Source organism: Agromyces sp. NPDC057679, from assembly GCF_042799635.1.
GTDB lineage: Bacteria > Actinomycetota > Actinomycetes > Actinomycetales > Microbacteriaceae > Agromyces.
Genome location: NZ_JBHVIK010000003.1, coordinates 1 through 112,263, shown reverse-complemented (window position 1 = coordinate 112,263; position 112,263 = coordinate 1). Strand labels below are relative to the sequence as shown.

113 protein-coding genes, 1 tRNA gene and 1 pseudogene (1 of these 115 only partly in view) are annotated in these 112,263 nt (G+C 71.5%); 34 read left to right on the top strand and 81 right to left on the bottom strand.

Annotated features, from left to right (window positions below):
• From pabB to ACFVAJ_RS13390, 5 genes are all read right to left on the bottom strand, one after another.
• On the bottom strand, position 1 holds a 1-nt sliver of the coding sequence (gene pabB, locus ACFVAJ_RS13410; RefSeq protein WP_376944863.1) for an aminodeoxychorismate synthase component I. 1,469 nt of this gene lie to the left of the window's left edge; only 1 of the gene's 1,470 nt is visible here; its start codon straddles the left edge of the window (only 1 of its three bases is visible, at position 1); its stop codon lies off the left edge, out of view.
• A gap of 174 nt (positions 2-175) precedes the next feature.
• Positions 176-1,894, bottom strand: a complete 1,719-nt coding sequence (gene cydC / locus ACFVAJ_RS13405; RefSeq protein ID WP_376944861.1) for a thiol reductant ABC exporter subunit CydC — start codon at positions 1,892-1,894, stop codon at positions 176-178.
• Positions 1,887-3,536, bottom strand: a complete 1,650-nt coding sequence (gene cydD, locus ACFVAJ_RS13400) for a thiol reductant ABC exporter subunit CydD (protein WP_376944859.1) — start codon at positions 3,534-3,536, stop codon at positions 1,887-1,889. Before cydD ends, cydC begins: the two co-directional genes overlap by 8 nt.
• A gap of 10 nt (positions 3,537-3,546) precedes the next feature.
• Positions 3,547-4,551: a cytochrome d ubiquinol oxidase subunit II gene (gene cydB / locus ACFVAJ_RS13395; RefSeq protein WP_376944857.1), complete on the bottom strand. Its 1,005-nt coding sequence runs from the start codon at positions 4,549-4,551 to the stop codon at positions 3,547-3,549.
• Positions 4,552-4,565: 14 nt separating this feature from the next.
• Positions 4,566-5,978, bottom strand: coding sequence for a cytochrome ubiquinol oxidase subunit I (locus tag ACFVAJ_RS13390; protein ID WP_376944855.1), 1,413 nt, complete (start codon positions 5,976-5,978; stop codon positions 4,566-4,568).
• Positions 5,979-6,068: 90 nt separating this feature from the next.
• On the opposite strand from ACFVAJ_RS13390, the gene ACFVAJ_RS13385 reads away from it, so the two are divergent.
• The 3 genes and pseudogenes from ACFVAJ_RS13385 to ACFVAJ_RS13375 form a co-directional block, all read left to right on the top strand.
• Positions 6,069-6,443 (top strand): BlaI/MecI/CopY family transcriptional regulator, encoded by a 375-nt coding sequence (locus ACFVAJ_RS13385; RefSeq protein ID WP_022890145.1) that lies wholly within the window; start codon positions 6,069-6,071, stop codon positions 6,441-6,443.
• A gap of 2 nt (positions 6,444-6,445) precedes the next feature.
• Positions 6,446-7,387, top strand: a complete 942-nt coding sequence (locus ACFVAJ_RS13380; RefSeq protein ID WP_376944853.1) for a M56 family metallopeptidase — start codon at positions 6,446-6,448, stop codon at positions 7,385-7,387.
• A 34-nt stretch (positions 7,388-7,421) separates the two neighbouring features.
• Positions 7,422-8,072 (top strand): annotated as a pseudogene (locus ACFVAJ_RS13375) (DedA family protein); the annotation flags it as partial.
• A 166-nt stretch (positions 8,073-8,238) separates the two neighbouring features.
• Here the strand turns inward: ACFVAJ_RS13375 and ACFVAJ_RS13370 are convergent.
• The 5 genes from ACFVAJ_RS13370 to ACFVAJ_RS13350 form a co-directional block, all read right to left on the bottom strand.
• Positions 8,239-9,165: an ABC transporter substrate-binding protein gene (locus tag ACFVAJ_RS13370; RefSeq protein WP_376944851.1), complete on the bottom strand. Its 927-nt coding sequence runs from the start codon at positions 9,163-9,165 to the stop codon at positions 8,239-8,241.
• Complete coding sequence (locus ACFVAJ_RS13365; protein WP_376944849.1) at positions 9,162-9,905, bottom strand: ABC transporter permease; 744 nt, start codon at positions 9,903-9,905, stop codon at positions 9,162-9,164. The genes ACFVAJ_RS13370 and ACFVAJ_RS13365 overlap by 4 nt, the downstream gene beginning before the upstream one ends.
• Positions 9,902-10,597, bottom strand: a complete 696-nt coding sequence (locus ACFVAJ_RS13360) for an ABC transporter permease (RefSeq protein WP_376944847.1) — start codon at positions 10,595-10,597, stop codon at positions 9,902-9,904. Before ACFVAJ_RS13360 ends, ACFVAJ_RS13365 begins: the two co-directional genes overlap by 4 nt.
• Positions 10,594-11,406 (bottom strand): ABC transporter ATP-binding protein, encoded by an 813-nt coding sequence (locus ACFVAJ_RS13355; protein WP_376944845.1) that lies wholly within the window; start codon positions 11,404-11,406, stop codon positions 10,594-10,596. The genes ACFVAJ_RS13360 and ACFVAJ_RS13355 overlap by 4 nt, the downstream gene beginning before the upstream one ends.
• A 103-nt stretch (positions 11,407-11,509) precedes the next feature.
• Positions 11,510-12,172, bottom strand: coding sequence for a TetR family transcriptional regulator (locus ACFVAJ_RS13350; RefSeq protein ID WP_376944843.1), 663 nt, complete (start codon positions 12,170-12,172; stop codon positions 11,510-11,512).
• 105 nt (positions 12,173-12,277) lie between these two features.
• Here ACFVAJ_RS13350 and ACFVAJ_RS13345 point away from each other — a divergent pair, with 105 nt between their 5' ends.
• Complete coding sequence (locus tag ACFVAJ_RS13345) at positions 12,278-13,333, top strand: App1 family protein (RefSeq protein ID WP_376944841.1); 1,056 nt, start codon at positions 12,278-12,280, stop codon at positions 13,331-13,333.
• Positions 13,334-13,399: 66 nt separating this feature from the next.
• Here ACFVAJ_RS13345 and ACFVAJ_RS13340 read toward each other — a convergent pair whose 3' ends face one another.
• The 24 genes from ACFVAJ_RS13340 to ACFVAJ_RS13225 all read right to left on the bottom strand — a co-directional run bounded on the left by ACFVAJ_RS13340 (position 13,400) and on the right by ACFVAJ_RS13225 (position 40,389).
• Positions 13,400-14,455 carry a quinone-dependent dihydroorotate dehydrogenase gene (locus tag ACFVAJ_RS13340; RefSeq protein WP_376944839.1) on the bottom strand — a complete coding sequence of 352 codons (1,056 nt, stop codon included), beginning with the start codon at positions 14,453-14,455 and terminating at the stop codon, positions 13,400-13,402.
• A 37-nt stretch (positions 14,456-14,492) separates the two neighbouring features.
• On the bottom strand, positions 14,493-14,966 hold the full coding sequence (nrdR, locus tag ACFVAJ_RS13335; protein ID WP_376944837.1) for a transcriptional regulator NrdR: 474 nt from the start codon (positions 14,964-14,966) through the stop codon (positions 14,493-14,495).
• Between the two features lie 78 nt (positions 14,967-15,044).
• Positions 15,045-16,352, bottom strand: coding sequence for a histidinol dehydrogenase (gene hisD, locus ACFVAJ_RS13330; protein ID WP_376944835.1), 1,308 nt, complete (start codon positions 16,350-16,352; stop codon positions 15,045-15,047).
• 47 nt (positions 16,353-16,399) lie between these two features.
• On the bottom strand, positions 16,400-19,867 hold the full coding sequence (gene dnaE, locus ACFVAJ_RS13325) for a DNA polymerase III subunit alpha (RefSeq protein ID WP_376945831.1): 3,468 nt from the start codon (positions 19,865-19,867) through the stop codon (positions 16,400-16,402).
• Positions 19,868-20,019: 152 nt separating this feature from the next.
• On the bottom strand, positions 20,020-20,940 hold the full coding sequence (locus ACFVAJ_RS13320) for an RluA family pseudouridine synthase (RefSeq protein ID WP_376944833.1): 921 nt from the start codon (positions 20,938-20,940) through the stop codon (positions 20,020-20,022).
• Positions 20,940-21,566, bottom strand: a complete 627-nt coding sequence (lspA, locus tag ACFVAJ_RS13315; RefSeq protein ID WP_376944831.1) for a signal peptidase II — start codon at positions 21,564-21,566, stop codon at positions 20,940-20,942. The genes ACFVAJ_RS13320 and lspA overlap by 1 nt, the downstream gene beginning before the upstream one ends.
• Positions 21,556-22,227 (bottom strand): DivIVA domain-containing protein, encoded by a 672-nt coding sequence (locus ACFVAJ_RS13310; protein ID WP_376944829.1) that lies wholly within the window; start codon positions 22,225-22,227, stop codon positions 21,556-21,558. Before ACFVAJ_RS13310 ends, lspA begins: the two co-directional genes overlap by 11 nt.
• 117 nt (positions 22,228-22,344) lie before the next feature.
• The gene (locus ACFVAJ_RS13305; RefSeq protein WP_376944827.1) at positions 22,345-22,659 is read right to left on the bottom strand and encodes a YggT family protein; all 315 of its coding nucleotides are present in this window, start codon (positions 22,657-22,659) and stop codon (positions 22,345-22,347) included.
• Between the two features lie 6 nt (positions 22,660-22,665).
• On the bottom strand, positions 22,666-23,154 hold the full coding sequence (locus ACFVAJ_RS13300; protein WP_376944825.1) for a cell division protein SepF: 489 nt from the start codon (positions 23,152-23,154) through the stop codon (positions 22,666-22,668).
• 33 nt (positions 23,155-23,187) lie between these two features.
• Positions 23,188-23,859: a YggS family pyridoxal phosphate-dependent enzyme gene (locus tag ACFVAJ_RS13295; RefSeq protein ID WP_376944823.1), complete on the bottom strand. Its 672-nt coding sequence runs from the start codon at positions 23,857-23,859 to the stop codon at positions 23,188-23,190.
• Positions 23,856-25,070 carry a cell division protein FtsZ gene (ftsZ, locus tag ACFVAJ_RS13290; protein ID WP_157424338.1) on the bottom strand — a complete coding sequence of 405 codons (1,215 nt, stop codon included), beginning with the start codon at positions 25,068-25,070 and terminating at the stop codon, positions 23,856-23,858. Before ftsZ ends, ACFVAJ_RS13295 begins: the two co-directional genes overlap by 4 nt.
• Before the next feature lie 181 nt (positions 25,071-25,251).
• A complete protein-coding gene (locus ACFVAJ_RS13285) occupies positions 25,252-26,337 on the bottom strand; it encodes an FtsQ-type POTRA domain-containing protein (protein WP_376944821.1) in 1,086 nt (361 codons plus the stop codon).
• A gap of 13 nt (positions 26,338-26,350) precedes the next feature.
• A complete protein-coding gene (gene murC, locus ACFVAJ_RS13280; RefSeq protein WP_376944819.1) occupies positions 26,351-27,751 on the bottom strand; it encodes a UDP-N-acetylmuramate--L-alanine ligase in 1,401 nt (466 codons plus the stop codon).
• A 109-nt stretch (positions 27,752-27,860) separates the two neighbouring features.
• Positions 27,861-28,952, bottom strand: coding sequence for an undecaprenyldiphospho-muramoylpentapeptide beta-N-acetylglucosaminyltransferase (gene murG / locus ACFVAJ_RS13275; RefSeq protein ID WP_376944817.1), 1,092 nt, complete (start codon positions 28,950-28,952; stop codon positions 27,861-27,863).
• Complete coding sequence (gene ftsW / locus ACFVAJ_RS13270; protein WP_376944815.1) at positions 28,949-30,208, bottom strand: putative lipid II flippase FtsW; 1,260 nt, start codon at positions 30,206-30,208, stop codon at positions 28,949-28,951. Before ftsW ends, murG begins: the two co-directional genes overlap by 4 nt.
• Entirely contained in the window at positions 30,168-31,724 is a 1,557-nt protein-coding gene (murD, locus tag ACFVAJ_RS13265) for a UDP-N-acetylmuramoyl-L-alanine--D-glutamate ligase (protein ID WP_376944813.1), read from the bottom strand. Before murD ends, ftsW begins: the two co-directional genes overlap by 41 nt.
• On the bottom strand, positions 31,709-32,806 hold the full coding sequence (gene mraY, locus ACFVAJ_RS13260) for a phospho-N-acetylmuramoyl-pentapeptide-transferase (RefSeq protein WP_376944811.1): 1,098 nt from the start codon (positions 32,804-32,806) through the stop codon (positions 31,709-31,711). Before mraY ends, murD begins: the two co-directional genes overlap by 16 nt.
• Complete coding sequence (gene murF / locus ACFVAJ_RS13255; protein ID WP_376944809.1) at positions 32,803-34,215, bottom strand: UDP-N-acetylmuramoyl-tripeptide--D-alanyl-D-alanine ligase; 1,413 nt, start codon at positions 34,213-34,215, stop codon at positions 32,803-32,805. Before murF ends, mraY begins: the two co-directional genes overlap by 4 nt.
• Entirely contained in the window at positions 34,212-35,759 is a 1,548-nt protein-coding gene (locus ACFVAJ_RS13250; RefSeq protein WP_376944807.1) for a Mur ligase family protein, read from the bottom strand. Before ACFVAJ_RS13250 ends, murF begins: the two co-directional genes overlap by 4 nt.
• 13 nt (positions 35,760-35,772) lie before the next feature.
• Complete coding sequence (locus ACFVAJ_RS13245; RefSeq protein ID WP_376944805.1) at positions 35,773-37,566, bottom strand: peptidoglycan D,D-transpeptidase FtsI family protein; 1,794 nt, start codon at positions 37,564-37,566, stop codon at positions 35,773-35,775.
• Between the two features lie 60 nt (positions 37,567-37,626).
• Positions 37,627-38,220, bottom strand: coding sequence for a hypothetical protein (locus tag ACFVAJ_RS13240; RefSeq protein WP_376944803.1), 594 nt, complete (start codon positions 38,218-38,220; stop codon positions 37,627-37,629).
• Positions 38,217-39,170: a 16S rRNA (cytosine(1402)-N(4))-methyltransferase RsmH gene (gene rsmH / locus ACFVAJ_RS13235; RefSeq protein WP_376944801.1), complete on the bottom strand. Its 954-nt coding sequence runs from the start codon at positions 39,168-39,170 to the stop codon at positions 38,217-38,219. The genes ACFVAJ_RS13240 and rsmH overlap by 4 nt, the downstream gene beginning before the upstream one ends.
• 104 nt (positions 39,171-39,274) lie before the next feature.
• On the bottom strand, positions 39,275-39,706 hold the full coding sequence (mraZ, locus tag ACFVAJ_RS13230) for a division/cell wall cluster transcriptional repressor MraZ (protein WP_026378744.1): 432 nt from the start codon (positions 39,704-39,706) through the stop codon (positions 39,275-39,277).
• Between the two features lie 299 nt (positions 39,707-40,005).
• Positions 40,006-40,389 carry a DUF3040 domain-containing protein gene (locus tag ACFVAJ_RS13225; protein ID WP_376944799.1) on the bottom strand — a complete coding sequence of 128 codons (384 nt, stop codon included), beginning with the start codon at positions 40,387-40,389 and terminating at the stop codon, positions 40,006-40,008.
• Positions 40,390-40,463: 74 nt separating this feature from the next.
• On the opposite strand from ACFVAJ_RS13225, the gene ACFVAJ_RS13220 reads away from it, so the two are divergent.
• Positions 40,464-41,576 carry a polyprenyl synthetase family protein gene (locus ACFVAJ_RS13220; RefSeq protein WP_376944797.1) on the top strand — a complete coding sequence of 371 codons (1,113 nt, stop codon included), beginning with the start codon at positions 40,464-40,466 and terminating at the stop codon, positions 41,574-41,576.
• Positions 41,577-41,602: 26 nt separating this feature from the next.
• Here the strand turns inward: ACFVAJ_RS13220 and ACFVAJ_RS13215 are convergent, their stop codons facing one another.
• Positions 41,603-41,941: an Rv2175c family DNA-binding protein gene (locus ACFVAJ_RS13215; protein WP_376944795.1), complete on the bottom strand. Its 339-nt coding sequence runs from the start codon at positions 41,939-41,941 to the stop codon at positions 41,603-41,605.
• 199 nt (positions 41,942-42,140) lie between these two features.
• On the opposite strand from ACFVAJ_RS13215, the gene ACFVAJ_RS13210 reads away from it, so the two are divergent.
• Together ACFVAJ_RS13210 and pknB are read left to right on the top strand one after the other, a co-directional pair.
• The gene (locus ACFVAJ_RS13210; protein WP_376944793.1) at positions 42,141-43,367 is read left to right on the top strand and encodes a LysM peptidoglycan-binding domain-containing protein; all 1,227 of its coding nucleotides are present in this window, start codon (positions 42,141-42,143) and stop codon (positions 43,365-43,367) included.
• An 82-nt stretch (positions 43,368-43,449) separates the two neighbouring features.
• Positions 43,450-45,372, top strand: coding sequence for a Stk1 family PASTA domain-containing Ser/Thr kinase (pknB, locus tag ACFVAJ_RS13205; protein WP_376944791.1), 1,923 nt, complete (start codon positions 43,450-43,452; stop codon positions 45,370-45,372).
• A gap of 161 nt (positions 45,373-45,533) precedes the next feature.
• Here the strand turns inward: pknB and ACFVAJ_RS13200 are convergent, their stop codons facing one another.
• From ACFVAJ_RS13200 to ACFVAJ_RS13190, 3 genes are all read right to left on the bottom strand, one after another.
• The gene (locus ACFVAJ_RS13200; protein ID WP_376945830.1) at positions 45,534-46,862 is read right to left on the bottom strand and encodes a class II 3-deoxy-7-phosphoheptulonate synthase; all 1,329 of its coding nucleotides are present in this window, start codon (positions 46,860-46,862) and stop codon (positions 45,534-45,536) included.
• 122 nt (positions 46,863-46,984) lie between these two features.
• Positions 46,985-47,674: a lysophospholipid acyltransferase family protein gene (locus ACFVAJ_RS13195; RefSeq protein ID WP_376944789.1), complete on the bottom strand. Its 690-nt coding sequence runs from the start codon at positions 47,672-47,674 to the stop codon at positions 46,985-46,987.
• Between the two features lie 48 nt (positions 47,675-47,722).
• A complete protein-coding gene (locus tag ACFVAJ_RS13190) occupies positions 47,723-48,670 on the bottom strand; it encodes an ROK family glucokinase (protein WP_376944787.1) in 948 nt (315 codons plus the stop codon).
• 154 nt (positions 48,671-48,824) lie between these two features.
• On the opposite strand from ACFVAJ_RS13190, the gene ACFVAJ_RS13185 reads away from it, so the two are divergent.
• Positions 48,825-50,657: an AMP-dependent synthetase/ligase gene (locus ACFVAJ_RS13185; protein ID WP_376944785.1), complete on the top strand. Its 1,833-nt coding sequence runs from the start codon at positions 48,825-48,827 to the stop codon at positions 50,655-50,657.
• Between the two features lie 96 nt (positions 50,658-50,753).
• Here ACFVAJ_RS13185 and def read toward each other — a convergent pair whose 3' ends face one another.
• The 3 genes from def to ACFVAJ_RS13170 are packed head-to-tail and all read right to left on the bottom strand — an operon-like array spanning position 50,754 to position 56,101.
• Entirely contained in the window at positions 50,754-51,245 is a 492-nt protein-coding gene (gene def, locus ACFVAJ_RS13180; protein WP_376944783.1) for a peptide deformylase, read from the bottom strand.
• Positions 51,246-51,255: 10 nt separating this feature from the next.
• Positions 51,256-52,659, bottom strand: coding sequence for a MinD/ParA family protein (locus ACFVAJ_RS13175; protein WP_376944781.1), 1,404 nt, complete (start codon positions 52,657-52,659; stop codon positions 51,256-51,258).
• A 37-nt stretch (positions 52,660-52,696) separates the two neighbouring features.
• Positions 52,697-56,101, bottom strand: a complete 3,405-nt coding sequence (locus ACFVAJ_RS13170; RefSeq protein WP_376944779.1) for a pyruvate carboxylase — start codon at positions 56,099-56,101, stop codon at positions 52,697-52,699.
• Positions 56,102-56,175: 74 nt separating this feature from the next.
• Here ACFVAJ_RS13170 and ACFVAJ_RS13165 point away from each other — a divergent pair, with 74 nt between their 5' ends.
• Positions 56,176-57,009, top strand: a complete 834-nt coding sequence (locus ACFVAJ_RS13165) for a ParA family protein (RefSeq protein WP_376944777.1) — start codon at positions 56,176-56,178, stop codon at positions 57,007-57,009.
• Positions 57,010-57,091: 82 nt separating this feature from the next.
• On the opposite strand, the gene ACFVAJ_RS13160 is transcribed toward ACFVAJ_RS13165, so the two are convergent.
• The 5 genes from ACFVAJ_RS13160 to ACFVAJ_RS13140 all read right to left on the bottom strand — a co-directional run bounded on the left by ACFVAJ_RS13160 (position 57,092) and on the right by ACFVAJ_RS13140 (position 60,067).
• Positions 57,092-57,637: a MerR family transcriptional regulator gene (locus tag ACFVAJ_RS13160; protein ID WP_157424316.1), complete on the bottom strand. Its 546-nt coding sequence runs from the start codon at positions 57,635-57,637 to the stop codon at positions 57,092-57,094.
• A 109-nt stretch (positions 57,638-57,746) separates the two neighbouring features.
• Positions 57,747-58,439 carry a MerR family transcriptional regulator gene (locus ACFVAJ_RS13155; protein ID WP_376944775.1) on the bottom strand — a complete coding sequence of 231 codons (693 nt, stop codon included), beginning with the start codon at positions 58,437-58,439 and terminating at the stop codon, positions 57,747-57,749.
• Complete coding sequence (locus ACFVAJ_RS13150; protein ID WP_376944773.1) at positions 58,439-58,954, bottom strand: FHA domain-containing protein; 516 nt, start codon at positions 58,952-58,954, stop codon at positions 58,439-58,441. Before ACFVAJ_RS13150 ends, ACFVAJ_RS13155 begins: the two co-directional genes overlap by 1 nt.
• 2 nt (positions 58,955-58,956) lie before the next feature.
• Positions 58,957-59,580, bottom strand: coding sequence for a CDP-alcohol phosphatidyltransferase family protein (locus ACFVAJ_RS13145; protein ID WP_376944771.1), 624 nt, complete (start codon positions 59,578-59,580; stop codon positions 58,957-58,959).
• A gap of 10 nt (positions 59,581-59,590) precedes the next feature.
• Positions 59,591-60,067, bottom strand: coding sequence for an NUDIX domain-containing protein (locus tag ACFVAJ_RS13140; protein ID WP_376944770.1), 477 nt, complete (start codon positions 60,065-60,067; stop codon positions 59,591-59,593).
• 55 nt (positions 60,068-60,122) lie between these two features.
• Between ACFVAJ_RS13140 and ACFVAJ_RS13135 the strand changes: the two genes are divergently transcribed.
• On the top strand, positions 60,123-60,494 hold the full coding sequence (locus tag ACFVAJ_RS13135; protein ID WP_376944769.1) for an RNA-binding S4 domain-containing protein: 372 nt from the start codon (positions 60,123-60,125) through the stop codon (positions 60,492-60,494).
• Positions 60,495-60,562: 68 nt separating this feature from the next.
• Positions 60,563-60,856 carry a GNAT family N-acetyltransferase gene (locus tag ACFVAJ_RS13130; protein WP_376944767.1) on the top strand — a complete coding sequence of 98 codons (294 nt, stop codon included), beginning with the start codon at positions 60,563-60,565 and terminating at the stop codon, positions 60,854-60,856.
• A 97-nt stretch (positions 60,857-60,953) separates the two neighbouring features.
• Here ACFVAJ_RS13130 and ACFVAJ_RS13125 read toward each other — a convergent pair whose 3' ends face one another.
• Positions 60,954-61,790 (bottom strand): hypothetical protein, encoded by an 837-nt coding sequence (locus tag ACFVAJ_RS13125; RefSeq protein ID WP_376944765.1) that lies wholly within the window; start codon positions 61,788-61,790, stop codon positions 60,954-60,956.
• 119 nt (positions 61,791-61,909) lie between these two features.
• Here ACFVAJ_RS13125 and ACFVAJ_RS13120 point away from each other — a divergent pair, with 119 nt between their 5' ends.
• Positions 61,910-62,374 (top strand): YchJ family protein, encoded by a 465-nt coding sequence (locus ACFVAJ_RS13120; RefSeq protein ID WP_376944763.1) that lies wholly within the window; start codon positions 61,910-61,912, stop codon positions 62,372-62,374.
• A gap of 187 nt (positions 62,375-62,561) precedes the next feature.
• Positions 62,562-63,206, top strand: coding sequence for a GTP pyrophosphokinase family protein (locus ACFVAJ_RS13115; protein WP_376945829.1), 645 nt, complete (start codon positions 62,562-62,564; stop codon positions 63,204-63,206).
• A gap of 63 nt (positions 63,207-63,269) precedes the next feature.
• On the opposite strand, the gene ACFVAJ_RS13110 is transcribed toward ACFVAJ_RS13115, so the two are convergent.
• A complete protein-coding gene (locus ACFVAJ_RS13110; protein WP_376944761.1) occupies positions 63,270-63,941 on the bottom strand; it encodes an ArsR/SmtB family transcription factor in 672 nt (223 codons plus the stop codon).
• Between the two features lie 64 nt (positions 63,942-64,005).
• Here ACFVAJ_RS13110 and ACFVAJ_RS13105 point away from each other — a divergent pair, with 64 nt between their 5' ends.
• Both ACFVAJ_RS13105 and ACFVAJ_RS13100 read left to right on the top strand, forming a co-directional pair.
• Entirely contained in the window at positions 64,006-64,818 is an 813-nt protein-coding gene (locus ACFVAJ_RS13105) for a hypothetical protein (protein WP_376944759.1), read from the top strand.
• The gene (locus tag ACFVAJ_RS13100; protein WP_376944757.1) at positions 64,812-65,642 is read left to right on the top strand and encodes an isocitrate lyase/phosphoenolpyruvate mutase family protein; all 831 of its coding nucleotides are present in this window, start codon (positions 64,812-64,814) and stop codon (positions 65,640-65,642) included. The genes ACFVAJ_RS13105 and ACFVAJ_RS13100 overlap by 7 nt, the downstream gene beginning before the upstream one ends.
• Here the strand turns inward: ACFVAJ_RS13100 and ligD are convergent.
• From ligD to ACFVAJ_RS13080, 4 genes are all read right to left on the bottom strand, one after another.
• Positions 65,631-66,668, bottom strand: coding sequence for a non-homologous end-joining DNA ligase (gene ligD, locus ACFVAJ_RS13095; protein ID WP_376944755.1), 1,038 nt, complete (start codon positions 66,666-66,668; stop codon positions 65,631-65,633). The two genes, ACFVAJ_RS13100 and ligD, sit on opposite strands and share 12 nt — an antisense overlap.
• Positions 66,669-66,720: 52 nt before the next feature.
• Entirely contained in the window at positions 66,721-66,999 is a 279-nt protein-coding gene (locus ACFVAJ_RS13090; RefSeq protein WP_376944753.1) for a DUF2277 domain-containing protein, read from the bottom strand.
• Between the two features lie 33 nt (positions 67,000-67,032).
• Positions 67,033-67,530, bottom strand: coding sequence for a nitroreductase family deazaflavin-dependent oxidoreductase (locus ACFVAJ_RS13085; RefSeq protein WP_376944751.1), 498 nt, complete (start codon positions 67,528-67,530; stop codon positions 67,033-67,035).
• Positions 67,531-67,596: 66 nt separating this feature from the next.
• Complete coding sequence (locus ACFVAJ_RS13080; RefSeq protein WP_376944749.1) at positions 67,597-68,514, bottom strand: YihY/virulence factor BrkB family protein; 918 nt, start codon at positions 68,512-68,514, stop codon at positions 67,597-67,599.
• Positions 68,515-68,610: 96 nt separating this feature from the next.
• Here ACFVAJ_RS13080 and msrA point away from each other — a divergent pair, with 96 nt between their 5' ends.
• Positions 68,611-69,132, top strand: coding sequence for a peptide-methionine (S)-S-oxide reductase MsrA (msrA, locus tag ACFVAJ_RS13075; protein ID WP_376944747.1), 522 nt, complete (start codon positions 68,611-68,613; stop codon positions 69,130-69,132).
• An 81-nt stretch (positions 69,133-69,213) separates the two neighbouring features.
• Here the strand turns inward: msrA and ACFVAJ_RS13070 are convergent, their stop codons facing one another.
• Entirely contained in the window at positions 69,214-70,137 is a 924-nt protein-coding gene (locus tag ACFVAJ_RS13070) for a lytic transglycosylase domain-containing protein (protein ID WP_376944745.1), read from the bottom strand.
• A 334-nt stretch (positions 70,138-70,471) separates the two neighbouring features.
• Here ACFVAJ_RS13070 and ACFVAJ_RS13065 point away from each other — a divergent pair, with 334 nt between their 5' ends.
• Genes ACFVAJ_RS13065 through ACFVAJ_RS13040 form a run of 6 tightly spaced genes read left to right on the top strand, consistent with a single transcriptional unit; the run spans position 70,472 to position 78,166 of the window.
• Positions 70,472-71,809 carry a purine-cytosine permease family protein gene (locus ACFVAJ_RS13065; protein ID WP_376944743.1) on the top strand — a complete coding sequence of 446 codons (1,338 nt, stop codon included), beginning with the start codon at positions 70,472-70,474 and terminating at the stop codon, positions 71,807-71,809.
• 49 nt (positions 71,810-71,858) lie between these two features.
• The gene (locus ACFVAJ_RS13060) at positions 71,859-73,406 is read left to right on the top strand and encodes a hydantoinase/oxoprolinase N-terminal domain-containing protein (protein ID WP_376944741.1); all 1,548 of its coding nucleotides are present in this window, start codon (positions 71,859-71,861) and stop codon (positions 73,404-73,406) included.
• A 1-nt stretch (position 73,407) separates the two neighbouring features.
• Positions 73,408-74,499 carry a DUF917 domain-containing protein gene (locus ACFVAJ_RS13055; protein WP_376944739.1) on the top strand — a complete coding sequence of 364 codons (1,092 nt, stop codon included), beginning with the start codon at positions 73,408-73,410 and terminating at the stop codon, positions 74,497-74,499.
• The gene (locus ACFVAJ_RS13050; RefSeq protein WP_376944737.1) at positions 74,496-75,611 is read left to right on the top strand and encodes a DUF917 domain-containing protein; all 1,116 of its coding nucleotides are present in this window, start codon (positions 74,496-74,498) and stop codon (positions 75,609-75,611) included. The genes ACFVAJ_RS13055 and ACFVAJ_RS13050 overlap by 4 nt, the downstream gene beginning before the upstream one ends.
• A gap of 9 nt (positions 75,612-75,620) precedes the next feature.
• Positions 75,621-76,658 (top strand): DUF917 family protein, encoded by a 1,038-nt coding sequence (locus tag ACFVAJ_RS13045; RefSeq protein ID WP_376944735.1) that lies wholly within the window; start codon positions 75,621-75,623, stop codon positions 76,656-76,658.
• Positions 76,655-78,166, top strand: a complete 1,512-nt coding sequence (locus ACFVAJ_RS13040; protein WP_376944733.1) for a PucR family transcriptional regulator — start codon at positions 76,655-76,657, stop codon at positions 78,164-78,166. The genes ACFVAJ_RS13045 and ACFVAJ_RS13040 overlap by 4 nt, the downstream gene beginning before the upstream one ends.
• 4 nt (positions 78,167-78,170) lie before the next feature.
• Here the strand turns inward: ACFVAJ_RS13040 and soxR are convergent, their stop codons facing one another.
• Positions 78,171-78,734 carry a redox-sensitive transcriptional activator SoxR gene (soxR, locus tag ACFVAJ_RS13035; protein WP_376944731.1) on the bottom strand — a complete coding sequence of 188 codons (564 nt, stop codon included), beginning with the start codon at positions 78,732-78,734 and terminating at the stop codon, positions 78,171-78,173.
• Between the two features lie 82 nt (positions 78,735-78,816).
• On the opposite strand from soxR, the gene fdxA reads away from it, so the two are divergent.
• The 6 genes from fdxA to ACFVAJ_RS13005 all read left to right on the top strand — a co-directional run bounded on the left by fdxA (position 78,817) and on the right by ACFVAJ_RS13005 (position 82,727).
• Complete coding sequence (gene fdxA / locus ACFVAJ_RS13030) at positions 78,817-79,164, top strand: ferredoxin (RefSeq protein ID WP_376944729.1); 348 nt, start codon at positions 78,817-78,819, stop codon at positions 79,162-79,164.
• A 44-nt stretch (positions 79,165-79,208) separates the two neighbouring features.
• On the top strand, positions 79,209-79,703 hold the full coding sequence (locus ACFVAJ_RS13025) for a flavin reductase family protein (protein ID WP_376945828.1): 495 nt from the start codon (positions 79,209-79,211) through the stop codon (positions 79,701-79,703).
• Between the two features lie 54 nt (positions 79,704-79,757).
• Positions 79,758-80,390 (top strand): superoxide dismutase, encoded by a 633-nt coding sequence (locus ACFVAJ_RS13020; protein ID WP_376944727.1) that lies wholly within the window; start codon positions 79,758-79,760, stop codon positions 80,388-80,390.
• A gap of 2 nt (positions 80,391-80,392) precedes the next feature.
• Complete coding sequence (locus ACFVAJ_RS13015) at positions 80,393-80,539, top strand: hypothetical protein (protein WP_376944725.1); 147 nt, start codon at positions 80,393-80,395, stop codon at positions 80,537-80,539.
• A 68-nt stretch (positions 80,540-80,607) separates the two neighbouring features.
• Positions 80,608-81,903, top strand: coding sequence for a molybdopterin molybdotransferase MoeA (locus ACFVAJ_RS13010; protein WP_376944723.1), 1,296 nt, complete (start codon positions 80,608-80,610; stop codon positions 81,901-81,903).
• The gene (locus ACFVAJ_RS13005; protein ID WP_376944721.1) at positions 81,900-82,727 is read left to right on the top strand and encodes an NTP transferase domain-containing protein; all 828 of its coding nucleotides are present in this window, start codon (positions 81,900-81,902) and stop codon (positions 82,725-82,727) included. Before ACFVAJ_RS13010 ends, ACFVAJ_RS13005 begins: the two co-directional genes overlap by 4 nt.
• Positions 82,728-82,730: 3 nt before the next feature.
• On the opposite strand, the gene rlmN is transcribed toward ACFVAJ_RS13005, so the two are convergent.
• A complete protein-coding gene (rlmN, locus tag ACFVAJ_RS13000; RefSeq protein WP_376944719.1) occupies positions 82,731-83,960 on the bottom strand; it encodes a 23S rRNA (adenine(2503)-C(2))-methyltransferase RlmN in 1,230 nt (409 codons plus the stop codon).
• A gap of 110 nt (positions 83,961-84,070) precedes the next feature.
• Between rlmN and ACFVAJ_RS12995 the strand changes: the two genes are divergently transcribed.
• Positions 84,071-84,577: a macro domain-containing protein gene (locus ACFVAJ_RS12995; protein ID WP_376944716.1), complete on the top strand. Its 507-nt coding sequence runs from the start codon at positions 84,071-84,073 to the stop codon at positions 84,575-84,577.
• Between the two features lie 3 nt (positions 84,578-84,580).
• Here ACFVAJ_RS12995 and helR read toward each other — a convergent pair whose 3' ends face one another.
• The gene (helR, locus tag ACFVAJ_RS12990; protein WP_376944714.1) at positions 84,581-86,791 is read right to left on the bottom strand and encodes an RNA polymerase recycling motor ATPase HelR; all 2,211 of its coding nucleotides are present in this window, start codon (positions 86,789-86,791) and stop codon (positions 84,581-84,583) included.
• A 192-nt stretch (positions 86,792-86,983) separates the two neighbouring features.
• Between helR and ACFVAJ_RS12985 the strand changes: the two genes are divergently transcribed.
• Positions 86,984-87,802 (top strand): alpha/beta fold hydrolase, encoded by an 819-nt coding sequence (locus ACFVAJ_RS12985; protein ID WP_376944712.1) that lies wholly within the window; start codon positions 86,984-86,986, stop codon positions 87,800-87,802.
• Positions 87,803-87,827: 25 nt separating this feature from the next.
• On the opposite strand, the gene ACFVAJ_RS12980 is transcribed toward ACFVAJ_RS12985, so the two are convergent.
• Together ACFVAJ_RS12980 and ACFVAJ_RS12975 are read right to left on the bottom strand one after the other, a co-directional pair.
• Complete coding sequence (locus tag ACFVAJ_RS12980) at positions 87,828-88,640, bottom strand: SDR family NAD(P)-dependent oxidoreductase (RefSeq protein ID WP_376944710.1); 813 nt, start codon at positions 88,638-88,640, stop codon at positions 87,828-87,830.
• A 144-nt stretch (positions 88,641-88,784) separates the two neighbouring features.
• A complete protein-coding gene (locus ACFVAJ_RS12975; RefSeq protein WP_376944708.1) occupies positions 88,785-89,018 on the bottom strand; it encodes a hypothetical protein in 234 nt (77 codons plus the stop codon).
• A 39-nt stretch (positions 89,019-89,057) separates the two neighbouring features.
• On the opposite strand from ACFVAJ_RS12975, the gene ACFVAJ_RS12970 reads away from it, so the two are divergent.
• Complete coding sequence (locus ACFVAJ_RS12970; protein ID WP_376944706.1) at positions 89,058-89,603, top strand: hypothetical protein; 546 nt, start codon at positions 89,058-89,060, stop codon at positions 89,601-89,603.
• 65 nt (positions 89,604-89,668) lie between these two features.
• Here ACFVAJ_RS12970 and ACFVAJ_RS12965 read toward each other — a convergent pair.
• The 3 genes from ACFVAJ_RS12965 to ACFVAJ_RS12955 form a co-directional block, all read right to left on the bottom strand.
• Positions 89,669-89,745 (bottom strand) — tRNA-Pro (locus ACFVAJ_RS12965).
• Between the two features lie 88 nt (positions 89,746-89,833).
• On the bottom strand, positions 89,834-90,514 hold the full coding sequence (locus ACFVAJ_RS12960) for a hypothetical protein (protein ID WP_376944704.1): 681 nt from the start codon (positions 90,512-90,514) through the stop codon (positions 89,834-89,836).
• Positions 90,511-90,948, bottom strand: coding sequence for a MarR family winged helix-turn-helix transcriptional regulator (locus tag ACFVAJ_RS12955; protein WP_376944702.1), 438 nt, complete (start codon positions 90,946-90,948; stop codon positions 90,511-90,513). Before ACFVAJ_RS12955 ends, ACFVAJ_RS12960 begins: the two co-directional genes overlap by 4 nt.
• A gap of 121 nt (positions 90,949-91,069) precedes the next feature.
• On the opposite strand from ACFVAJ_RS12955, the gene ACFVAJ_RS12950 reads away from it, so the two are divergent.
• Entirely contained in the window at positions 91,070-91,693 is a 624-nt protein-coding gene (locus ACFVAJ_RS12950) for a GNAT family N-acetyltransferase (RefSeq protein ID WP_376944700.1), read from the top strand.
• A gap of 18 nt (positions 91,694-91,711) precedes the next feature.
• Positions 91,712-92,008, top strand: a complete 297-nt coding sequence (locus ACFVAJ_RS12945; RefSeq protein ID WP_376944698.1) for an SHOCT domain-containing protein — start codon at positions 91,712-91,714, stop codon at positions 92,006-92,008.
• 71 nt (positions 92,009-92,079) lie between these two features.
• Here the strand turns inward: ACFVAJ_RS12945 and ACFVAJ_RS12940 are convergent, their stop codons facing one another.
• The 4 genes from ACFVAJ_RS12940 to ACFVAJ_RS12925 form a co-directional block, all read right to left on the bottom strand.
• Complete coding sequence (locus tag ACFVAJ_RS12940; RefSeq protein WP_376944696.1) at positions 92,080-92,325, bottom strand: DUF167 domain-containing protein; 246 nt, start codon at positions 92,323-92,325, stop codon at positions 92,080-92,082.
• A 100-nt stretch (positions 92,326-92,425) separates the two neighbouring features.
• Entirely contained in the window at positions 92,426-93,934 is a 1,509-nt protein-coding gene (der, locus tag ACFVAJ_RS12935; RefSeq protein WP_376944694.1) for a ribosome biogenesis GTPase Der, read from the bottom strand.
• 132 nt (positions 93,935-94,066) lie between these two features.
• Entirely contained in the window at positions 94,067-94,753 is a 687-nt protein-coding gene (locus ACFVAJ_RS12930; protein WP_376944692.1) for a response regulator, read from the bottom strand.
• Positions 94,750-95,952, bottom strand: coding sequence for a sensor histidine kinase (locus ACFVAJ_RS12925; protein WP_376944690.1), 1,203 nt, complete (start codon positions 95,950-95,952; stop codon positions 94,750-94,752). The genes ACFVAJ_RS12930 and ACFVAJ_RS12925 overlap by 4 nt, the downstream gene beginning before the upstream one ends.
• A 119-nt stretch (positions 95,953-96,071) precedes the next feature.
• On the opposite strand from ACFVAJ_RS12925, the gene ACFVAJ_RS12920 reads away from it, so the two are divergent.
• Positions 96,072-96,908, top strand: a complete 837-nt coding sequence (locus tag ACFVAJ_RS12920) for a GAP family protein (protein ID WP_376944688.1) — start codon at positions 96,072-96,074, stop codon at positions 96,906-96,908.
• Between the two features lie 24 nt (positions 96,909-96,932).
• On the opposite strand, the gene cmk is transcribed toward ACFVAJ_RS12920, so the two are convergent.
• The 16 genes from cmk to ACFVAJ_RS12840 all read right to left on the bottom strand — a co-directional run bounded on the left by cmk (position 96,933) and on the right by ACFVAJ_RS12840 (position 111,717).
• Entirely contained in the window at positions 96,933-97,604 is a 672-nt protein-coding gene (cmk, locus tag ACFVAJ_RS12915; RefSeq protein WP_376944686.1) for a (d)CMP kinase, read from the bottom strand.
• 34 nt (positions 97,605-97,638) lie between these two features.
• Complete coding sequence (locus ACFVAJ_RS12910; RefSeq protein ID WP_376944684.1) at positions 97,639-98,724, bottom strand: prephenate dehydrogenase; 1,086 nt, start codon at positions 98,722-98,724, stop codon at positions 97,639-97,641.
• Positions 98,724-99,536 (bottom strand): pseudouridine synthase, encoded by an 813-nt coding sequence (locus ACFVAJ_RS12905; protein WP_376944682.1) that lies wholly within the window; start codon positions 99,534-99,536, stop codon positions 98,724-98,726. Before ACFVAJ_RS12905 ends, ACFVAJ_RS12910 begins: the two co-directional genes overlap by 1 nt.
• Positions 99,526-100,158 (bottom strand): SMC-Scp complex subunit ScpB, encoded by a 633-nt coding sequence (scpB, locus tag ACFVAJ_RS12900; protein WP_376945827.1) that lies wholly within the window; start codon positions 100,156-100,158, stop codon positions 99,526-99,528. Before scpB ends, ACFVAJ_RS12905 begins: the two co-directional genes overlap by 11 nt.
• Positions 100,159-100,339: 181 nt before the next feature.
• Positions 100,340-101,191, bottom strand: a complete 852-nt coding sequence (locus tag ACFVAJ_RS12895; RefSeq protein WP_376944680.1) for a segregation and condensation protein A — start codon at positions 101,189-101,191, stop codon at positions 100,340-100,342.
• On the bottom strand, positions 101,175-102,062 hold the full coding sequence (locus ACFVAJ_RS12890) for a ParA family protein (protein WP_376944678.1): 888 nt from the start codon (positions 102,060-102,062) through the stop codon (positions 101,175-101,177). The genes ACFVAJ_RS12895 and ACFVAJ_RS12890 overlap by 17 nt, the downstream gene beginning before the upstream one ends.
• 57 nt (positions 102,063-102,119) lie before the next feature.
• A complete protein-coding gene (gene xerD / locus ACFVAJ_RS12885; protein WP_376944676.1) occupies positions 102,120-103,025 on the bottom strand; it encodes a site-specific tyrosine recombinase XerD in 906 nt (301 codons plus the stop codon).
• Entirely contained in the window at positions 103,022-103,696 is a 675-nt protein-coding gene (locus ACFVAJ_RS12880) for an NUDIX domain-containing protein (RefSeq protein ID WP_376944674.1), read from the bottom strand. Before ACFVAJ_RS12880 ends, xerD begins: the two co-directional genes overlap by 4 nt.
• Positions 103,689-105,398, bottom strand: a complete 1,710-nt coding sequence (locus tag ACFVAJ_RS12875) for a CTP synthase (RefSeq protein WP_376944672.1) — start codon at positions 105,396-105,398, stop codon at positions 103,689-103,691. Before ACFVAJ_RS12875 ends, ACFVAJ_RS12880 begins: the two co-directional genes overlap by 8 nt.
• Before the next feature lie 116 nt (positions 105,399-105,514).
• On the bottom strand, positions 105,515-107,215 hold the full coding sequence (gene recN / locus ACFVAJ_RS12870) for a DNA repair protein RecN (RefSeq protein ID WP_376944670.1): 1,701 nt from the start codon (positions 107,213-107,215) through the stop codon (positions 105,515-105,517).
• 24 nt (positions 107,216-107,239) lie between these two features.
• Positions 107,240-108,154: an NAD kinase gene (locus tag ACFVAJ_RS12865; protein ID WP_376944668.1), complete on the bottom strand. Its 915-nt coding sequence runs from the start codon at positions 108,152-108,154 to the stop codon at positions 107,240-107,242.
• A complete protein-coding gene (locus ACFVAJ_RS12860; RefSeq protein WP_376944666.1) occupies positions 108,151-108,960 on the bottom strand; it encodes a TlyA family RNA methyltransferase in 810 nt (269 codons plus the stop codon). Before ACFVAJ_RS12860 ends, ACFVAJ_RS12865 begins: the two co-directional genes overlap by 4 nt.
• Positions 108,960-109,151, bottom strand: a complete 192-nt coding sequence (locus ACFVAJ_RS12855) for a hypothetical protein (protein WP_376944664.1) — start codon at positions 109,149-109,151, stop codon at positions 108,960-108,962. The genes ACFVAJ_RS12860 and ACFVAJ_RS12855 overlap by 1 nt, the downstream gene beginning before the upstream one ends.
• Positions 109,152-109,191: 40 nt before the next feature.
• The gene (locus ACFVAJ_RS12850) at positions 109,192-110,226 is read right to left on the bottom strand and encodes an HAD-IIA family hydrolase (RefSeq protein ID WP_376944662.1); all 1,035 of its coding nucleotides are present in this window, start codon (positions 110,224-110,226) and stop codon (positions 109,192-109,194) included.
• Positions 110,201-110,965 (bottom strand): hypothetical protein, encoded by a 765-nt coding sequence (locus ACFVAJ_RS12845; RefSeq protein ID WP_376944660.1) that lies wholly within the window; start codon positions 110,963-110,965, stop codon positions 110,201-110,203. Before ACFVAJ_RS12845 ends, ACFVAJ_RS12850 begins: the two co-directional genes overlap by 26 nt.
• Before the next feature lie 98 nt (positions 110,966-111,063).
• Positions 111,064-111,717 carry a hypothetical protein gene (locus tag ACFVAJ_RS12840; protein WP_376944658.1) on the bottom strand — a complete coding sequence of 218 codons (654 nt, stop codon included), beginning with the start codon at positions 111,715-111,717 and terminating at the stop codon, positions 111,064-111,066.
• Between the last annotated feature and the right edge of the window lie 546 nt (positions 111,718-112,263).

Genomic DNA, 112,263 nt, shown 5'->3' with positions numbered 1-112,263 from the left:
TCCCCCAAGCCTAGGGCGCGGCTCGCGCCGTCGGCCGCGCGACCATCCCACGGTATCCCGCTCCCGACGGTCGCGGCCGGAAACCGGCGGGATGGCCGCTGCGATCCTCCGACACTGACCCGCCAGGCGACCCAGTGTCGGAGGACGGCGGAAGCGGGCACGTCACCCCGGCGTCTCAGCCGAGGGGGCCTGCCGCGTCCGCCTCGAGTGCGCGCCCGCCGGCGATGGTCACGACCCGATCGACGAGCGCCGGGTCGACGGGAACGTGCGAGATGAGCACGACCGTCCGGCCCTCGCCCTCCGCGGCGCCGAGGAGATCGCGCAGCAGGGCGTCGGCCCGGTCGCGATCGACGTTCGCGGTCGGCTCGTCGAGCACGAGCACGGGGAACCCGGCGAGCATCGCCCGCGCGAGCGCCAGACGCTGCGCCTGCCCGCCCGAGACGAGCGAGCCGCGCTCGCCGACGCGCGCGCCGAGCCCGCCGCGTTCGAGCACCCACTCGCGCAGGCCCACCCGGTCGAGCACGTCGAGCAGCTCGTCGTCGGTCGAGGTGTCGCGTGCGAACACGAGATTCTGGCGCACGTCCTCGTCGAAGAGCCACGGGCGCTGCTCGACGAGGCCGACGAGTCGGCGCACGTCGCCGGGGTCGAGCTCGGATGCCTCGACGCCCCCGATGCGGTACGAACCGCTCGTCTCGAGGAAGCGCACGAGCACGTGCGCGAGCGTCGACTTGCCCGCGCCCGATTCGCCGCGCACGAGCACGCGCTCACCGGGCGCGAGTTCGAGGTCGAGGCCCTCGAGCGTCGGTGCGGGGGCACTGGGCCAGCTCGCGGTGACGCCGCGGAGCGAGATCGCCGGCGTGGGCTCGGCGGCCGGCGGTGCGACCGGCATCGCGGGCGCCACCGGGATCTCGGCCGGCACCTCCCCGGGAACGGCGCTCGCGACGCGCTCCGCGCTCACCCGCCCGAGCCGCCACGCGCTCGCCGCGGGCGGGATCGCCGCGGCGACCTCGGCGATCGCGAGCGGCACGAGGCACAGCACCGCGAAGGTCGGGCCGTCGATGCGTCCGGCGGCGAGGAGCGGTTCGGCGGTCACGATCGCCAGGGCGACCGCGATGCCGCCGATCGCCGACATGATCGCGGCCGCCGCACCGGCTGCCGAAGCGCTCTCCCGGGTCATCCGGGCAAGTCGCTCGCCCAGCGCGTCGATGCGCGCCCGCCCAGCCGCCGCCGCGTCGAAGGCGACGAGCATCTCGAGCGACTGCACCTGATCGACGACCGCGGCCTGCAGTTCACCGCGCAGCGGCGCGAGCCGCGTCTCGGCCCGCGCGGCGACCGCACGTTGCACGAGCAGCGTCGCGCCGACGCCGGCCACGAGGCATCCGAGCAGGGCGAACGCCGAACCGGGCGCCAGCAGCGCGACCCCGACGACGGCGCCGAGCAGCACGACGAGCGCGCTCACGACGGGTTGCACCGCCCGCAGGGGCACGTTCTGCAGTTCGTCGACGTCGCCCACGAATCGCGACAGCAGCTCACCGCGCCGGAGCGCGGAGATGCCGTCGGGGGCGACGGGGAGCATCCGTTCGAAGATGCCGCCGCGGATCGCGGCGAGCTGCCGGAACGCGGCATCGTGCCCGCTGAGTCGTTCGAGGTAGCGGAACACCGCGCGGCCGAGCGCGAACGCCCGGACTCCGACGATCGCGAGCGAGAGGTAGAGCACGGGGGGCTGCTCGGCTGCGCGGGCGATGAGCCACGCCGAGCAGGCGAGGAGCACGACGGCCGAACCGCCCGACAGGATCCCGAAGAGCACCGAGGGCAGCAGCCGGGCGAACGGCGGGATGCTCGTGCGGAGCACCGAGCGGGTGTCGGCCCCGCCCTGCGGGCGCGCTTCAGACATGGGCCACCGCCGGTTCGATGATGCCGTCGGCGGCGTGGACGAGCGCCGGACGATGCGTGGCGACGAGCACGGTGACGCCCCCGTCGCAGAGTGCGCGAACACGTTCGACGAGCGCCGACTCGCGGCCCGCGTCCTGCGCCGAGGTGGGCTCGTCGAGCAGGAGGATCGGCAGCCGCCGCGCGAGCAGGCGATGCACCGCGCGCGCGATCGCGACCCGCTGCGCCTGCCCTCCCGACAGGCCGGCCCCGCCCGGACCGAGCACGAGTTCGGCCGGGACGTCGACCCCCGCGACCGCGAACGCCCGCTCGAGGAGCTCGGGGGCCGCCGATTCGTCGCCCAGGCGGACGTTCTCGGCGACGGTGCCGGCGAGGAGCATCGGCGACTGGCCGGCCCACGCGATGAGCTCACGGCCCCGGGCGCCGAGCGAGCGGCCGTCCCACGTGATCTCCCCCGCCGCGACCGGCGCGAAGCCGAGGAGGGCGGCGAAGAGCGTCGACTTGCCGCTGCCGCTCCGGCCGGTCACGGCGATGAGCGAGCCCGGGGTGACGACCGCGTCGAGGCCGTCGATCACCGCGTGGTCGCCACGGTGGATGACGAGTCCGGAGAATGCCAGGCCTGAGCTCGGCGTGGGCGTCGGGGCATCCGCGTGCTCGACGGCCGCTTCGTCGGGTCCCGCGCCGGCGGCCCCGGCCTCCGCGGTGTCGAGCAGTTCGAACGCGTCATCGGATGCCGTCACCCCGGCCGCGGAGGCGTGGAACGCCGCGCCGACGTTGCGCAGCGGCAGGAACACCTCGGGCGCGAGCACGAGCACGAAGAGACCTGGCGCGAGCGACATGTCGCCCGCGACGAGTCGCAGGCCGATCGACACCGCGACGAGTGCGACCGACAGGCTCGCGGCGAACTCCAGCGTGAAGCCCGAGAGGAAGGTGATGCGGAGGACCTTCATCGTGCGGCGCCGGTAGCCGTCGGTCACCTCGCGGATGCGGCGCGCCTGCCGCTCGGCCCGGCCGTACAGGATGAGCGTCGACAGCCCGCCGACGACCTCCAGGAAGCCGCGCGAGAGCACCGACAGGCTCTCCCACTGGCGGCGCTGCACCGCCTCGGTCGCCATGCCGATGAGCGCCATGAACACGGGGATGAGCGGCAGGACGATCACGAGCACGAGGCCCGAGACCGGGTCGGCGATCCACGCCGCCGCGATGCACGCGGGCGTCGCGACGACCGTGAGCACGAGCTGCGGCAGGTAGCGGCCGAAGTAGTCGTCGAGCGCGTCGAGGCCCGGGCCGAGCAGGGTCGCGATGCGAGCCGTGGAGAAGCCGGCGATGCCGCCGGGGCGGCGCTCGAGCGCCGCCAGCAGCTCGGCCCGGAGCTCGCGCTTGACGCGCTGCGCGCCCGTCGCGCCGACCAGCTCCCACGCCCAGCTCGCGAGCGCCCGTGCGCACGCGGCGCCCAAGAGCACGGCGAGGGCCGGCCAGGCCGCGTCCATCGGCATGCCTTCGATGAGGCCGACGACGAGGGTCGCGATCGACCACGCCACCGCGATGATCGCCGCGGCCTGCACGACGGCCAGCGCACCGCCCGCGATGAGGAAGCCGCGGGCGGCGCGCGAGCGGCGCACGAGCCGGGGGTCGAGAGGTTTCACGCGAGCCGGCTCAGTGGGTCGCCGCTTCGATCGTCGAGCGGCTCACGCGCTTGCGGAAGACCCAGTAGGTCCACCCCTGGTACGCGAGGATGAGCGGCAGGAAGATCAGCGCGACCCAGCTCATGAAGGTGAGCGTGTACGTCGTCGACGAGGCGTTCTCGATCGTGAGGCTGTTCGCCGGGTCGTTCGAGGCCGGCATGACGTCGGGGAACAGCGCGGCGAACAGCGCGAACACCGCTGCGGCGATCGTCGCGGCCATGAGCGTGAACGCGACGCCCTCGGCGCCCCGCAGGTTCGCGAGCCAGCCGCCGATGAGCGCGACCGCGGCGACCGCCGCGAGGATCCAGAACCAGAACGTGCCGAAGGCGAGCCCCGTCCACAGCAGGAAGGACGCGGCCACGACGATCGTCACGATCCCCGAGCGCACCGCCAGGCGGCGCGCCCGCTCGCGCAGCTCGCCCTCCGTCTTCAGCGACACGAAGACGACGCCGTGCGTGAAGAAGAGGAGGAGCGTCGTGAGCCCGCCGAGGAGGGCGTACGGGTTCAGGAGGTCGAACAGGGTGCCGGTGTAGTTGTGGTCCGTGTCGAGGGGCACGCCCTGCACGATGTTCGCGAACGCGACGCCCCAGAGCAGCGCGGGCACCGCCGAGCCGATCACGATCATCAGGTCGAAGCGACCCTTCCACTGCGACTCGGGTCGCTGGTGGCGGTACTCGAACGAGACGCCGCGCACGATGAGCGCGAGCAGGATGAGCAGGAGCGCGAGGTAGAAGCCCGAGAAGAGCGTCGCGTACCACTCGGGGAACGCCGCGAAGAGCGCGGCGCCCGCGACGATCACCCAGGTCTCGTTGAGGTCCCAGACGGGGCCGATGGTGTTGATGAGCACTCGGCGGTCGGTGTCGTCCCTGCCGAGGAACGGCAGCGACATGCCGACGCCGAAGTCGAAGCCGTCGAGTACGAAGTAGCCGACGAAGAGGAACGCGACGATCCAGAACCAGAGCGTGGGGAGATCCACTTGTCCTCCTCCTTTCAGTAGACCGTCGTGGCGGGTTCGATGCGGCCCGACTCGGGGTCGGGTTCGCCGAGTTCGGGTGGGCCCTTCTTGATGGCCCGGAGGATCAGTCGCACCTCGACGACCGCGAGCGCGCCGTAGACGAGCGTGAACGCGATCAGGGAGATGAGCACGTCGAGCCCGGTGACGTTCGGCGAGACGGCCGATTCGGTGGGCAGGAGGCTGAACACGATCCAGGGTTGGCGCCCCATCTCGGTGAAGACCCAGCCGACGCTCATCGCGGCGAGCGAGAGCGGGAAGCTCCAGATCGCGACCTTCCAGATCCAGCGCTGCCTCGGCATCCGGCCCTTGCGGGTGAGCCACAGGCCGACGACCGCGACGAGCACGTGGAGCATGCCGAGCCCGATCATCCAGCGGAACGCCCAGTAGGTGACCCAGATGGTCGGCGCGTAGTCGCCGGGGCCGTAGAGCTCGGTGTACTGCGCCTGCAGGTCGTTGATGCCCTCGACGCAGCCGTCGAACGAGTGCGTCGAGAGGAGCGACAGCAGGTACGGCACGCGGATCGAGAACAGCTCGCTCGTGCCGTCGGGCGTGCCGAGGGTGAACAGCGAGAAGGAGGCGTCGGCGCCGCAGACGGTGTCGTAGGTCGCCTCGGCGGCGGCCATCTTCATGGGCTGCGTGGCCACCATCGCAAGGCTGAGCTGGTCGCCGAAGATCGTCGTGAGGATGCCGGCGCCGACCATCGTCCAGAGCCCGAACTTCAGCGCGGGGCGCATCGTGTCGAGGTGCTGGTTGCGGGCGAGGTGCCAGGCGGCGGCCGAGATGATGAGGCCGGCGGTCACCATGAAGCTCGCGGCGATCGTGTGCGGGAATGCGGCGAGGGCCACGGGGTTCGTGAGCAGCGCCCCGATGTCGACGAGCTCGGCTCGACCCTTCTCGGCGTTCATCTCGTAGCCGACGGGGTTCTGCATGAAGGCGTTCGCCGCGAGGATGAAGTACGCCGACACGATCGTGCCGATCGCGGTGCACCAGATGGTCGCGAGGTGGATGCCGCGCGGAAGCTTGTCCCAACCGAAGATCCAGAGGCCGATGAAGGTCGCCTCGAAGAAGAAGGCGAGCAGGCCCTCGAGCGCGAGCGGAGCGCCGAAGACGTCGCCGACGAAGCGCGAGTACTCCGACCAGTTCATCCCGAACTGGAACTCCTGCACGATGCCCGTGACGACGCCCATGGCGAAGTTGATGAGGAAGAGATTGCCGAAGAAGCGGGTGATCTTCAGGTACTCGACCTTGTCGGTGCGGAACCAGGCGGTCTGGAAGACCGCGACGGTGGTCGCGAGTCCGATCGTGATCGGGACGAACAGGAAGTGGTAGACGGTCGTCAGACCGAATTGCCATCGAGCGAGCAGCAGCGGGTCGAGCAACTCATTCACACGGATGCCTCTTTCACACGGAGAGAACGCCGAAGCGACGTTCTTCTACGAAGCGTAGAACAAATCCGAGATCGGCGGTAGTCTGGTGGCATGGCGAGTCTCGGAGATCTCGAGCGCTCCGTGATGGAGGTGCTCTGGTCGAGCGACGCCGCGCTCTCGGCCAACGAACTGCGCGACGCGCTCGCGATGCGCGACGGCGAGAGCGGGCGCACGGTCGCGACGACCACGGTGCTGACCGTGCTCTCCCGACTCGAGCGCAAGGGCTTCGTGAGCCGCACCCGCGAGCACCGGCCCCACCGCTACCAGGCGCTGCTCTCCCGCGAGGAGCACACCGCCGAGCTCATGCACGAGGTGCTCGACCGTTCGAGCGACCGCGACGCCGCACTGGCCCGATTCGTGGGCACCGTGAGCGACGGCGAGGCGGCGACCCTCCGACGCCTCCTCGACGAGCTCGTCCGACGCTGACCGTGGTCGCCGTCGCCGTGGGGCTCGGCGCCCTCGCGCTCACGCTCGCGTGGCCGATCCCGCTGGTCCTCTCGCGCGCGGCGTGGCCCGCGCGCTCCCCCGCCGTCGCCCTGGCGCTCTGGCAGGCCATCGCCATCGCCGGCGGCGTCTCGATGATCGGCTGCCTGCTCGTCTTCGGCGCCTCCCCGGCCGGCTCCCTCCTCGGCGCCTGGCACGCCCTCGTGCCCGCGCTCTTCACGGGCCCGATCCCGCCCGAATTCGGCGTCGTGCACCTCGCCGCGATCACCCTGGCGGCCGGGCTCGCCGTGCATCTCGCCCTGAACCTCGCGCTCACGGCGGTGCGGGCCGAGCGCGAGCGGCGCCGCCAGCACCAGCTCGTGTCCCTCCTCGGCGACCCGATGCCGGGCCAGCCGCACACCCGGGTGCTCGCCCACCCCGCACCGCTCGCCTACTGCGTCCCCGGCATCCGCACCGCGACCGTGCTCACCGACGGGCTCATCGACGCGCTCTCGCCCGACGAGCTGGCCGCCGTCATCGCGCACGAACGCGCCCACCTCGACCAGCTGCACCACCTGGTGCTCCTCGCGTTCCGCGCCTGGCACAGCGCGCTGCCGTGGTTCCCGATCGCGAACCGCGCCGAGCGCTCCGTCATCCTCCTCGCCGAGATGCTCGCCGACGACCGCGCACGACGCGCGGCCGGCGACGACGCGCTCCGCGGGGCGCTCCTCGTCGTCGGCGAGGGCGGTCCGGGCGGCTACGGCGACGATTCCGTCATCGCCGACGCCGACATGCTCGAGGCCCGGCTCGACCGGCTCGGCGTCGTGCCCGCGGCATCCTCGTCGTCGGCGATGCCGCGCGCGATCGTGCTCGGCGTCTCCGCACTCCTCCTCCTCGTCCCGCTCGCGGCCTATACCGCGGTACTGGCGGATCATCCCGCAGGGTGACGCGACGGCGCCCGCCCGCGGTTACGCTCGAACGATGAACGAGATCCTCGACTGGATCCTGAGCACCGTGCAGGCGGTCGACCCGGTCGCCCGCACTCTCCTCGCCGGCCTCGGCATCATGCTCGAGACGAGCGTGCTCATCGGGCTCGTCGTGCCGGGCGACACCATCGTGCTCGTCGCCGCGACCGCGGTCGACAGCGTCGGCGAGTACCTCGGCCTCACGTTCACGGTCATCGTCGGCGCGCTGATCGGCGAGAGCATCGGGTTCGGCCTCGGACGCTGGTTCGGCCCGCACATCCTCCACTCGCGCCTCGGCCAGAAGCTCGGCGAGGAGAACTGGCATCGCGCGCAGCGCTACCTCGACCGCCGCGGCGGGCCCGCGATCTTCATCTCGCGCTTCCTGCCCGTGCTGCACTCGCTCATCCCGCTGACCGTCGGCATGAGCACGATGCGCTACCGCAAGTTCATCGCCTGGACGGCGCCCGCCTGCGTCATCTGGGCCTTCGCCTACGTCTCGGTCGGCTGGGCCGCCGCGGGCAGCTACCGCGAGCTCAGCCGCGAGCTGCACTGGGCCGGCTACATCTTCGTCGCCGTGATCGCGCTGTTCCTCCTCGTCGTGTGGGGCGCCAAGAAGCTCATCGTGCGCTCCGAGGCCAAGCACATGGAGGCGGCCGAAGCCTCCGACGACTCCGGTGCGCTCGACACGGCCGTGGGCACTCCGGCGGACTTCACGCGCGCAGCAGCACCGACGACGGCGCCGGCGCGCGTCCCCCGCCGCGACGAAGGGCCGGATGCCTCGGCATCCGACCCCTCGGAACACGACGCCGACCGCTAGCCGGCAGCGACCTGGCTCAGAACAGGCTCTGCTCGGCGAGCCAGTCGCTGGCGATCTGCTCGGCCGACTGCTGCTCGTCGACGCTGAGCGCGTTGAGGGCGACCAGGTCGGCGGCCGTGAGCGCGGCGCTCACCGTGTTGATCACCTCGGCGGCCTCGTCGTCGACCTTCTCGCTCACCACGGGCACGACGTTCGAGGCGAGGAAGAGGCCCTCGGGGTCTTCGAGGGTCACCAGGTCGCTCGTGGAGATCGCCGGGTTGGCGCTGTAGATGTTCACGAGCTGCACCGCACCGTCTTGGAGGGCCTTGATGGTGAGCGGCCCACCGCTGTCCTCGATGGGCGTGAACGCGACATCGACGCCGTACACCGACTTCAGGCCGTCGGGCCCGTAGGGCCGGGTGGCGAGCTCGGAGTTGCCGCCGAGCGTCAGCGGCGTCTCGACCTTCGCGAGGTCGGCGAGGCTCGTCACGCCGTTCGTCTCCGAGAACTCCTTCGTGACGTTGTACGAGTCCTGGTCGGTTGCCGACGACTGGTCGAGCACGCGCAGGCCCTCGGGCAGCGCGCCCTCGAGCTCGGCGTAGACGTCGTCGGCGGTCGTCGCCGTGGTGTCGGGCACGTAGTACTGGAGGAGGTTGCCCGTGTACTCGGGGAAGACGTCGATCGCGCCGCTCTCGATCTCGGGCATGTAGACCTCGCGCTGCCCGATGCGGGGCTGGAGGTCGACCGTGAAGCCGTTCGCCTCGAGCGCCTGGGCGTAGATCTGCGCGATGATCTCGTTGGAGTAGTAGTCCTGCGAGCCGACGACGAGCGTCTCGCCACCGCCGTCGGTCTCACCCGATCCGCTGTCGAGCGGGTCGCCCGATGCGCACCCTGCCAGGGCCACTGTCGCCCCGACCGCGACCGCCGCCAGCGCGACGAGTCGGCCTTTTCCTGCTGTGATCATTGCCTGTTCCCTTCATGGATGGGTCGCCCCAGAACCGTTCGCGGCCGGGCCGGCCGCGAACGGAGTTCACGAGTTCGAGTCGCCCGCACGCCGGCGGGCACGACGAGGCGCTGCGCGAGTGCGAACGCGCCGTCGACGAGGAGGGCGAGCAGGATCACGAGGATCGAGCCGCCGAGCATCTCGCCGTAGTCGCGGGTCTTGAGCCCCTGGAAGATCGGCCGACCGAGGCCGACGTCCGCCACGTACGCCGCGAGGGTCGCCGTGGCGATGATCTGCAGCGCCGCCGAGCGCACGCCCCCGACGATGATCGGCAGGCCGAGCGGCAGTTCGACGCCGCCGACGATCTCGCGCTCGCGCATGCCCATCGCACGCGCCGCGTCGATCGTGCGCCGGTCGACCGATTCGAAGCCCGCGTAGGCTCCGGCGAGCAGCGGCGGCACGGCGAGGATGACCAGCGAGATCACCGGGGCCGCGAGCCCGATGCCGAGCCAGAGGCCGAAGAGGGTCAGCACGCCGAGCGTCGGCAGCGCGCGCAGCCCGCCCGAGACCATCACGACGAGCTGCTTGCCGCGCCCGGTGTGCCCGATCACCGCGCCGGTGGGCAGGGCGATCGCCGACGCCACGAGGAGCACCACGAGCGAGAGGAGCAGATGCTGGGCGATGCGCTCGGGGATGCTGCCCGCACCCTGCCAATTGGCCGGATCGAGGATCCAGGCGATGCCGTCCGCGACGAGGTTCACGACAGTGCCTCCTCCGTCGCGGGAGCGGTCGGTGCGGTCGCAGAGGAACGGCGCCCCGTCCCGACCCTCGTCCACGGCATGAGCAGCCGGCCCGCCAGCACGGCGAGGAGGTCGAGCAGGAGGGCGAGCAGGATCGTCGCGACGATGCCGGTCGCGATCTCGGCCTGGATGCCGCGCTGGAACCCGTCGGTGAAGAGGCTGCCGAGGCTCGGCACCCCGATCACGGCGCCGATCGTCGCGAGGCTGACCGTGCTGACGATGACGACCCTGAGCCCCGAGAGCAGCACCGGCCCGGCGAGCGGCAGCTCGACCGCCCGGAAACGGCCGAACGCGGCATAGCCGACCGCGGTCGCCGACTGGCGCACGTCGCGGTCGATCGCGTCGAAGGCGTCGGCGGCGGTGCGCACGATCACGGCGATGCCGTAGAGCGTCAGCGCGACCACGAGGTTCACGGGCGACCGCACGCCGAGCCCGGTGAAGACCGGCAGCGCGATGAGCAGCGCGAGCGACGGGATCGCGTAGAGCAGCCCGCAGAGCGTGAGCAGCACGCCGCGCGACCACCGGTACCGGTGCGCCAGCCAGCCGATCGGGACGGAGACCACGAAGCTCAGTATGATCGCGGGCACCGACAATGCCAGGTGCACGAGGCTCAGCTCGCCGACCAGGTCGAGATTCGACCAGAGCCAGGTCACGAGGCGAGCACTCCCGCCGCGCGCCCGTCGCCGTCGACGACGACCTGCCGTCCGTCGACGTCGCGGAGGTGCAGCACGCGCTTGCCCCGATCGGCGCCGACGAAGTCGGCGACGAAGTCGTCGGCGGGACGCGCGAGGATCTCGGCGGGCGACGCGGCCTGCGAGATCCTGCCGCCCTGCTGCATGATGACGACCTGGTCGCCGAGGAGGAACGCCTCGTCGATGTCGTGGGTCACGAAGACCACCGTCTTGCCCAGCTCGCCCTGCAGTCGAAGCAGCTCCTGCTGCAGCTCGGAACGGACGATGGGGTCGACGGCGCCGAACGGCTCGTCCATCAGCAGGATGTTCGGGTCGACGGCGAGGCCGCGCGCGACGCCCACGCGCTGCTGCTGGCCGCCCGAGAGCTGGCTCGGATACTTGTCGGCGAGCGACCGGTCGAGCCCGACGGTGTCGAGGAGCTCCAGCGCCCTGGCGTGCGCCTCGCGCTTGCGGGTGCCGCGGAGGATCGGGACGGTCGCCACGTTGTCGATCACCTTGCGGTGCGGCAGGAGCCCGGAGTTCTGCATCACGTAGCCGATGCTCCGGCGGAGCGCGACGGGCTCGAGCGTCGAGACATCCGTGCCGTCGATGAGCACCTGCCCTTCGCTCGGATCGACCATGCGGTTGATCATGCGGAGGAGCGTCGTCTTGCCCGAGCCCGACGAGCCGACGAGGACCGTCGTCTTGCGCGGCGGGATCACGATGTCGACCCCCGAGACCGCGAGGGTGCCGTCGGGGAAGCGCTTGGAGACGCCGCGGAACTCGATCATGCTGGCTTCATCCCGTCGTCGGCCTTCGCTCGATGTGCAGGCTCAAGCCAAACACCGATCGCGCCGCAGGGCAACGGATTGACGCCGCGCGTCGCGAGCCGGTTCAGGCCGCGTCGGCCGCCGCGAGCACCGAGCCGAGGTGTTCGGCGAGGTAGTCGTGCACGAGGCGCTTCGCCTCGGCGAGGTACCGCTCGTCGCCCTCGGGGCTGCGCTCGAAGGCGCGGCTGATGAGGGCGTCGCCGATCTCCATCCCGACGCCGAGGCGGAAACGGAGCTCGGCGCGATCGGACTCGTCGCCGAACTCGGCCTCGATGAGGCGGGCCATGCGGTGGGCGAACTCGGGCTCGATGTCGTCCTCGGCGAGCTCGCGCTGCGCCGCGTGCACGACGGTGAAGCCGGGTTCATCGCGGTACATCGTGGCGCACGCCTCGAGCGCGGTCTCGACGACCGTCCACCAGGACTCGAGCTCGATGCCCTCCATGTCGTCGGCGACGCGCTCGCGGTAGCGGCGGACCGATCGCTCGCGGAGCGCGTACAGCACGGCGACGCGGTCGGGGAAGTAGCGGTACACCGTGCCGATCGAGGCCCCGGCACGCTCGGCGACCATCTGCGTGGTCAGCCGCTCGAAGCCCGACTCGTCGACGATCTCGGCGGCGGCGTCGAGCAGTGCGTCGAGACGCTGGCTCGAGCGACGCTGCGTCGGCTCGGTGCGGACCGAGCGCCTCCGGCTCGGATCGGCCCCGAGGATCAGGTCGATGTTCGGCACGGAACCTCCTCAGTTGCTCGGACCACTCTATCGGGCGGCGGACGGCCCACCGTACCGATCGCGGCCGTTTCGCGACCCGGGGCGCTCGCATGACAGACTGAGTGGATGCCGGCGAGCTCCCCCACCCCGGCCGGATCCCGAGAGCGCCAGGTCCGGCATCGTGCCGCGCGCATCGAAGACTGGATCCACGACGTCCGATCTCGCTGGGCGCGCCGTCGCGGCCACATCCCGACCGTGGTCCCCTACACCGGCTACGGCTCGACCGAGTGGGTCCGGGTGTTCTGCCGGGTGCTGCTGCACAAGCCGATCCCGCCCGAGGCGTCGAAGCGCCGCCGTCGTCGGGGCGACCAGGGCATCCGCGGATGGCGCAGCTTCACGAGCGTGCCCGTCGGCGACGTGCCCGTCGTCATCGAGATCGGCGGCGAACGCATCGAGGTGCTCGCCGACCGCGGCGGCGTCGTCGACACGACCGTGCCGGTGTCGCTCGAGCCCGGCTGGCACCGTGCGACGCTCAGCACCGAGGGTGCGAACCCCGTCGAGGCGCCCATCCGCATCGTCGGTCCCGACGTCGAGTTCGGCATCATCTCCGACGTCGACGACACCGTGATGGTGACGGCGCTCCCCCGGCCGCTCGTCGCCGCGTGGAACACCTTCGTGCTCGACGAGCACGCCCGCATCCCGACGCCCGGCATGGCCGTGCTCTTCGAGCGCCTCGCCCGCTCGCACCCGGGCTCGCCGGTCATCTACCTCTCGACCGGCGCCTGGAACGTCGCGCCGACGCTGACGCGCTTCCTCTCCCGCAACCTCTACCCCGCCGGCCCCCTGCTCCTCACCGACTGGGGCCCGACGCACGACCGCTGGTTCCGCAGTGGGCGTGAGCACAAGCACGAGAACCTGCGGCGCCTGGCCGAAGAGTTCCCGAACGTGCGGTGGCTGCTCATCGGCGACGACGGGCAGCACGACGAGGAGCTCTACGCGCAGTTCGCCGCGGAGCACCCCGACCGGGTCGAGGCGATCGCGATCCGGCGCCTCTCGACGGGTGAAGCCGTGCTCGCCGGCGGTCGCACCAAGGCCGAGGAGCACGGCACGGAGGTGCCGTGGGTCTCGGCGAGCGACGGGTCGACCATCGCCGATCGGCTGGCCGAGGTCGGCGTCGTCTGAGCGCACCGGCGGTTCGTCCGGCCCGACGAACCGAGTCGGGCGCGCGGGGCGCGCGGGCCGCGCCGCCTACTTCGCGGCGACCGCCGGCACGCGCGAACGGCGGAACGCCGCCAGCCCGCGGTTGACCTGCCGCGCCCACAGCGGACCCCGGTAGATGAACGCCGAGTAGCCCTGCACGAGCGTCGCACCGGCGTCGAGCCGGTCCTGCACGTCGGCCGCGGTCTCGACGCCGCCGACCGAGATCACGCAGAGCTCCGCCGGCACGTGCCGGCGGACGAGCTTCAGCACCTCGAGCGAGCGCCCGGCGAGCGGCGCACCCGAGAGACCGCCGGCTCCGATCGACTCGACGACGGATGCCTCGGTGCGGAGCCCGGCGCGGGAGATCGTCGTGTTCGTGGCGATGAGCCCGTCGAGGCCGAGGCGCACGACGAGCTCACAGATGCGCACCACCTCGGCGTCGTCGAGGTCGGGGGCGATCTTCACGAGGAGCGGCGTGGTGCCGCTGGCGGCGCGCACGGCTTCGAGCAGCGGCGCGAGGGCGTCGAGCTCCTGCAGGCCGCGGAGACCCGGCGTGTTCGGCGAGCTGACGTTGACCACGAGGTAGTCGGCGTAGGGCGCGAGCAGCTTCGCGCTGCGCTCGTAGTCGCCGACCGCGTCCTCGACGGCGGTGACGCGGCTCTTGCCGATGTTGATGCCGAGCACCGGGCGGTGCGTGCGGCGCGACAGCCGCGAGAGGCGGCCCGCCGCGGCATCCGCGCCGCCGTTGTTGAAGCCCATGCGGTTGACGAGCGCGCGATCCTGCACGAGGCGGAACAGTCGCGGGCGCTCGTTGCCCGGCTGCGCGATCGCCGTGATCGTGCCGACCTCGACGTGGCCGAACCCGAGGTTGCCGAGGCCGAGCACCGCGTACCCGTCCTTGTCGAAACCGGCGGCGACGCCGAACGGTGACGGGAAGCGCAGTCCGAGCGCCTCGACCGCGAGCGAGGGGTCGGGCGCGGTGAACCGCTCGACGAGCCGCCCGACGCCGAGCGTCGGCAGCGCCTTGATCACCCGGAATGCGAGGTGATGCGCGTCTTCGGGGTCGAGCTTGGAGAGGAACGCGGAGAAGAGAAGTCGATACATGCCGGATTCAGGGTACCGGTCGCGGCACCCTGCCGCGTCACTCGACCGGTCGTGCGGGCAGGCGCCCGTGCTCCTCGCGGAGCAGTTCGATCGCCGATTCGAAGTCGTCGAGCGAGTCGAACGCCTGGTACACGCTCGCGAATCGGAGGTACGCGACCTCGTCGAGCTCGCGCAGCGGCGGCAGGATCGCGAGGCCGATATCGTTCGCCTCGATCTGCGAGGCGCCCGTCGAACGGATCGTCTCCTCGACCTTCTGCGCGAGCACCGCGAGGTCGGAGTCGGTGACGGGCCGGCCCTGGCACGCCTTCTTCACGCCCAGCACGACCTTCTCACGGCTGAACGGCTCGACGACGCCGCTGCGCTTGATCACGACGAGGCTCGCCGTCTCGGTCGTCGAGAAGCGCCTGCCGCACTCGGGGCACTGGCGACGGCGACGGATCGAGAGCCCGTCGTCGCTCGTGCGGGAGTCGATGACGCGCGAATCGGGGTGGCGGCAGAACGGGCAGTACATGGTGTCACCCAGCCTAGCGGCGGCGGGCGGTGCGCCGCCGACGACCCCGCGTCGCGCCGGCCGGGCCGCCCCCGCCGATCACGCCCGGTCGAAACGCGCGGTGACCGCCTCGCCGTGGGCCGGCAGGTCCTCCTCCGCCGACAGGGCCGCGATGACCGGGGCGACCTCGCGGAGCGCCTGCTCGTCGTAGCGCACGACCTGCTGCGGGCGCAGGAAGGTGGCGGCCGAGAGCCCCGCGGCGTATCGCGACTGGCCGCCCGTGGGCAGCACGTGGTTCGAGCCCGCCGCGTAGTCGCCGAGGCTCACCGGCGAGTAGGGGCCGACGAAGATGGCGCCGGCGTTCTCGATGCGCGCGAGCACCGCGTCGGCGTCGCGCACCTGGATCTCGAGGTGTTCGGCGCCGAAGGCGTTCGCGAAGTCGGCCGCCTGTTCGAGGTCGTCGACGAGCACGATGGCGGACTGCACGCCGTCGATGGCCTGCCGCACCCGCTCGCGGTGCTTCGTCGCGTCGGCCCGAGCCTCGAGGCGGGCGACCACCCGCGCGGCGAACTCGGCCGAGTCGGTGACGAGCACCGAGGCGGCGAGCTCGTCGTGCTCAGCCTGGCTCACGAGGTCGGCGGCAACGAAGTCGGCGTCGGCCGCGTCGTCGGCGATCACGAGGATATCGGTGGGCCCGGCCTCGGCGTCGATGCCCGTCACGCCCTGGACGAGCCGCTTGGCGGCGGCCACGAAGACGTTGCCGGGGCCGGTGACGCGCTGCACGGGCTCGAGGCCGAGCTCGGGCACGCCGTGGGCGAAGGCGCCGATCGCGCCCGCGCCGCCCATGGCGTAGACCTCGGTGATGCCGAGGAGCGCCGCCACGCCCGCGATCGTCGGGTGCACGCGCCCGCCGAACTCGGCCTGCGGCGGTGAGGCGAGGGCGATCGAGCGCACACCGGCGGCCTGCGCCGGCACCACGTTCATGACGACGCTCGAGGGGTAGACGGCCTTGCCGCCCGGCACGTAGAGACCGACCCGGGCGACCGGCTGCCAGCGCTGCTCGATGACCGCGCCGTCGCCGAGCACCGTGCGCTCGGGCGCCGGCACCTGTGCGGCGCTCGCGGCGCGCACGCGCTCGATGGTGCGGAGGGCGGCGTCGCGGATCTCGGGCGCAAGGGCGTCGCGGGCCGCCTCGAGCTCCTCGGCGGGCACCCGCACCGACGACGGCCGCACCCGGTCGAACCGCTCGGCCTGGTCGAGGAGCGCGGACTCGCCGTGCTCGCGAACAGCGTCGATGAGCGCACGAGCCGGCTCGAGCGCGGCCGAGACGTCGGTCGCGGCGCGGGGCACGAGCGCGAGCAGCTCGGTCGTGGAGGGACGGGTTCCGCGGAGGTCGATGGTACGCATGGCCCATCAAGCCTAGCGAGCGCCCGTGCGCCTCCGTCGGGCGGGCGTCACACGAGGCAGTTCGGCCCGAGCAGGCTCTTCAGCTCGCCGTAGAAGTCGGCGCTCACCTTCACCGGGTACGGCAGCTCGAAGACCCGGGCGCTGCGCCCGCGGACGAGCTTCAGCCGCACCTCGGTGTCGCCCCGGTGCCTGATGAGCACGTCGCCGAGCGCGGTGACGGTCTCGGTCGTCGCCCGCTGCTCGGGCAGCGAGATCATCACCGGACCGCTCTCGTCGCCCTGGCCCAGCTCGGGGGTGAACACGCTGTACGCGTGCAGGTTCATGCCGTCGTCGCGCATGCTGACCCGTCCGCGCACGACGGCGATCGAGTCGGCCTGGAGGCCCGGGGCGAACTCCTGGTACGCCTTGCCCATGAACATGACCGTGATCTCGCCCGAGAAGTCCTCGACCTGGATCATGCCGTACTGGTTGCCCGAGGCCTTCGCGACGCGGTGCTGCACGCTCGTCACGAGACCGGCGATCGTCACGGTGTCGCCGTCCTGCGTGGCGTCCGAGCCCATGAGGTCGGTGATCGTCGTCGAGGCGTGCTTGGCGAGGGGTGCCTCGAGCCCGGCGAGCGGGTGGTCGGAGACGTAGAGCCCCAGCATCTCGCGCTCGAAGGCGAGCTTGTCGCGCTTGGCCCACTCGGGTCGGTCGGGCACGAGCGACGGCGGCGCCTCCTCGTGCTCGGCGAGCAGCGAGTCGAAGTCGAAGCCGGCCTGGCCGGTCGCCTCGACGCGCTTCTCCCCCACCGCCGACTCGACCGCACCCTCGTGGATCTCGACGAGCGCCCGCCGGGTCGCCCCGAGCGAGTCGAAGGCCCCGGCCTTGATGAGCGACTCGACGGTGCGCTTGTTCGCCACCGGCAGGGGCGACTTCTTCAAGAAGTCGTGGAACGACTCGAAGCGCCCCTTCTCGTCGCGCGCGGCACGGATCGCGTCGACGACGTTGAAGCCGACGTTGCGCACGGCGCCGAGCCCGAACCGGATGTCGTCGCCGACGGCCGCGAAGAAGCCGATCGACTCGTTGACGTCGGGCGGCAGCACCTTGATGCCCATTCGGCGGCACTCGTTGAGGTAGAGCGCGAGCTTGTCGCGCGCGTCGCCGACGCTCGTGAGCAGGGCCGCCATGTACTCGGCCGGGAAGTGCGCCTTGAGGTACGCCGTCCAGTAGCTCAGCACGCCGTAGGCGGCGGAGTGCGCTTTGTTGAAGGCGTAGTCGGAGAACGGCAGCAGGATCTCCCAGAGCTTGCCGATCGCCTCCTCGGAGTAGCCGTTTGCCTTCATGCCGTTCGAGAAGCCCTCGTACTGCTTGTCGAGCTCGGACTTCTTCTTCTTGCCCATCGCACGGCGGAGGATGTCGGCCTGGCCGAGCGAGAAGCCGGCGACGCGCTGCGCGATCGCCATGACCTGCTCCTGGTAGATGATCAGGCCGTAGCTCGTGTCGAGGATGTCCTTCAGCGACTCCGCGAACTCGGCGTGGATCGGCGTGATCTCTTGCAGGCCGTTCTTGCGGAGCGCGTAGTTGGTGTGCGAGTTCGCACCCATGGGGCCGGGGCGGTACAGCGCGATGACGGCCGAGATGTCCTCGAAGTTGTCGGGCTTCATGAGGCGCAGGAGCGCCCGCATGGGCCCGCCGTCGAGCTGGAACACGCCGAGCGTGTCGCCGCGCGAGAGGAGCGCGTACGCCTCGGGGTCGTCGAGGGCGAGGTCTTCGAGCACGGGGCGGAACCCGCGGTTGGCCTCGATGTTGTCGAGCGCGTCGTCGATGATCGTGAGGTTGCGCAGCCCCAGGAAGTCCATCTTGATGAGGCCGAGCGACTCGCACGCGGGGTAGTCGAACTGCGTGACGATCTGGCCGTCCTGCTCGCGCTTCATGATCGGGATGATGTCGATCAGCGGGTCGCTGGACATGATGACGCCGGCCGCGTGCACGCCCCACTGGCGCTTCAGGTTCTCGAGGCCGAGCGCCGTGTCGAACACGGTGCGGGCCTCGGGGTCGGTCTCGACGATCGCGCGGATGTCGCCGGCCTCTTTGTAGCGCGGGTGGTTCTTGTCGAAGATGCCGGTGAGCGGGATGTCCTTGCCCATGACGGCCGGCGGCATCGCCTTCGTGAGCTTCTCGCCCATCGAGAACGGGAAGCCGAGCACGCGCCCCGAGTCCTTCAGGGCCTGCTTCGCCTTGATGGTGCCGTAGGTGACGATCTGCGCGACGCGCTCCTCGCCGTACTTCTCGGTCACGTACTTGATGACCTCGCCGCGACGACGCTCGTCGAAGTCGACGTCGAAGTCGGGCATCGAGACGCGGTCGGGGTTCAGGAACCGCTCGAAGATGAGGCCGTGCTGCAGCGGGTCGAGGTCGGTGATCCGCATGGCGTACGCGGCCATCGAGCCCGCACCCGAGCCACGGCCCGGTCCGACGCGGATGCCGTGCTCCTTCGACCAGTTGATGAAGTCGGCGACGACGAGGAAGTACCCCGGGAAGCCCATCTGCAGGATGACGCCGACCTCGTAGTCGGCCTGCTTGCGCACCTCGGCCGGGATGCCGTTCGGGTAGCGCACCGCGAGGCCCCGGTCGACCTCCTTCACGAACCAGGTCTCTTCGCTCTCGCCGGGCGGCACCGGGAATCGCGGCATGTAGTTGGCGCTCGTGTTGAACTGCACGTCGCACCGCTCGGCGATGAGCAACGTGTTGTCGCACGCCTCGGGGTGGTCGCGGAAGACGTGCCGCATCTCGGCCGCGGTCTTCAGGTAGAACTCGTCGGCGTCGAACTTGAACCGGTTGGGGTCGTCGAGGGTCGAGCCCGACTGCACGCACAGCAGCGCCGCGTGGCTCTTCGCGTCGTCGGCGTGGGTGTAGTGCAGGTCGTTGGTCGCGACGAGCGGCAGCCCGAGGTCTTTCGCGAGCCGGTGGAGGTCCTCCATGATCCGGCGCTCGATGCCCAGGCCGTGATCCATGATCTCGGCGAAGTAGTTCTCTTTGCCGAAGATGTCGCGGAAGTCGGCGGCCGCCTTCACCGCCTCGTCGTACTGCCCGAGCCGGAGCCGCGTCTGCACCTCGCCCGACGGGCAGCCGGTCGTCGCGATGAGCCCCTTCGAGTACGTCGAGAGCAGCTCGCGGTCCATGCGCGGCTTGAAGTAGTAGCCCTCGATCGACGCGCGGCTCGAGAGCCGGAAGAGGTTGTGCATGCCCTCGGTCGTCTCGGAGAGCAGCGTCATGTGCGTGTACGCGCCCGAACCCGAGACGTCGTCGCCCCCGCCGTTGCCCCATCGCACCCGGGTCTTGTCGCCGCGCGCGGTGCCCGGCGTGATGTAGGCCTCGGTGCCGATGATCGGCTTGATGCCGGCGTCGGTCGCCTGCTTCCAGAAGTCGTAGGCGCCGAACACGTTGCCGTGGTCGGTGACCGCGACGGCGGGCATGCCCTCGCCCTGCGCCGCCTTGATCAGCTCGCCCACCCGGGCCGCTCCGTCGAGCATCGAGTACTCGGAATGCACGTGCAGGTGGACGAATGAATCGGCGGCCACGGGGCTCCTCTTCGGATGCTGCGGGGTGGTTCTGGGGGTGTGTTCGAGTCTAGGCCGACCCGCCCACGCCGGAGCCGGTCGGCCCGCGGTTCGAACGGATCGCGTCAGTCGCCGCGCAGCAGCTCGAGCGCGTGCGCGAGGTCGGCCGGGTACTCGGAGACGAAGGTCGTCCACTGCCCGGTGCCGGGGTGCGTGAGCGAGAGCTCGTGCGCGTGCAGCCACTGACGGGTCAGGCCGAGGCGCTCCGAGAGCGTCGGGTCGGCGCCGTACATGGCGTCGCCCGCGCACGGGTGCCGCTGCGCGGCCATGTGCACGCGGATCTGGTGCGTGCGCCCCGTCTCGAGGTGCACCTCGAGCAGCGACGCGTACGGGAAGGCCTCGAGCGTCTCGTAGTGGGTGACGGCGTGCTTGCCGTCGGCGGTCACCGCGAACTTCCACTCCGAGCGCGGGTGGCGCCCGACGGGGGCGTCGATCGTGCCCGCGAACGGATCGGGGTGCCCCTGCACGACCGTGTGGTAGATCTTCTCGACCTCGCGATCGTGGAACTGCCGCTTCAGCTCGGTGTACGCGCGCTCGGACTTCGCCACGACCATGAGGCCGCTGGTGCCCGCGTCGAGCCGGTGCACGACGCCCTGCCGTTCGGGTGCCCCCGAGGTCGAGATGCGGAACCCCGCCGCGGCGAGGGCGCCGACGACCGTCGGGCCCGTCCAGCCGAGCGAAGGGTGTGCGGCGACGCCGGCGGGCTTGTCGACCACCACGAGGTCGTCGTCGTCGTGGACGATGCCGAGCTCGGGCACCGCGATCGGTTCGACCGCGAGCGTGCGCGGAGGCTCCCAGCTCACCTCGAGCCAGCCTCCGGCGCGCAGCCGGTCGGACTTGTCGACCGTCGCGCCGTCGACGCTGACGCCTCCGGCCGAGGCGATCTCGGCGGCGAGGGTGCGCGAGAAGCCGAGGAGCTTCGCGAGCCCGGCGTCGACCCGCGAGCCGTCGAGCCCGTCGGGGACGGGGAACGAACGATGCTCCATCAGGCCTCGTGCGCGCGCAGCGGGTCCGCGGCCGGAGGCCGGGGCGCCTCAGGGGCGTCGTCGTCGGCCGAGGCCGGCGCCGTGGCATCCGGTGCGTTCTTCGCGGGGCGGACCTCGCGCGAACCGTCGAGCCCGACGCCGCGGATCGTCAGGATCATGAACAGCACCATGCTCGACACGATCGCGATGTCGGCGACGTTGTAGATCGCCGGAAGCATCCACGGCGTGGAGATGAAGTCGATCACATGGCCCAGGCCGAAGCTCGGCTCGCGGAAGAGCCGGTCGGTCAGGTTGCCGAGCACCCCGCCGAGCAGCAGCCCGAACACGAGCGCCCACGCGATCGAACGGATGCGCCGGGCGAACCAGATGATGAAGGTGATCACGCCGGCTGCGAGGATCGTGAAGATCCACGTCATGCCGCTCGCGAGGGAGAATGCCGCGCCGGGGTTGCGCACGAACTGCCACTGGAGCACGGAGCCCAGCACCGGCACGATCTCACCCTCGGTGAGGTTCGAGACGACGAGGAACTTGCTCAACTGGTCGAGGCCGTACGCCGCGATCGCGGCGCCGGCCAGGACCAGCAGGGCGGTGGTGGTGCCGACCTTCGCGGCCGGCTCAGCCGCCAAAGCCCTGGAAGGTCGGTGCCGGCTGCTCGGCGGGGGCCGAGAAGCCCTGGTTGCCCGACACCTGCACCGGGGCGGCGGTGTCGAGGTCGCGCAGCTGGCCCTCGATGTAGCTCTTCAGCTTCGCGCGGTAGTCGCGCTCGAAGGTGCGGAGCTCGTCGACGCGCTTCTCGAGCGCGACGCGCTCCTGGTCGAGGATGCCCATCTGCTGACGCTGCTTGGCCTCGGCCTCGGCGACGACGCGCGCGGCGGTGGCGTGACCCTCGGCGATGAGCGCATCGCGCTTCTCGATGCCCTCGCGCACGTGCTCCTCGTGGAGGCGGCGGGCGAGCTGCAGGAGGTTCGTGGTCGAGGTCTGCTCGTCGAGCTCGGACTGCACGGCCGGGGCCTGCGTCGGCACGGCGACGGTGGGGGGCGGCGCGGCCGGCTCGGTGTACACCGCGGCCGGTGCCGGCGCAGCGGCGGCGGGCGCCTGCGCGGCCTCCGCGGCACGGGCCTCGGCCGCCGCCACACGCTGGCGCAGCTCGTCGTTCTCCTGATTCAGACGACGCAGTTCGACGACGACCTCGTCGAGGAAGTCATCGACCTCGTCCTGGTCGTAGCCCTCCCGGAACTTCGTCGCCTGGAAGCGCTTGTTGACCACATCTTCCGGAGTTAGCGCCATGGCTTTCCACCCTCAAATCTGTTCGATCGGTTCGATCACGTTCTGCTAACGGTAGCAAACACCACCTGTGAGTCGTGAGCGCCGATCGTCTCGGCTTGTCACGATCGCAGGAGATGCTCAGGCCGCGGCGGCTGCCGCGGCCAGCCCCGACACGATGGTCATGGCGAGGATGACGACCAGCATCGCGAGGCTCCACCCGAGATCGAGTGCCACCTGCCCGATGCGGATCGGCGGGAGGATCCGCCGGAAGAACTTCACCGGCGGATCGGTGATGCTGTACACGACCTCGACGACGACGAGCCAGAAGCCCTTCGGGCGCCACGAGCGGTTGAACGCCCGCACGAGATCGAGGACGAAACGCCCCCACATCACGAAGAAGTAGATGAGGAGGAGTGCGTACAGGAGGTTCCAGACGACGAGCAGCGCGCCCACGGGCGGCTACGCGTGCGTGAAGAACGACGCCTCGACGTCGCCCTCCGCATCGCCCGTCTCCCCCGAGACGACCACGTGCGCGGGCGAGAGCAGGAACACCTTGCTCGTGACCCGCTCGATCTTGCCGTAGAGGCCCTGCGAGAGGCCGCTCGCGAAGTCGATGAGACGGCGCGCGTCGGCATCGGACATCTGCGAGAGGTTGATGATCACCGGGACGCCCTCACGGAAGGACTCGGCGATGACTTGCGCGTCGCGGTACTGACGCGGGTGGACGGTCAGGATCTCGTTCATCTCCGCCTGCGGGGTGCTCGGTTGGACGTGGTGCTTGCGCAGCGGGGTCACCGCGGCGCCGGTCTTCGGCGCGGGGGCCGGGGCGGCGTGCACGACCGGAGCGGGTGCCGCCGCAGCCTGCGGCTGCGCGTGGGGAGCCTCGTGCTCGAGCTCCTCATCGGCGAGTCCGAGGTAGACCATGGTCTTCTTGAGCGGGTTCGACATCGATGCCTCCGTCTGTGTTCCGTCTCTTCGAGGTTAACCGGCGGCCGGCCGATTCCCGGTGATTGCGCTCCCGATCCGGAGGTGTGTCGCACCCTCCAGAATCGCCTCGCGAAAGTCGTGGGACATCCCCATGGACAGATCGCGGGCATCCGGTGCGAGCCGGACGACCCGCTCGGAGAGCTCGCGCACCCGGGCGAACGCGGGACGTGCCGGTGCATCAAGCGGGGCGACCGCCATGAGCCCGCGCAGCGTCAGTCCCGGCGTGCCGAGCACCCGCTCCACGAGCTCCTCGAGCCCGTCGGGCGCGACGCCGCCCCGGCCGGGATCGTCGGTGAGGTTCACCTGCACGAAGCAGTCGATGGATGCCTCGTCGGAGCGCAGCGCGTCGACGAGCGCCGGCCGGTCGACCGAGTGGATCGCCGAGGCGTAGGCGCGCACCTGCTTCGCCTTCTTGCTCTGCAGCTGCCCGATGAAGTGCCAGCGGAGCTCGAGGTCGGCGAGCTCCGCGGCCTTCGCCTGCGCCTCCTGGTGCCGGTTCTCGCCGATGTCGCGCACGCCGTGCGCGGCGAGCTCGCGCACGAGGGAGGCCGGGTGGAACTTCGTCACGACGATGGTCGTGATCTCGGATGCCTCGCGGCCCGCCTCGCGCGCGGCGTCCGCGACGCCCGCCTGGACGGCCGCGAGGCGGTAGCCGAGCCCGCTCACTTCAGGAAGTCGGGGATGTCGAGGTCGTCGTCGTTGTCGTCGAAGGCCGGGTCGGTGACGATCTGGTCGGCGCTCGAGCTCTGCGCCTCGCCCCAGTTCGCCGTCTCGACGAGTTCGTCGATGTCGATCTCGGCGATGACCTCCGCGACGTCCCCGCCGAGCGCATCTCCGAGCGAGCCGGTGCCGCCGACTCCCGCGCCGACCGCGGCGGCCGCCGCGGGGACGAAGTTCGTCCGACGCGCCTCGACCGGCTTCGCGTTCGGCTCGCCGCCGTCGAAGCCGGCGGCGATGACGGTGACGCGCACCTCGTCGCCGAGCGTGTCGTCGATGACGGCGCCGAAGATGATATTGGCCTCGGGGTGTACCGCCTCCTGCACGAGCCTCGCCGCGTCGTTGATCTCGAAGATGCCGAGGTTCGATCCGCCCTGGATCGAGAGCAGCACGCCGTGGGCGCCGTCGATCGACGCCTCGAGCAGCGGGCTCGCGACGGCGAGCTCGGCGGCCTTGATGGCACGGTCGGCCCCCCTCGAGGAGCCGATGCCCATGAGTGCGGAACCGGCGCCCTGCATGACCGACTTGACGTCGGCGAAGTCGAGGTTGATGAGCCCGGGCGTGGTGATGAGGTCGGTGATGCCCTGCACACCGGCGAGGAGCACCTGGTCGGCGGTCGCGAACGCCTCGAGCATCGAGATGCCGCGGTCGCTGATCTCGAGCAGGCGGTCGTTCGGCACGACGATGAGGGTGTCGACCTCTTCCTTCAGGCGCGCGACGCCCTGCTCCGCCTGCGTCTGGCGGCGCTTGCCCTCGAAGCCGAAGGGCTTCGTGACGACACCGATGGTGAGCGCACCGATCGACTTCGCGATGCGGGCGACGACGGGAGCGCCGCCGGTGCCCGTGCCGCCGCCTTCGCCGGCGGTGACGAAGACCATGTCGGCGCCGGCCAGCGCCTCCTCGATCTCCTCGGCGTGGTCCTCGGCGGCGCGACGGCCGACTTCGGGGTCCGCGCCCGCGCCGAGCCCGCGGGTGAGGTCGCGGCCGACGTCGAGCTTGACGTCGGCGTCGCTCATCAGCAGCGCCTGCGCATCCGTGTTGATGGCGATGAATTCGACTCCGCGGAGGCCGAGTTCGATCATGCGGTTGACGGCGTTGACGCCGCCACCGCCGATACCGACCACCTTGATGACGGCGAGGTAGTTCTGGTTTGTCGACATGTCCGGCCTTCCGTGCGAACTCTGAACCCTGAACCTCTAGTCGAAGGTTAAAGTTTTGCTGAGTATGCAATTCCTGTGATGACGGTACGAGGAGCACCGCGCGCGCCGCGCAAGGCGGGCTCGGCGTGTCGCGATCCGACCGCCGAGAAAGCCTCCGACGACCTCGCGCAGGGCCTCCGCGCTAGTAGGTGACCGCGCTCTCGGGCGACGAGACGTCGTACCCCGAGACGGTGTCGGGCGGTGCGACCGCCATCAGGCGCGCGAGCACCGCGGCCTTCGTGCTCGAATCGTTCGATCCGCCCCACACGACCGGCACTCCCCCGGCGAGTTCGAGCCGCACGTCGTCGGCCGTCTCCGCCGACGCGCCGACGAGCAGTGCCCTGACCTCCGCAGGCAGGCTGCGCACGACCGCCGCGACCGCCCGGAAGCCGTCCGAGGCGGTGCCGCCCGGGGTCTCGATGAGCGGCTGCCCGTCCGGACGCGACTCGGGTCGGTCGATGACGACCCCCGCGCCGTCGACGAGCTCGAGGCCGCGGGCGGTCTCGATGACGCCGACCGGCGTCCGCTCGACGATGCGCACGACCAGGGTCCCGGGCGGGATCGTCTCGGTCGAGTACGTCTCGATCAGGCGGAAGTCGGCGAGGGCCCGATGCACGTCCTCGCGCGTGACGAGCGGCAGCGGGGTTCCGAGCTCGCCGTCGAACGCCGCGACGATCTGCTCCGGCGGAATGCGGGCGGCTCCCTCGACGCGCACCTCGCGCAAGGCCATGAGCGGCGAGTACGCCCCGCCGACCACGACCACCACGAGCAGCGCCAGCGCTCCCCCGACGACCGCCCAGACGAGTCGGCGCCGGCGCGACCGCTTCGTGAAGCGCCGCACCTCCTGCTTCTCGTAGCGGCGACGCTCGCGCTCGGCCGCGGCCAGGGCTCGTCGCGCGCTCTTCTCGTCGACCGCCGGCTCCGGGGTCGGAGCCGTGGCGTCCTGCGGCGCCTCGCTCGGCGACCCTTCCGCGGCGAGTCCGCGGCGGAGATCGTCGAGCGGCACGGTCTCCTGATGGTCGCGCGACGCACGCGAACCCGCCGCACCGACACCGGCGCCCGCGCCGGCCACGACCGCGATCGGCTCGGTGCTCACCCGGTCGCCGCCGCGGGCATCCCGCGACTGCGGCGCCTGGGCGCCGGCCGCCGGCCCGGCCTGCGAGGGCGCCGGCCCGCCGAGCGACGGCCGCCGGGGCGGCCGCGCCTCGAAGCCCTGCGGCCGCTTCACGAGCGGACCACCGTCATCCGCGCTCCCGCTCGAGCGAGCCGAGCAGCTGCGGGACGATGCGGTAGACGTCGCCGCAGCCGAGGGTGATCACGAAGTCGCCCTCGCGGGCGATGCGCGCGGTGTGGTCGGCCGCCTCCTGCCAGTCGGGCACGAAGGCGACGTGCGAGGCGTCGGCGAAGCGTTCGCTCACGAGCGCGCCGGTCACGCCGGGCACCGGGTCCTCCCGCGCGCCGTAGACGTCGAGCACCACCGTCTCGTCGGCGAACTCCTCCAGCACCTCGGCGAACTCCTTCGCGAAGGCCTGGGTGCGGCTGTACGTGTGCGGCTGGTGCACCGCGATGATGCGCCCCTCGCCCACGACGGTGCGCGCCGCAGCGAGGGCGGCGGCCACCTCGGTCGGGTGGTGCGCGTAGTCGTCGTAGACGGCCACGCCGCCCACGACGCCGTGCAGCTCGAATCGGCGGCCGGTGCCGGCGAATCGGGCGATGCCCGCGAGGGATGCCGCGGGGTCGAAGCCGAGCCCCACGAGCACGGCGAACGCGCCGGCGGCGTTGATGGCGTTGTGCTTGCCCGGCACGAGCAGCTGCGCGCGGTGGTCGACGCCGTCGTACGCGATCGAGAACGCCACGGGTCCGTCGGTCTCGATGGAGTGGACCCGCACCGTGGCATCCGCCGCCTCACCGAATGTGACGACGTTCGAGTGCGACAGGCGCTCGGCGACCCGCTTCGCGCCGGCGTCGTCGGAGGAGACGACGACGAGCTCGCTCGCACGGTCGGCGAAGTCGACGAAGGCCTGCTCGAAGGCTTCGCGGGAGCCGTAGTGGTCGAGGTGATCGGGGTCGACGTTCGTGATGAGCGCGATCGCGGTGTCGTAGAGGAGGAACGAGCCGTCGGACTCGTCGGCCTCGACGACGAAGAGCTCGTCGGCGCCCGCCGCGGAGGAGACGCCGAGGCCCTCGATCACGCCGCCGTTGACGAAGCTCGGGTCGGCGCCCTGGGCGAGGAGGCCCGTGACGATCATGCCCGTCGAGGTGGTCTTGCCGTGCGCGCCGGCGACCGACACGAGGCGCTGTCCCGAGATGAGCCACGCGAGCGCCTGCGAGCGGTGCAGCACCGGCAGCCCGCGCTCGAGCGCCAGCCGGTACTCGGGGTTGTCCTGCCAGAGGGCGCCGGTGACCACGACCGCCTCGGCGTCGCCGAGGTTCTCGGCCGCGTGGCCGATCGCGATCTCGGCGCCGAGCTCACGGAGTGCGGCGATGTTCGCCGAGTCGCGCACATCGGACCCCGTCACCCGGTGGCCGGCGTCGAGGAACAGCCGTGCGATGCCGCTCATGCCGGAGCCCCCGATGCCGACGAAGTGAACGGCGCCGAGCTCGGCGGGGATCTGGATCGAGAGATCGGGCTTGATGGTCACGTTCGGGTGCTCTTCCTCGGTGCTGGTCGGTCGGGTCGTCGCACGACGACCGGGGGGATGTTCGAGGGCCGGATGCGCGGGACATCCGCCACGCTCCACGTTACGCGCCTCAGGCCGGGTGCGCGGCTCCCCCGCCGCGGGCGGCGTCGATGAGCGCGACCATCCGGGCGGTGCCGTCGCGGACGCCCACGGTCGCCGCGGCGGCGGCCATCGCGGCGACGCGATCCGCATCGGCGAGGAGCGGCACCAGCTCGGCGCCGACCCACTCGGGAAGGAACCGGGCGTCGTCGACGAGGATGCCGCCGCCCGCCTCGACCACGCCGGCCGCGTTGAACCGCTGTTCGCCGTTGCCGACCGGGTACGGGACGTACACGGCCGGGAGCCCGAGGGCGGCGAGCTCGCTCACCGTCGCGGAGCCGGCGCGCGAGACCGCGAGGTCGGCGACCGCCAGTGCGAGGTCCATGCGGTCGGCGTACTCGACCATGCGGTAGTCGGCGACGCCCGGGTCGTCGACCTCGGACTTCGCCCCGGTGATGTGCAGCACCTGCCAGCCGGCGCCCGTGATCGCACGGGCGCTGTCGACCATCGTGCGGTTGATGCGACGCGCACCGAGCGAGCCGCCGGTCGCGAGGAGCACCGGTCGGGCCGGGTCCAGGCCGAAGTACTCCGCGGCCTCGGCACGGAGCGACGCGCGATCGAGCGATTCGATCTCGCGTCGCAGCGGCATGCCGACGACCTCGGCGTGCGGCAACGGCGTGCCCTCGAACGCGACGCCGACCTCGGCCGCCCAGCGGGCGCCGAGCCGGTTCGCCAGACCCGGCTTCGCATTCGCCTCGTGGATGACCACGGGGATGCCCGCGCGACGCGCGGCGAGGTAGGCGGGGGTCGAGACGTAGCCGCCGAACCCGACGACGATCTCGACGCCGCGTTCGGCGATGATGCGCGCCACGTCGTCGATGGAGCGGCCGAACCGCGACGGGAACGCCAGGGCGGCCCGGTTCGGGCGGCGCGGGAACGGCACCTTCGCGATGGTGAGGAGCTCGTAGCCGCGCGCGGGCACGAGGCGGGCCTCGAGTCCCTCGGCCGTGCCGAGCACGAGCACCTCGGCGTCGGCGTCGCGCTCCCGGAGCCGATCCGCGACGGCGAGCAGGGGGTTCACGTGGCCGGCGGTGCCGCCGCCGGCGAGCAGGTAGACGCTCATCGCGCCGCACGCTCCGATGCGCGCGCCCTGCGGGCCGCTGCGCGCGCCGCCGCCCGCGCCGGCGCCTCGGGGTCGCGCGCGACCGAGAGCACGACGCCGATGGCGACGAGGGTCGTCAGGAGGGCGGTGCCACCGGCCGAGACGAGCGGCAGCGGGACACCGAGGACGGGGAAGACTCCGAGCACGACTCCGATATTGACACAGGCCTGGCCGATGACCCACACCATCACGGCCGCGGTGACCGTCTTCGCGAACATGGTGCGCGCGCTCCGCAGCACACGCGCGAAGGCGACCGCGAGCAGCACGAACATGCCGATGACCACGATCGCGCCGATGAGCCCGAGCTCCTCGCCGATGATCGCGAAGATGAAGTCGTTGTCGGCGGCCGGCAGCCACGACCACTTCGCCGCCGAGTTGCCGAGCCCGACGCCGAACACGCCGCCGTTCGCGAGCGCATAGGTGCCGTGCATGACCTGCCAGCACGAGTTCAGCGTGTCGGCGCCCCCGGTGTCGCAGTTCGAGTCGACGAACGACATGATGCGTCGCATCCGGTTCTCGCTCGAGAACGCGACGATCACGAAGCCCACGATCGCGACGAGGATCGGCACGAGCAGCAGGCGCAGCCGGACCCCGATCAGGAAGAGCGCGCCGAGCAGCATCGCCCCCATGATCATCACGGTGCCGAGGTCGCCGCCGAGGAGGACGAGGCCGATCGCCCCGCCGCCGACGAGCAGGATGGGCAGCACCCCGTGGGTGAAGTCGCCGAGCTTGTCCTGCTTCTTGGTGACGATGAGCCCGAGCCAGATGACGAGCGCGACCTTGATGAACTCAGAGGGCTGGAACTGCACCGGGCCGATGCGCAGCCAGTTGGTGTTGCCGCCGTCCTCGATGCCGAGGTCGGTGGCGACGACGAGCAGCTGCGGGATGCAGGTGATGATCAGCGCCGGCCACGCGATGCGCATCCAGAACCGCTCGGGCATGCGACTCGCGATGAGCATCGCCGGGATGCCGATGATCGCGAAGACGCCCTGGCGGATCGCCTGGTCGAGGAGGCCGCCGTCTTCGAGGTACGACTCGACGAGCGACGCCGAGAGCACCATGACGAGGCCGAGCACCACGAGGAAGAGCGTCGTGCCGAGCAGCAGGAAGTAGTCGGCCGACTCGACGCGGAAGACCCGCCCGAGCCGGATGCGGGCGGCCGAGACGCCCTGCTGGTCAGCCTTCTGGCGACGGGTCGAGCGGGGCGGAGTCGCCATCCGCCTCACCTCCCAGCATCGTTCTGACCGCCTCGTGGAACCGTCGGCCGCGATCGCCGTAGTCGGCGAACTGGTCCATCGACGCCGCGGCGGGCGCGAGGAGCACGGTGTCGCCCTCTGCGGCGACCGATGCGGCCAGCGCGACCGCCTCGGGCATCACCTGTTCAGTGTCGTCGGCGATCACCTCGAAGAGGGGCAGCTCGGGCGCGTGTCGGCGGAACGCCGCGACGAGGAGCTCGCGGTCGACGCCGATCACGATCGCCGCGCGGAGGCGCCCGATGTGCGCCGCGACGAGCGCATCGGCGTCGACGCCCTTGAGGAGCCCGCCGACGATCCAGACGACGCGGCCGAACGCCCGCAGCGACGCCTCGGCGGCATGCGGGTTCGTCGCCTTCGAGTCGTCGATCCAGCGGATGCCGCCGGCGACGGCCACGGTCTCGATGCGGTGCGCGTCGAGGCGGAAGTCGTTCAGGGCGTCGTGGATGACCCCGACCGGGACGCCGAACGAGCGGGCCAGCGCCGAGGCGGCGAGGATGTTCGCGACCACGTGCGGCGCGTCGAGGCCGCGCGGCTCGAGCTCGGCGCGCGTCGTGATCTCGAGCGCGGTGTTGCGCCGGTCGTCGAGGTACGCGCGGTCGGCGAGGATCCCCTCGACGACGCCGAAGTCGCTCGGCCCCGGCACGTCGAGGCCGAAGCCGATCGCCCTGGCGCCCTCCTCGACCTCGGCGTCCTCGACCATGCGCCTCGTCGCCTCGTCGGCGCGGTTGTAGACGCAGGCGTGCTTCGTGTTCGCGTACACCTTCGCCTTGGCCGCACGATAGGCCTCGAACGAGCCGTGCCAGTCGAGGTGGTCGTCGGCGATGTTGAGCACCGTGCTCGCCCACGGGTGCACTGCGCCGGGGCCCTCGGTCGGCAGGTGGTGCAGCTGGTAGCTCGAGAGCTCGACGACGAGCACGTCGAACCCGCCCGGGTCGCGCACCGCGTCGAGCACCGGCACGCCGATGTTGCCGCACGGCGCCGCCCGCAGCCCGTTCGCCGCGAGGAAGGTCGCGGTCATCTGCACGGTCGTGGTCTTGCCGTTGGTCCCGGTCACGAGGATCCACTCGGCGGAGTTCACCTTGTCTCGGACGCGCCAGGCCAGTTCGATGTCGCCCCACACGGCGATTCCCTCGCGCCCCGCCCACTCGAGCACCGGGTGGTCGGGGTGGAACCCCGGCGAGATCACGACGACCTCGGGCGCGAACGCCTCGAGCTCGGCGGGCACCACGTCGAGCGGGTGGCGCACGAGCTTCGCGCCGATCACCTCGAGGATGCGCGCGCGATCGTCGTCGACCTCGGGCGCGACGACGAGGACGTCGGCGCCGAGCTCGGTGAGGGTGTCGGCGACCGCGAAGCCAGTGACGCCCGCGCCGAGCACCGCGACCTTGAGCCCGCGCCAGTCGGCGTTCCAGCTCGTGAGGGTGTCGAGACGGTTCGAGGTCGGTGCCGAGGCATCCGCCATCAGCTCTGCAGCCATTCGAAGTAGAACGCGCCGACGCCGGCGGCGACGAAGAGTCCGCCGATGATCCAGAAGCGCACGACGATCGTGACCTCGGCCCAGCCCTTCAGCTCGAAGTGATGGTGGATCGGACTCATCAGGAAGATGCGTTTGCCGTGCGTCACCTTGAAGTAGGCCCGCTGCAGGATGACCGAGCCGGTCTCGATGACGAAGAGGCCGCCGATGATGATGACGAGGAGCTCGGTGTGGCTCACGACCGCGAGCGCCGCGAGCGCGCCGCCGAGGCCGAGCGAGCCGGTGTCGCCCATGTAGATCTTCGCGGGGTTCGTGTTCCACCAGAGGAAGCCGATGAGGCCGCCGACGATCGCGGCCGAGACGATCGCGATGTCGAGCGGGTCGCGCACGTTGTAGCAGCGGTACTCGTCGCTCGGGTTCAGGCCCACTGCGCCGCACGCCTGGTTGAACTGCCAGAAGCCGATGAACACGAAGGAGCCGATCGCGAGGATCGAGGCGCCGCCGGCGAGGCCGTCGAGCCCGTCGGTCACGTTGACGCCGTTCGAGGTCGACGCCGCGATCAGGCAGATCCAGACGACGTAGAGGACGATGCCGAAGAACGTGCCGAACACCATGAAGTCGAGCGGCAGGTCGCGGATGAACGAGATCTTCGTGTTCGCCGGCGTCACGCCCTGGTCGTTCGGGAACTGCAGCGCGAGCAGGGCGAACAGCGCCGCGACGATGACCTGCCCGGCGACCTTCGCCCAGCCGCCGAGCCCGAGGCTCTGCTTCTTGCGGGTCTTCAGGAAGTCGTCGACGAACCCGACCGCGCCGAGGCCGACCATCATGAGGAGCACCAGCATGCCCGACGCCGTCGGCCGCTCGTTCGAGACGAGCAGCGTCGCGACGAAGTAGCCGAACAGGGTGCCGAGGATGAAGATGATGCCGCCCATGGTGGGCGTGCCGCGCTTGACGTGATGGCTCTGCGGCCCGTCGTCACGGATGAACTGGCCCCAGCCGATCCGCGTGAACAGGCGGATGAACAGCGGGGTCAGGAACAGCGTGAAGGCGAGCGACAACGCTCCGGCGGTCAGCAGTGCTCTCACGCGAACCATTCTCCCAGTCGGTCGCCGAGGTGGCGGAGACCCGCCGAGTTCGACGATTTCACCAATATCGTGTCGCCGGGGCGGGCGCCCGCGGTGACGAGTTCGAAGGCCTCATCGGCGGTCTCGACGTACGCCGATTCGCCGTCCCACGATCCTTCGTTGATCGCGGAGATGTGCAGTCGACGTGCGGCCTGGCCGACGACGACGAGCTGCGAGATCCCGAGGCGCACGGCGAGCAGGCCGATGCGGTCGTGCTCCTCCCCCGAGAACTCGCCGAGCTCGCTCATCTCGCCGAGGACGGCGATCGTGCGGCTGCCCGGCTCGCGCACCTGGGCGAGCGTCTTGAGCGCGGCAGACATCGAGTCGGGGCTCGCGTTGTACGCGTCGTTGATGACGGTGATGCCGTCGCGGCCGCCCATGAGTTGCATGCGCCAGCGCTCGGCGAGGGTCACCTGCTCGAGGGCGGCGACCACGTCGGCGAGGGGCACGCCGAGTTCGACGGATGCCGCGATCGCGGCCAGCGCGTTCATGACGTGATGCTCGCCGAGCACCCCGAAGTGCACCCGCGCCTGCTCGCCGCCGGGCACCGTCACGGTGAAGTCGGTGCCGCGCGAGTGGGCGCGGAGCTCGGTCGCGCGCACCTCCGCGGTGTCGCCCAGCCCGAACCAGACCACGCGGGCGTTCGTGCGCCCGGCCATCGGCACGACGCGCGGGTCGTCGGCGTTGAGCACCGCGACGTCGCCGGGGAGGAGGTCGGTGACCATCTCGGACTTCGCCTGCACGGTCTTCTCGATGCCGCCGAACTCGCCGGCGTGGGCGAGGCCCACCTTCAGCACGATGCCGACGTCGGGGCGGGCCATGCGGATGAGCCGGGCGATCTCGCCGACCCCCGAGGCGCCCATCTCGGCGACGAGGAACTCGGTGTCCTCGGCGAGCTCGAGCATCGTGACGGGGGCGCCGACCTCGTTGTTGTACGAGGCGCGTGCGGCGACGGTCGGACCGACCTTCTCGAGCACGGCGCGCAGCAGGTTCTTCGTCGTGGTCTTGCCGTTCGAGCCCGTGACGCCGACGATGCGCAGCCGGCCGAGCGCGCGCACCCGGCGCACGACCTCGGTCGCGAGTGCGCCGAGCGCGTCGATCGAGTCGGCAACGACGACCTGGGGCACGGGCAGCTCGAGCGCGTGCTCGACGATGAGCACGGCGGCGCCGCGCTCGACGGCCGAGGGGGCGAAGCGGTGGCCGTCGTCGAACTCGCCGCGCTTGGCGACGAAGACGTCGCCCGTACCGATCTCGCGCGAGTCGGTCGTGACGGCGCCCGCGACGACGGTCTCGACCGTCGCGGTCGTTCCCTCGAGGTGGAGCGTGCCGCCGGCGGCCGCCGCGATCTCGGCGAGCGTGAGGGCGATCATTCGAGCCACCCCGCTTCGCGGAGCGCCTGCTTGGAGTCTTCGCGTGCCGAGTACGGGATCTTCACGCCTTTCACCTCGTGGTAGTCCTCATGGCCGGGCCCGGCGTAGAGGATGGCGTCGCCGTCGTCGGCGAGGGCCAGAGCGGCGCGGAACGCCGCCTTCGGGTCGGCGATCTCGTGGATCTCGCGCTCGGGCACGGCCTCGCGTGCGCCGGCGATGAGCGCGGAGCGGATCGCCGCGGGATCCTCGAATCGCGGGTGGAAATCGGTGATGACGACGACGTCGGCGCCGCGGGCGGCGATCGCCCCCATCTCGGCGCGCTTCGTCGTGTCGCGGTCGCCGTCGGCGCCGAACACCATGATGACGCGGCCGCGGGTCGAACGGCGGATCGCGCCGAGCGTCTGGAGGAACGCGTCGGGGCTGTGCCCGTAGTCGATGTAGACGATGGGGCCGCGATCGCCCGAGATGCGCTCGGCGCGGCCGGGGATGTACGCGTCGATGCCGCCGTCGCGCTCGAGCGCGGCGGCGATGCGGTCGAGGTCGTAGCCCGCTTCGGTGAGCATGACGATCGCGAGCGCCGCGTTCGCCGCCATGTACCAGCCGAGGAGCGGCACGCGGGTCTCGAGGCGACGGCCGTCGGGGGCCTCGAGCGCGAAGGCCGTGTACGCCGCCGCCTCCTCGAGGACGGTGAGGCGCCAGTCGGCGGGCACGTCGGCCTCGCTCGTCAGCGTCGTCACCGGGATGCGCGACTCGGCGACGAGCCGGCGACCCCACTCGGAGTCGACGGTGACGACACCGCGCCGCGCGCGGTCGGGCGCGAAGAGCTCGCGCTTCGCCTCGAAGTACTCGTCCATGTCGGCGTAGTCGTCGAGGTGGTCGTGGGTGAGGTTCGTGAAGCCCGCGACGTCGAAGACGAGTCCGTCGACGCGATGGCGCGAGAGTGCCTGCGCCGACACCTCGATGCCGACCGCCCGCACCTCGACCTCGCGCATGCGGGCGAGGAGCGCGTGCAGCTCGCTCGCCTCGGGGGTCGTCAGCGAGCTCGTGACGGCCTCGTCGCCGATGCGGCGCTCAGCGGTCGAGGTGAGGCCGGCGACGACGCCGAGCTGGCGGAGGATGCCGTAGAGCAGGTACACGACGCTCGTCTTGCCGTTGGTGCCGGTCACGGCGAACGTCGTCGCCGGGTTCTCCGCCGTCCGGTGGATCCAGGCAGCGACCTCGCCGAGCGCGGCGCGCGCGTCGGGCGTCACGAGGATCGGCAGCCCCGACTCGGCTGCGAGGGTCGCACCGGCCTCGTCGGTGAGCACGGCGACGGCGCCCGCATCGCGCGCTGCGACGGCGTACTTCGCCCCGTGGGCGTTGCGCCCGGGGACGCCGACGTAGAGGTCGCCGGGGCGCACCGCGCCCGAGGCGAGACCCGCACCGGTGACTTCGAGGTCGCCGAGCTCGCCGCGCACGTCGAACCCGAACTCCTCGGCGAGGCCGCGGAGCGATCGGGGGCTCGGGTGCTGCGGCCGGAGGGCCGTTGGAGGCGATCCGGTCACGAACCCAACTTTCTCACCAGGTAGCTGGCAGATCGGGCGCCGGAGCGCCGGATGGAACGGTCCGATACTTCTTCAGCACCTGGCTCATCACCTCTTGGAAGACGGGAGCGGATGCGGCGGACGAGTTCATCTTAACGGCATTCTGGAAGCTCACCGAAACGACGAACTCGGGATCGTCGGCGGGAGCGAAGCCCGAGACGGAGACGAGGTAGCCCGGCAGGTAGTGCCCGTCGGGGCCCGCGAACTGCGCCGTGCCCGTCTTCGCCGCAACGCGGTACCCCGGGATCTCCCACTGGTCGGCGAGCCAGCCGTCGGCGTAGACGCGCTCGAGCATCGCGCTCGTCTCGTCGGCCGCCTTCTCGGAGACGACACGGGTGCCCTGGGCCGGCGGCGAGGTGGTCTCGCCGTCCGCGGTCGTGCACCCGTCGACGAGCGTGACGGGCATCCGTACGCCGCCGTTCGCCAGGGTCTGGTAGACGCTCGCGATCTGCACGGCGGTCGTGGTGAGGCCCTGGCCGAACATGGTCGCGTACTTCGTCTGGTTGTCCCACTCGTCGGGGTCGCCGTGCAGGTCGCCGGCGGCCTCTTCGGGGAACCCGACCTCGGTCTGCTCGCCGAGGCCGAAGGCCAGCATGTCCTCGTAGCGCTGCCGGTCGCTGATCCGCTCGCCGAACTTCGACATCCCGGTGTTCGACGACTCGACGAGCACGCCGGTGAGGGTCAGCCGCTCGTCGTCGTGGTAGGAGCTGTCGTTGATGTTCGCGCCGTTCGGCGGAAGGTACCGGTACGGGGCGATGATCTGGTCGACGGGCGTCGCCTTGCCCGCGTCGAGCACCGACGCCGCCGTGAGCGCCTTGAAGGTCGAGCCGGGCTCGAACGGCGCGGTGAACGCGCGCGAGCCCCGGTCTTCGGCATCGGTCGCCCCGGGGTCGTTGGGGTCGACGGTCGGCACGTCGGCGATCGCGAGCAGGCGCCCCGTCTTCACCTCCATGACCGTCACGGTGGCCCAGTCGGCGCCGACCGCGCGACGCTGCTCCTCGGCGACGCGCTGCACGAAGTACTGCAGGTCGGCGTCGATCGTGAGCTTCAGCGTGCCGCCGTCCTTCGCCTGCTTGTGCACGATCTCGCTGCCGGGGATGGGCACCCAGTCGGCCGCGCTGTGGAGGTAGCTCACCTCGCCGTCGGTGCCGGCGAGGCACTGGTCCTCGGCGAGTTCGAGCCCGGCGAGCGGGGTGCCGTCGTCGTCCTGCACGAATCCGAGCAGGTTGCCGCCGACCGCGCCGTTCGGGTAGGTGCGGCTCGGGTGCTTCTCGGCGTACACCCACGGGACGTCGAGGGCCTTCACCGCGTCGTAGGCCGTGGTGTCGACCTGCTTCGCGAGGAACGCGTAGTCGGAGTCGGGATCCTCGGCGAGCTTCGAGGTGATGACGCCGACCACCTGATCGCCGGTGAGGCCGACGGCCGGGCCGAGCTCGGCCGCGGCCGGGGCGAGTTCGGCGACGAGCTCCTCCGTCGTGACCTCGACCTTCTGGCCGGGATGCTCCTTCTGCTTGCGCTCGAGCACCGAGAGCTGCGCCTGCTTCGGCGAGATGACGATGTCGTAGCGCATCACGCTGTCGGCGAGCACCGTGCCGTTGGCGTCGACGATGTCGCCGCGGGCGCCCCATACCTTGACGGGCTGCGACCTCGCGTCCTGCGACTTCGCGTTGAGCGCCGACGCGCGCACCACCTGGATGTCGACGAGCTTGACGACGAACACCCCGACCAGCACGACGAGCACCACCGCCGAGGCGAGGATCCTGCGCATCGGGTGTCGACTCGTCCGGTTCATCCGCTGCGGTCCTCGTTCGTGCTCGTCGTGCTGGTGCTAGTGGGTCGCGGGCGTCGGCAGTCCGTCGCCCACCGGCGGGGCGACCGGAGCCTCGACGGGCGCCTCGGCCCCCGCCTCGCCTTCCGCCCCCGCTGCGGTCTCACCCTTCGGAGTCTCCCCCGCGGGCTGCTCGGTGACGAGCGGCACGCCGTCGATGAGGGCATTCGGGACGAGCGGCGCGGAGGCCGCGGCTCCCCCGGTCGCGGCGGACGGGTCGCCGCTCACCGTGCCGTCGGAGAGCCGGAGCAGTACCGGGTTCGAGTTCGGCACCATGCCGAGGGCTTCGGCGTTCGCGGCGAGGTACTGCGGCGACTCGACCCGGTCGAGGTCCTCACGGAGCTGCTGCTCCTGCCGGTCGAGCGTCGACTGCTGCATGGTCGCGGCATCGATGTCGTAGGCGCCCTGCGTGATGGCGATCGACAGCAGCAGCTGCGCGACCACGATGACCGCGACCCCCGCGACGGCGATGATCGCGTAGGCGAGGCGGGGCTTCGCCCGCCCGGTTCCCGGCTCGGGCGCGGGGCGCAGCCAGCGGGGCCGCTCGGGCGCTCGCCGGGGCGCGGGAAGGGACTGGGCCGGCACAGCGCTCATGACGGCCTCCTCACTCGTTCTGCGGCGCGCAGGCGCACCGGTTTCGCACGCGGGTTCTCCGCCTGCTCGGATTCGCTCGCGAGCTCGGCGCCCCTGACGAGGAGCTTCCACTGCGGGCGGTGCTCGGGCAGCTCCATGGGGAGCCCGGCCGGCGCCGACGAGCTGGATGCGGTCTGCAGCACCCGCTTGACGATGCGGTCCTCGAGCGACTGGTACGCGAGCACGACGATCCGGCCGCCGACGGCGATCGAGTCGAGCGCTGCGGGCATCGCACGCTCGAGCACCGAGAGCTCCTCGTTGACCTCGATGCGCAGCGCCTGGAACACCCGCTTCGCGGGGTGCCCCTGCCGCTGCACGGCGACCGGGGTCGCCGCCTGGATCACGGCGACGAGTTCGGCCGAACGGGTGATCGGGGCCTGCTCCCGCGCCCTGACGATCGCTCGCGCGTAGCGGGCCGCCAGCTTCTCCTCGCCGTAGTCGAGGAAGATGCGCCGCAGTTCGTCCTCGCTCGACTCGGCGATGACGTCGGCCGCGGTGCGGCCCTTCGTCGAGTCCATCCGCATGTCGAGCGGGGCGTCCTTCGAGTAGGCGAATCCGCGCTCGGCGCGGTCGAGCTGGAGCGAGGAGACGCCGAGGTCGAAGAGCACGCCCTGCACCTCGGCGAATCCCTCGGATCGCACGGCCTTCGCGATGCCGTCGTAGACGGTGTGCACGAAGCGGGCGCGGTCGCCGAACTTCGCGAGCCGCTTGCGGGCGATGCCGAGCGCGTCGGTGTCGCGGTCGAGTCCGATGACCGTGAGTTCGGGGAAGCGCTCGAGGAACGCCGCGGTGTGCCCGCCCATTCCGAGGGTGGCGTCGACCATCACCGCGCTGCGCTGCTCGAGCGCCGGTGCGAGCAGCTCGAGCGTGCGCTCGAGCATGACCGGGGTGTGAATGCGTTCGATGTCCATGATTCCGCCTTGCCTTCCGGGCCTTCGAGCCCTGATCCCCATCCGTTCGTCCTGATGCGGGGAAGTGCACCAGGCCCGGCCGGCTGGGAGTCGGGACCCGTGGATCAGAAGAGTCCGGGGATCACCTCCTCCGCCGTTTCCGCGAAGGCCGCCTCCTGCTCGGCGAGGTAGCTCTGCCACGCCGCCTGATCCCAGATCTCCACCCGGCTGCCGGCGCCGATGACCGTGAGGTCCCGGTCGAGCCCCGCATAACTGCGGAGCATGGCGGGGATGGTGACCCGGTTCTGCTTGTCGGGGGTCTCCGCGGATGCCCCCGAGAGGAACACGCGCATGTAATCGCGTGCCTGCTTGCTCGTGACCGGGGCTTGGCGGATCTTCTCGCTCATGCTCTCGAACTCGCGGGCGCTGAATACGTAGACGCAGCGCTCCTGCCCGCGCGTGAGCACGAGCCCGTTCGACAGCTCCTCCCGGAATTTCGCCGGAAGAATGACGCGGCCTTTCTCATCGAGCTTTGGTTCGTAACTCCCGAGGAACACCACACCACCCCCTTTCCTCCGGCCAGAATCCAGGTGGCCCCACTTTACTCCACCTCCATCCACCGATCAACGACATTCGCTCGATTTCGCGGACCCGAGCCACGCGAAGCCCCGTATTCACGCGGAATTTCAGGGGTGGAGGGAGGTGGAGGAAAACGACACGCCGGGGAGGAGCAGAGGCGTCGATCCCCGGTGGATGGCCCGCCGACGGCATCAGGCGATCCCGCCGGAGCACCCGGGCACACGAAAAACGGGCCGATCAGACGATCGGCCCGTTCAGGTGGTGCGAAGTGGAGCGGCTACTCGTGCCCGTCCTGGCGGCGGTCCCAGCGCTCGTTCATGCGGTCCATGAATCCGGTGCGCGAGCGGGGCTTCGCCCCACCCGAGGACTGCTCGCTCGGCGCGGGCGCCGCGGCACCGCGCTTCGAGGGCGTGATCGCGACGAGGACGCCGGCGAACATGAGCGCGAAGCCCAGGATGCCGATGATCAGCAGTTGCGTCGCGACACCGATGATCAGGGCACCGACGCCGGCGACGGCGAGCAGCACACCGAGCACGATGGCGCGGTAGTTCGGGCGCCGACCCCGCACGCCGCCGACGGCATGCACGAAATCGGCATCATTGCGATAGAGGTTCCGCTCCATCTCCTCGAGAAGACGTTGCTCCTGCTCTGAAAGCGGCATCTCTTTCCCCTCAGGCTCGGGATCGACGCATCCGAGTCCATTCTAGCCCTGCGCTGCGTCGGTAGGCTAGGCGGGTGGCTCACAGCTCCCGACTGGTCGATATGGTGCACGAACGCATCGAGGATTTCCTCGCCGAACGCACCTCCATTCTCCGCTCGATCAGCGCCGACCTCGAACCGCTCGACGGCTTCTCTCGGCGCTTTCTCAGCGGAGGAAAGCGCTTCCGCGCGCTCTTCTGCTACTGGGGCTGGGAAGCGGTGCGCACCCGCGGCTTCAACCCCTACGAGTCGGCCGAAGGACCCGATCGGTTCCCGATCGTCTCGGCCGCGGCGGCGCTCGAACTCTTCCACGCCGCGGCGCTCGTGCACGACGATCTCATCGACCGCTCCGACACCCGCCGCGGCCTCCCTGCTGCCCATCGCCTCTTCGAGGGACTCCACGCCGAATCGGGGTGGGCGGGCGACGCCGCCGACTTCGGCGTCGACGCGGCGATCCTCCTCGGCGACCTGCTGCTCGGCTGGAGCGACGAGATCCTCGACGAGGGGCTCGACGCGCTCGACGACCGCGCCGCCGCCCGCGCGTCGCGGCGGGAGTTCATGCGGATGCGCACCGAGGTCACGGCCGGCCAGTACCTCGACATCCTCGAGGAGCGGGCCTGGGTCGTGCAGCCCGACGACGAGCAGCGGCTGCGCGCAGAACGGGTCATCGTCTACAAGTCGGCGAAGTACAGCATCGAGGCCCCCCTCGTGATCGGCGCCTCCATCGCGGGCGCGACCGAGTCCCAGCTCCGCGCGCTCCGCGACTTCGGCCTGCCGCTCGGCATCGCCTACCAGCTGCGCGACGACCTGCTCGGCGTCTTCGGCGACCCCGAGGTCACCGGCAAGCCGAGCGGCGACGACCTCCGGGAGGGCAAGCGGACGGTGCTCGTCGCGATCGCCCGCGAGCGGCTCGCGGCGGGCCAGCGGCGACTCCTCGACGAGCTCCTCGGCGATGCGTCACTGAGCGCCGAGCAGGTGCGGATGCTGCAGCGCACGATCTCCGATTGCGGCGCCGTCGACGAGGTCGAGCAGCTCATCGCGCGGAACGCGGCCCGGGCGGTCGCCGCCCTCGACGACGCACCGCTCGGGCACGAGGCGCGCAACGAGCTCGCCGCGATGGCGAAGACGGTCACCCGCCGCACGCGCTGAGCGGCGCGGCGTCGTCGACGTCGCGCTCAGGCCAGCGCCTGGGCGATCCGCCGCACCTCGGCCTTCCGGCCGGCGCGCAGGGCGTCGATCGGAGTCGTCCCGAGGCTGTCCTCCTCGGCGAGGAACCATTCGAGCGCCTCGCTGTCGCTGAAGCCGGCATCGGCGAGCACCATGGCAGTGCCGTGGATCTCGGGCATCGGCGCATCGTTCTTGAGGAACACGGAAGGCACCTTCAGCACGCCGTCGACGCGAGCGGCAAGCAGATGCCGGTCGTCGATCATGCGGCGCACGCGGCTGGGGCTCTCGCCCAGCAGCTCGACGAGGTCGGGAACAGTCAGCCAGGTGGTCTCGGCGGCATCGGTCACGTCACCAAGACTGCCATGTCCCGAGTCGTCGGAAAAGCAGTGCGTTGCGAATCCCGTCCATGACCGGGTCCGCGGCCGTGCCAGATCCGCACGCGCCGCCCGCACCGAGTCGGCGGACTCGCGGCGGGGTGTTTGACTCGCCCCGATGCCTGTGCGACGGTGACGGGAGTCGGAGCACCAGGCCGGCGAAGGGGGAACCATGGCGTACGACGTCGACGATGCCGGCGGACGCGAGCAGCGCGGATCCGGCGGACGGGGGTCGGCACGCGGCATCCGCGGGCTGCTCACGGTGCCGCTCGCGGTCGTGAGCGCCGTGGCGGTCACCCTCGGCATCGCGCAACCGGCCGAGGCCGCACCGCAGCCGGTCAAGCGACAGCCGAAGGCGAAGGCGACCACCCCCGGGGCGATGCGCGCCGCCGCCTCGCCCGCGGGCGCCGTGCCCGAGGAGGTCGTCGTCGCCGAGGGCGACACGGTGAGCGGCATCGCCGAGCGATTCGGCCTCTCGACCGCCGAGGTGCTCGCGCACAACGGGCTCGGTTGGTCCAGCATGATCTTCCCCGGACAGCGCCTGGCGCTGCCGGGCGGCCGGGCGGCGCCCGCGGCTCCGCCCGCCCGCGACGCGATCGCGAAGCACCTCGTCGCCGAGGGCGACACGATGAGCGGCATCGCCGAGCGATACGGCGTGGCACTCGACGAGCTCCTCAGAGTGAACGGACTCGGCCGGCAGTCGCTCATCTTCCCCGGCGAGGCGATCGTGCTGCCGCCCGACGCCGCCGACCGACCCGCGCCGGCACCCGTCGCCGCGGCGGTCCCCGACGAGCCGGCCGCGCCGTCCCCGGCCGACACCCATGTCGTCGTCGACGGCGACACGGTGTGGGACATCGCCGCCCGCAACGACATCGAGGTCGCGGCGCTCATCGCGGCGAACGGGCTCGACGCGAACGCGACGATCAGGCCGGGTCAGCGACTCGCGATCCCCCGTCCCGTCGCCGTCGTCACCGTCGCCTCCGTCAGCGTCGTCCTCACCGAGGAGATGCGCGCCAACGCGCAGCTCATCGTCGACGTCGGCCGCGAGCTCGGCGTGCCCGACTCCGGCATCGCCGTCGCGCTCGCGGCGGCGGCCCAGGAGTCCGGGCTAAGGAACGTCCGGCACGGCGACCGCGACTCGCAGGGCCTGTTCCAGCAGCGCCCGAGCCAGGGGTGGGGCACCGTCGAGGAGGTGCTCGACCCGGTGCGCGCCGCGAGGGCCTTCTACGGCGGCCCGGGCAATCCGAATCCGGGCGCCACCACGGGGCTGCTCGACATTCCCGGATGGGAATCGATGTCGCTCACCGAGGCCGCCCAGTCGGTGCAGCGGAGCGCCCACCCCGACCACTACGCCAAGTGGGAGGCGCAGGCGAAGGCGTGGCTCGCCGAACTCGGCTGAACCTCATCACGATGGGGTTTCGATCGGCGCGTCTGCGGCGTTTGTTCAGATGACGGCATATGCCGTTTCGTAGACTCGGACGGTGACCAGTGCACCTCCCGACCCCATGATCGGCCGTCTCATCGACGGTCGCTATCAGGTGCGCTCCCGGATCGCCCGAGGCGGCATGGCGACCGTCTACCTCGCGACCGACCTCCGTCTCGAGCGGCGGGTCGCGATCAAGATCATGCACGGCCACCTCGCCGACGACAACACCTTCAAGACCCGCTTCGTGCAGGAGGCCCGTTCGGCCGCGCGGCTCGCCCACCCGAACGTGGTGAACGTCTTCGACCAGGGCCAGGACGCCGACATGGCGTACCTCGTCATGGAGTACCTGCCCGGCATCACGCTGCGCGAACTGCTGAAGGACTACAAGAAGCTCACCCCCGAGCAGACCGTCGACATCATGGACGCGGTGCTCTCGGGTCTCGCCGCGGCCCACAAGGCCGGCATCGTGCACCGCGACCTCAAGCCCGAGAACGTGCTCCTCGCCGACGACGGCCGCATCAAGCTCGGCGACTTCGGCCTCGCCCGTGCGGCCAGCGCGAACACCGCGACCGGGCAGGCGCTCCTCGGCACGATCGCCTACCTCTCCCCCGAGCTCGTGACGCGCGGGGTGGCCGACGCGCGCAGCGACATCTACGCCGTCGGCATCATGATGTTCGAGATGCTGACGGGCGAGCAGCCCTACGTCGGCGAGGCGCCCATGGCCATCGCCTACCAGCACGCGAACGACGAGGTCCCGGCTCCCAGCTCGAAGAACCCGGCCGTGCCGTCAGAGCTCGACGAGCTCGTCCTGTGGGCGACGCGCCGCGACCCCGACGAGCGCCCGCGCGACGCGCGCGAGCTGCTCGACCGGTTGCGCGAGGCCGAGCCGGCGCTCCGCTCCTCGCACGTCGCGCTCACCACGCAGGCGACGATGGTCCTGCCGGCCGCCGGTGAGCTCCTCGGCACCGCAACGGCCGAGACGAACGTTCTCGGCGCGGCGGCGCTCGCCGCTCCCTCGAACATCACGACCGCCGAGGCGGTCGACGGCGACGACGCCGCCGAGCTCGCGACGAGCGCGGCGCGTCGCAAGCGCCGCGGCTACTGGATCCTCGCGCTCGTCCTCCTCGTCACCGGCCTCGCCGCAGGGACCGGCTGGTACTTCGGCGCCGGCCCCGGCGCCTACGTGACGATTCCGAAGACGACCACCCAGACTCCCGAGGCGGCGCTCGCGCTTCTCACCGACGCCGGCTTCGAGGTGAAGCAGGAGACCAGGACCGATCCCGAGATCCCCGCGGGCGCCGTCATCGACACCGACCCCGCCGGCGGGAGCTCGGCGCGCAACGGCTCGACCGTGACCCTCCTCGTCTCGGAGGGGCCCCGCATCCTCGAGGTACCCCAGGTCGTCGGCGAACCGGTCGACGCGGCCACCGAGCTGTTGGCCGAGTTCACCCTGCTCGAGCCCATCGAGCAGTTCTCCGCGGAGGTCGCGGCCGGCTCCGTCATCGGCGCGCTCGGCGCCGACGGCGAGGCCCTCCCGGCCAGCTACCCCGAACGCGGCGAGATCACGCTGATCGTCTCGGTGGGCCCCGTGCCGCCCGTCGAGGGCCTGCCTGTCGCCGACGCCGAGGCGAAGCTGAAGGACGCCGGCCTCGAGGTGAAGTACAAGGACCCGGTGTTCTCGAACGACGTCCCGAAGGACCACGTCGTCACCGCCGACTGGTTGAACGATCCCATGCGGCCCGGGTCGACGGTCGAGCTGACCGTGTCGAAGGGCCAGGACCTGGTCGCCGTGCCGAACGTCGTCGGCAAGCCGCTGCAAGACGCGATCGACGAGCTCGAGGCGGCGGGGTTCAAGGTCGCCCACAGCTTCCCCGAGGCGTTCATCGCCTTCGCCACGGTGAACGAGCAGAATCCGGTCGCCGACACCCAGGCCGTCCGCGGCAGCACGGTCACCCTCGTGGCGACCCTCACCGTCTGATCACGAAGGCCGCCGCACCGGTGGCGGGGCTCGCTGCGCTCCGCGCGCATGTCCGCATCGGCGCACCGGCGGCGTCACGACATCGTCGCCCGACACGAGATCGGCGCGGGGCCTCCGCCCGAGAAGGGGATGCCCCGCGCCGAAGCCGGATGCCGCGCGACTCAGCGCGCCGCGAGCTCCTCGGCCACGAGGAAGGCGAGCTCCAGCGACTGCATGTGGTTCAGGCGCGGGTCGCACAGCGACTCGTAGCGCGTCGCGAGGGTCGCCTCGTCGATCTGCTCGGAGCCGCCGAGGCACTCGGTGACATCGTCGCCGGTGAGCTCGACGTGGATGCCGCCGGGGTGCGTGCCCGCGGCGCGGTGCGCCTCGAAGAAGCCCTTCACCTCGTCGACCACGTCGTCGAAACGACGGGTCTTGTAGCCCGTGGGAGTGGTGATGCCGTTGCCGTGCATCGGGTCCGTCACCCACAGCGGGTTGGCGTCGCTCGCCTTGATCGCCTCGAGCAGCGGCGGCAGCGCCTCGCGGATCTTGCCGGCGCCCATGCGCGTGATGAAGGTGAGCCGGCCGGGCTCGCGATTCGGGTCGAGCTTCTCGACGAGCTCGAGCATCGTCTCGGGCGTCGTCGTCGGGCCCAGCTTCACGCCGATCGGATTGCGCACACGCGAGAGGAAGTCGACGTGGGCGCCGTCGAGCTCGCGGGTGCGCTCGCCGATCCAGATGAAGTGGCCGCTCGTCACGTACGGCGTGCCCGTGCGCGAGTCGATGCGCGTCATCGGCCGCTCGTAGTCCATGAGCAGGCCCTCGTGGCCGGTGTAGAACTCGGTGTGCTTCAGCGCCTCGAAGTCGGCGCCGCAGGCGTCCATGAACTTCACGGCGCGATCGATCTCGCGAGCCATCGACTCGTAGCGCGAGTTCGCCGGGTTCTGCGCGAAGCCCTGGTTCCACGAGTGCACCTGGCGCAGGTCGGCGAAGCCGCCCTGCGTGAAGGCGCGGATGAGGTTCAGGGTCGACGCGGCCGTGTGGTAGCCGCGGATGAGGCGGCCGGGATCGGCCGCGCGCGACTCGGGCGTGAAGTCGTAGCCGTTGACGATGTCGCCGCGGTACGCCGGCAGCGTCACGTCGCCGCGGGTCTCGTTGTCGCTCGAGCGCGGCTTCGCGAACTGGCCCGCCATGCGGCCCATCTTCACCACCGGCATCGAGGCGCCGTACGTCAGCACCACGGCCATCTGCAGCACCGTCTTGACGCGGTTGCGGATCTGGTCGGCGGTCGCCCCGGCGAAGGTCTCGGCGCAGTCGCCGCCCTGGAGGAGGAACGCCTCACCGCGCGAGGCGGCCGCGAGGCGATCGCGCATCGTGTCGACCTCGCCCGCGAAGACGAGCGGCGGCAGCGTGGCGAGCTCGGCCGACGCCGCGCGCGCGGCGTCGGCGTCTGGCCACGTCGGCTGCTGCTTGATCGGCAGTTCCCGCCAATAGTCGAGGCCCGCGATCACGGAGGGATCTGCGTTCACGAAGGGCTCGACAAGCTGTACCACGAGTGTGTCCTGAGGGGTGAGGGGCGCTGGCGCGCCGTGATGCGGAACGGCGACGCAGATCGCGCCGCCGCGCCTCGAGCCTACCGCGATTGCGCGGCCCGCTGCTCCTTCACCGAACTCGCGTACACGTCGACGTAGTCCTGGCCGCTCAGCTCCCGGAGCCGGTAGACGAGTTCGTCCGTCACAGAACGCAACACGAAGCGATCGCCCTCGAGCCCCTCGAACCGAGTGAAGTCGACCGGCTCGCCGACGATGATGCCGATGCGACGCACCTTCGGCAGCCGCTTGCCGATGGGCATGACGTGCTCGGTGCCGATCATCGCCACCGGGATGACGGGGACGCCCGATTCGAGGACCATGCGCGCGACGCCCGTGCGGCCGCGGTAGAGCTTGCCGTCAGGGCTGCGAGTGCCCTCGGGATAGATGCCGAGGATGCTGCCCTCGGCGAGCACGCGGAGCCCCGTGTTGAGGGATGCCTCGGACGCCTTGCCGCCGGAGCGGTCGATCGGGAGCTGGCCGGCAGCCTGGAAGAACACACGGGTCGCCCAGCCCTTGAGCCCCTTGCCGGTGAAGTAGTCGCTCTTCGCGAGGAAGACCACCGGACGGTCGACGACGAGCGGAAGGAAGATCGAGTCGATGAACGAGAGGTGGTTCGACGCGAGCACCACGGCGCCCTGCTTGGGCACGTTCTCGAGCCCGACGACCCACGGGCGGAAGATCGAGAGGAGGATCGGCCCGATCACGAGGTTCTTCATGATCCAGTAGAACACCGCACGGCTCCCTTCTCGTGGCGCATCGATCAGCCTACCGTCGGCTGCTCAGGCGTGCTCGGCGACCCAGACGCGGGCGAGGTCGGCGGCGCCGACGACCCCTGCGTCGTTCTGGAGCTCGGCGACGACGAAGTCGGGCTCGGGGTGGTACCCGCGCGCCGGGAGGTGCTCGAGGTAGGCCTCGCGGATCGGCTCGAGCAGCAGTTCGCCGGCGATCGCCACGCCGCCGCCGAAGACGAAGCGCTGCGGGTCGAGGACGGCCGAGAGGCTCGCGGATGCCGCGCCGAGCCAGTGTCCGAGCTGTCGGAGCGCCGCGACCGCGCCGGGGTCGCCCGCCTCGATGAGCCCGCCGACGATCGCGCCGTCGAGTTCGCCGTGCTCGGCGCGGGCGCGGGCGAGCGCCTGGCCGATGCCGCCGGCGTCGGCGATCTCGCCCGCCATGCGCAGCAGCGCCCGTCCGGAGCCGTACTGCTCGATGCATCCCCGCTGGCCGCAGCCGCAGGCGAGGCCGTCGGGCACCACGCGCAGGTGGCCGAGCTCGGCGCCGGCCCCGAAGCCGCCGCGGAAGAGGCGGTCCCCCGCGACGATGGCGCCGCCGACACCCGTGCCGATCGTGAGCATCACCATGTCGCTCACCATGCGACCGGCGCCGAAACGGAACTCGGCCCAGCCGGCCGCGTTCGCGTCGTTGTCGACGACGACCGTGCCGCCCACGCGCGCCTCGAGCTTCGCGCGAAGCGGCTCGTTGCGCCAGTCGATGTTCGGCGCGTAGTAGAGGGTCGACTGGGCCGCGTCGACGAAGCCCGCCGCCGCGACGCCGACGGCGCCGATCTCGTCGCCGCCGCGCAGGCCCTCGATCATCGCGACGACCGCGTCCTCGAGCAGCCGGGGGTCGGCCGGCGTCGGCACCCGATCGCTGCGGACGATGCCGCCGAGTTCGTCGACGACCGCTCCAGCGATCTTCGTTCCGCCGATGTCGATTCCGATCGCGTGCACGCGGGCGCCGCCTTTCGAGCATGAAGAGGTACGAGGCTGATTCGTGCCGGGACCGTGGCCACGCGAGCAACGACTAGAGTGTAATCGACCCCAATGCCGAGGTCGCGCAGGTACCCGAGCCGGGCGCGATCCTCCCGGTGCCGAAGGAGCTACCGTGACCGAATTCTCCACGCCTGCCGTGGTCTCTCCAGACCCCACGGCGAACACCACCGACCTGCTCGTCGACCGGCTCGCTGCGACGCCCGATTCGGTCCTGTTCTCACTGCCCACCGCCGACGGCGGCTGGTCGCCGGTGACGACGCGCGAGTTCTACGACCAGGTCATCGCCCTCGCCAAGGGTCTCGTCGCGGCCGGCATCCAGCCGGGCGACAAGATCGGCCTCATGTGCAAGACGCGCTACGAGTGGACCCTGATCGACTTCGCCACGTGGTTCGCGGGCGCGGTGCTCGTTCCCGTCTACGAGACGAGCTCCCCCGCGCAGGTGCGCTGGAACCTCAGCGACTCGGGCGCCATCGCGATCATCGTCGAGACGCCCGACCACTTCGCGCGTTTCGACGAGGTGCACCCCGACCTTCCCGGCATCCGCAACACGTGGCAGATCGACCTCGGCGACCTCGAGAAGCTCGCGGCAGGCGGCACCGAGGTGCCCGACGACGAGATCGAACGCCGTCGCAAGCTCGCCAACGGCGACGACATCGCGACGCTCATCTACACCTCGGGTTCGACCGGCAAGCCCAAGGGCTGCGTGCTCACGCACGCGAACTTCGTCGAGCTCTCGCGCAACTCGGCCGTCGCCCTCGACGAGGTCGTGCTCGACCCGAACGGGGCCTCGACGCTGCTGTTCATCACCCTCGCGCACGTCTTCGCCCGCTTCATCGCGGTGCTCTGCGTGCACGCCGGTGTGCGTGTCGGCCACCAGCCCGACACGAAGCAGCTGCTCCCCTCGCTCGGCAGCTTCAAGCCGACCTTCCTCCTCGCCGTCCCGCGCGTGTTCGAGAAGGTCTACAACGTCTCCGAGCAGAAGGCCGAAACCGGCGGCAAGGGCAAGATCTTCCGCTCGGCGGCCGACACCGCGGTCGCCTACTCGATCGCCCTCGAGCAGGGCAAGGTCCCGCTCGGCCTGAAGCTCAAGTTCAAGCTGTTCGATGCGCTCGTCTTCTCGAAGCTCCGCGACGCCATGGGCGGCAACGTCAAGTACGCGGTCTCGGGCTCAGCGCCGCTCGGCCCCCGCCTCGGGCACTTCTACCACGCCCTCGGCATCACGATCCTCGAGGGCTACGGCCTCACCGAGACGACCGCTCCGGCGAGCGTCAACCTCCCGTCGAAGTCGAAGATCGGCACCGTCGGTCCCGCGCTGCCCGGCAATGCGATCCGCCTCGCCGACGACGGCGAGATCCAGGTCAAGGGCGTCGCCGTCTTCCAGGAGTACTGGAAGAACGCCGAGGCGACCGCCGAGGCGTTCGACGGCGACTGGTTCAAGACGGGCGACATCGGCTCCTTCGACGCCGACGGCTTCCTCACGATCACCGGCCGCAAGAAGGAGATCATCGTCACGGCCGGCGGCAAGAACGTCGCGCCCGCCGCCCTCGAGGACCCGATCCGTGCGAACCCGCTCGTCGGCCAGGTCGTCGTGGTCGGCGACCAGAAGCCGTTCATCTCGGCGCTCGTCACCCTCGACTCCGAGATGCTCCCGGTCTGGCTCAACAACAACGGCGAAGACGCGGGCATGACGCTCGAAGAGGCCTCGACGAACGCTGCGGTGCTCGCCGAGGTGCAGCGCGCGATCGACGCGGCGAACGAGAACGTCTCGCGGGCCGAGTCGATCCGCAAGTTCACGATCCTCACGAGCGAGCTCACCGAGGAGAGCGGGCACCTCACGCCGAAGCTCAGCATCAAGCGCAACATCATCCTGCAGGACTTCGCCCCGCTCATCGAGGCGATGTACTCGGGCGCACCGGCGACCGAGGGTCACTCGATCGTCAGCTGACGCTGCCCCGCACCGACGAAGCGCCCCACGGGATCTCCCGTGGGGCGCTTCTCGTCGAGGTCGCCGCGCCCGACCCGGCGCGCGTCGAGCAACTCGTCAGAACCAGTCGGACTCGCGGATCTCCTTCATGGCCGAGCGGCGCTCGTCTTTCTCGAGACGATCGAGGTAGAGCAGGCCGTCGAGGTGGTCGGTCTCGTGCTGCAGCGCCTGCGCCATGAGGCCGGTGCCGGACACCTCGATCTCCTTGCCGTCGAGGTCGATGCCCCGCACGCGCGCGAACGGGTAGCGCGGGGTCTTCTTCCACAGGCCGGGCACCGAAAGGCACCCCTCGTCGATGGCCTCCTTCTCGCCCGACACCTCGACGAGCTCGGGGTTCAGGACGTACCCGACCTCGCCGTCGATGTTGTAGCTGAAGGCGCGCAGGTTCACGCCGATCTGGGACGCCGCGACCCCGGCGCGGCCCGGCAGCCGGACACTGTCGAGGAGGTCGGCGACGAGCGCGCGCACGCGATCATCGACCTGTTCGACGGGGGCTGAGACGGTCTTCAAGACAGGGTCGCCGAACAGGCGAATGGGACGCTCTGGCAATGTTCTCCGATCAGTGCCCGCGTTCGGCGGGCAGGCCTTCCACCACGAGGGCGGCGAGTTCGCGCGCCGCGTGCTGGGTCACCGGGCGCAGTTCGTGCCAGTTGACCACGGAACCGGCCGCGAGTTGGGGGTCGTACGGGATGCGCACGATCTCGCGAACACGCGATTGGAAGTGCGCCTCGATCTCGTCGACCTTCACGAGGTGCGTGCCCTGCGTCGCGAGGTTGATCGCGACGACCGCGTTGCGGACGAGTTCGCCGTAGCCGTTCGCCTCGAGCCAGGTGAGGGTCTCGGACGCGAGGCGGGCCTCGTCGACGCTGCCGCCCGACACGATCACGATCGAGTCGGCGCGCTGGAGCGTCGCGCGCATCACGGAATGGACGATTCCGGTGCCGCAGTCGGTCAGGACGAGCGAGTAGTACCGGGCCGCGAGCCCCGCGACGACGTTGTAGTCGTTGTCGTCGAAGGCCTCGGAGAGGGTCGGGTCGGTGTCGGAGGCCAGGATGTCGAGCCGGGTCTCGTCGCGCGAGACGAACCTGGAGAAGTCGGTGTAGCCGCCGATCGACGACGCCTTGGCCACGACGTCGCGCACGGTCTCGCGGGTCTGCCGGTCGACGCGTTCGGCGAGGGTGCCGCGGTCGGGGTTCGCATCGATCGCGATGATCCGGTCATCGCGGGCGTCGGCGAGGGCCATGCCGAGCAGCGCCGTGATCGTCGTCTTGCCGACGCCGCCCTTGCGGGTGAGCACCGGGACGAACCGCGCACCGCCCTCGAAGCGCTTCTGGATGCGCTGGTTCATCGCCTTGTGCGCACGCGCCTTCGCCGAGTCGCCGAGGTTCACGAGATGCAGGGATGCCTCATAGAGGAACCTGTTGAACCCGCCCTGCGGGGCGGGGCGCGTCGTGCGGTTGAGGTCGATCAGCCGATCGGCCGTCAGCGACTCAGGCGCCTCGGGCACCTCGGATGGGAGGGCCACCTCGTTGCCGCCGTCGGCCGCCACCGCGACCTGGGTCGTTCCGGCCGTGGACGAGTCGGCGCGGTCGAGATCGCGGGCCGCCTTCGCGTCGGCGGCGAGCAGCGCGCTGTAAGGCGACGATTCGCGACGCATCGAACTGCGGTAGGCGCCGACCGCGAGCCCCGCGGGAAGGACGTCGACCGAGCGCGTGCTCGTGTCGCCGCCGGCGCCGATCGCGCCGGGATTCACCGAGACGTCGTCGATCGCCACGGCGACCTCGTCTTCCGGCACCTCGCGCACGGGCGCAGGCGGAAGGTCGACTCGGAGGTCGAGGTCGGGTGCGGGCACCGCCGCGTGGGCGCCGGTCGAGGTCGACGGGCTGATCCGATCGACCGGACCCGTGCGTACTCCCACTCCGCGCCGCGTCACCGGCCCGGTCTCGTGCGTCTCTTCAGCCACCGAATCCCCTCCTCATCAGTGCCCATCCACGCCAAGCCTAGCGCGGACGCACCACGACGAGCAGATCACCCGCCTCCACCTGCTGCGTCTTCGGGATCGCGACGCGCTCGACCACACCCGCGACGGGCGAGGTGATGGCGGCCTCCATCTTCATCGCCTCGATCGAGGCGACGCTCTGTCCGGCCGCGATCTCGGTGCCCGCCTCGACCTGCAGCGTGACCACTCCCGAGAACGGGGCCGCGATCTGGCCGGGCTGCGAGGCGTCCGCCTTCTCGGCCGCACGCGTGTCGACCGTGATGCTGCGATCGCGCACGAAGACCGGGCGGAGCTGCCCGTTGAGGATCGTCATAACGGTGCGCATGCCCTTGTCGTCGGCCTCGCCGATCGCCTCGAGCCCCGCGTAGAGCTTGACGCCCTTCGCGATCTCGACGACGTGCTCGGCGCCGGGGCGCAGTCCGTAGAGGTAGTCGGCCGTGTCGACGACCGAGAGGTCGCCGAAGAGCTCGCGGATCTGCTCGAACTGGCGGGTCGGCGCCGGGAAGAGGAGCGCGTTGAGAGTCGCACGGCGCGTCGCGCTGTCGGCCTCGAGCGCGGCGCGCTGCTCTGGCGTGAGCTCGGTCACGCCGATGCGCACGTCCTTGCCGGCGAGCACCTTCGTGCGGAAAGGCTCGGGCCAGCCGCCCGGCAGGTCGCCGAGCTCGCCGGCCATGAAGCCGATCACCGAGTCGGGGACGTCGTACTTCTCGGGGTTCGCCGCGAAGTCGGCCGGGTCCGCCTTGACGGCCGCGAGGTGCAGCGCCAGGTCGCCGACGACCTTCGACGACGGCGTGACCTTCGGCACGCGACCGAGGATCGAGTCGGCGGCGGCGTACATGTCCTCGATGAGCTCGAAGTCGTCGGCGAGGCCGAGCGCGATGGCCTGCTGGCGCAGGTTCGAGAGCTGACCGCCCGGGATCTCGTGGTGGTACACGCGGCCGGTGGGGCCGGGCAGTCCCGACTCGAACGGCTTGTAGAGGCGGCGCACCGCCTCCCAGTACGGCTCGAGGTCGCTCACCGCGTCGAGCGAGATGCCCGTGTCGCGTTCGGTGTGCGCGAGCGCGGCGACGAGCGAGGACGCCGAGGGCTGGCTCGTCGTGCCGGCCATCGGAGCGCTCGCCACGTCGACGGCGTCGACGCCGGCGTTGCTCGCGGCGAGGAGCGTCGCGAGCTGGCCGCCCGCGGTGTCATGGGTGTGCAGGTGCACCGGCACGTCGAAGCGCTCGCGGAGGGCGCTCACGAGCTTCGCCGCCGCCGCGGGCCGGAGCAGGCCCGCCATGTCCTTGATGGCGAGCACGTGCGCGCCGGCGCCGACGATCTGGTCGGCGAGCCGCAGGTAGTAGTCGAGCGTGTAGAGGTCTTCGGCCGGGTCGAGCAGGTCGCCGGTGTAGCAGAGGGCGACCTCGGCGATGCTGTGCCCGGTCGCGAGGACCGAGTCGATCGCCGGACGCATCTGCGAGACGTCGTTGAGTGCGTCGAAGATGCGGAAGATGTCGACGCCCGTCGCCGCCGCCTCACGCACGAACGCGTCGGTGACCTCGGTCGGGTACGGCGTGTAGCCGACCGTGTTGCGCCCGCGGAGGAGCATCTGGATGTTCACGTTCGGCAGCGCCTCGCGGAGGGCCGCCAGGCGGTCCCACGGGTCCTCGCCGAGGAAGCGCAGCGCGACGTCGTAGGTGGCGCCGCCCCAGGCCTCGACCGAGAGCAGCTCGGGCGTCAGGCGGGCGACGTACGGTGCGACGGCGACCAGGTCCTTGGTGCGCACGCGGGTCGCGAGCAGCGACTGGTGGGCGTCGCGGAAGGTCGTCTCGGTGACCGCGAGCGGCGTCTGGGCGCGGAGCGCCGCGGCGAAGCCGACCGGGCCGAGCTCGAGCAGGCGCTGGCGCGAGCCGTCGGGAGCGGGCGTCGTGAGGTCGAGCGGGGGCAGCTTCTCGACCGGGCTGACGCTGATCGGTGCGGGGCCGTTCGGCTGGTTCACGGTGACGTCGGCGAGCCAGTTGAGGATCTTCGTGCCGCGGTCCTTCGACACGCGGCCGCGGAGGAGCTGCGGACGCTCGTCGATGAACGAGGTGCTGAGGTCGCCGGCGACGAACGCCGGGTCCTCGAGGACGGCCTGCAGGAAGGGGATGTTCGTCGAGACGCCGCGGATGCGGAACTCGGCGAGGGCGCGCTTGGCCCGCGCCACGGCGGCGACGTGGTCGCGGCCTCGGCAGGTCAGCTTCGCGAGCATCGAATCGAAGTGCGGGCTGATCTGGGCGCCCGGGTTGATCGTTCCGCCGTCGAGGCGGATGCCGGCGCCGCCGGGCGAACGATAGGTCGTGATCTTGCCCGTGTCGGGACGGAACCCGGCGGTCGGGTCCTCCGTCGTGATGCGGCACTGGAGCGCCGCGCCGCGCAGGCGGATCTGGTCTTGTTCGAGACCGAGCTCGGCGAGCGAGGCGCCGGCGGCGATGCGCATCTGGGCGACGACGAGGTCGACGTCCGTCACCTCCTCGGTGACGGTGTGCTCGACCTGGATGCGGGGGTTCATCTCGATGAAGACGTGCTGGCCGGCCCGCTCGCCCGCGGTGTCGAGGAGGAATTCGACCGTTCCCGCGTTGACGTAGCCGATCGACCGTGCGAACGCGATGGCGTCGCGGTAGAGCGACTGGCGGATCTCGTCGGAGAGGTTCGGCGCCGGGGCGATCTCGATGACCTTCTGGTGGCGCCGCTGCACCGAGCAGTCGCGCTCGAAGAGGTGCACGGTCTCGCCGTTCGAGTCGGCCAGCACCTGCACCTCGATGTGACGGGGGCGGAGCACGGCCTGCTCGAGGAACATGGTCGGGTCGCCGAAGGCGCTGTCGGCCTCGCGCATCGCCTCTTCGAGGGCGGCGCGCAGCTCGGGCTTGGCGTCGACGCGGCGCATGCCTCGCCCGCCGCCGCCGGCGACGGCCTTGGCGAAGATCGGGAAGCCGATCTCGTCGGCCTGTGCGAGGAGCGCCTCGATGTCGCGCGAGGGCGGGGTCGACTTCAGCACGGGGACGCCCGCGGCGATCGCGTGCTCCTTGGCGGTCACCTTGTTGCCGGCCATCTCGAGCACGTGCTTCGGCGGGCCGATGAAGGCGATGCCGGCCTCGGCCGCCGCCTGGGCGAGCTCGGGGTTCTCGGAGAGGAAGCCGTAGCCGGGGTAGATCGCGTCGGCGCCCGACTCCTTCGCCACGCGGATGATCTCCGACACGTCGAGGTAGGCGCGCACGGGGTGGCCCGGCTCGCCGATCTGGTACGCCTCATCGGCCTTCAGGCGGTGCAGGGAGTTGCGGTCTTCGAACGGGTACACCGCGACCGTCTTCGCACCGAGCTCGACTGCGGCACGGAACGCACGGATGGCGATCTCACCGCGATTGGCAACCAGGATCTTCGTGAACATGCAAGCCTTTCCGAACGGAATCCGCACAGCGAACGTTTAGGTATCGCCCGAGTAGTAAAGGTAACGTATCGGTCGTGCACGTTCTCTCCGTCAGCTCCCTGAAAGGCGGCGTCGGCAAGACCACCGTCACGCTCGGACTCGCGTCGGCGGCCTTCGCCCGCGGCGTCCGGACCCTCGTCGTCGACCTCGATCCGCAGTCCGATGTCTCCACCGGCATGGACATCCAGATGGCCGGTCACCTGAACGTCGCCGACGTCCTGGCCTCGCCGAAGGAGAAGATCGTCCGTTCGGCGATCGCCCCGAGCGGGTGGTCGCGGCAGAACCCGCAGTCGACGATCGACGTCATGATCGGCAGCCCGTCGGCCATCAACTTCGACGGGCCGCACCCGTCGATCCGCGACATCTGGAAGCTCGAGGAGGCGCTCGCCAACGTCGAGGCCGACTACGAGCTCGTGCTCATCGACTGCGCGCCCTCGCTCAACGCGCTCACCCGCACCGCCTGGGCGGCGAGCGATCGCGTGGCCGTCGTCACCGAACCGGGCCTGTTCTCGGTCGCCGCGGCCGATCGCGCCCTGCGCGCCATCGAGGAGATCCGACGCGGGCTCTCCCCCAGGCTCCAGCCGCTCGGCATCATCGTGAACCGCGCTCGCGTGCAGTCGCTCGAGCACCAGTTCCGCATCAAGGAGCTCCGCGACATGTTCGGCCCGCTGGTGCTGTCGCCCCAGCTGCCCGAGCGCACCTCGCTGCAGCAGGCGCAGGGCGCCGCGAAGCCGCTCCACATGTGGCCCGGCGAGAGCGCCGAGGAGATGTCGGCGAACTTCGACCAGCTGCTCGACCGGGTGCTCCGCACCGCGCGCATCGGCGACTACGCGGGGCTGCCCGTCGAGATCGAGTCGCACGCGATCTGACGCGTTCGCGGCCTCGCCCGAGACCGCGGAATCCGGCGTCGAATGTGACGCCGTGTGACGAAGGAGCGGGGCCGAGCCCGGTTCAGGAGATCTTGCGCGACTTCGCGCCGCGACGTGCGGCCAGCTCGTCCATCGGGTCGGCCGGCTGCGTGTCGAGTTCGACGAGCGTCGACTCGACCTCGCGGAGCACCTTGCCCACGGCGATTCCGAACACACCCTGGCCGCGGTTCACGAGGTCGATGACCTCGTCGTCGGAGGTGCAGAGGTAGACGCTCGCGCCGTCGCTCATCAACGTCGTCTGCGCCAGGTCTTCGACGCCGGCCTCGCGGAGCTGGGTCACGGCGGTGCGGATCTGCTGCAACGAGATGCCGGTGTCGAGCAGTCGCTTGACGAGCTTCAACACCAGGATGTCGCGGAAGCCGTAGAGCCGCTGCGAACCCGACCCGGCGGCGCCGCGAACGGTCGGTTCGACGAGTTGGGTGCGGGCCCAGTAGTCGAGCTGGCGGTAGCTGATGCCGGCCGCGCGGGCGGCGACCGCGCCGCGGTAGCCGGTGCCGTCGTCGTGCTCGGGCATCCCGTCGGTGAACAGCAGGCCGAGGTCGTAACGCGAGCGCACGGTCTCACTCATCGAATCGCCCCTCTTCTGCTCCGTCACCCCGACGACGCGAGTTCCACGCTACCGAGGCCGAGGGCGTCCGCCAAACATATCGGGCCGATCGGCACGGCGTGTCGCGCGATCAGCGAGCGAGTCCGTCGAGCGTCGCGCGCACGACGCTCGAGTGCACGGCCGCGAGGTGGCCGGCGAGTTCGCGCCCGCGTTCGGCCGCTCTCGCCTTGTCGGCGGCGTCGGCACGCCGCGACGGCGCGATCGCACGCTCGACGAGCGCCGCCTCGCGTTCGGCCGCCGCGCGGAGTCCACGCAGGTGCCGCGGCTCGATGCCCACACCGCGCAAGGCGACGAGCGAACGCAGCACGCCGAGCGCCTCATCGCCGTAGTGGTCGGCCGCCGGCAGCAACGACGCCGAGACGGCGTCGTCGAGCAGGCCCGCAGTCGCCCCGGCCTCGGCGATGAGCTCGCTGCGGCCGTACCGCTTGGCTGCGCCGAGGAACGCGCTCGCCCTCGTCGCGCCGGGCAGGGCCGGCGTCTCGCCGGCGTCGATCGCCTCGAGGTGCGAACGGATCACCTTGAGCGGCAGGTAGTGGTCGCGCTGCATCGAGAGCACGACCGTGATCCGCTCGACATCGGCGGTCGAGAACTTGCGGTACCCCGCGGCGGTCCGCGCCGGTGCGACGAGCCGCTGCTCCTCGAGGAACCGCAGCTTCGACGGCGTCAGCTCGGGGAACTCGGGCTGAAGCCTGGCGAGGACCTGGCCGATGCCGAGAAGTGGTGCCTGGCCGCTCGCGCGCGACGACGCAGCGGTGCTCGCCACTAGTCGCTCGCCACCGGAGCCAGGTCGCGTCGGGAGGCGTAGAACGTGAGTCGGAACTTGCCGATCTGCACTTCGGCGCCGTCGGACAGGAGCGCCGTCTCGATGCGGACGCCGTCGAAGTAGGTGCCGTTCAGCGAGCTGAGGTCTTTGACCTCGAATGCCGTGCGGTGACGGACGAACTCGGCGTGCTTGCGCGAGACGGTGACATCGTCGAGGAAGATCTCGGCATCGGGGTGCCGCCCGACCACCGTGACGTCGGTGTCGAGCAGGAAGCGGGCGCCGGTGTTCGGGCCACGGCGAACGATCAGCAACGCGGACCCGGAGGGCAGTGCGGCGATCGCCTCGTGCTCCTCGGCCGTGATGTCGGCGTCGATCGCGCCGAGCTGCGCAGCCGCCTCGCGGCTGAACCCGATGGTCGCGTCGCCGACGCCGTCGACGACGGGTTGCGACGACGTGTGCGCCTGCTCGGGCACCTCGCTCGCCCCGTCGGCCTGAGTGTTGTCGGAATCAACCACGGCTAACCTCCCTCTTCAAGCGTATCGGATCGAGCGTCGCCTGCCACCCGCGGCATACGAATCACCCGCGCGGTCTCGATCGCGTAGATGACCCCCGCCCACCAGTAGAGGAACGCGCCCCACAGGGTGATGGCCCAGCCGACGGGTTCGCTCACCGGGGCGACTGCGGGGAACGCGAGTCCCAGCATGATCACCGGCAGCCCGAAGAAGAGCGCGAAGGTCGCGACCTTGCCGAGCTGGTGCACCGGAAGCGGGCCGAATCCGTGGTTCGCGAGCACGATGCCGAGGGCGAGGAGGTACACGTCGCGGGCGACGATGACGACGACGATCCACCACGGCACCAACTCCTGCGCGGCGAGCCCGACGAGCGCGGCGAAGATGTACAGCCGGTCGGCCGCGGGGTCGAGGAGCTGCCCGAGACGGGTGATCTGGTCGAGCCGCCGCGCGAGATAGCCGTCGAGGAGGTCGGTGAGGCTCGCGACGACGAGCACCACGAGTGCGAGCACGTAGTCGCCCGCCACGATGAGGACGAGGAAGACCGGCACCAGCGCCAGCCTGAGCATGCTGAGGATGTTCGGGATCGTCCAGATCTCCGAACCGCCGCCCCCAGCGCGCTCCCCAGCCACGCTGTCGATCCTATCCGTCGGCGGGGATGCCTCGCGGTCGCAGTCGCTCGGCCAGTCGGGGCCAGGACTCGGAGAATCTCGGGTGCAGCGGCATCCCGCCGACCTCGTCGACGGGCACCCAGCGCAGCTCGATGCTCTCGGGGTCGCTCACCACCGGCTCGAACCGGACGAGCGCGTCGGCGACGACCGTGGTGTACGACCAGTAGCCGAGGTCGAGCACGCTCGTGAAGCGCACCGCGAGCGACTCGGGCGGGACGCCCGCCTCCTCCCGGGCTTCGCGCACGGCGGCATCGACCGCGGACTCCCCTTCGTGCCGTGCTCCGCCCGGCAGGCCCCAGGTGCCGCCGAAGTGGCTCCACACGGCGCGATGCTGCAGCAGGACCTCGGCGCCGGGGCTGAGCGCGAGCAGCCCGGCCGCGCCGAATCGACCCCAGTACCGCTCCCCGCCGGGGCCCTCGACCCAGGCGTCACCGTTCGCTCCGACCATGAGACCAGCATGACGCACCCGCGCCCGGGTGTCGCCACGGCCGTAGGCTTGGCGCATGGAGGAACAGGCCCCGGTGCGCGTCGACGCCTGGCTGTGGGCGGTTCGACGCTTCAAGACGCGATCGGCCGCGACGGCGGCATGCCGCGCAGGGCATGTCCGGGTCAACGGCGAGCGGGTGAAGGCGGCGCAGCCGGTGCGGCCCGGCGACGAGGTCCGCGTCCGGGTCGCCGGATTCGACCAGCAGCTCGTCGTGCGGCGCACGATCGCCAAGCGGGTCTCGGCGACGCTGGCCGCCGAGGCCGCCGAGGACCGAACGCCCGCGCCGCCCCCGCGCGAGGAGGTCGCGGCGGTCGTCGTGCGCGATCGCGGCGCTGGCCGTCCGACCAAGCGCGAGCGGCGCGACATCGAGCGCCTCCGCGGGCGCTGACTCCCCCGCCGCATGTCGCGGCGGGTAGGCGCGGCCGTCGGCGCCTGCGCCGGGCGTAGCCTGAGGACGTGCCGCAGGAACTCAGCCATGAACCCGACGCCCGACGATACGTGCTCCGCATCGACGGCACGATCGCGAGCGTGCTCGACTACCGCGTGCTCGGCGATGCGGTCGCCTTCACCCGCACGTTCACGAACCCCAGCTACCGCGGCAGCGGATTGGCCGCAGAGGTCGTGCGATTCGCGGTCGACGACGTCGAGGCGAACTCCGACCGCCACATCGTGCCGAGCTGCTGGTACGTCGGCGAATGGTTCGACCGGCATCCGGAACGGCGGCCCCTGCTCGACCCGCGGCTCGACTGACGATCACCGGCGACCGCGGGCCGCTCGGTCGAGCCAGGAGGACGACGCGAGCCCGACGCGAGGTGCGTCGGGCTCGCGGACGAGGTCGGTCGGGCGCTCAGTACCAGTTGACCGACTGGGAGTGCCCCCACGCGCTGCACGGGCTGCCGTAGCCGCGCGCGATGTAGTCGAGGCCCCAGGCGACCTGGGTGGCGGCGTTGGTCTGCCAGTCCGAACCGGCGCTGGCCATCTTGCTGCCGGGGAGCGACTGCGGGATGCCCGTCGCACCGCTCGAGGCGTTGTAGGCGGTGTACGACCAGCCCGACTCCTTCTGCCACAGCTGCACGAGGCACTGGAACTCGCCCTCGCCCCAGCCGTACTTCGACGAGGCCATCTCGCGTGCGACCGCCTTGGCGCCCTCCGGCGTGTTGGCACGGGCGCGCGCCTCGGCGGCCTCCTGCGCCTTCACGGCCTGGACCCGGTCGTACTCGGCTGCGGCGGCCGTGGCCTTCGCGGCTTCCGAACGGGTCTGCTTGGCGAGGTCGACGATCTCGTCGACGCCGAGCACCTCGTAGTCGCCGAGCGAGGCCACGGAGGCGGCGAGCCCGGCGGTGTCCGTCTTGCCGTCGACCGCGGCGAGCGTCGCGTTGGCCGCGGAGATCGTGTCCACCGCGTTGGCGCGGGTGCGCGCCTCGGCGATCGCGCTGTACGCGCCGAGCTGCTCGGAGTGGACGCCGCTGCCCTCGGTGAGGGCGGTGGTCGCATCGATGCTCGCCTGCGTGGCGACGGCGGACTGGACGGTGAATCCGGTGCCGATCAGCAGCGCGATGCCGGCGACGGCGCCGCCGGCGAGCAGTCGGCGGCGGGAGACGCGGCGGCGACGGTTCGCTCGGCGGGCGTGCTCGGGGAGTTCGGCGGCGGTGTTCTCGGGCGTGGGGGAAGTCTGGTTTCGCATAAGTTCTCGAGGCTGCTCGGCATCTGGCTTTCGTTCAGGGGACGGCCCCGAGCACAGGCACAAGTCAGACACTCTGCCCGTCGAATCTGAACAGATCCTCATTTTGACCTGTGCGGTTCATGAGTGGACCTCGGCGAGCGCGGGCCCTCGCACGCGATACTGGGTGGATGCCAGAGGCAGTCCCCGCCCGTTTCCCGTCCCCAGATCCGGGCGAGCGCTGCCCGTGCCTCAGCGGCCTGACGTTTGGCGAATGCTGCCGGCGCCACCTCACCGGGGCGTCGCCCGCGCCCACCGCGGTGCAGCTGATGCGCTCCCGATACACCGCGTTCGCGACCGGCGACGCGGACTACCTGCTGGCCACGTGGCATCCGTCGACGCGGCCGACCGGGCTCGAGCTCGACCCGTCGATCCGCTGGTACCGGCTCGACGTCCTCCGCGCCGAGCGCGGGGGGCCGCTCGACCGCGACGGCATCGTGGAGTTCGCCGCGTTCTACCGCCATGAGGGCGAGCGCGGCGAGCAGCACGAGGTGAGCCGCTTCGAGCGCACCCACGAAGGCTGGCGGTACGTCGACGCCGTGGCGTGAAGCCGCCCCTCCGCTCGCGGCGAACGCCGCAGGGAATCAAAGGGAATGCAGAGATTCACCGCCTACGGTGAGACACGTGACTCCGCTCGACGGCACTCGTCCCACGAGGCATCCCGACTCCCCCTCCATGCTGACCGCCCGCGCGCAGCGGACGCTCGAGACGATCGACGGCCAGACGCTCGACGAGATGCGCGCGCTCCGCGACGAGACGGAGCGCTTCATGCTGCACTACAAGTTCGGCATGGACGAGGTGATCACGAAGCTCTCCATCCTGCGGGAGGAGTTCAGCCAGACGCACGACTACAACCCCATCGAGCACATCTCGAGCCGGCTGAAGAGCCTCGACAGCGTGATCGAGAAGATGTCGCGCAAGGGCGTCGAGCCGAGCTTCGACTCGATCCGCGACACGGTGACCGACATCGCGGGCGTACGGGTCACCTGCAGCTTCGTGTCGGACGCGTACCGCATCTTCGAGCTGCTGACCGCCCAGCGCGACATCCGCGTGCTCAAGGTCAAGGACTACATCAAGGATCCGAAGCCGAACGGGTACCAGAGCCTTCACGTCATCGTCGAGGTGCCCGTGTTCCTCTCGACGGGGCCGCACCCGGTCGCCGTCGAGGTGCAGATCCGCACGATCGCGATGGACTTCTGGGCGAGCCTCGAGCACAAGATCTATTACAAGTACGACCGCCGGGTGCCGCAGGAACTCCTCGACGGGCTCACGGACGCCGCGCACACCGCCGCCGAGCTCGACGCGCGCATGGAGCGCCTGCACCGCGAGGTGCACGGAGCACCGCGTCCGGCGCGCGTCCTGCGCGACATCGAGGTCTGATCGGTCGCGGCGCGGTCCCCCGGCATCCGGCCCGGGCGCTGCACCCGGGTCGAGACCCCCGGATCAACTCACGAGGGTGGCCCGCAGCTCGTCGCTGACGCGGAGCGATCGGTCTCCCGGCACCCGGGCGACCCATCCGTCGACGAGCAGCACCTCCAGCACGTGCGCCCCGAGCGAGCCGGCGAGGTGGGGTCGCCGCTCGGTCCAGTCGAGGCATCCCCGCACGGCCGGGCGACGACCTGGGTTCGGCGCTTCGTCGAGGCGCAGCCTGCGGGCGAGCGGTCCATCGGTCGCGAGGACCGTGCCGGGCGCACCGGCCTCGAGCGGCGCGATCGCACGCTCCGCGACGAGCCGGTCGGCGAGCCCGAGCGCGAGCCGACCGGCGAGGTGGTCGTAGCACGATCGGGCGTCGGCGAGCCGCCGGGCGGTGGCGGACTGCGCGTAGGAGGTCACCGGCCGGCGCGGCCCGAGCCGCTGGAGCGACTCGACCGCATCGGCGACATCGGACCCCGCGAGCTCGAAGTAGCGGTGGCGGCCGAGCGAGCGAGCCCGGAGGAGCCCGCCGTCGACGAGCCGCGCCAGATGCGCGCTCGCGGTCGCCGCCGACACCTGCGCGATCTTCGCGAGCTCGCCCGCCGGCAGTGCACGGCCGTCGAGCAGGGCGACGAGCATCGCCGCGCGGGCCGGTTCGCCCATCAACCGGGCAGGGATCGAGAGATCGGCGTCACCGTCCATGCCTTCACGATACGACGACGACATTTCGACGCCCGACGAACGATCGGCGCCGTAGCGTCGGAGCATGTCCGTCATCCACGATCGCGCCGACGTCGCGCGACTTCTCCACGACCCCGCATGGCTCGTCCCCGAGGCCGAGCCAGGCGCGACCGCCTTCGCGCGGCTGCGGAGCGAGGCATCCCGGTTCGTCAACGGGCCCGTGCACGACGAGCGCCGCAGCTCGATCGAATCGCGCCTCGCCGGGCTCGATCCCGCGCGACTGGCCCGCGATGCGGGAGCGCGGGCGCGAGCGGCCCGCGCCGAAGGTCGCGACGCGGCGGAGATCGCTCGCCGCATCCCCGTGCTCGCGCTCGCCGCCGCGCTGGACTCCGACGGCGCCTCCGCCCCCGAGGATGCCGCGACGGTGGCGGCGCCCTACGCGGTCGGCATCGTCGACGACGCGGACGCCGCCGACGTGGACACGGCGGCGGAGCGGCTGCTCGGCGCGGTACCGGCCGGACGCCGTGCGGCGCTCGACGCGCAACTGCTCGTGCAGGCGCACGCCGCGACGGGCGGGCTCATCGCCGCGGTCCTGCGCCGGGCGGCCGAATCGCCGGACACGCCGACCGCGCAGCTCATCGACGACGTCCTCCGCCACGCGCCGCCCGTCGTCGCCACCCGCCGCGTCGCACCGCCGGACGGACGTGAGGCACCGGGCGACGACGCCGCGGATCGCCTCGTCGAGCTCCGACTCGACGGCCCCGATCGCGAGGCGACCGAAGCGTCGCCGCCCCGCGTGCTCGCCTTCGGCGCCGGCCCACGCCGCTGCCCGGCGTCGCAGCACGCCGTCGCGATCGCCGCTGCGGTCGTCGACGCGCTCCGGGAGCCGACGTGCTGAGCCCGGCCGGGTTCGCGGCGCTGCATCGCGCGGGCGAGCCGCTGCTGCTGCCGAACGCCTGGGATCTCGCCTCCGCACGATGGCTCGTCGAGCAGGGGGCCGCGGTCGTCGGGACGACGAGCCTCGGCGTCGCCGTGGCAGCCGGCGAGGAGGACGGGGCCGGAGCCACGCTTGTGCCGACGTTCGAGCTCGCCCGCCGCCTCACCTCGGCGGGGATCACGGTGACCGTCGACCTGGAGTCGGGCTTCTCGGACGACCCCGGCGCGGTCGCCGGACTCGTCGCAGAGCTCGCCGGTCTCGGCGTGGTCGGGGTCAACCTCGAGGACTCGACCGCCGACGGCCGGCTCGTCGCCCCCGCGGTCTTCGCCGCGAAGGTCGCCGCCGTCGCCGCGGCCGCGCCCCAGATGTACCTCAATGCGCGCACCGACGGCTTCTGGATCGATGCCCCCGCCGATGCCGGCGCCGCGGCGAAGCGGGCGACGGAGAGCCTCGAGCGGGCACGACGCTACCTCGACGCCGGCGCCTCGGGGATCTTCGTGCCGGGCGCCCTCGACGACCGCACCGTCGCCGCACTCGCCGAGGGCGTCGCCGCTCCCCTGAACGTGCTCGCGCAGCCCGGCCGCAGCCTCCGTGCGCTCGGTGAACTCGGGGTCGCGCGGGTGAGCACGGGGTCCCTGCTGTTCCGGGCGGCGCTCGCCGCGGTCGGATCCGTGCTCGACGAGGTCCGCCGCGGCATCCCGCCGGGGTCGACGGCGCTCACGATCCCCGGCTACGCGGCGGCGGCGGAGCTCGGCGGCGGCACCGGCGCGCCGTCAGTCGGCTGAGTCGTCGTCGGGCTTCTTCGCCCGACTCGGCTGCACCCGCGTCGGCTCGCCCGGCATCTTCGGGAAGTCGGGCGGGAACGGCAGCTCGCCGAGCCCGTCGTCGAGGTCGCGCCGCCACCACTCGAGCAGGGTGTCGATGCGCCCGGGCCGGTCGTGCATGCCCGCCCACGGGTCGCCCCGCTCGGCGAGGCGGGCGGGCACGGTGCGGACCGTGTGCGAGGTGGGATCGGTGCGCTCCAGCTCGCTCCACTCGAGCGGACAGGAGACGGTCGCCGCGGGCGTCGGTCGCGGGCTGTAGGCCCCCGCCATCGTGCGATCGCGGTTCGCCTGGTTGTAGTCGATGAAGATGCGGTCGCCCCGCTCCTCCTTCCACCAGTTCGTCGTCACCTCGTCGGGCAGGCGGCGCTCGAGCTCGCGTCCGAGCGCGATCACGGCGTGACGCACGTCGAGGAACTCGTGCTCGGGCTCGATGGGCGCGAAGACATGGATGCCGCGGCTCCCCGAGCTCTTGACGAATCCGGTGAGCCCGACCTCGTCGAGGAGCTCTCGGAGGGCGAGCGCGACCGGCACGGCCTCCGCGAATCCGGTTCCGGGCTGCGGGTCGAGGTCGATGCGGAGCTCGTCGGGGAGGTCGGAGCGGTCGGCGCGCGACGCCCAGGGGTGGAAGACGATCGTGTTCATCTGCGCGGCCCAGACCGCGGCGGCGGGCTCGTCGAGCACGAGCTGCGGATGCCGTCGCCCGCTGGGGTAGGTGACCGTGACGGATCGCACCCACTCGGGTGCGCCCTTCGGCGGGTTCTTCGAGAAGAACTGCTCGCCGTCGATGCCGCCGGGGAAGCGCTGGAGCGAGACCGGCCGGTCGCCGTTCGCCTCGACGAACGCGTCGCCCACGGCGACGAGGTACTCGGCGAGATCGCGTTTCGTGACGCCGGCTTCGGGCCAGATCACGCGCGTCGGACTCGACAGGCGCACCGTTCGGTCGCCGTGCGGTCCAGGGACAGTGAGCTCGATCGCGTCGCCGGCCATGGCTGCGACGCTACTCCGTCGCGGCGGGGAGCGCAGCAGGCGCGCGCAGCGCTCAGGCGGGCACGCGCTGGTACCTGACGGCGGCTCTGGCCCGCGCCTTCGCCGCCTCGACCTCGCGATCCTTCGGCGGCGCGTGCGTGACGAGGTCGTCGAGCAGGTGCCTCGTGATGTGGGCGATCTCGGCGACCGCCCGGTCGAACGCCTCCGCGTTGGCCTTGGAGGGCTTCGTCGAACCGCTCACCTTGCGGACGAACTGCAGCGCGGCGGCGTGCACCTCGTCGTCGGTCGCGGCCGGCTCGAAATTGTGAAGGGTGTGGATGTTCCTGCACATGGCTCGAGCCTACGCCCTGGTCCCGAGGCGCGCTCAGCTACGGGACTCGGCGAGCGGTTGCAGTCGGAACAGGCGCACCACGCGGCCCGACTCGCGCTCGTAGCCTCGGTACCCCGGCCACTGCGCCTCGATGCGCGCCCAGGCGGCGTCGCGCTCGTCGTCGCCGATGAGGCTCGCCCTGACCCGCATCCGGCGGCCGCGCACCGTGATCGCGGCCTCGGGGTCCGCGAGCAGGTTGTACGTCCAGGCGGGGTGCCGGTCGCGGGCGAAGCTCGTGCCGGCCACGATGGCCCTCCCGGCACCGTCGGGGGTGTACATGAGCGCCGTCTCACGGGGCGCGCCCGATCGGGCCCCGGTGGTGTGCAGGATGAGCGACGGCACGAGCAGGGCGCTCAACTGCACCCTGCCGCCGCTCAGCGCCGCGACGACGCGCTCGATCGGCGGCAGCAGGCGCGGGGCCGCCCAGCGGAAGACGCGTGTGCGGGTGAGCGGCGAGACGACGGAGCGGACGATCTGGAGCACGGACGGCATGCGCCCCATTCTGCTGGGACGCCGACCCGGACGTCGAGATCCGGCCCGGCGCCGAGGGCCCGCAATTCAGGACTCGGCCGTGCGCGCGGTGACGACGCGGTGGTCGGCGACGATGTAGGCCCCCGCGATCAGGATGACCTGGCTCGAGAGGTTGAGCCAGATGAGGAGGGCGATCAGCGCGGCGAAGGAGGCGAGCAGCGGGTTGGCCATCGCTCCCCCGACGAACAGGCCGGAGAGCACCTGGAGGCCGGTGAGGCCGAGCCCGCCGACGAGCGCGCCCCGCCAGAGCGAGCGGGCGCGCACGCGGATCCCGGACAGCAGCCGGAACATCGCCGCGATCGCGCCGGTGTCGATGGCGAACGCGAGCAGCACGGACACGGTGCGCGTGAGCGCGTCGAACCAGGGCGACCTCGTCGAGACCCCGAGCCAGTCGAACATCGTGCCGAGGGCCGCGGTGCTGGCCACCATGATGATCGCCGAGACGGCGAACGCGGCGCCGAAGGCGATCGCGAACACGAAGTCGCGGAGCATCAGCCAGCCGAAGAACCGCGGATCGTCGGGCTGCTCGGCGAGCTCGCGGAACGCGACCCGGAGCGAGCCGATCGCGCCGATCGCCGCGCCGACGAGGCCGCCGAGCGCGAGGACGCCCGCGACGCTCAACGTCACGGGCTGCACGAGCTGGTCGGGGGTGATCAGGCCGTCTTCGCCCACGAGCCCGGGGATCACGGCGTCGAGGGCCGTGACGAGCGCCTCGATGGCCTCGGGCCGACCGGCGAGCCAGACCCCCGCGACGGCGAAGCCGAGGAAGACGCCCGCGAACACGGAGAACAACGCACGGTAGGTCACGCTGTCGGCGAGCATCGGGCCGTGGAGGTTGAAGTACCGGACGATCCCCTGCACCGGCGTGAGCCGGAGCGCCCACTGCCAGACGCGTTCGCCCCGGCGGACCACCGCCTGCCAGAACGAACCGGACTCCCGCACCATCACTGTGTCAGGCTAGCGAGTGCTGCGGAACAGCGGCCACCCCGCCGTTGTTGCAGATGATGGCCGCAGACGCGGCCGGAGAGACCAGGAGAGACCATGAGCGAACGTACCGAGACCGCCATCCTCGCCGGCGGGTGCTTCTGGGGTGTTGAGGATCTGATCCGCAAGCGCCCCGGAGTGCTCGACACCCGCGTGGGCTACACCGGCGGCGACGTGCCGAACGCGACCTACCGCAATCACGGCACGCACGCCGAGGCGATCGAGATCGTGTTCGACCCCGAGACGGTGAGCTACCGCGAGTTGCTCGAGTTCTTCTTCCAGATCCACGATCCGTCGACGAAGAACCGCCAGGGCAACGACATCGGCACCAGCTACCGTTCGGCGATCTTCCCGACGAACGAGGAGCAGGAGCGCATCGCCCGCGACACGATCGCCGATGTCGACGCGTCCGGGCTCTGGCCGGGGCCGGCGACCACCGAGGTGTCGCCCGCCGGGCCGTTCTGGGAGGCCGAGCCCGAGCACCAGGACTACCTCGAGCGCTACCCGAACGGGTACACGTGCCACTTCGTGCGCCCCGGCTGGAGGCTGCCGCAGCGCGACGCCGAGACCGTGGCATAGCACCGGATGCGGCGAAGGGCCGCGGCAGACGTGAGTCTGCCGCGGCCCTTTCGTGCGTTCAGCGGGTGTCCGCGATGCGGGTCAGTACCAGCCGTTCGCCTCCGAGTGGTCCCACGCGCCGCAGGGGCTGCCGTAGCGGTCGGAGATGTAACCGAGGCCCCAGGCGATCTGCGTGGCCGCGTTCGTCGCCCAATCGGCACCGGCCGAGCCCATCTTCGAGCCGGGCAGTGCCTGCGGGATGCCGTAGGCACCGCTCGAGGGGTTCTCGGCGTACACGTTCCAGCCGGACTCCCGGTCCCAGAGGGACACGAGGCATCCGAACTGGTCGGCGCCCCAGCCCCGGGCCGCGAGCATGTCACGGGCGATCGCCTGAGCACCGCTCGGGTTGGCGGGGCCGCTCGGACGCGAACCGCCCGACGACGTCGACTCCTCCGCGGCGGCTTCCGCTTCGGCGGCCGCAGCGGCCTCGGCGGCGGCACGGGCGGCGGCCTCGGCGGCCGCCTTCTTCTCGGCCTCGACCCGGTCGGCGGTCGCGATGGCCTTCTTCACCGTGGTGGTGTGCGCGACGGTCGTCTCGGCGAGTTCGAAGACCCGCTCGGGTGCGAGCAGGCGGTAGTCGTCGAGCGCGGCCACCGACGACGCCAGCGCGGTGGCGTCGGCCTTGCCCTTGGCGGCGGAGAGAGTGTCCTTGGCGCCGCTCAGGGTGTCTTCGGCGGTCTTGACCGCGCGCGCCTCGAGGATGTTGGCGTGGGAGCCGAGCTGCTCGACGCGCAGATCGGTGGCGGCGCTGAGCTCGGCCGTCGAGGCGATGCTGTCGTTCTGGGCGGCCACGGCGGACTGCACGGCGAAGCCCGAGCCGACCAGGGCGCCGACGGCGACGACGGCCCCGGCGGCGATGATCGGACCCTGGCGCCAGCGGCGGCGCGTGCGGCGCTCACGGCGGCTCATGCCGGGTTCGGGGGTGGGGAGGTCGGGGGTGTTCGAAGAGGAAGACTGGTTCTGCATGACTTTCACATGGGCGGCCTGCCTGCGCGAACACGGGCCGGCCTTCGGTCGACGTTCCTCGGACGCGGGGGCGCCCGGGCGAAGTGGCCAGTCTGCCGAGAGGTTCTGGACGGAACCTCACTTCTTCCTGTGAAAGTCATCCGAACGACGTGCCGGATCTGGACGGCGGGCACCCGATGTGCGCCCGTCGCGAGTCACCTCACGACCGACGACTCCGGGCGCGGAATTGTGCAGAGTGCTGCATTCGTCGCGCGATTGGTGCAATTTGCACATTGGCGCGATCGAGGCCCCTGACTACCGTGAGCGGAAACCTCCCCCACGCAGAAGGACCCTCATGGCTCGCATGGCTCACGCAGACGACTTCGCTCTCTCCCGTGTCACCCCATCGGCGCAGAAGCCCTGGTTCGGCATCGCAGTGCAGCGATTCGGACAGGTCTCCGCGCTCTCCCAGTTCCTCCTCGGCGCAACGCTCGGCTACAGCATGACGTTCGGGGAGGCGGCACTGGCGCTCCTCCTCGGCTCGATCATCCTCGAGGTGATCATGTGCATCGTCGGCATCATCGGACAGAAGGAGGGGCTCAACACCGCGCTCCTCGCCCGATGGACCGGCTTCGGCGAGATCGGCGCCTCGCTCGTCGGCCTCGCGATCGGCATCAGCCTCATCGGCTGGTTCGGCATCCAGAGCGCGATCTCGGCCGAGTCGCTCGACGTCCTGATGCCGGGCGTGATGCCCACATGGGCGTGGAGCCTCATCTTCGGCCTCGCCGTGACCGCGATCGTCGCCTTCGGATTCAAGGGCATGCAGTGGCTCGCGAACATCACCGTGCCGCTCTTCCTCATCCTCGTCGGCTGGTCGGTGATCAGCGAGCTCGCGAACCACGACCTCGTCGAGCTCCTCACGGGCCCCGCCCCCGGACCGGCCATGAGCGTCTGGCAGGGCACCGGCATCGTCGCCGGCGGCCTCATCGTGGGCGCGATCATCACGGCCGACATGACTCGCTTCAACCGCTCGAAGGCCGACGTCATCAAGCAGACGGTCGTCGGCGTCTCGCTCGGCGAGTTCGTCATCGGCCTCGCCGGCGTCCTGCTGGCGCACGCCGCGGCATCCGGCAACATCGTCGCGATCGTGACCTCCTCGATCGGCTTCGTCGGGCTCATCATCGTCATCACCGGCACCCTGAAGATCAACGACTGGAACCTCTACTCGTCGACCCTCGGCCTCGTGAACTTCATCTCCACCGCGTTCAACAAGAACCTGCACCGGGTCACCACCACGATCGTGCTCGGCGTCGTCGGCTCCGTGCTCGCGGCCGTCGGCATCCTCGGCCAGTTCACCGAGTTCCTCATCATCCTGGGCGTCGCGTTCCCGCCGATCGCGGGCATCATGGTCGCCGAGTACTTCGTGGTCAAGCGCTGGCGCGGCGAGCTCGACGAGACGCGCGAGTCGGGTCTGCTGCCCTCGACGGCACCCCGCATCGTCCCCGCGACGATCGTGATCTGGCTCGTCTCCGCCCTCGTCGGCTACTTCGTCACCTGGGGCATCCCACCGGTGCTCTCTCTGATCGTCTCGATGGTGCTCTACATCATCGCCGGTCGGCTCGGCTGGGTGAAGGGCATCGGCACCGCCCGCACCCAGCAGGACGAGGCGCCCGTCGAGCAGCTCACCGTCTGACGGCCCCGCTCTCCTCCGCATCGCACGCACCACCCAGAAAGCGAGAACCATGCATATCGGCATCGACGTCGGCGGCACCAACACCGACGCAGTGCTCATGGACGGCACGCGAGTACTCGCGGGCGTCAAGCACTCCACCACGCCCGACGTCACGAGCGGGATCGTCCAGGCGATCGAAGACCTGCGGTCGGGCCACCACTTCGCCGGCGCCGACATCGACGCCGTGATGATCGGCACGACCCACTTCATCAACGCGCTCGTGCAGGCCAAGCGGCTCGCACCGACCGCCGCGCTGCGGCTGGGCCTCCCGGCCACGAAGGCGCTGCCGCCCCTCGTCGACTGGCCCGAGCCGCTCACCGAGGCGATCAGCGCCAAGAGCTACCTCGCGCACGGCGGCTACGAGTTCGACGGACGCCCGATCTCCCCGCTCGACCCCGAGGAGCTCCGCGCGCATGCCGCGGACATGAAGGCGCACGGCATCCGCTCGGTCGCCATCTCCTCCGTGTTCAGCCCGGTCAACCACGACCTGGAAGTCGAGGCGGGGCGGATCCTCGCTGAGGAGCTCGGTCCCGACGTGGCGATCTCGCTGTCGCACGAGATCGGCCGGATCGGCCTGCTCGAGCGCGAGAACGCCACGATCATCAATGCGGCGCTCCGCGAGCTCGCATCGGAGATCGTCGACGGCCTCACCGCCGCCGTGCGCAAGCAGGGCATCGAGGCGCCGATCTTCCTCAGCCAGAACGACGGCACCCTGATGGACGAGGACTACGTGCGCCTCTACCCCGTCGCCACGTTCGCCTCGGGGCCGACGAACTCGATGCGCGGCGCCGCCGTCACCAGCGGCCTCGCGACCTGCGCGGTCGTCGACGTCGGCGGCACCACCGCCGACATCGGCCTGCTGATCAACGGCTTCCCCCGCGAGACGGCGAACGAGGTGAAGGTCGCGGGAATCCGCACGAACTTCCGCATGCCCGACGTGCTCTCGCTCGGCATCGGCGGCGGCAGCATCGTCGACGTCGAGACCGGAGAGGTCGGCCCCGAGTCGGTGGGCTACCGCCTCACGAGCGAGGCGCTCGTGTTCGGCGGCTCGACGCTCACGGCGACCGACATCGCGGTCGCCGCCGGCCGGGCCGAGGTCGGCGACCCGGCGAAGGTCGCGCATCTCGATCCGGCGCTCATCCAGCGCGTGCTCGCGCGCATCGCCGAGCGCGTCGCCGAGGCGGTCGATCGCATGCGAACTTCGCCCGAGCCGATCGCGGTCGTCGCCGTCGGCGGCGGCTCGATCCTCCTGCCCGACGAGCTCATGCTCTTCGGCACCGTCCACCGCCCGGAGAACTACGCCGTCGCGAACGCGATCGGCGCCTCGATCGCCCAGGTCGGCGGCGAGATCGACAAGGTCTACGCGATCGAGCCCGGACGCCGTGAGCAGGCCATCGCCGAGGTGCGCGCCGAGGCGATCGACAAGGCGGTCGCCGCCGGCGCCGCCCCGCGCACGGTCTCGATCGTCGACTTCGACGAGGTGCCGATCCCGTACCTCCCCGGCAACGCCACGCGCATCCGCGTGAAGGCGGTCGGCGACCTCGACATGGGGGCGTGAGATGAGCTGGACGATCACCGCCGCGGAGATCCCCGGCCTCGCGCGCGGCGCCGCAGTGCTCGGCACCGGCGGCGGCGGCGACCCCTACATCGGCGCGCTCCTCGCGACGCAGGCACTGCGCGCCCACGGCGACGTCACGGTCGTCGGCCTCGACGAGGTGCCCGACGACGCCGTCGTGCTCACCGTCGCGATGATGGGGGCGCCGACCGTCATGGTCGAGAAGCTCCCGAGCCTCGACGAGGTCACCGCGCCCGTGCATGCGCTCGGCGCGTACCTCGGCCGCCCGGTGACGCACATCGCCTGCGCCGAGGTCGGCGGGGTGAACTCGACGATCCCGATCGCCGCCGCGGCCGCCCTGGGGCTCCCGCTCCTCGATGCCGACGGCATGGGCCGGGCGTTCCCCGAACTGCAGATGGTGCTGCCCACGCTCTACGGCATCACCGCCTCGCCGCTCGCCTTCAGCGACGAGAAGGGCAACGTCGGCGTGCTGCACACGGTCGACAACGGGTGGACGGAGCGGATCGCGCGCGTCGCCTGCGTCGAGATGGGCTGCTCGGTCATGATCTCGGGGTTCTCGATGTCGGGCGCGCAGGCCCGCGAGGCGCTCGTCCCCGACTCCCTCTCGCTCTGCGTGGAGATCGGCCGCACGATCGCGTCGGCCCGCGACGAGAAGGTCGACCCCGTCGACGCGGTCGTCGCCCTCCTCGGCGGCCGCGAGCTCTTCGCCGGCAAGGTCGTCGACGTGCAGCGGGCGACGACGACCGGATTCGCCCGCGGCCGGGCGCGCATCGACGGGGCGGATGCCTCGCTCGAGCTCTCCTTCCAGAACGAGCACCTGATCGCCGAGCTCGACGGGCGCGCACTCGCGACGACGCCCGACCTCATCATGGTGCTCGAGCACGACACGGGCGAGCCCATCACGACCGAGGCGCTGCGCTACGGCCAGCGCGTGCGCGTGATCAGCGCGCCGAGCGACGAGCGCTGGCACTCGGCCGAGGCGCTCGCCATGGTCGGTCCCGGGTACTTCGGCTACGAGCTGCCCGCCCACCGCTTCGACGGCAGCGTCGACGCGATCGAGGAGGTGGCGGCGTGAGCTGGCAGCTGACGGCCGCCGACCTGCCCGACCTCGCGCGCGGGGCGACCCTGCTCGGCACGGGCGGCGGCGGCGACCCCTACATCGGCAAGATGCTCGTCGAGCGCGTCCTCGGCGACGGCGCGATCACGATCCTCGACCCCGAGGAGCTCGCGGACGACCTCTTCGTGATCCCGACCGCGCAGATGGGCGCCCCGACCGTCATGGTCGAGAAGATCCCGGCCGGCACCGAGCCGAGCCTCGCGCTGCGCACGCTCGAGGAGCACCTCGGCCGGCGGGCGGATGCCACGATGCCGATCGAGTGCGGCGGCATCAACTCGATGATCCCGCTCGTGGTCGCCGCCGAGACGGGCCTCCCGGTGGTCGACGCCGACGGCATGGGTCGCGCGTTCCCCGAGCTGTCGATGGAGACCTTCGCGGTCTACGGAGTGCACGGCTCGCCCCTGGCGCTCGCGGGCGAACGCGGCGAGCAGGTCATCATCGACACCGGTGACGACGACCGGCAGATGGAGTGGCTCGCCCGCGGCATCACGATCCGCCTCGGCGGCGTCGGGCACATCGCCGAGTACGCGATGAGCGGCGCCGACGTGAAGCGCACCGCGGTGCCGCGCACCATCTCGATGGCGCTGGCCCTCGGACGGAGCATCCGGCTCGCCAGGGAGGAGCACCGCTCGCCGTTCGACGCGATCGCGGCGACCCTCGCCCCGACGCTGTACTCCGAGGTGCGCGAGCTCTTCGTCGGCAAGGTGACCGATGTCGAACGTCGCACGACCGAGGGCTTCGCCAAGGGGCGCGCCCTGATCTCGCCGCTCGACCCGGCCGACGACGAGGTGTTCGAGATCACCTTCCAGAACGAGAACCTCATCGCCCGGCGCGGCGGCGAGGTCGTCGCCATCGTGCCCGACCTCATCTGCGTCGTCGACCACGAGACGGCCGAGCCGATCACGACCGAGGGGCTGCGCTACGGTCAGCGCGTGCGCGTGCTCGGCATCTCGACGCCCGGGATGATGCGGACGCCGGAGGCGCTCGCGGCGTTCGGCCCCGCGGCGTTCGGCCTCGACGAGCCGTTCGTCCCCGTCGAGGCCGAGCGGGTCGGCGCCGCCCGAGCCTAGGCTTGGGGCATGGCGACGACCCTCGAGCTGGCGCAGCTGCCCGCGCTCGCGCGGGGGTTCGCGCTGCTCGGCTCGGGCGGGGGCGGCACCACGACGATGCTCGAGCTGGCGCTGGCCGCGCCCGACCGCTGGCCGATCACCCTGCACGACGTCGACGAGCTCGACCCGGGCACGCCCTGCCTCGGTGCGGCCTTCGTCGGGTCGACCATGCTGCTCGGCGAGCGGCTGCCGGGCGAGGCACCGTTCGCCCCGCTCGTCGCAGCGGTCGAACGGTGGCTCGGCGTGCGGGTGCCAGCGGTGTGCTCGCTCGAGGGCGGGGGCCTCAACGGGCTGACGCCCCTCGCGCTCGCCGATGAGCGGGTCGTCGTCGACGCCGATCTCACCGGTCGCGCGGTGCCCGGCCTCGACCAGATGTCGCTGCTCGTCGATCGCGTGCCCGGCATCGTGGCCGCCTGCGACACGGGCGCCGGCGGCGTGGCGCTCGTGCAGACCGATCGCGCGGTCGACCTCGAACGGGTCATCCGCTCGGCGACGATCCAGGCCGGCGGCGCGGGCGGCACGGTCTTCGCCGGGTTCACGGTCGGCGACCTCGTCGAGCACTCGGTGCTCGGCGGCACGCGTCGCGCGCTCGAGCTCGGGCTCGCGTTCCAGGCGGCCGTCTCGGCTCCGCTCGAGCAGCTCGCCGCGAGCCTCGGCGGCCGGGTGCTCGGGGAGGGGCGGATCACCGCGGTCGACGCCGATGCCCGTGACGCGCACGTGAGCTCGGTCGAGATCGCCGGGCTCGGCGGCGAGGTGCAGCGGGTGATCACGAGATCGGAGTCGCTCGCCTTCGTCTCCGACGGCCGACTCGAATCGTCGGCCCCGGCGATCATCGTCGTGCTCGACGCCCTCTCCCGCGACATCCTCGAGGTCACCGACCTGATGCTCGCCCGCAACGTCGCCGTGCTCGAACTGCCGGCACCCGAGTGGTGGCACGCCTCCCCCGAGCGGCTCGCCCGTGTGATGCCGTCGGTCTACGGCCTCGCCGAACTGGACGCGGCCCGATGAGCGAACGACTCCGCATCTCCGCACTCCTCGCGCACCCCGGCGCCGGCGGCGTGCGGGTCGTCGCCGGCGACGAGGACCGCGAGTGGCACGGGGCCGACATCGAGTCCGTCGAGTCGGAGCTCGCGCCCGACGGCACCGACCGCATCGCGATCCTGACCGCGGCGCCCGCGACGACGCCGTGGCAGCAGGACGCGCTGGTGCGGCGCGTCCACGACCGCGGCTACGTCGCCCTGGCGGTCATCGACGCGGAACGCTTCGGCGCCGGCACGGTCCGGCTCGCCGAACGGATCGGGCTCGTGCTGCTCCACGTCGACCGCCCGGTCTCACTGGCCAAAGCCTGCTGGCAGTTGCTCGAGGCGCGCGACGCGCTCACGCTCGGCTACGTGCGCAAGGTCGCGCAGTCGATCGAGTACCACGCCGAGGGCCTTCCCGACCTGCTGCGACATCTCTCCTCGAGCGTGGGCCACGGCATCGCGCTCATCGATTCCGAAGGGGTGCTGCTCGAGGCGGGCGGCAGCCTCCGCCCCGAGGTGCACGCGGCGATCGACTTCGGGCCGTGGGTCGACCTCGCCCGTGCGGGCCGCGGCACCGCGGCTTCGGTGCGGGTCGACAGCCCGAGCCGGGCGGGCCTCAGGGTCGCGTTCTTCGGCGACGGCCTGAGCGATCCGCAGCTGGGCGCGCTCGGCGTCGCCGCCGAGGTCGCGATGCCTGCGGTGGCCGCGCGCATCATGATCGACGAGGTCGCCGCCGTCAACGACGTCGCGGTCTCCTCGGGGGTGCTGCGCGACTTCGTCGACCTGCGCGGGGCGCCCGACGCGGATGTCGAGCGGCGGATGCTCGAACGCGGATGGCGCACGAGCGGCTATCACCTGGCGTTCCGCATGGTGGGCCGGTCCCGGGTGGAGCCGTTCCAGCTGCTGCGGACGGTCACCGGCGAACTCGCCCGCATCGCCGGGGACTCGCACGCCACCACGACGGGGCGCGGCGTGAGCGGCTGGCTGAGCTTCACCGAGGCGCCGACGCCGTCGCAGATCGAGACCCACGTCGCGGCACTCCGCGAGCTGCACGCCGCGGTCCGCCGCGGCTTCAATGTCGCGACCGGCGTCGGCTCGCTCGAGAGCGGCGCCGCGGGGCTCACGGTCTCGCTGAGCGAGGCGGCGGACGCCGCACGGATCGCCGTCAACCGCTCGGCGACGGGCTGGTTCGTCCGCGTCGACGGACTCGGGCTCGAGCAGCTCCTGCTCGCGTGGACGGGCAACGACACCTTCGTGCCCGCGGCGCGGTCGCTGCTGGCCCCGCTCGACGGGGCCGGGGGCGAGCTGCTCGCCACGCTCTCGAGCTACCTCGACCACGAGTCGGGCATCGCGCCGACTGCGGCGGCGCTCGGCCTGCACCGCAACACGGTGTCGATGCGCATCCAGCGCGTGCAGGAGCTGCTCGGCGTCGACATGGGCGACCCCGAGGTCCGGCTCGCCCTGCACCTCGCCTGCCGGGCGGTGGGCTCCTGACGTCTCAGGGCAGCTCGACGTCGCCCTCCGGCACGTCGAGCCGTCGGGGTCCTGCACCGTCGTCGCCGAGGGCGTCGTCGGGGTTGAGGAGCCCGCACGCCTTCATCGAGAGGCATCCGCAGCCGATGCAGCCGGTGAGCTCTCGTTCGAGCCGTTCGATGCCGAGGCGGCGCTCCTCGAGCCGCCGCTTCCACCGTCGGGAGGCCCGCTGCCAGTCCTCGTGGCTCGGCGTGCGGTCGAGCGGGACGTGCTCGAAGGCCTGCTGGACGTCGCCGAGCGGGATCCCGAGGCGCTTCGCGACGACGACGAGCGAGACCCGGCGCAGCATGTGCCGCGGGTAGCGCCGCTGGTTGCCGGCCGTGCGCCGGGAGGCGATGAGGCCGAGCTCCTCGTAGAAGCGCAGCGCCGAGGGCGCGACGCCCGTGCGTCGGCTCATCTCGCCGACGGTGAGGAGCTCGTCGGGGGCGTGCTTCGGGTGGGCGGGATCGATCGCGTCGATCGGCCCGGTTCCGTCTCCGGCGAGCGCGACGGATGCCTCGTGCGCGCCCGGGTGCTCGTGCTCCGCCATGCCGTGATTTCCTCTCGATTGGACTTCAAGGCTACTTGAGGTTTTAGGCTTGACGCATGCGTTGCATCCCCGGAGTGATCCTGTGACCTACGTGATCGCCCTCCCCTGCGTCGACCTCAAGGACAAGGCGTGCATCGACGAATGCCCCGTCGACTGCATCTACGAGGGTGAGCGCTCGCTCTACATCCACCCCGACGAGTGCGTCGACTGCGGCGCCTGCGAACCCGTCTGCCCCGTCGAGGCGATCTACTACGAGGACGACCTGCCCGACGAGTGGGCCGACTACTACAAGGCGAACGTCGAGTTCTTCGAGATCTCGGTCGGCGGCCGCGCGCCCCTCGGCTCGCCGGGCGGCGCCGCGAAGACGGGTGCGCTGAGCTACGACCACCCGATCGTCGCCGCGCTGGCGCCGCAGGGCGGCCACGAGTGAACCCGGCCCGGCACACCGCGCTCACCGAACCGGTCGATCCCGCGATCGCCGCGCGCGGCGACGACTTCAAGGCCGCCTTCCGCGTGCATCCGGCCGGGGTCGCCCTCGTCTCCGCGGCGAGCGCGACGGGCCCCGTCGGCCTCACCGCCTCGAGCCTCGCCTCGGTCGCGGCCGACCCGCCCGTGCTGTCGTTCTCGGTGACGCGTGCGACGGGGTCGGCGGGCGCGCTGCTCGGTGCGGACACCTTCGTCGTGCAGCTCCTCGCCGACCACCAGGTCGACGTCGCTCGGGCGTTCGCCCGCTCGGGCGCGCCGCGCTTCACGCCCGAGCAGGGGTGGACCCGGCTGCCGACGGGCGAGCCGGTGCTCGCCGATGCCCGGGCGGCCTTTCGCTGCCGCGCGCTGCAGCTCGTGCCCGTCGGCAGCTCGACCCTCGTGGTCGCCGAGGTGCTCGAGGTGATCCCCGGCCCGGCCGCTCCCCCGCTCGTCTACCACGACCGCCGCTTCCTCAGCCTCGACCCCGGGGCATCCGAACTCTGAATCACGGCCGCGCGCACCCGCGCGCGGCCATCCCGCGAAAAGGAGACGACTCTCATGTCGACGTACACCCTGCCCGACCTGCCGTACGACTACGCGGCGCTCGCCCCGCACATCTCGGCGACCATCATGGAGCTGCACCATTCGAAGCACCACCAGGCGTACGTGACGGGCGCGAACACCGCGCTCGAGCAGCTCGCCGAGGCGCGGGCGACGGGCAACCTGGCGAACGTGAACAAGCTCGAGAAGGACCTCGCGTTCAACCTCGGCGGCCACATCAACCACAGCGTCTTCTGGCAGAACATGTCGCCCGACGGCGGCGGCGCCCCCGAGGGCGAGCTCGCGGCCGCCCTGGAGGACGCCTTCGGCTCGCTCGACGCGTTCCGCGCGCACTTCGGTGCGACCGCCCTCGGCGTGCAGGGCTCCGGCTGGTCGGTGCTCGCGTGGGATTCCGTGGGTGCGCGCCCGGTCGTGTTCCAGCTCTTCGACCAGCAGGGCAACGCCCCCCTGGGCGTCACCCCGCTGCTGCAGCTCGACGTGTGGGAGCACGCCTACTACCTCGACTACAAGAACGTCCGCGCCGACTACGTGAAGGCGTTCTGGGAGGTCGTGAACTGGGCCGACGTCGCCGCCCGCTTCGAGCGCGCCCGCACGGCCACGAGCGGCCTGATCGTGCCCGGTATCGTCTGAGTATGTCCACTGAGCGTGCGAAGAGGCGCCGGCGTCCGCGTCGGCGCCTCTCGCACGCCCTCCTGGCGGTGCAGATCCGCCGTTGGGGCCTCGTCGCGATCATCGCCCTCGTGGCGGTCGGCGCGGTGATCGCCGCCCTGCAGCGCTGAGTCGCCCCGCGCGGGCGGCCCTGGCGCTAGCGTGGGGGCATGTCCCGCCCGTCGGAAGCACCCGCGCGGTGAGCGCCGCCGCACTCGACCTCGACGAGTACCGCGAGCACGTCGCATCGCGGCTGCCGGTGCTCGAGACGGTGCGCCTGCCGCTCGACGAGGCGCTCGGCGCCGTGCTCGCCGAGACGGTCGTCACGCGGTGGCCGATTCCGCTGTTCGACAACTCGGCGATGGACGGGTACGCGGTGCGCGCCGCCGACGCGCAGGCGGGTGCCAGGCTCAGGGTCGTCGCCGACGTCGCCGCCGGCTCCCCCGACGACCCGCCGCTCGCGTCCGGCGAGGCCGCCCGCATCATGACGGGCGCCCCGATGCCGTCGCAGGCCGACGCCGTCGTGCCCCTCGAGCACACTGAGCTCGGGCTCGCCGGAGCGCTGCCGGGCAGCGCACCGCCCGCGTGGGTGACGATCACGCGCGCACCGCTCGTCGGCGCGAACGTCCGCAGGGCCGGTGAGGATGCCTCGGTCGGCGACCCCGCGGTCGTGGCGGGCCGTGAACTCGGCCCGTGGCAGCTCGCCGCGATCGCCTCCGCCGGACACGAGCACGTCGTCGCCAGGCAGATGCCCCGGGTCGCCGTGCTCTCGACGGGTTCCGAGCTGGTGGCGCCCGGAGCCGACCCGGGGCGCGGTCAGGTCCCAGAGTCGAACTCGGTGCTCGTGGCGGCGGCCCTGCGCGCCGCCGGTGCTGCCGTGGTGAGCGCGACCGTCGTGCCCGACGACGAGGACGCGCTCAGGGTGGAGGTCGAACGGACGCTCGGCGATGCGACGGCGAGGCTCGACGACGAGCGGCTCGGCGACGCGGCGACCGCACTCGACGGCGAGCGGCTCGGCGTGGATGCCGTGGTGCTCACCGGCGGGGCCGCGGTCGGCGCCTTCGACCCCGTGCGCGCGGTGCTCGGCGCGGACGGTTCGGTGCGGTTCGACGCGGTCGCGATGCAGCCCGGCCGTCATCAGGGCTTCGGGATGATCGGCGGAACCCCCGTCTTCTGCCTGCCCGGCAACCCCGTCGCCGTCGCCGTCTCGCTCGAGCTGATCGTGCGCCCGGCCCTGCGCGCGATGGCGGGGCATGCCCGGCCCGAGCGACCGCGCTTCCGGCTGCCCGCCGTCACCGGGTGGGCGTCGCCCGCCGGTCGCACCCAGGTCGTGCCGGTCGTGGCCGAGGCGCACGGCGTCGCCCCGGTCGCCGGCCGTGCGGGCGGCTCGCACCGGGTGCGCTCGCTCGCCGAGGCGACCGCGTTCGCCATCGTGCCGCCCGAGGTCGAGCGGGTCGAGGCCGGCGACCTCGTCGAGGTGATTCTGTGCGGATGAACGACGGGTCCCGCGAGGCGAGCAGCCCGCGGGCGGCGATCGTGCTCGCGGGCGGCCGGGCCTCGCGGCTCGGCGGCGCCGACAAGGCCACGGTCGAGGTCGACGGCCGTGCGCTCGTCGACCACGTGCTCGCCGCACTCGAGGGCTGCCCTCGGCTCGTCGTCGTGGGTCCGCCGGCGCTCGCGCGCCCGGGCATCGAACTGGTGCGGGAGGACCCGCCCTTCGGTGGCCCCGTCGCCGCGATCGCGGCGGCACTCGGCGTGCTCGAGGCATCCGTCGACGAAGTGTGGCTGCTCGCCTGCGACCTGCCGCGCGCCGCTCGCATCATCGCGCTCCTGGCCGACCGGCCGCTGCCGGTCGGCGTCGACGGCCTCGCCCTCGTCGACGCCGAAGGGCGCACCCAATGGCTCGCCGGGCGCTACCGGGTCGCCGCGCTGCGCGACGCGGCCGCCGCGCTCCCGACGGTCGACGGCGCCTCGATGCGCGCGCTCCTCGCGCCGCTGCGGATCGAGACCCTGCCCGACCCCGACGGCGCCGCGCTCGACCTTGATACCTGGGCGGCCATCGAGCACTATCGGAGCATGACCGACACTCCCGAAGGGCTCGACACCTGGGTCGCCGACCTCGCCGCGGAGCTGGGGCTCGGCGAACCCGACGTGCCGACGGCGCTGCTGCTCGACCTCACCCGCGAGGCGGCGCACGGCGTCACCCGTCCGGCCGGGCCGCTCACGACCTACCTCATCGGCCTCGCGGTCGCGGGCGGCATGAGCCCGGCCGACGCCGCCACGGCGACGCGACGGGCGATCGCCGACCGCACCGGCTGAGGCTCAGCCGTCGGCGGCGGCGAGCTGCCCGCAGGCGCCGTCGATCTCCTTGCCGCGGGTGTCGCGGATGGTCGTCGGGATGCCGGCTGCCTCGAGTCGGCGCACGAACTCCTGCTGCACGTCCTTCTCGGAGGCCGTCCAGATCGAGCCCGGCGTCGGGTTCAGCGGGATCGGGTTGACGTGCACCCAGCCGTGGCCGCGCTCGTTGAGCTTCTCGGCGAGCAGGTCGGCGCGCCAGCCGTGGTCGTTCATGTCCTTGATGAGCGCGTACTCGATCGACACGCGGCGCCCGGTCTTGTCGAAGTAGGCACGCGCGGCGTCGAGGGCCTCGTCGACCTTCCACCGCGAGTTCACCGGGATGAGCTCGTCGCGCAGCTGGTCGTCGGGCGCGTGCAGGCTGAGCGCGAAGGTGACCGGGATGTCCTCGTCGGCGAGCTTCTTGATCGCGGGCACGAGGCCGACGGTCGACACCGTGATGCCTCGGGCCGACATGCCGAGCCCGTCGGGCGCGGGGGCGAGCATGGTGCGCACGGCCGACATCAGCCGGGCGTAGTTCGCGAGCGGCTCCCCCATGCCCATGAACACGATGTTCGAGACGCGGTCGGGCGTGTGGTCGCCCTTCTTGCGCCCGCCGAGCTCGCCGCGGGCGAGGGCGGCGTTGGCCATGACGACCTGCTCGATGATCTCGGCGGCCGACATGTTGCGGGTGAGGCCGGCCTGTCCGGTCGCGCAGAACGGGCAGTTCATGCCGCAGCCGGCCTGGCTCGAGACGCAGAGCGTGATGCGGCCCGGGTACCGCATGAGCACCGACTCGACGAGGGCGCCGTCGTGCAGCTTCCAGAGGAACTTGATCGTGTCGCCGTTGTCGGTCGCGAAGCGGCGCACCTCGGTGAGGAGCGGCGGCAGCACCGCCGCGACGAGCCCGTCGCGGGAGGCCGCGGGCAGGTCGCTCATCTCCGCGGCGTCGTTCGTGTGGTGCACGAAGTAGTGGGTGGCGAGCTGCGCGGCGCGGTAGCCGGGGAACCCGAGCTCGGCGACGTGCGCCTTGCGGTCGGCCGGCGCGATGTCGGCGAGGTGCACGGGCGGCTTGCCGCGCTTCGGCGAGGCGAACTGCAGCATCGGCCGGCCGTCGGGGCCCTTCTTCTGCTCCCAGCCCTCGGTCGCGGGGCGGACCTGGCGGGGTTTGGTGCGGCGCACCGCGTCGGCGGCGGTCTGATCGGTCGAGTTCGTCACCTTGCAAGGGTACGCGGCCCGGCCGTGTGAATGCCGGATGCCGCGTGCGGGGCCGGAACGACGGCTTCCGCCTCCCGCCGAATCGAGCGACGGGTGCCACACTGGAAGGCATGGCCGATGTCATCGCCGTCCACGGCGACCTGACCGAGCAGCGCGTCGATGCGATCGTCAACGCCGCGAACAACGCCATGCGCGGCGGGGGCGGCGTCGACGGCGCGATCCACCGCGCGGGCGGCCCCGCGATCCTCCGCGATTGCATCGCCCGTTTCCCCTACGGCCTCGCGACCGGCGACGCCGGCTGGACCGTGTCGGGCGAGCTGCCCGCCACCTGGGTCATCCACACCGTCGGACCGAACTACGCAGCCGGCGAGCGCGACCGCTCGCTCCTCGTCTCCTGCTACCGGCGATCGCTGGCGGTCGCCGACGAGCTCGGCGTGCGGAGCATCGCCTTCCCGCTCGTGAGCGCCGGCGTCTACGGGTGGCCGCTGGCCGACGCGATCGCGGTCGCGATCGACACGATCCGGGATGCCGACACGCGCGTCGAGCGGGCCGCGATCGTCGCGCGCGACGCGGCGATCTTCGCCGAGGTCGAGGCGGCCCTGCGCGCGGGCTCGTAGTGTTCAGTCGCTCGTGAGGATGACGAGCTCCCGGGTCGCGCGCGTCATCGCGACGTAGCGGTCGACGGCGCCCTCGATGCCGTCGGTCCCACCCGTGTGGTCGTCCTCGTCCTCGCCGAAGCGCTCGGGATCGACGAGCACGACGAGGTCGAACTCCAGCCCCTTCGAGAGCTCGGGCGTGAGCGAACGCACCCGCGCGGTCCCGGCGAAGCCGGGGTCGCCGATGACGCACGCCGTGCCCTCGGCGTGCTCGGCGATCCACGCGTCGAGGATCTCTGGCAGTTCGGCGCGCGCGCCGTGCCGCACCGGCACCCCGCTGCTCCTGATCGAGGTCGGCACGTTCGCGTCGGGCAGCGCTGCCCGGATCACCGGCTCGGCCACCGCCATGACCTCCTCGGGCGTTCGGTAGTTGATGCCGAGCGTCGCGATGCGGGTGTTCACGAGGCCGATGCGGGCGAGACGTTCCTGCCATGACTCGGCGAAGCCGTGCCGGGCCTGCGCGCGGTCGCCGACGATCGTGAAGCTGCGCGAGGGGCAGCGGGCGAGCAGCATCGTCCATTCGGCGTCGCTGAGCTCCTGCGCCTCATCGACGATGACGTGTGCAAAGGGGCCGGCCAGGAGCTCGGGGTCGGTGCGCGGTGCCGTGATCTCCTCGGCGAGGGTGTTGCGGAAGTCCTGTCCACCGAGCATCGACATGATCGCCATCTCCGAGTCGTCGGCGGCGACGAGCTCCTCCCTGACCCGTTCGCGCTGCTCCTGCTCGGCGGCGGCCTCGAGACGCTGCCGGCGTCGGCGACGGGTCGCCTGCGGGTCGCCGATGCGGCGGCGTGCGGCATCGAGCAGCGGCAGGTCGGCGCTCGTCCATGCGCGGGCGTCGGCGCGCTGCAGGGTCGCGACGTCGCCGGGGGCGAGCCCAGGTGCGCACCGTCGCAGGTAGGCGGGCACCGACCAGAGGTCGGCGACGACGCCGGCGGGGTCGAGCAGCGGCCAGGCCCGATTGAACGTGCTGACGAGCTCGTCGTGCTGTTCGAGGGCGCGGCGCAGGAGCGCCGGCGAGACCTCGTCGTCGTCGTGCTGGTCGATGAGGATCGCGAGCAGGGCCTCCCACACCTCCTCGCGGGCGTCGTTGTGCGGCATGCCGGGTTCGGGCGACTCGAAGGCCTCGACCCAGTCGGCCGGGCTCAGCAGGAGCTCGCCCGAGGAGGTCTCGACGAGGAGTTCGTCGCGCGGCGGGTTCTCGTACGCCGCCACCGCCCGCTCGACGGCGTCGACGAGTTCGGTGGAGGCCTTCAGCCGGGCGACGGCCTGGTCGGGCTCAGAGCGCGCGTCGAGCCCCTCGTCGACGAGGTCGCGAAGCGTCGCCATCTGCACCCCGTCCTCGCCGAGGCTCGGCAGCACGTCGTCGACGTAGGCCATGTAGGCGTGGCTCGGGCCGACGAACAGCACGCCGCCACGTCGCGCGTCGAGTCGGCGATCGGAGTAGAGCAGGTACGCCGCGCGGTGCAGTGCGACGACCGTCTTGCCGGTGCCCGGTCCCCCGTCCACGACGAGGGCGCCGCGCGAACCCGCGCGGATGATCGCATCCTGGTCCGACTGGATGGTGCCCAACACGTCGCGCATGCGCGGCGAGCGGCTCGACCCGAGGCTCGCGATGAACGCCGACTGGTCGTCGAGTGCGACGCCGCCGTCGACGGCGTCGGACGTGAACACCTCGTCCCAGTAGTCGGTGATCCGGCCGCGCGTCCAGCGGTATCGCCGACGGCTGACGATTCCCATCGGGTCGGCGTGGGTGGCGCCGAAGAACGGCTCCGCAGCGGGGGCGCGCCAGTCGATGAGCAGCGGTTCGCCGTCGCCGTCGCTCAGCCCGACACGGCCGATGTAGACGTTCCCGCCGTTCTCGCCGCCGTCGGCCTCGGCTTCGGTCTCGGGCGTCGCGACCATGCGTCCGAGGCAGAGGTCGAGCCCGAAGCGGCGCAACAGCCGCAGCCGGGCGGTGAGCCGGTGGATCTCGAGGTCGCGCTCGAGCGCCGCCTGCCCGCCGCCGCCCCGCGCCCTGCGCTGCTCGTCGAGACGGGTCGTCAGCTCGGCGATCTGGCCGTCGAGGCTCGCGGCGATCGCGGCGAAGTGCCGCTCGTCGGCGGCGATCAGCTCGGGCTCCGCCTTCGCGGCGAGGCGCTCGGGCAGGGCGAAGGCGGTGGTGCGCAGTGGGGTCAAACGATCAGCTCCAGTCGACGGAAGCGTCAATTCTGCGCCCGTCGGGGGCCCTTGCCGCAAGCCCCCCACCCCGCGATATCATGGAAGTGGCGGGAGGAGTTCCCGCCTTTCGCGTGTCCGGGGCGGGCGGTCGACGCGTGCTTCCTCGGGAGGCCGGGCCATCCGGGTGCCGATGCGCCGTAGATTCGGATGATGCCGAACCTCGACGCGGAACTCGCCCTGCGCGGCGTCGCCCTGCACTACGCCGACTCGGGCGGTGACGGCGAACCGGTGGTCTTCCTGCACGGCGCCGGGGCCGACCGCTCGATGTTCGCGGCGCAGCGCGATGCCCTCGTCCGAGGCGGGTACCGGGTCGTGCTCGCCGACCTGCGCGGGCACGGCGCCTCGCGCCCGAACACGGCGCAGCTCACCGCCGAACTGCTCACGAGCGACGTGGAGTCGCTCGTCGCGCACCTCGGGCTGCAGCGGCCGACGCTGGTCGGGCATTCGCTCGGCGGCAACCTCGCGCAGCGGCTCGTGCGCCGTTCGCCCGAGCGCTGGGCGGCACTCGCGGTGCTCGACTCGACCTGGAACACCGGTCCGCTCACGCGCATCGAGCGGCTCGCACTGCGCTCCGCGGCGCCGCTGCTGCGACTCGTCCCGGCGCGAACGCTGCCACGCATGATGGCGGATGCCTCGGCGGTCACGCCGGCCGCGCGCGTCGAGCTCGCCGCAGTCTTCGCCCAGCAGTCCAAGGCCGAGTTCATCGCAGTCTGGCGGGCGACGGCCGAGTTCGTCGAGCCCGATCCGGAGAACCGCACGCCGCTCCCGCTCCTCCTGCTCCGCGGGGCGGCCGACCGCACCGGCAACATCGCCACGGCGATGCCTCGCTGGGCCGCCGCCGAAGCGATCGACGAGGTCGTGATCGAGGACGCCGGGCACGTGATCACGCTCGATGCTCCCGACGCGGTGAGCGCGGTACTCCGCCGATTCCTCGACGGGGTGACGCGCGCTCCGTCGGGCGGCGCCTGAGATCGGCGCCGCCCGGGCGGGCCGCTCAGCCGAGCAGGCTGCCCATCTGCTTCGCGATGAGGGTCGTCGCGTACTTCGGGTTGATCCGCGAGATGCGATCCATCGCGGCGGCGTCAGGGCCGATCGTGGCGCGGAACCGACCCTTCACGAGCGCGTCGACGACGACCCTGCCCGCGACCTCGGGGCTCGTCATCTTGTACGAGGAGGACTCGACGGCCGACTCCTTCGTCTCGCCGCCGGCGAGCGTGACGCCCGAGTTCGCGGCGATGTCGGTGCCGATCGCTCCAGGGAAGACGACGGTCACCTGCACGTTCGTGTCGAGGAGTTCGGCGTAGAGCGCCTCGGTGACGAGCTTCACCGCTGCCTTCGATGCGCCGTAGACCGCCTGGCCGGGCACCGGTGCGTAGGCGCCCATGCTCGCGACGTTCAGGATCGCCGCCTCGGGACGGGTCAGCAGCACCGGCAGGAACGCCTTGCACATGTTCATGACCCCGCCGAAGTTGACGGCCATGACCTTGTCGATCTCGGAGAACGGCAGTTCGTTCACCTTCACGAACTTCTGGATGACGCCCGCGATGTTCAGGATGCCGTCGACCTGGCCGTGCGCCGCTTCGACCGCGGCCGGCAGCGCGGCGACGGCCTCGCGATCGGTGATGTTCACGAGGTGCTGCGAGAACCGGTCGCCGGCGTCGGCCAGGCGCGCGGTCTCGGCGAGCCCGGCCTCGCTCAGGTCGACGCCGGCGACCGAGGCGCCGCGCGCGAGCAGTTGGAGGGTGACTTCACGGGCGATGCCGTTGCCGGCGCCGGTGACGACGAAGACCTTGCCGTCGATGTTCATGGGTGGGATGCTCCTTGCCGGCCGAGGCCGTCGGGTGGGGGAAAGCGTGCGGCGGTGGGGATTCGCCGCTGAGCGATCGTATCCGTCGAGGCCGCGCGACGCATCACCTCAGTTCGAGGCACGAGCCCGCCAGGCGCGGCAAGCTCAGAATGCGGTCGACGCCCACCAGACGATGATGAACAGGCCCATCGCGACGAAGACCAGGCCGACGGCGAGGAACATCGTGGGGCTCGGGCCGCGGGCTCCCGCCCGCCCGGCGCCCGCCTGGCGTTCTGCGGTGATGGCGTCGGAGAGCCACCGGCGTCGCACGACGAGCACGCCGCCTCCGACGAGCGCGATAACGGCCCAGGCGAGGGCGAAGATGAGGCCGGGTTCCACCCGACCAGCCTACCGGCGCCCGCTGGCTACACTCGCAGCATGCGCATCGTCGTGTCCGGCACCCACGCGAGCGGAAAGAGCACGCTCATCTCGGACTTCGTCCTCGCGCATCCCGAGTTCACGGTGCTGCCCGACCCGTTCGAACTCATCGACGAGACCTGGGATGCCCCGAACACGGCGATGCTCACCGCCCAACTGCGGATCGCGGCGGACCGCCTTCACAGCGAGGAGCACGGCGAGCGGATCATCGCGGAGCGAGGCCCCGTCGACTTCCTCGCCTACCTCCTGGCGCTGGCCGAGGTGACCGGGCGGACGGCATCCGACGAGCTCGTCGAACGAGCCACGGCCATGACCGCCGACGCGCTCGGCGGAGTCGACCTGCTGGTGATCCTCCCGCTCTCGGCGGGCGACCCGATCCACGTCGGACTCGATGAGGACCTCGAACTCCGCGAGGCCATGAATCGGATGCTGCTCGAGCTCATCGACGATCCCGACCTCGTCGGCGAGCACCTCAGGGTGGCCGAGCTCACCGGAGACCCTGACTCGCGGCTGGCTGAACTCGAGGACCTGGCCGGGGTGGCGTGACGCGATGAGGGGCCCCCGAGACGACGAAAGCCCCGGCAGATCTTCCAATCTACCGGGGCTTTCTCTGGTCGGGCTGACAGGATTTGAACCTGCGACCCCTTGACCCCCAGTCAAGTGCGCTACCAAGCTGCGCCACAGCCCGATGCTCCGGTGTCTCTCCGAGGCAACTTGACCATCATAGCGGTATCCGGAGGGGTGCTTTTGCACACACGGCGTCGACGGGGTCTCGATCACCCCTGCTCGTCGCGCACCGGCGCGAGATGGCGGCGGACCTCGTCCATGAAGGCGGTCGGGTCGTCGACCCAGATCCGCACGGCGGTGACCTCCTGCGCTCCCCCGGATTCGCCGTGGCCGGGCAGCTGGACCGTCGTCGGTCGTTCGAGCTCGATCTCGATGTCGGTCTCGTTGTTCAGGCGCACGAAGAGCGTGCGCGAGGCATCCTGCTCGACGATCTTCGGCGACTTGGGCTCGTCGACCTGCAGGCGGCGGCCCACCGAGGCGATGTCGTCCCAGCTGAGGGCGAGGTCGGTCTCGAGCCCGGCGCGCACGCGGATCCCCTCCGGACCGACCGTATGCGGCCGCACGAGGTACGCGCACAACAGGCCCAGCATCCACGTCAGCCCCCAGATGCCCAGCACGAGCATCGAGATGCGCACGGCCGGCCAGCGGTGCACGATGAGGTCGATGATGGGGATCTCGACGGCCGACAGCACGATGAAGATCACGAGGATCGTCAGCACCGGCTTGTGATAGCCGAACCCGACCGCACCGCGCGGGATCGCCGGCCGCCGCGTGAGGAACCGCCCGATGCTCGCGTAGACCGCGAGCTCCATCGCGAGCGCGCGCTTCGCGACGCGACCGAGACGAACCCAGGCGGATGCTTCCGCGGGGGCGCGCGTCGTCGTGCTCATGTCTCGGCGCCTTCCACGAGCACGGCGAGGCGGTCGGCGATCGCGCCGATGCCGCGCTCGACGGCGGCGCGGTCGGCGGGCGCGACGGCGTCGAGCAGCGTCGCGGAGAGCTCTTCGTGCTCGCGCTGCATCCGCGACATGATGCGGGCGGTGCGCGGCGTGAGCTCGACGAGCACCGCCCGCCGGTCGCTCGGGTGCGGTGCACGGCGCACATGACCGGATGCCTCGAGTGCATCGACGAGTCCGCTGACGTTGCGCGGCGTGACGTCGAGCAGGGCCGCGAGCGCCTGCTGCGTCATCGCACCGTCGTGCTGGAGCACCCACAGCACGCGGAGCCTGGCCGGGGTGAAGCCGGTGCCGGCGAAGGCGCGCGCCATGTCGCGCTGGAAGAGTTCGCCGATCTGCAGCAGGCGGTCGAGGAGGGTCACGTCCATATCATGATGATACTTCATTGTTACCTTGCTTCATTATCCGCACTCCGTCATTCCCGTGGCCGACCCCGCGGCGCCGGGCGTCGGAGGCCGCGATGTCGGTGGCCGGCGATACCGTTGAGGCATGATCAGCGAGCTCACCGACGATCTCGAACCCGCGCCGCTGCGGGTCGTCTCCGCCGCCGATGCGCCCTTCGCCGACGTCGAAGCGGTGTTCGGCACGAAGGGCGATCCCGCCCACTGCTGGTGCCAGTGGTACAAGATCCCGGGCAGAGACTGGCGCGGCATCGGCGACGAGGGCCTGCGCGATCGCCTGCACGAGCAGATCGACTCCCCCGGCCGCGGGCCCGGGCTGCTCGCCTACGACGGCGACGTGCCGGTCGGTTGGTGCGCCGTCGAGCCGCGCCCCAACCTCATCCGCCTGCAGCAGAGCCGGCTCGTCACCGGCTCGACGCCGAACCCCGACCTGTCCGATCCGGGCATCTGGGCGGTCTCGTGCTTCGTCGTTCCGCGCGCGTACCGCAAGCGCGGCGTCGGCAAAGCGCTGGCCGAGGCTGCGGTCGAGTTCGCACGGGCGAACGGCGCACGGCTCGTCGAGGGCTACGCCATCGATCCGACCGCGCACCCGAAGATCCCCGCCGCCGACCTCTTCCACGGCACGGTCTCGATGTTCGTGGGCGCCGGCTTCACCGAGGTCGCCCGCCCCAACGCCGACCGCGCGATCATGCAGCGGCGCCTCGCCGACTGACGGGGCTACACTCGCCTCATGCATTCGGGGTTCGTCAGCTGGCACTTCCTCGCCATCATCGGCGTGCTGCTGCTGTTCGCACTCATCATCGCCGCGATCGTGGTTCCGATCGTTCTCGTCACCCGTCGCTCGACGCCACCTGCCGTGCCGCAGGCCCCTCAAGAGGCCGCACCAGCGGTCGGGCATGCGGGCGCGCCCGAGGCACCGCGCACGATCGAAGCACGCCTCCGCGAACTCGACGATCTGCGCGACCGCGGGGTCATCACCGCTGCCGAGCACGAGGCGCAGCGCAAGGCGATCATCCGCGACGTCTGAGCCGAGCGCAGAGCCACCGGCTCGGTTCGCCGCCGACGCTCACACGACCGCCGTCGATCACACGCCGTCGATCAGACGCCGTCGACGCCCTCGACCCGCACGCGCTTCACCCGCGACGTCAGCCCCCGCACGATCTCGACGTCGCGACGTGGCACGCCGAAATGCGCCGCGACCGCGGCGACGACGCCGGCGTTCGCCGCGCCGTCGACCGCACGCTCGCGCACGAACACCGTCAACGACGCCGCCGGGTCATCGGGCGTCGCCTCGACGAGCGGCCCCTTGCGACTGCCGGGCTTCACCCGGATCGTGATCTCCAACCGCGCCTCCGAATCGGCGGGCGAGCTCGCAAGCCCGATCGCTGCGGCCCGCAGAAGACGACGACGGGCGGGCGATCACTCGCCCGCCCGCTTCGAGCGATCAGCGCTGGCGCTTCTCGCGCACGCGCATGTTGACGACGATGGGCGAACCCTCGAAGCCGTAGATCTCGCGCAGGCGCCGCTGGATGAAGCGGCGGTAGCCCGGGTCGAGGAACCCGGTCGTGAAGAGCACGAATGTCGGCGGGCGGCTCGCCGCCTGCGTGCCGAACAGGATGCGGGGCTGCTTGCCGCCGCGCACCGGGTGCGGGTGCTCCTGGGTGAGCTCAGTGAGGAACGCGTTGAACTTGCCCGTCGGGATGCGGGTGTCCCACGACTCGAGGGCGGTCTCGAGGGCGGGAACGAGCTTCTCGAGGTGACGGCCGGTGCGAGCCGAGATGTTCACGCGCGGCGCCCAGGCGACGTGGTGCAGGTCCTTCTCGATCTCGCGCTCGAGGTAGCGTCGGCGGTCGTCGTCGAGCAGGTCCCACTTGTTGTACGCGAGCACGAGCGCGCGGCCCGACTCGAGCACGAGGTCGATGATGCGCACGTCCTGCTCGGAGATCGGCTGCGAGACGTCCAGCAGCACGACCGCGACCTCGGCCTTCTCGAGCGCTGCCTGCGTGCGCAGCGACGCGTAGAAGTCGGCACCCTGCTGCAGGTGCACGCGACGGCGGATGCCGGCGGTGTCGACGAAGCGCCAGATCTTGCCGCCGAGCTCGATCTGCTCGTCGACCGGGTCGCGGGTGGTGCCCGCGAGCTCGTTCACGACAACGCGCTCCTCGCCGGCGGCCTTGTTGAGAAGCGAACTCTTGCCGACGTTCGGGCGGCCGAGGATGGCGACGCGGCGCGGTCCGCCGAACTCCTCCTTGGCGACGGCCGAGACGTGCGGGAGCTTCTCGAAGACGGCCTCGAGCATGTCGGCGACGCCGCGACCGTGCAGCGCCGAGACGGGGTGCGGCTCGCCGAGGCCGAGGTTCCAGAGCGCGGTGGCCTCGGACTCCTGGCGGGCGTCGTCGACCTTGTTGGCGACGAGGAACACGGGCTTGTTCGTCTTGCGGAGCAGGCGCACGACGTGCTCGTCGGTCGAGGTCGCGCCGACGGTCGCGTCGACGACGAAGAGCACGACGTCGCTGAGGTCGATCGCGACCTCGGCCTGTGCGGCCACCGAGGCGTCGATGCCCTTGGCGTCGGGCTCCCAGCCGCCGGTGTCGACGAGCGTGAAGCGGCGGTCGAGCCACTCGCCCTTGTACGAGACACGGTCGCGCGTCACGCCGGGGGTGTCCTCGACGACGGCCTCGCGACGGCCGAGGATGCGGTTCACGAGCGCCGACTTGCCGACATTCGGGCGACCGACGATCGCGATCACGGGCAGGGCGGGGAGGTAGCGGATACCCTCTTCGCCGCCCTCGGAGATCTCGAGGACCTCGAGGTCGTCGTCGTCGAGTTCGTAGTCGCTGAGGCCAGAGCGGAGCGCTGCGGCCCGCTGCTCGGCGAGTTCGTCGTCGACGACCGAGAGGCGCTCGGCCAGGTCGTCGGCGACGCCGTCGTACTCGTCGCGCTGGTCGGTCATGAATATCTCCTGCAGAAAGTCGTGGGCGCGAATGCGCGCGACTCCCAGTCTGCCGTATGAATGCTGAGAACATCGGATGCCGCCGCCCTCGCCGGCCGTCGCCCACGCCGTCCACGGCGTCGGCGACGCGACTCACGAGCGATCCGGCTCGTCCCCGCGCGCGATCGCGACCGCGTGGGTCCGGCTTCGCGCACCGAGCTTCGCGAGCACGTTCGAGACGTGCGTCTTCGCCGTCGGCACCGCGATGCCGAGCCGATCGGCGAGTTCGGCGTTCGACCAGCCCTGCGCCATCGCGGCGAGCACGTCGCGTTCGCGCCCGGTCAGCCGTGAGATCGGCAGGTCGTCGACCTCGCCGGCCGGGCTGCGCGTGGCGACCGTGCCCGCCTGCCCCGGTGCCACGCCGCCGGCGAGTGCGGCGAGCGCGCGCCGGGTCACCCGCGGATCGAGCACGCCCTCGCCGGCCGAGACTCGGTGCACGGCGTCGACGAGCGTGACGGCGTCGGTCGTCTTCAGCAGGAACCCCGCGGCTCCCGCCCGGATCGCGCCGAACACGAGCTCGTCCTCGTCGAAGCTCGTGAGCACGAGCACGTCGCCGAGACCGCGATCGCGGATCTCGCGCGTCGCCGCGACGCCGTCCATTCCGGGCATCCGCAGGTCCATCAGCACCACGTCGGGTCGGAGGGCCATGGCGTTGCGGACCGCGGCGGCGCCGTCGGCCGCCTCGCCCACCACCAGGATGCCGTGCGACTCGAGCATGATCCGCAGCGCCTCGCGGATCGCGCCGTGGTCGTCGGCGAGGAGGACCCGCGGCGCGCTCATGCGTCCACCGGGAGGCTTGCACGCACCGACCATCCCGCACCGACCGGGCCCGCGTCGAATCGTCCGCCGAGCGCTCGCACACGCTCGCCGAGCATGACGAGACCCGAGCCGTTGCCGGGCAGCTCGGGCCGCTCGAGGGGGCGGCCGTCCCGGGAGTCGACGCGCACCACGAGGGTCTCGTCGTCGAGCCCGATCTCGATGACGACGCGGCCGCCGGCGGCGTGGCGAACGCAGTTCGCGAGCGACTCCTGCACGACGCTCGTGGCCAGCTGCTCGACCACCACGGGAACCGGCGCCGCCGGCGTCCCGGCGAAGCTCACCTCCAGGCCCGCGCGTCGCGCCTCGTCGACGTAGCCCGGCACCCGATCAAGCCGCGGCGGCACGACGAGCTCGCCGCCGCCGGCCCTCAGCACCCGGATCATCGACCGCAGGGCCTCATGCGCCTCGAGGCTCGAATCGCGCACGGCGCGCAGAGCGGCCTCGTCGGCGACCGGGTCGCGCCCATTCGACAACGCCGCCTCGGCCCTGATCGCCATCGCCGAGACGTGGCCGGCGACGAGATCGTGGAGCTCGCGGGCCATCCCGTCCCGTTCCCGCTGGAGCGCGGCATCCCGGTCGCGCTCGGCGAGCCGCACGACCTCGCGCGCCTCGCGGCGATGCAGCTCGGCCAGTTCGTTCGCCTGCGCGACCGCCGTCGCCCACCAGTAGTCGGCGCCGAGGAGCGCACCGAGCTGCAGGCCGATCAGCACCGCGATGCGCAGCTCGCCGGTCAGCGCGACGGTCAGGGCGAAGACGGCGGCCGTCGCCGCGGCGCACCCGGCGAGGATGCGGCGACGCCCTCCGGGCGAGGCGCCGAGCGTGACCGTCCAGAGCAGGTCGAGGAGGGCCACCAGCGTGCCGATGCCGCCGACGGTGAACAGCGCCGCGACCGCGAGCACGGTCGTGACGGCGAGGCCGATGCGCGGGTATCGGCGCTTCAGCGCGACGCAGACGATGGCGGGCATCGCGATCACGACGCCCCACCATGGCGAGACGGGTTCGGGCAGCACCGAGAGCACGTCCCAGATCTCGCCGAGACCGGCGGCCGCGGAGATCGCGCTGACGGCGGCGACACCGGCGGCGTCGAGGAACGGGCGGTGCCGCTGCACCCATCCCGCGCCGGCGGCCGCTCGCACCGTCGCCCCGCTCGTCGTCGCCATGCCCTCCATCGAACCATGCACCCGACGGCCGGTGCCTACGCCGAAAGGACGAGTCGGCGCGCGGCCGTCTCGTTCATCCGCCCGATCCGCTCCCGCGCCGCCCTCGACAGACTGCAGGCATGAACCTCCCGACCGGTGCGCCGCTCGAGCTCTCGCTCGCGGTGCTCGCCCTCCTCGACGGACTCAGCATCGGCACCCTGCTCATCCCGGTGTTCCTCCTCCTCGCACCGCGCGTGCGCGGAGGCCGGGTCTTGCTCTACCTCGTCACGATCGCGGGCTTCTACCTCGTCGTCGGCGTGCTCGTGACGCTCGGAATGGTGAACTTCATCGAGGCCGGGCAGAGCTTCCTGAACTCGACCGCCGGGCTCGTCGCCCGGCTCGTCGTCGGCGTTGCGCTGCTGCTCATCGGCATCGCGATGCCCACGCGCGAGAAGGTTCGAGCGACGACGCGAGAGCGCGTCGACTCGGAGGTGGTGGGAGTCCCGTCGGTCGGGGTGCAGCCGGGCGGCGCCTCGGACAACCCGCCGGGCACGGGCTCGGACACCTCCGGAGGCCGCGTCTCGCGATGGCGCGATCGACTGCTCTCCGATGCGGTCTCCCCCGCGACCGTGATGGCCGTCGCAGTGGCCGCCGGACTCATCGAGGTCGCGACGATGCTGCCCTACCTCGTCGCGATGGGCATGGTCGCCGAAGCCGAGCTCGAACTCTGGATGCGGATCGCGGCCCTGGCCGGCTACTGCGCACTCATGATCGCGCCCGCACTCGTGCTGCTCGGACTCCGCCTGGTCGCGGCGCCGCTCGTGACGCGTCCGCTCGAGCGCCTCGGCGCCTGGCTCGAACGCACCGCGGCCGAGAACACCGCCTGGATCCTCGGGATCGTCGGGTTCCTCGTGGCGCGAGGCGCCGCGAGCGAACTCGGCATCTTCACGTGGATCGACGAGCTGACCCGGCGTTGACGCGGGCCGACCTGCTGGCCCCGGTCAGCCGGCCGACACCGACTCGACGACCGCGATCACCGCGTCGACGGTCTGGTCGAAGTCGAGCTCCGTCGAGTCGACCACGGTGACCCCCTCGGCGGCGTTCGTGAAGTCGACCACCTTCGAGTCGGCCCGGTCGCGAGCGCGCAGCTGCTCGCCGGTCTTGCCCGCGTCGTGGCCGGTGAGCTCGGCGGCACGCCGGGACATCCGCACCTCTTCGGAGGCGGTGAGCAGGATGCGCACCGGCGCATCGGGGGCGACGACCGTCGTGATGTCGCGCCCCTCGACGACGATGCCGGCGCGCTCCTCGGCGGCGATGATCGAGCGGAACAGCTCGATGAGGTGCGTCCGCACCTCGGGCACCCGCGCGACGAGGCTCACGATCGAGGAGATCTGCGGATCGCGGATCGCGTCGGTGACGTCGGTCGGTCCGACGTGCACTCGATAGCCCGACGGATCGGTGCCGATGCGGTAGTCGAAGCTCGCGAGGCACGAGATCACCGAAGCGGCGTCCTCGGGCTCGACTCCGCCGGCTTCGACGTGCCACGCCAACGCGCGGTACGCGGCGCCGGTGTCGAGGAATCCGTAGTCGAGGCGCCGGGCGACGGCCTTCGACACGCTCGACTTGCCGCTGCCGGCGGGACCGTCGACGGCCACGACGAAGGGGAACTGCACAGATGCCTCCAGATGTTCGAGAGTTCGGGCCGGCTCAGCCGGCGATGCGCCAGCCGCGTTCGGCCAGCTCGTTGGTCAGTCGTTCTGCGGCCTCGGGCACGACCTGCACCTCGGCGAGGCCGACCTGGCGGCCGGGCGAGTGTTCGAGCCGCAGGTCTTCGAGGTTGACGCCGATCTCGCCGATCTCGGCGAGCAGGCGGGCGAGCTGCCCGGGCCGGTCGTCGACCATGACGATGACGGTCGTGAAGCGCTTGTCGGTGCCGTGCTTGCCGGGCAGCCGGGCGACGCCGGTGTTGCCGCCGGTGAGCTCCTCGGCGAGGCGGCGACGGGCACCGGGCGCGACGGGGTCGCCGAGTGCGTCGATGAAACGGTCGAGGTCGTCGCGCAGGGCGACGAGGATGTCGCGCACGGGCGCCGCGTTCGCCCCGAGGATCTGCACCCACAGGTCGGGATCGCTCGCCGCGATGCGGGTGACGTCGCGCACGCCCTGTCCGGCGAGGCCGAGGGCGGCGTTCGGGGCATCGATGAAGCGGCGCGCCATGACGCTCGACACGACCTGCGGCACGTGCGAGATGAGCGCGACGCCCCGGTCGTGCTCGTCGGGGGTCATCTCGACGAGGGTGGCCCCGAGGTCGAGGATGAGGTCGTCGATCGCGCCCGCCCGCTGGTAGCTGATCGCGTCGTGGGCGGCCACCACCCAGGGGCGACCGGCGAAGAGGTCGGCGCGCGCGGCGAGCGGGCCGCCGCGTTCGCGCCCGGCGAGCGGGTGCGAGCCGATGTAGCGCGCGACGTCGGCACCGGCGGACTCGAGCTCGGCGAGGATGCCGGCCTTCACGCTCGCGACATCGGTCACGATCGCATCGGAGAACGACGCGAGCTCCTCGGCGACGACGCGGGCGGTCACGTCGGGCGGCACCGCCACCACGACGAGCTGGGGCGCATCGCCCGGCTCGGCGGGGCGCCCCGCGCCGAGGTCGACGGCGAGCGCGACGTGCGTGGGCGAGGCATCCGCCAGGATCACGTCGATGCCGCGGGCCCGCAGCCCGAGCGCGACGCTCGTGCCGAGCAGTCCGGTGCCGACGACGCGCACCGGCCCGGTGAGCCGTGACTCGACGACCATCAGTTCTCCTCGTCCGCTCGGGATTCACCCCGGGCGGCCCTCGCCTCGCGGGCGATCGTGAGCAGCAGCCCGCGCTCGGTCTTCGTCAGCTCGCGCAGCTGACCGGCCCTCAGTGTACCGAGGTGCAGCGGCCCGAACTGGCGGCGCACGAGCTCGACGACGGGGTGGCCGACGGCCTGCAGCATGCGGCGAACGATGCGGTTCCTGCCCGAGTGCAGCGTGAGCTGGACCATCGAGTGACGGGAGTCGCCCTGCGCCTGCAGCAGGCGGGCGCGATCGGCCTTGATGGGGCCGTCGTCGAGCTCGATGCCGTTCTTCAGCTGCTGGAGCGTCTGCGGGGTCACGCGCCCGCGCACCTTCGCGATATAGGTCTTCTCGACGCCGAACGACGGGTGCGCGAGCACGTGGGCGAGCTCGCCGTCGTTGGTCAGCACGAGCAGTCCGCTCGTCTCGGCGTCGAGCCGGCCGACGTTGTACACGCGGTCGTCGAGCTCATCGGTGAAGCGGCGCAGGTCGGGTCGGCCCTGCTCGTCGCGCATCGACGAGACCACCCCGACCGGCTTGTTCAGCATGTAGTAGCGCTTCGCGGTGTCGAGCTGCACCGCGACGCCGTCGACCGACACGAGGTCGGTCTCGGGGTCGACGCGGGTGCCGAGCTCGGTCACGACCTCGCCGTTCACCTCGATACGGCCCTGCACGATGTACTCCTCCACGACGCGGCGCGAGGCCACGCCCGCCGCGGCGAGCACCTTCTGCAGGCGTTGACGGTTTCCGTCCGGGCCGTCGTTGACGGCGCCTCGTTCATCGGTCAAGGTCGAATCCCTCCTGGCCGTCGTCGAGCAACGGCGAGATCGGCGGCAGTTCGTCGAGCGAGTTGATGCCGAGGTTCGTGAGCAGCAGCTCGGTGGTTCCGTAGAGGATGGCGCCCGTCTCGGGGTCGCTCGACACCTCGGTGACGAGGCCCCGGCCGAGCAGCGTGCGCACGACCGAGTCGACGTTCACCGCGCGGATCGAGGCGACCTGCGAACGCGAGATCGGCTGCTTGTACGCGATCACCGACAGCGTCTCGAGCGCCGCCTGCGAGAGCCTCGTCGACGATTGCGTGACGACGAAGGAGGTCACGAGGGCGTCGTAGTCGGCGCGCACGTAGAAGCGCCAGCCGCCGCCCACCTCGCGAAGCTCGAAACCACGACGGATGCTGCGTGCCGCGCCTTCGTCGGCCGGCACATCCGTGCGCGGCTCCCCCGAGACGGCCTCGCCGTCGTAGTCGGCACGCAGGCGGGCGATCGATGCCCGCACCTCGGCGACCGGGCGCGCGACCGCGGCCGCGAGGTGCACGACGCTCTGGGGCTCGTCGGCGATGAAGAGGATCGCCTCGATCGCGCGGTCGAGGTCGAGGCGGGGCTGCCCGGGAACGTCGAGCGGCGTCGCCACCGAGAGCTCGGGACCGGCGTCGGCGGCCGCGTCAGGCTCGGCTGCCGCGTCGGGGTCGGCGGTCTCGTCGGGGTCGGCGGCCGCGTCGGGGTCGGTCGCGGCGTCGGACTCCTCGGATTCGGCGACATCGACCGCCTCGGTGTCCGTGTCGATCGGCTCGAACGCCTCTGCAGTCTCGGCGTCATTCGTCATAGTCGGCCCCCAGGCTCTCGAGGTTCGCGTCGGACCAGCTCTCAGCGGCCCAGTGCAGGGTCAGCTCGCCGAGCGGTTCGATCTGGTCGAAGCCGATCGCGGCGTGCCGGTACAGTTCGAGCACCGCGAGGAAGCGTGCGACCACGACGCCGGGCTGCCCCACTCCGGCGATCAACTGTCGGAAGGTCACCGGCTCGCCCCGGCGCAGGATGGCGACGACCTGCGCCGCCTGCTCGCGGATCGACACCAGTGGCGCGTGCAGGTGGTCGAGCCCGACCACGGGGATCTCGCGCGGCGTGAGCGCGAGCGTCGCGAGTGCGGCGAAGTCCTCGGCCGAGAGCGACCACACGAGCTCGGGCGCGCGCTGGCGGAACTGCGATTCGAGACGCACGGTCCGCGCATGTCGCGACGCCTCGGCATCGAGGTTGCCGCTGAACCAGCGCGCCGCCTCCTTGAAGGCGCGGTACTGCAGCAGGCGGGCGAAGAGCAGGTCGCGCGCCTCCAGGAGTGCGACGTCCTCGGCGTCGACGAGCTCGCCCTGCGGCAGGAGCCCGGCGACCTTGAGGTCGAGGAGGGTCGCCGCGACCACGAGGAACTCGCTCGCCCGGTCGAGCTCCTCCTCGGAGTCGAGGCCCTTCAGGTACGAGATGAACTCGTCGGTGACCTTCGACAGCGACACCTCGGTGATGTCGAGCTCGTGCTTCGCGATGAGCGACAGCAACAGGTCGAACGGGCCCTCGAAGTTCGTGAGCGCAACGCGGAACCCCGGCTCCGAGCCGCCCTCCGGGGCATCCGTCACCGGCTCGTGCGCTGAGGCCGACGCCTCAGGCGACCGCGCCACGGAACACCAGCTCCCTGGCGAGCTGCCGGTACGCCTTCGACGCCTGGTGCTCGGGAGCGAACTCGGTGATCGGCGTCGCCGCGACGGTCGCGTCGGGGAACTTCACCGTGCGCGTGATGACGGTCTCGAGCACCTTGTCGCCGAACGCGTCGACGACGCGCTCGAGCACCTCGCGCGAGTGCAGCGTGCGCGAGTCGTACATCGTGGCGAGGATGCCGTCGAGCTCGATCGCGGGGTTGAGGCGATCGCGCACCTTGTCGATGGTCTCGATGAGCAGCGCCACGCCGCGCAGGGCGAAGAACTCGCACTCGAGCGGGATGATGACCCCGTGGCTCGCCGTCAGGGCGTTGACGGTGAGGAGGCCCAGCGAAGGCTGGCAGTCGATGAGGATGACGTCGTAGTCGGCGGAGACCCGGCGGAGCACGCTCGCGAGAATCTGCTCGCGGGCGACCTCGGTCACGAGATGCACTTCAGCGGCCGAGAGGTCGATGTTCGCGGGGATCACGTCGAGGCCCTCGACGCTCGTGTGCTGGATCGCGTCCTTCGGCTCGAACTGGCGCGAGAGCAGCAGGTCGTAGATCGTCGGCACGTTGTGGGTCTGCACGCCGAGCCCCGCCGACAGCGCGCCCTGCGGGTCGAAGTCGATCGCGAGCACCTTGCGGCCGTACTCGGCGAGCGTCGCGCCGAGGTTGATCGTGGTGGTCGTCTTGCCCACGCCGCCCTTCTGGTTGCAGAGGGCGATGATGCGCGCCGGGCCGTGCGAGGCGAGCGCCGCAGGATCGGGGAATTCGCGAGACGGCCGACCCGTCGGACCGAGCTCGGGCTCGGGCGAGGTGGTTCCGACCGCCGAGTCCTGCTGGTGCTGCGTCACGTGTCGTCTTCTCTCCTCGGGCGGCGCGGTGCCTGTTCGGTCTGGGCTTGGTCGATTCTAGCGAGCACGCGGGTGTGCTGCCGTGTACATCTCCCGGAGTGTATCGGCTGTGACGAGCGTGTAGATCTGCGTCGTCGCGACCGAGGAGTGCCCGAGGAGCTCTTGCACGACGCGCACGTCGGCGCCGCCCTCGAGGAGGTGCGTCGCGAACGAGTGGCGCAGCGTATGCGGCGAGACGGATGCCTCGAGGCCCGCCTTCTCGGCGGCCGCGGTGATCGCGTCCCACGCCGCCTGCCTCGACATGCGACGGCCGCGGACCCCGAGGAAGAGCGCCGGCGTCGCCTGGCCGCGAGCTGAGAAGATCGGCCGCGCCCGCACGAGGTAGGCGTCGATCGCACGGCGGGCGTAGCTGCCGAGCGGCACGATGCGCTGCTTGCCGCCCTTGCCGAAGAGCCGCACGACCTCCTCGTCGATGAGGTCGTCGACGTTCAGCGAGACCGCCTCGGAGACGCGCGCACCCGTCGCGTAGAGGAGTTCGAGGAGCGCCTGGTCGCGGAGCTCGACGGGCTCCTCCCCGCCGGCGGCGGCGATGAGCGCCTCGACGTCCTCGACGGGGATCGCCTTGGGCAGCCTGGTCGGCAGCTTCGGCGGCCGGAGCTCCTTCGACACGTCGGACGCGATCTCGCCCTCCTCGGCGAGGAAGCGATGGAGTCCGCGCACCGCCGAGAGCACCCGGGCGATCGACGACGTCGCGAGCACGGGCTCGCGGTCCGCGCCGAGGAAGCGCACGAAGTCGGCGAGGTCGCCCTCGCTCACCCGACCGGGATCGGCGACCCCGCGGGCATCGAGCCAGTCGGCGTAGATCGCGAGATCGCGTCGGTACGAGGCGATCGTGTTGCGCGAGAGTCCGCGCTCGACGGTCAAGTGCCGCAGGTACCCGTCGACGAGCGCGGCTGTCGTCATGAGTCCGTCGCGCCTCGGACCGGCGGAGTGCGGTTCGGCCACGGGGCATCCGCCTCGCCGAGCCCCTGCCAGCCGCGGGCGCGCGCCGCCTGAGCCGCGAGCACGGCGATCGAGAGCGGGCCGTTGTGGATGCGGCGGGCGAGCACGGCGTCGACGCAGTCGTCGAGTGGCACCCAGCGCACCTCGATGCCGGCCTCCTCCGCCTCGCGCACGTGCACGTCGGGCGCCGCGCGCAGGCCGCGGGCCAGGTACACGCGGATCACCTCGTCGCTGCCGCCCGGCGAGGTCGCGAAGTCGGCGAGCACCGCCCACTCGGATGCCTCGAGGTCGGCCTCTTCGGCCAGCTCGCGCTGCGCGCCGAGGAGCGGGGGCTCTCCGGCGACGTCGAGCAGACCGGCGGGGATCTCCCAGTCACGCATGCGGATCGGGTGCCGGTACTGCTTGATCAGCAGCACCCGATCGTGCTCGTCGAGGGCGAGCACGCCGACGGCGCCGGTGTGGTCCATGAACTCGCGGACGATCTCGTCGCCGTCGAGTTCGAAGCTCTCGCGCCGGATGCTCCAGACCCGGCCCTCGAACACGCGTTCGCTCGAGACGAGCGGGAGCTCGACGCGGTCGTCGGCGAGCAGGTCTCCCTGACCGCCGACGACCGCGTCAGTGGCTTCAGCCATTGTTGACGTCGAACAGCCGGCTCGCCTGCTGGCGCTCGATGGCCGCACCGACGAGGCCGCGGAACAGCGGGTGCGCGTCGTTCGGACGGCTGCGCAGCTCGGGGTGCGCCTGAGTGCCGACGTAGAACGGGTGCACCTCGCGCGGCAGCTCGACGAACTCGACGAGGTTGCGGTCGGGCGAGAGGCCCGAGAAGACGAGGCCGGCCTCGGCGATGCGGTCGCGGTACGCGTTGTTCACCTCGTAGCGGTGGCGGTGGCGCTCGCTGACGTCGGTCGAGCCGTAGAGCTCGGCGGCGATGGTGCCCTCGCCGAGCGTCGCGGGGTAGAGACCGAGGCGCATCGTGCCGCCGAGGTCGCCGCCGGCGATGATCTCGACCTGCTCCTCCATCGTCGCGATGACGGGGAACTGCGTGTCGGGGTCGAACTCGCTCGACGAGGCGCCGGGCAGACCCGCCATGTTGCGCGAGTACTCGATGACCATGCACTGGAGGCCGAGGCAGAGGCCGAGCACCGGCAGACCGTTCTCACGTGCGAAGTGCAGCGCGCCGAGCTTGCCCTCGATGCCGCGCACGCCGAAGCCGCCGGGCACGCAGATGCCGTCGAGGTGGGCGAGGTGCTTCTGCGCCCCCTCGGGGGTCTTGCACTCGTCCGACGGGATCCATTCGATCTTGACCTTCGCATCGTTCGCGAAGCCGCCGGCGCGGAGCGCCTCGGTGACCGAGAGGTAGGCGTCGGGCAGGTCGATGTACTTGCCGACGAGGCCGATCGTGACCTCGTGCTTCGGGTCGTGCACGACGCGGAGCAGGTCGCTCCAGCCCGACCAGTCGACCGCATCCGACTTCTCGTCGAGGCCGAGCGAGTCGATGATGTAGGCGTCGAGGCCCTGATCGTGCAGCATCGTCGGGATCTCGTAGATCGACGGCACGTCGACCGCGTTCACCACGGCGCCCTCGTCGACGTCGCACATGAGCGCGATCTTGCGCTTGTTCGCCTCGGTGACGGGGCGGTCGCTCCGGAGCACGAGCGCGTCGGGCTGGATTCCGATCGAGCGGAGCGCGGCGACGGAGTGCTGCGTCGGCTTCGTCTTCTGCTCGCCCGAGGCGCCCATGAACGGCACCAGCGACACGTGCACGAAGAACACGTTCTTGCGGCCGAGCTCGTGACGGACCTGGCGGGCCGACTCGATGAACGGCTGCGACTCGATGTCGCCGACCGTGCCGCCGATCTCGGTGATGATCACGTCGGGCTTCGGGGTCTCGGTCGCCTGCAGCCGCATGCGTCGCTTGATCTCGTCGGTGATGTGCGGGATCACCTGCACCGTGTCGCCGAGGTACTCGCCGCGGCGCTCCTTCGCGATCACCGTCGAGTAGATCTGGCCGGTCGTGACGTTCGCCGCCTGGCTCAGGTCGATGTCGAGGAACCGCTCGTAGTGCCCGATGTCGAGGTCGGTCTCGGCGCCGTCGTCGGTCACGAAGACCTCGCCGTGCTGGAACGGGTTCATCGTTCCGGGATCGACGTTCAGATAGGGGTCGAGCTTCTGCATGACCACTCGGAGCCCCCGAGCCGTCAGAAGATTGCCCAGGCTCGCTGCCGTGAGGCCCTTGCCCAATGAAGAAACGACACCACCGGTCACGAAAATGTGCTTGGTCGTGTCGTTCGAAATGTCTGCGCTGTTCAGCGCGCTGCCGCGTTCATCCACCACGGGCTTATATTCTAACCCACGTTCCTGACCGGTCGTCCCGACATGCCCCACGCGTTCCCCCTTCGTTCGTTCGAGACCGCTCCGGTCTCGTCGTTCCCGCCCTTCGGCCGCCCTCGTCAGGCCGCGCGCTCCGACGCGATCTCGAGCAGCTCGCGCGCGTGCGCGAGGCCGCTCTCGGAGTCGGCGAGACCCGAGAGCAACCGCGCCATCTCGGCCTCGCGTTCGGCGCCGACGAGCTGCTTGACGCTCGACGCGGTCACCGCGCCGTCGGTGCCCTTGACCACGCTCAGGTGATTCGACGCGAAGGCGGCGACCTGCGCGAGATGCGTGACGACGATGACCTGCGAGCGCTCGGCGAGCCGGGCGAGTCGTCGGCCGATCTCGATCGCCGCGGCGCCGCCGACGCCCGCGTCGACCTCGTCGAACACGAAGGTCGGCACCGGATCGGTGCCGGCGATGACGACCTCGATCGCGAGCATGACCCGCGAGAGCTCACCACCGGATGCACCACGGGAAACCGAGCGCGGCTCCGCGCCGGGATGCGGGCTCAAGAGGATCGCGACCTGGTCGCGACCGTGCACGGACGGCTCGGCACCCGGCTCGACGCTCACCGTGAGCACGGCATCGGGCATGGCCAGTGCGGCGAGCTCGTGCGTGACCGCCTCGGCGAGTCGCGCCGCCGCCTCGGTGCGCTGTTCGGTGACGCGGGTCGCGAGGCGGTCGACCTCGGCGGCCGCCGTCTCGACCGCGGCCTCGAGGACCGAGATGCGATCGTCGTCGCCGTCGAGTTCGACGAGCCGCAGCCCGCCGTCGCGACGGAACGCCAGCACCTCGTCGAGTTCACCGCCGTGACGCCGGATGAGCGCGCCGAGCAGCGCCCGTCGCTCCTGCACGACCTCGAGTTCGCGGGCGCCGTCGGCGTCGAGACCGGTGAGGTACCCGGCGAGCTCGGCCGCCGCATCGGCGAGGAGGAAGCCGGCGTTCGTCAGGATCTCGGCGATCGGGGCGAGGCTCGCATCGTGCGCGACGACCCGCTCGAGATGACGACGGGCGGCTTCGACGAGCGTCACCGCGTCGGGCGCGTCGTCGACGACCTCGTCGGCGGAGAGGAGGGCGCGCGCCTGCGCCGCCTCGATCCGGAGCTCTTCGAGGTTCGAGAGCCGATCGGCGCGCTCGGCGAGCTCGGCGTCCTCGCCGGGCTGCGGATCGGCCGCCTCGACTTCGTCGAGCTCCGCGCGCAGCGACTCGGCCTCGCGCGCTCGCGCCTCGTGATCGTCTCGGAGGCGGGTGAGCTCAGTCGAATCGGCACGCCACGCCTCGAACACCGCGCGATACTCGTCGAGGGTCGCCGCAAGCACCGGGCCCGCGAACCGGTCGAGGGCCTCTCGCTGGGCGACGGCCGACCGCAGTCGCTGCTGGTCGGCCTGGCCGTGCACGACGACGAGCTCGTCGCCGAGGTCGGCCAGCACGCCGACGGGCGCGCTGCGGCCGCCCACGACGGCGCGGCTGCGCCCCTCGGACGACACGGAGCGGCCGAGCAGCAGTTCGCCGGCCTCGATCTCTCCCCCGGTGTCGGCCACCCGTTCGGCGATCGCACCCTCGTCGGCCACGAGCCAGCGCCCTTCGACCCAGGCCTGCTTCGCGCCCGACCGGACCGCCCCCGCGTCGGATCGGGCGCCGAGCAGCAGGCCGAGCGCGGTGACCACCATCGTCTTGCCCGCGCCGGTCTCACCGGTGACCGCGGTGAACCCCGCCCCGAGCGGCAGCGTCGCCTCGGCGATCACGCCGAGGTCGCGAATGCCCAGTTCTTCGATCATCGGGCTCCCTCGCTCTTCGAAAACTCACTCACGACCGGCAGGCCCCCTCCAGCCCGTCACGGGCAGCTGGAACTTGTTGACGAGCCGGTCGGTGAACGGCGCCTCGTGGAGGCGCGCAAGGCGCACCGGCACATCGGACTTGCGGACGATCACGCGTGCCCCGGCCGGCAGGTCGAAGGTGCGTCGGCCGTCGCACCAGATGACCGCCGAGGTCTCGGTGCGCTGCAGGATCTCGACGGCGAGCGAGGACTCGGGCCCGACCACGAGGGGGCGGGCGAAGAGCGCGTGCGCGCTGAGCGGCACGAGCAGCAGCGCCTCGAGGCTCGGCCACACGACGGGGCCGCCCGCGGAGAACGAGTACGCCGTCGACCCGGTCGGCGTGGACATCACGACGCCGTCGCAGCCGAACGACGAGAGCGGACGGCGATCGACCTCGATGACGACCTCGAGCATGCGCTCGCGCTCGGCCTTCTCGACCGTCGCCTCGTTGAGCGCCCAGCTCTCGTAGACGACCTCGTCGCCCACCTTGGCGCGCACCGACAGTGTCATCCGCTCTTCGACGCTGTAGTCGCGGGCGAGCGCCCGCGAGACGGTGTAGCCGAGGTCGTCGCGTTCGCTCTCGGCGAGGAAGCCGACGTGCCCGAGGTTGACCCCGAGCAGCGCGACCGGGAAGTCGCGCATCAGTTCGGCGGCGCGCAGGATGGTGCCGTCGCCGCCGAGGACGATGACGAGCTCGATGAGGCCCGGATCGATGTCTTCGAAGCGGACCACGCCGCCGTTGAGCCCAGGGACGAACGAGTGCACGTCGTCCCAGTGCTCGGCGGCGATCACGGGGATGGCGCCGGCGTCGAGCAACTGCGTGCAGACCTCGCCGGTGGCCTCGAGGGCGGCCTGCCGCCCGGTGTGGGAGACCACGAGGAAATGCCGTGCGTCGTTCACCCGTGCGCCCCTCCCGTCAGTTCGTCGACCCGCCTCGACCATTCTGACGGATCGGACCCGGCCGAAGCGCTGAGATGCGCGAGGAACTCGCGGTTGCCATGCGAGCCGGCGATTGGGGAGGACGAGACGCCGGCCGTGCGAAGCCCGAGGTCGTGCGCCGCCCACAGCACGTTCATCACCGCTTCAGAGCGCAGGGCGGCGTCGTGGACGATGCCCTCGCGCACTCCCCCGCGACCGACCTCGAACTGCGGTTTGACGAGCAGCACGAAGTCGGCCTCGGGCACGGCCGTCTCGCGGAGCGCGGGAAGCACGGTCGTGAGCGAGATGAACGAGAGGTCGGCCGTGACGAGCGACGGGCGCTCCGCGACCCCCGTCGACGCCGCGAGCGATTCGGCGGTCAGGTGACGCACGTTGCAGCCCTCGACGAGCACGAGCCCCGGCGCATCCGCGAGCTCGGGCGCGAGCTGCCCGTGCCCGACGTCGACGGCGAGCACCGTGCTCGCGCCGCGTTCGAGCAGCACCTGGCTGAACCCGCCGGTCGACGCGCCGGCGTCGAGCGCCACACGGCCGCGGGGATCGACCCCGAACTCGTCGAGCGCCGCGATCAGCTTGTGCGCAGCACGACTCACATAGTGATCGGATGCCGCGACCGCGAGTACGGCGTCGGGCGCGACCTTCGTGGCGGGCTTCACGACGGGCTTGCCGTCGACCGTGACGACCCCGCCCGCGATGAGCGTCGCGGCATGGGTGCGCGATCGGGCGAGACCCCGGCTCGCGAGTGCGGCGTCGAGTCGCTGTTCGGTCATCACCGGGGCGCGACGCGCGACGGGTCGGACTGCTCGAGCTCCTCGCGCAGGCGCGCCGCGAGCGCGTCGTAGGCGGGTGCTCGTTCGGCGAGCGGCAGGTCGTCGATCTCGGCCAGCGCGATGCGCGCCTCGTCGCCGAGGTCGGGCCCCGCGTCGTCGGCGCCCAAATCGGTGTCGTCGTCAGTGCTCACGAGTCCACGGTACCCCGGGCCGCCCACACCGGCGCCACCATCACGAATACAGGCGCGTCGGCACGTCGAGCGCGTGGATCGCGGTGCCCGAGCTCCAGATCGCCGCGCACGCCGCCCGCAGCAGGTCGAGCGCATCGCCGCCCTCGGACAGGATCTCGACGCGATTGGCCTCGACGACGACCTTCGCCTCGCGCACGCGGATCGCGCCGCCGCGACGCTGCTCGACGACCGGGTACGGCTCGTGAAGCCCCCGAAGGTCGGCGAGGATGAAGTCGGGACGGCTCTTCGCATCGGCGGCGAGCAACTGCTTCGCCCGATCGATGCCGGTCAGCACGATGGCGCTCGCCATGCCGGCGCGATTCGCCCCGAGGATGTCGGTGTCGAGCCGGTCGCCCACGACGAGCGGGGTCGTCGCCGAGAACCGACGGCGCGCCTCCTCGAAGATCGGCGTCTCCGGCTTTCCGGCGACGAGCGGGAACCGCCCGACCGCGGTGTGCACCGCCGACACCAGGGTGCCGTTGCCGGGCGCGATGCCGCGAGCCACCGGAATCGTCCAGTCCATGTTGGTCGCGATCCACGGGATGCCCGGCGTCGAGGCATCCGGGCCGCCGTGCGCATTGAGCGCGAAGGCCGCCTCGGCCAGTTCCTTCCAGCCGATCTCGGGCGTGAAGCCCTGCACCACGGCATCGGGTGCGTCGTCGGCCGACCGGGTCACTCGGTACCCTCGCTTGCGCAGCTCGACCTCGATGCCCTCGCCGCCCACGACCATCACGAGCGCGCCGGGGGCGACCTGGCCCTCGAGGAGCTGCATCGCCGCCTGCGGTGAGGTCACGACCTCCTCGGGCACGACGTCGAGCCCGAGCTCGGCGAGATGCCCTGCAACAGAGGCGTCGCTGCGCGACGCGTTGTTCGTGATGTAGCCGAGCGAACGATCGGGCTTGATCAGGTTGAGGCTCTCCACCGCGTGCGGGATCGCCCCGGCGCCGGCGTAGACGACCCCGTCGAGGTCGGCGAAGACCGCGTCGACGCCGTCCAGCGGGGTCGACGGCTCAGTCTTCGTGCGGAACAGCGCCATCGGCGTCGTCCTCATCCGACTTCGCTGCGGCCGCGGCCTCGAGCGCCTCGCCCTCGGCGAGCACCGCGGCCACGTCGTCCTCGAGCACCGCGCCCGGGTCCTCGAGTTCGGCGAACTCGGGCGTCTCGTCGACCGAGTCCACGACGTCGTCCGCTGTCGCATCCACGGGCGCAGCCTCGGCAGCCACGGTCTCGGCGGCCTCGCCGGCGACCTCGGTCGCCGCCTCGTCGCCCTCGAGCTCGATCTCGAAGATCTCGACCAGCTCCGCCTCAGCAGGGCCGCCGAGCGCCGCCTCCGCGCGGGCCGCACGGGCGCGCCAGTCGGCAGCCTCGCCGTCTCGGTCGAGCTCCTCGAGCACTTCGGCGTAGGCGGAGAAGAGTGCGGGGCTGTACGAGAACGCACGGTCGGGATCGAGCTGCGGGATCTCGAGCTCGGAGAGCGCGAGTTCGGGCTGCTCGAGGTCGAGCCGCGCACCGGACATCGCGATCGCCAGGCCGACCTGCACCGCCGCGGGCAGCTCGTTGCGGTCGACGGCGCGGCCGACCTCGAGCGCCCGATCGGGACGCCCGACGCCACGCTCGCTGTCGACCATCAGTGGCAGCTGGTCGTTGCTGCCCGAAATGCGTCGATAGGTGCGGAGCTCACGGAGCGCCAGTGCGAAGTCGCCGGTCGCGTACGCGGTGATCGCGAGCGTCTCGCGCACGACCGCGATGCGGCCGGCGCGACGAGCGGCCGACATCGCGTGACGGTGCGCCAGTTCGGGGTCGCTCTCGAGCAGCTCGGATGCCGCGACGAGGTGTCGTGCGACCCAGTCGGCGTTCTCCTTGCTGAGCGTCTTCAGCTCTGCGCGTGCACCCTTGTCGAGGTCGCGCGGGTCGATGCGCTCGGGAACGAAGGGATCGTCGTGGCGGGGCCGAACGGCGAGGTCGGCCGCACCGTAACGTTCGCGCGGCGCGCCTTCATCGTGCCGGCCACCCGCGCGCGGAGCGTCCCGGCGATCGCCGTAGGGCTTGCGGTCGTCGCGAGCACCGTAGGGCTTGCGGTCACCGCGGTCGCCATACGGCTTCCGGTCATCACGAGCACCGTGCGAGCGCTGACCATCGCGGTCACCGTACGGCTTGCGGTCACCGCGATCGCCGTAGGGCTTCCGGTCATCGCGATCGCTGTAGGGCTTGCGGTCGTCGCGAGCACCGTAGGGCTTGCGGTCACCGCGATCGCCATACGGCTTCCGGTCATCACGAGCACCGTGCGAGCGCTGACCATCGCGGTCGCCATACGGCTTGCGGTCACCGCGATCGCCGTAGGGCTTCCGGTCACCACGGTCGCCATAGGGCTTCCGATCATCACGAGCACCGTGCGAGCGCTGACCATCGCGGTCGCCATACGGCTTGCGGTCACCGCGATCGCCGTAGGGCTTGCGGTCATCGCGAGCACCGTAGGGCTTGCGATCTCCACGGTCGCCATAGGGCTTCCGGTCATCATGAGAACCATACGAACGCTTCTGGTCGCGGTCACCGGAGGGCTTCCGCTCGCTGCGGTCTCCGTAGGGCTTGCGGTCGCTGCGGTCGCCATACGGCTTCCGGTCATCACGAGAACCATACGAACGCTTCTGGTCGCGGTCGCCGTACGGCTTACGATCGTCGCGCTGCTCGTAGGGGCGCTTCGTGCCGCGATCGCCGCTCGATGGCCGCCGGTCGCCCGAAGACCTCGTCGTCTTCCGCGCACCTGCGCCACCGCGGGCGCTGTCGCCCTGCTTCGCCCGATCGGGTCGGTTCTTGTCGGCCGAGTCCTGGCTCGAATCGCTCACGCTGTTCCTGTCATTGGGAGTCTCGTCAGACTCAACCGTACTGCGGGTCTCCGCCCGCGGACCTGTTCACCCGGGACGAGCGGCCGGCGCTCGCGTTCGAGGCGCCGCTCATCGGTGCGACGAGCCACCTCTCCGTGGTGGTTCGTGTTAAAGGCGAAGAGCCGCCCACGTGGTGGGCGGCTCTTCGTAATGTTTGTCCGGCGGTGTCCTACTCTCCCACAGGGTCCCCC

Bases quoted from the DNA above. Each gene is read 5' to 3' on its own strand.
- cydC (WP_376944861.1), bottom strand. From the start codon at position 1,894: ATGTCTGAAGCGCGCCCGCAGGGCGGGGCCGACACCCGCTCGGTGCTC.
- ACFVAJ_RS13385 (WP_022890145.1), top strand. From the start codon at position 6,069: ATGGCGAGTCTCGGAGATCTCGAGCGCTCCGTGATGGAGGTGCTCTGG.
- ACFVAJ_RS13370 (WP_376944851.1), bottom strand. From the start codon at position 9,165: ATGATCACAGCAGGAAAAGGCCGACTCGTCGCGCTGGCGGCGGTCGCG.
- ACFVAJ_RS13355 (WP_376944845.1), bottom strand. From the start codon at position 11,406: ATGATCGAGTTCCGCGGCGTCTCCAAGCGCTTCCCCGACGGCACCCTC.
- ACFVAJ_RS13345 (WP_376944841.1), top strand. From the start codon at position 12,278: ATGCCGGCGAGCTCCCCCACCCCGGCCGGATCCCGAGAGCGCCAGGTC.
- ACFVAJ_RS13340 (WP_376944839.1), bottom strand. From the start codon at position 14,455: ATGTATCGACTTCTCTTCTCCGCGTTCCTCTCCAAGCTCGACCCCGAA.
- nrdR (WP_376944837.1), bottom strand. From the start codon at position 14,966: ATGTACTGCCCGTTCTGCCGCCACCCCGATTCGCGCGTCATCGACTCC.
- hisD (WP_376944835.1), bottom strand. From the start codon at position 16,352: ATGCGTACCATCGACCTCCGCGGAACCCGTCCCTCCACGACCGAGCTG.
- dnaE (WP_376945831.1), bottom strand. From the start codon at position 19,867: ATGCTCGACGGAGCGGCCCGGGTGGGCGAGCTGATCAAGGCGGCGCAG.
- ACFVAJ_RS13320 (WP_376944833.1), bottom strand. From the start codon at position 20,940: ATGGAGCATCGTTCGTTCCCCGTCCCCGACGGGCTCGACGGCTCGCGG.
- ACFVAJ_RS13310 (WP_376944829.1), bottom strand. From the start codon at position 22,227: ATGGCGCTAACTCCGGAAGATGTGGTCAACAAGCGCTTCCAGGCGACG.
- ACFVAJ_RS13300 (WP_376944825.1), bottom strand. From the start codon at position 23,154: ATGTCGAACCCGCTCAAGAAGACCATGGTCTACCTCGGACTCGCCGAT.
- ftsZ (WP_157424338.1), bottom strand. From the start codon at position 25,070: ATGTCGACAAACCAGAACTACCTCGCCGTCATCAAGGTGGTCGGTATC.
- murG (WP_376944817.1), bottom strand. From the start codon at position 28,952: ATGAGCGTCTACCTGCTCGCCGGCGGCGGCACCGCCGGCCACGTGAAC.
- ftsW (WP_376944815.1), bottom strand. From the start codon at position 30,208: ATGGCGACTCCGCCCCGCTCGACCCGTCGCCAGAAGGCTGACCAGCAG.
- murD (WP_376944813.1), bottom strand. From the start codon at position 31,724: ATGGCTGCAGAGCTGATGGCGGATGCCTCGGCACCGACCTCGAACCGT.
- murF (WP_376944809.1), bottom strand. From the start codon at position 34,215: ATGATCGCCCTCACGCTCGCCGAGATCGCGGCGGCCGCCGGCGGCACG.
- ACFVAJ_RS13245 (WP_376944805.1), bottom strand. From the start codon at position 37,566: ATGCGCAGGATCCTCGCCTCGGCGGTGGTGCTCGTCGTGCTGGTCGGG.
- ACFVAJ_RS13240 (WP_376944803.1), bottom strand. From the start codon at position 38,220: ATGAGCGCTGTGCCGGCCCAGTCCCTTCCCGCGCCCCGGCGAGCGCCC.
- rsmH (WP_376944801.1), bottom strand. From the start codon at position 39,170: ATGGACATCGAACGCATTCACACCCCGGTCATGCTCGAGCGCACGCTC.
- ACFVAJ_RS13225 (WP_376944799.1), bottom strand. From the start codon at position 40,389: ATGCCGCTTTCAGAGCAGGAGCAACGTCTTCTCGAGGAGATGGAGCGG.
- ACFVAJ_RS13210 (WP_376944793.1), top strand. From the start codon at position 42,141: ATGGCGTACGACGTCGACGATGCCGGCGGACGCGAGCAGCGCGGATCC.
- ACFVAJ_RS13170 (WP_376944779.1), bottom strand. From the start codon at position 56,101: ATGTTCACGAAGATCCTGGTTGCCAATCGCGGTGAGATCGCCATCCGT.
- ACFVAJ_RS13160 (WP_157424316.1), bottom strand. From the start codon at position 57,637: ATGAGTGAGACCGTGCGCTCGCGTTACGACCTCGGCCTGCTGTTCACC.
- ACFVAJ_RS13140 (WP_376944770.1), bottom strand. From the start codon at position 60,067: ATGGTCGGAGCGAACGGTGACGCCTGGGTCGAGGGCCCCGGCGGGGAG.
- ACFVAJ_RS13135 (WP_376944769.1), top strand. From the start codon at position 60,123: ATGGAGGAACAGGCCCCGGTGCGCGTCGACGCCTGGCTGTGGGCGGTT.
- ACFVAJ_RS13125 (WP_376944765.1), bottom strand. From the start codon at position 61,790: ATGCGAAACCAGACTTCCCCCACGCCCGAGAACACCGCCGCCGAACTC.
- ACFVAJ_RS13120 (WP_376944763.1), top strand. From the start codon at position 61,910: ATGAGTGGACCTCGGCGAGCGCGGGCCCTCGCACGCGATACTGGGTGG.
- ACFVAJ_RS13115 (WP_376945829.1), top strand. From the start codon at position 62,562: ATGCGCGCGCTCCGCGACGAGACGGAGCGCTTCATGCTGCACTACAAG.
- ACFVAJ_RS13110 (WP_376944761.1), bottom strand. From the start codon at position 63,941: ATGGACGGTGACGCCGATCTCTCGATCCCTGCCCGGTTGATGGGCGAA.
- ACFVAJ_RS13105 (WP_376944759.1), top strand. From the start codon at position 64,006: ATGTCCGTCATCCACGATCGCGCCGACGTCGCGCGACTTCTCCACGAC.
- ligD (WP_376944755.1), bottom strand. From the start codon at position 66,668: ATGGCCGGCGACGCGATCGAGCTCACTGTCCCTGGACCGCACGGCGAC.
- ACFVAJ_RS13090 (WP_376944753.1), bottom strand. From the start codon at position 66,999: ATGTGCAGGAACATCCACACCCTTCACAATTTCGAGCCGGCCGCGACC.
- ACFVAJ_RS13085 (WP_376944751.1), bottom strand. From the start codon at position 67,530: ATGCCGTCCGTGCTCCAGATCGTCCGCTCCGTCGTCTCGCCGCTCACC.
- ACFVAJ_RS13080 (WP_376944749.1), bottom strand. From the start codon at position 68,514: ATGGTGCGGGAGTCCGGTTCGTTCTGGCAGGCGGTGGTCCGCCGGGGC.
- msrA (WP_376944747.1), top strand. From the start codon at position 68,611: ATGAGCGAACGTACCGAGACCGCCATCCTCGCCGGCGGGTGCTTCTGG.
- ACFVAJ_RS13070 (WP_376944745.1), bottom strand. From the start codon at position 70,137: ATGCAGAACCAGTCTTCCTCTTCGAACACCCCCGACCTCCCCACCCCC.
- ACFVAJ_RS13065 (WP_376944743.1), top strand. From the start codon at position 70,472: ATGGCTCGCATGGCTCACGCAGACGACTTCGCTCTCTCCCGTGTCACC.
- ACFVAJ_RS13060 (WP_376944741.1), top strand. From the start codon at position 71,859: ATGCATATCGGCATCGACGTCGGCGGCACCAACACCGACGCAGTGCTC.
- ACFVAJ_RS13055 (WP_376944739.1), top strand. From the start codon at position 73,408: ATGAGCTGGACGATCACCGCCGCGGAGATCCCCGGCCTCGCGCGCGGC.
- ACFVAJ_RS13045 (WP_376944735.1), top strand. From the start codon at position 75,621: ATGGCGACGACCCTCGAGCTGGCGCAGCTGCCCGCGCTCGCGCGGGGG.
- ACFVAJ_RS13040 (WP_376944733.1), top strand. From the start codon at position 76,655: ATGAGCGAACGACTCCGCATCTCCGCACTCCTCGCGCACCCCGGCGCC.
- soxR (WP_376944731.1), bottom strand. From the start codon at position 78,734: ATGGCGGAGCACGAGCACCCGGGCGCGCACGAGGCATCCGTCGCGCTC.
- ACFVAJ_RS13020 (WP_376944727.1), top strand. From the start codon at position 79,758: ATGTCGACGTACACCCTGCCCGACCTGCCGTACGACTACGCGGCGCTC.
- ACFVAJ_RS13015 (WP_376944725.1), top strand. From the start codon at position 80,393: ATGTCCACTGAGCGTGCGAAGAGGCGCCGGCGTCCGCGTCGGCGCCTC.
- ACFVAJ_RS13005 (WP_376944721.1), top strand. From the start codon at position 81,900: ATGAACGACGGGTCCCGCGAGGCGAGCAGCCCGCGGGCGGCGATCGTG.
- ACFVAJ_RS12995 (WP_376944716.1), top strand. From the start codon at position 84,071: ATGGCCGATGTCATCGCCGTCCACGGCGACCTGACCGAGCAGCGCGTC.
- ACFVAJ_RS12985 (WP_376944712.1), top strand. From the start codon at position 86,984: ATGCCGAACCTCGACGCGGAACTCGCCCTGCGCGGCGTCGCCCTGCAC.
- ACFVAJ_RS12980 (WP_376944710.1), bottom strand. From the start codon at position 88,640: ATGAACATCGACGGCAAGGTCTTCGTCGTCACCGGCGCCGGCAACGGC.
- ACFVAJ_RS12970 (WP_376944706.1), top strand. From the start codon at position 89,058: ATGCGCATCGTCGTGTCCGGCACCCACGCGAGCGGAAAGAGCACGCTC.
- ACFVAJ_RS12960 (WP_376944704.1), bottom strand. From the start codon at position 90,514: ATGAGCACGACGACGCGCGCCCCCGCGGAAGCATCCGCCTGGGTTCGT.
- ACFVAJ_RS12955 (WP_376944702.1), bottom strand. From the start codon at position 90,948: ATGGACGTGACCCTCCTCGACCGCCTGCTGCAGATCGGCGAACTCTTC.
- ACFVAJ_RS12950 (WP_376944700.1), top strand. From the start codon at position 91,070: ATGATCAGCGAGCTCACCGACGATCTCGAACCCGCGCCGCTGCGGGTC.
- ACFVAJ_RS12945 (WP_376944698.1), top strand. From the start codon at position 91,712: ATGCATTCGGGGTTCGTCAGCTGGCACTTCCTCGCCATCATCGGCGTG.
- der (WP_376944694.1), bottom strand. From the start codon at position 93,934: ATGACCGACCAGCGCGACGAGTACGACGGCGTCGCCGACGACCTGGCC.
- ACFVAJ_RS12930 (WP_376944692.1), bottom strand. From the start codon at position 94,753: ATGAGCGCGCCGCGGGTCCTCCTCGCCGACGACCACGGCGCGATCCGC.
- ACFVAJ_RS12925 (WP_376944690.1), bottom strand. From the start codon at position 95,952: ATGGCGACGACGAGCGGGGCGACGGTGCGAGCGGCCGCCGGCGCGGGA.
- ACFVAJ_RS12920 (WP_376944688.1), top strand. From the start codon at position 96,072: ATGAACCTCCCGACCGGTGCGCCGCTCGAGCTCTCGCTCGCGGTGCTC.
- ACFVAJ_RS12910 (WP_376944684.1), bottom strand. From the start codon at position 98,724: ATGGTCGTCGAGTCACGGCTCACCGGGCCGGTGCGCGTCGTCGGCACC.
- xerD (WP_376944676.1), bottom strand. From the start codon at position 103,025: ATGACGACAGCCGCGCTCGTCGACGGGTACCTGCGGCACTTGACCGTC.
- ACFVAJ_RS12880 (WP_376944674.1), bottom strand. From the start codon at position 103,696: ATGGCTGAAGCCACTGACGCGGTCGTCGGCGGTCAGGGAGACCTGCTC.
- recN (WP_376944670.1), bottom strand. From the start codon at position 107,215: ATGATCGAAGAACTGGGCATTCGCGACCTCGGCGTGATCGCCGAGGCG.
- ACFVAJ_RS12860 (WP_376944666.1), bottom strand. From the start codon at position 108,960: ATGACCGAACAGCGACTCGACGCCGCACTCGCGAGCCGGGGTCTCGCC.
- ACFVAJ_RS12850 (WP_376944662.1), bottom strand. From the start codon at position 110,226: ATGGCGCTGTTCCGCACGAAGACTGAGCCGTCGACCCCGCTGGACGGC.
- ACFVAJ_RS12845 (WP_376944660.1), bottom strand. From the start codon at position 110,965: ATGTCGGCCGCTCGTCGCGCCGGCCGCATCGCGGTCGTGCGCGAGACG.
- ACFVAJ_RS12840 (WP_376944658.1), bottom strand. From the start codon at position 111,717: ATGGTTCTCATGATGACCGGAAGCCCTATGGCGACCGTGGAGATCGCA.